Below are 113,735 nucleotides of genomic sequence, written 5' to 3' on the forward strand. Positions count from 1 at the left end.
CCGGCATGGCCGCGGCCAGGGAGCCGGTGTTCCTCAGCACGCTGCGGATCGGCGAGGCGCAGTTCGGTCTGCGTCACACCGGGGTCGACGCGGATGCGGACGGCGCGAGGATCCTGCGTAGCGTGCTGATGAAGCCCGAAAGCGAGGACCACGTCGACCGGCTGCACGAACGGCTGGAAGAGTTGTCCCGCGGTTGAGCTCGCCAGTACCGCAGACGAATGGATCCACCATGCCCGCACCAGGTCCCGCCGAACCCGTGACCGCGATCGAGCCGAAATCGCTCGGCACCGGGTTCCGGCGGCGGCACGTCACCATGCTGGCCATCAGCGGGGCGATCGGCGCCGGGCTGTTCGTCGGCACCGGCGCGGGGATCAAGACCGCGGGCCCCGGCATCCTGTTGTCCTATGTGGTCGCGGGCCTGCTCATGGTGCTCGTGATGCGCATGCTGGGCGAGATGGCGGCCGCCGAGCCGAGCAGCGGCTCGTTCTCGGTGTACGCGGAGAAGGCGCTCGGCCGCTGGGCCGGGTTCACCGTCGGCTGGCTGTACTGGTCGCTGCTGGTGGTCGTGGTCGCCGCCGAGGCGACCGCGGCGGCGGGGATCGCGAACGGGTTGCTGCCCGGCGTTCCCCAGTGGACCTGGGTGCTGCTGTTCATGGCGGTGCTGACCGTGGTGAACCTGTTCGCCGTGCGCTCGTTCGGGGAATTCGAGTTCTGGTTCGGCGCGATCAAGGTGACCGCCGTGGTCGCCTTCCTCGTGCTCGGCACGCTGGCGGTGTTCGGGATCCTGCCGGGGACGACGCCGGTCGGGCTGAGCAATCTCACCGGGCACGGCGGTTTCCTGCCCAACGGCCTCCAAGGCGTGCTGACCGGTCTGCTCGCGGTCGCGTTCTCCTTCGGCGGTATGGAACTGGTGACCATCGCGGCCGCGGAGTCCGACGATCCGGCCGGTTCGATCCGCCGCACCACGCGCACGGTCATCGTGCGGCTGCTGCTGTTCTACATCGGTTCCGTGGCGCTGATGGTGTTGTTGCTGCCGTGGGAATCCGCTTCGGCCAACACCAGCCCCTTCGTCACCATTCTGGACAAGGTCGGGGTGCCGTCGGCGGCGTTGCTGATGAGTTTCGTCGTGCTGACGTCGCTGCTCTCGGCGCTCAACGCGAACCTCTACGGCGCCTCGCGGATGGTGTTCTCCTTGGCCGAACGCGGTGAAGCGCCGCGCGCGATGCTGAAACTGTCCGGCGCGGGCGTCCCGCGGACGGCGGTGCTCGCGTCGGTGGCCTTCGGTTTCGTGGCCGTGTTGCTGAACTTCCTCGCCCCCGAACACGTGCTTCCGTTCCTGCTCAACGCCATCGGGGCGAACATCCTGCTGGTCTGGATCTTCGTCGCCGTCTCCCAGCTGCGGCTGCGGAAGGCGGCGGAACGCGACGGCACGGCCGCCGACCTGCCGGTGCGGATGTGGGGTTTCCCGTGGCTCAGCTGGGTCGCGCTGCTCGCCATGGCGGGCGTCCTCGTTCTCATGTGGACGGACGCCGACGCGCGGACGCAGCTGTTCACCAGTGGCGCGGTGGCCGTGCTGATCGTGGCGATCAGCCTGCTCAGGCGACGTCCGCGACGCTGAACAATTCGCGCTCCACCCGGCTCAGCGCCAGCCGGACCGCGCCGAGCGCGACCGCGTCTTCGCCGAGCGTCGACGTCTCGACGCGCACCGGGAACAGCGCCAGGCGGGCCAGTTCGGCGCGCAGCCTCGCCGTCAACAGGTCGTCCGGGCCGCCGATCACCACCAGCTCGGGGTCGACGGCGAGGACCGTGGCGGCGACGAGCTGGACGAAGCCGTCCGCCTGCCGCAGGGCGCCGATCTCGCCCGCCGCGCCGTGGTGGCCCGCGTGCGGTTTCCCGCCGAGCAGCAGGCCCAGCGAGACGGCGGCTCCGGCCCGCACGTAGACGACGTCGTCGAGGCCGTGCGCGGCGCCGCGCCAGTGTTCGGCCAAGGTCGCGAGGTCGGTGTCGTTCCCGGCCAGCACCGGGCAGCCGCCGCCGAACTCCGCGAGCAGGTCGACGCCGGTCCAGCCGGGAAGCCGGTAGTTGTGGACGACCTTGCCGCCGGACACCACGCCGGTGGTGCCGACGCCGAGCATCCGCACGTTGGCGTGGCCCTCGACGGCCGTGCCGAGCACCCGGTGCGCGGCGCCGAGCCGGTCCGCTGCGGCCGTTTCCGGGGTGAGCCCGGCCCTCGCCCGTCCGACGACGTCGCCCCGCAGGTCGGCGACCAGGCACAACGCCTGATGCGGGCCGATCTCGAGGCCGGCGACGTGCCCGGACTCCTGGCGGAACCGGTACCGCTTGGCGGGTCTGCCCCGCGGCCGCGGCGCGCCGGGGGAGAGCGGGACCTCCTCGACCAGGCCCTGTTCGCCGAGGTCCGCGGCGATCTCCTCGACGGTCGGCCGGGAGACCTCGCTCGCCTTGACCAGCTCCGCGAGAGTGAGCTCCTCGGCCGCGTACAGCGCGCGCAGGACGGCGATGGCGTTGAGCCGCCGCAGCAGTGACGGATCCCCTCCGGACAGCCTGGCCATGCGACTCCCTAGGTGGTGACGCGTTTGTCGTACTGGGCGCGCGCGAGGGCGATTTCGCTCTGGTGGTCCTCGGTCCAGGTGACCAGCGACTGGATGGTCTGGTGCAGCGTCATGCCCAGCGGCGTCAGCGCGTACTCGACCCGGGGCGGCACCACCGGATAGACGGTCCGGTTCACCAGCCCGTCGCGTTCCAGGTGGCGCAGCGTGGTGGTGAGCATGCGCTGGCTGATGCCGTCGATCTTGTACTTGAGCTCGGTGAACCGCAGGGTGTTGCGGTCGAGCAGCGCGATCACCAGGAGCGACCACTTGTCCGCCACCCGGTCCAGGATCTGGCGGACCTCGCAGTCCTCACGCGTGTCCCACTGGAAGGCCTCGTAGTCCCCTTCGGTGAGTTCACAACGACTAGGTGAGTTCAAAGTGCCTTCTTCCATGGTCATCGATAGTGACGGAAGATCCCCTTGGTTACAAGAGGGAACCGACCGGCTGATGAGTAACCGTCGGTCCCCGTTCACTGAGGGAGATCCGATCTTGAGCAACTCGCAAACGCTTCCGCGCGCCGACCGGATGGGCGGGCGGGCCTGGGGCGTGCTCCTGGTGCTGTGCGGCGCCATCTTCCTGGAGGGCATCGACGTCGCGATGCTGAACGTGGCGCTGCCGTCCATCCGGGCCGAACTCGGCCTGTCGACCGCGACGCTGAGCGGCGTGGTGAGCGCCTACGTGCTCGGTTACGGCGGATTCATGCTGCTGGGCGGGCGCGCCGCCGACCTGTACGGCCGCCGCCGCATGTTCGTCGGCTGGCTGGTGGTGTTCCTCGTCTTCTCCGGGCTGGGCGGTTTCGCCACCGAAGGCTGGATGCTGCTGCTCGCCCGGTTCGTCACCGGCGTCGCCGCGGCCTTCATGACCCCGGCTGGCCTGTCCATCATCACCACGAGCTTCGAAGAGGGCCCGAAACGCAACAAGGCCCTGTTGTTCTACGCCGGCACCGGGGCGGGCGGTTTCTCGCTCGGCCTCGTCATCGGCGGCCTGCTGGCCAGGATCGACTGGCGCTGGGTGTTCTTCACGCCGGTGATCCTGTCCGCGATCATCCTGCTCGCCGCGCTCTGGCTGATCAAGGAACCCGCTGGCGACGAACGCGGCCCGCGTCGCCTGGACTTCGCCGGAGCGGTCACCGTCACGACGGCGATGCTGCTGATCGCCTACGCCGTGGTCCGGTTGGAACACCCAGGGCAGGGCTGGGGCTGGACCGTGGCCTCGTTCGCCGGGGGAGTGGCCGCGCTGATGGCCTTCGTGTCCGTCGAACGCCGCTCGCCCGCGCCGCTGGTGCGCCTCGGCATCCTGAAATCGGGGCCGCTGGTGCGGGCGAACGTCAGCGCCCTGCTGTTCGCGGGTTCGTTCTTCGGGTTCCAGTTCCTGGTCACGCTGTACCTGCAGGAACTCCGGGGCTGGTCGACGCTGGAGACGAGCCTGGCGCTGCTCGCGGTCGGGATCGACGCGATCCTCGCGCCGACGCTCACCCCGCGGCTGGTGGCGAGGTTCGGCAACACGCGGCTGATCTTCGGCGGTTTCGTGCTCGCGGCCGTGTCCTACGCGCTCTTCCTGCCGCTGGGCATGGACTGGACGTACGCGGCGATGTTCCCGTCGATGATCATCCTGGGGCTGGGCTTCGCGCTCGCCTACGGTCCGCTGACGATCGTCGCCACCGACGGGATCGCCGAGGACGAACAGGGGCTCGCGGGCGGCCTGCTGTACACGGCGTTCCAGTTCGGCGCGGCGCTCGGGCTGTCCGCGGTGACCGCCGTCAACGTCGCCGCGCTCGGCGCGGGTGGTTCACCCGAGGTGGCGCTCGGCGGATACCGGGCGGCGCTGGTCGTGCCGCTGGTGATGGCCGTGCTCGCCGCGATCATCATCGCGTCCGGTCGTCAGCGCGTCTCGGCGAAGGAAGCCAAGTTGGCGAGCGAGGAGGCGATCCCGGCCTCGTGATCGGCCTGGCCGATCCCGGACGGCACGTCCGTCGCGGTGACGGTCACCTCGGTGCCGTCACCCGCGGCGGCCAGCTCCCAGGTCATCGTCATGGTGCCCGCGAACGCCGGGTCTTCGGAGTCGAAGACGGCCTTGTGCACCACGCGTTCCGCGGGCACCAGGTCGGCGAACCCGACCTCGACGACGTCCGTCGCGTCCGACGATTTGCCGGGCGCGGCGGACGCGTCGAGGTAGGTGAGGGTCATCCGGAAACCGCCGCCGGGCCGCGGATCCCAGTGCTCGATCCGGCCGCGCATCCCTTCGGGCGGCAGCCAGGCTTCGAGCGACTCCCGGTCGAGGAGTGCCTGGTAGACGGTCTCGGGCGGGGCGGCGATCGTCCGGCTGCCGCTGTCGATCCTGTCCATGGGCCGAGTCTAGGGCCCCATCACGCCTCGTCAGGGATGCCGAGGAGTGATGGTGTCGCGGGTGATGGACTCCACCTTCTCCTGCGCCTTCTTGGCGTCGGTGACCCAGAGCTTGTAGAAGTCGAACGGGCAGTCCGCCACGCCCTTGTCGCCTTCGTCCGCGTCCTGCACGCCCGTGTACCCGCGGTGCAGCAGTTTGAAGATGTGGTTCTGCGACTGGTCGTAGGTCCGCGCGTCACGGATCGCCGAAACCGAAAGCTGCGCGTACTGGATCCCGTATTCCTCTTCGCCGGTCTCGCCGAGCGTGCGCCCGTCGAAGCCGATGATCGCGGAATGGCCGAAGTACGAGTACACGCCGTCGAAACCGGCGGCGTTCGCCACGGCCACGTAACAGTTGTTGGCCCACGCCATCGCCTTGGCGATCAGGATCTGCTGCTCCTTGGCCGGGTACATGTAACCCTGGCAGCGCACGATCAGTTCGGCGCCCTTCATCGCGCAGTCGCGCCAGATCTCCGGGTAGTTCCCGTCGTCGCAGATGATCAGCGAGATCTTCATGCCCTTGGGGCCGTCGCTGACGTAGGTGTCCTCGCCGGGGTACCAGCCTTCGATCGGGCACCACGGCAGGATCTTGCGGTATTTCTGGACGATCTCGCCGCGGTCGTTGATGAGCACGAGCGTGTTGTACGGCGGCTTGTTGGGGTGGTCTTCGTGCCGCTCGCCGGTGATGGAGAAGACGCCCCACGTCTGGGCCTCACGGCACGCGGCGGCGAAGATCTCGGTCTCCTCGCCGGGAATCGTCGCGGCGGTCTCGTACATTTCCTTCGGGTCGTACATGATGCCCTGCGTGGAGTACTCCGGGAACACCACGAGGTCCATGCCGGGAAGGCCGGATTTCATGCCCACCACCATTTCGGCGATCTTGCGGGCGTTGGCGAGGACTTCGGCCTTGGTGTGCAGCCTCGGCATCTTGTAGTTGACCACCGCGACGCCGACCGTGTCCGGGCTGGCGGCAATGTCACCGTGTCGCATGAAGACTCCTTTTCTCCGAACGGTTTTTCAGGACGGGTAAACGCCGGTGAGGCCGAGGAAGGCGGGCACCGTGCACGTCGGCTGACTGAGCAGCAGGGCGGTCCAGCCGGTGAACCGCGCCAGATGTTCTTTTCCGAGGCCGAGAACCAGGAAGAACAAGGTCCACAACAGCGCCCAGGAAAGCCAGATGACACCGAACACCGGATCGCCGTCGTGCCAGAAGGCGATGCCCGCGTACACCACGGCGGCACCCGCCACGAAGAGCGAGAACCAGCCGATGCCTTCGAGTGCGAGGTCCGCGAGGTTCGCGATGCCGACGTACAGGTAGGTGAAACCGAACAGGTACAGGCCGGACGCGGCCAGGATCGCGTCCCGGTCGCCGCCCGCCTGCACGATCAGCACGGTCGGGGTGACGCATTGGAGCGCGCCGACGAACAGGTTCAGCACCGCCGCCGACCGCGGCGGTATCCGGCCGAGCAGCATCAGGCCGTTGATCATCAGAGCGGCGCCGACGTAGAGCAGGCCCACGTTGCCCACGCTCACCTCCGCGTAATCGACGTCACATGGAATAATTTCAAATGAAAGTATGTGGTGTGCCGGGGCGAGTCAAGAGTGCTTGCTCAGAGCCGGGTGAGGACTTCGAAGTCGTAGCCGTCGGCGACCGCGAGATGGACGTGCTGATCGGCCTGCCGCCCGCGGAATTCGACCGTGCCGCGAGGGCCGTGATAGGCGACGCCGTCGATCGCCGCGTTGAGCGCGGGAAGTTCCGACGTCCCCGCCCGGCGGACGAGTTCCGCCAGCGTGTGCAGCCCCTCGTAACAGGATTCGGCGGCGTTGTTCAGGGCCGGGGCGCCGGGACCGTTGCGGTCGACGTAGCGGCCGAGCAGGTCCATCGCGTCGGCGGTGACCATGGACCGGAAGTAGGCGGCGGAGACGTAGAGGTTGCCGGTGGCGCTCGCGCCGCTCGCCAGGAGCATGTTCTCCTCCATGAGCGGACTGAACCGGACCAGCCGATCGCTGAGCCCGTGCGCGGCGAAGGCGCGGTTGAAGCGCACCGCGTCCTGCCCGACCAGCAACATGAGCACACCGTCGCTTGTGGACTGTTCGATCCTGCGGACCACTGTGGACATATCGCCCGCCCCGAGCCCGACGAACGCCTCGCCGGTGATGCGCAGGTCGAGTTCCTTGGCGTACTGCCGGATCGCGCGGGTCGACCGGTGCGGCCAGACGTAGTCGTCGCCGACGACGAACCAGCGCCGGGCGCCGAGATGATCGCGCAGCCAGCGCAACGCCGGCTCGATCTGGCAACGTGGGGTCTCGCCCGTGCAGAAGATCCCCGAGCGGCGCTCGCCGCCTTCGTAGAGCGACGTGTACACGTACGGGATCCTGTCGGCGACGACCGGCGCGAGCGCGTGCCGGATCGACGAGATGTGCCAGCCGCTCACCGCGTCGACCCGCCCCGTGTCGACCAACCGCCGCAAGTCGCCGGCTACTTCAGCAGGGGTGCCACCGCCGTCGACCACCTCGGCCTCGACCTGGCGGCCGAGGATGCCGCCGGATTCGTTGAGCTCGTGGACGGCCAGGTCCGTGATCGCCTCGCAGGACGGGCCGAACAGCCCGGCCGGCCCCTGCAGCGGGACCACCATGGCCACGCGCCAGGTGTCGTCGCGGGGCCGGGTGGCGAGGCGTGGGGGCATGGCGCTCCGTGCGGTGGCCCGGTAAGGTCAAAGTGCTTTCACCTGGAAGTATTGCGAGGGTGTCCGGTTTTGGCAAGGGGACGGGATATGGGGACACGCGGCGTCACGACCGCCGGAACGTCGCTCACCGGCTCGCTCACCCGCGCCGCCCGGGCCGTCGCCGCCCGGGTCGAGCAGGTGCTCGCCAAGGAAGGTCTCACCCTGGACCAGTGGCTGGTGCTGGACGCGCTGAGCGGCAAGGGCGGCCTCGCCATGGCCGACCTGGCCGACCGGACGCTCGCCACCGCCCCGACGCTGACCAGGGTGGTCGACAAGCTGGTCACCACCGCGCAGGCCTACCGCGAGGTCGACGCCGCCGACAGACGTCGCGTGCTCGTCCACCTCAGCGCCCGTGGCCGCGCGACGTACCGCCGCGTGGCCGCCAAGGTGTCGGACGTGGAAGCCGGCCTCGCCGTGCCGGACGAAGTGCTAGTGGTGTTGCGGGGTCTCGGAGACTGAAGGTCCGGCGTACGGCAGCGGTTTCGGCTTGGCCAGCGCGACGATGCCGAGGATCCCGGCGACCACGAGCGCCACGAACACGAACAGTGCGGCCACGATGAAGACCACTCGGAAGCCGGTGGCGTCCGACAGCAGGCCACCGAGCACCGGCGCGATCACCAAGGCGAGCACCCCGAGCCCGGCCGTCACCCCGGCCGCGATGCCGCGACCGGCCTGAAGCCGGCGGATCAGCGCGACGGTCACGCCGAGGACGGCGCCCGCGCCGAGCCCGTTCAGCACCCGGCCGACCAGGAGCAGGCCGCTGCTGGGCACGAAGGCGACCAGCACCACGCCCAGCAGCATGAAGACGAGCGCGGGCACGGTCACCGACGTCGGAAAGCGCCCGCCGAGCAGCAGGCCGGCCGGAAAGGCGAGCGCGGCCGCTACGACGTACGCGACGACACCGCTCAGCAGCAAGGACTGGCTGGACAGGCCCAGATCGATCTGCAGCGGCGACTCACCGTCGAACCGGTAGATCACGGTGAGCAGGAACAAACCGATGAGCGCGGCGAACCCGGGGCCGATGACCAGCCACCAGGGCCCGGCGGTCGGCTGGGAGGCGCGCCGCGTCGGCGGGGGCACGTACATGCGCACAACCTATAGCGCCCGACGCCGGTGTTGGGTCACTTCGCGGAGACCTGTTCACGAGAAGCTCTCGAACGAAGGCCGGACGCCATGGTCATCCCCCCGGAGCGAGCCGCTACCCCCTCGTCAGGACTGCCGCGCTCTGGAAGCCGCCGAATCCGCTGCCGACGCTCAACACCACGTCCATCCGATGGTCCCTCGCCGTGTTCGGCACGTAGTCGAGGTCGCATTCAGGGTCGGCGTTGGACAGGTTCGCCGTCGGAGGGACGACCTGTCGGTCCAAGGCCAGGGCGCAGGCCGCCAGTTCGAGAGAGCCGATGGCACCGAGGGAATGGCCGATCATCGACTTGATCGAGCTCACCGGGACTCGGTAGGCGTGCGTGCCGAGGCTGCGCTTGAACGCGGCGGTCTCGTGTCGGTCGTTCTGCTTCGTGCCGGATCCATGAGCGTTGACGTAGCCGACATCGGTTGGGTCGATTTCCGCCTGCTTCAGCGCGTGCTTGATCGCCTCGGCCATCTCGGCACCGTCGGGCTTCAGCCCGGTCATGTGAAAGGCGTTACTGCGACTGGCGAAACCCGAGACCTCCGCGTAGATCCGCGCCCCGCGGCGGCGCGCCGCGGCTTTGTCCTCCAGCACCAGCACGGCGGCACCTTCGCCGAGGACGAAACCGTCCCGATGCGCGTCGAAGGGGCGTGAGGCGTGTTCCGGGTCCTCGTTGTTCGCCGACGTGGCACGGATCGCGTCGAAGCAAGCGGACGTGATCGGCGACAGCGGGGCGTCGGTGGCTCCTGCGAGCACCACGTCCGCCGACCCTTCCCTGATCAGCGCCGCCCCGTGCCCGACCGCGTCGAGGCCCGAGGTACAGCCGGTCGAGATCAGCGCCACCGCCCCTTCGGCGGCCACATCCCGCGCGACCTCGACGGCGAGCGTGCTCGGGACCATGTACCCGTACAGATGGGGGACGCCGTAGGTGTGATCGACCAGCCACTTCTTGCCGTCGTCGGCCAGTACGGCGTACTCCTCCTCCAAGCCCATCGTGCAGCCGACCGCGCTGCCGATGCTGACCGCCACTCGCTCCGGCTCGATCCCGTCGAACGCCAAGCCGCTGTCCGCCACCGCCTCTCTCGCCGAAACGACGGCGAACTGGGCGGCGCGGTCCATCCGCCGTATCTCCTGAGCGGACAGTCCGGCCGAGGCAGGGTCGAAGTCCGCTTCGGCGGCGATCCGGGAACGGAAGCGGCCGGCGTCGAACAGCGAGATCGGTCGCGTGGCGGTACGTCCTTCCGAAAGCAGGTCCCAGAACGCCACCCGGCCCAACGCGCCGGGCGACACCACGCCGATACCGGTGATGACGGCCGTCCTCGTCATCGGCCCGCTCCGACGTCGGGGCCGGACTGGTCCGGATGCGCCGGCGTCTCCGTGTCCACGTGCCCGAGATCGGGCCTGGGAGCCAGCGGTGACAGGTGGAACACCACCTGCGCCGGTAGGTCGCCCACGTTGACCAGCCGATGCCGCACGCCGATGGGCACGAGGAGCGAGTCTCCCGCCGTCAGCCGCGCCATCTGGCCGTTCAACGTCATCTCCAGATCCCCGGCGACGACGTGCAGGAACTCCTCGGAATAAGGGTGGTAATGCTCGGTGACGAGCTCGCCGGGATCCAGCCGCAGCAGGCCGCCGAAACCGGAGGTGGACCCCACGGTCTTCGGACTCAGCGTGACCCGGATGTCGCCACCGCGCTTGCGATTGGACTCGACGTCTTCCGCTCGTATCTTTCCCGGCCGGGTGGTCGTCATACCGTTCGCCCTTCCTCGGCGGTCCACACGTAGAGAGGTTCGGCCATCGCGTCCTTCGGCTCCTGCCAGCCGGGGTCGTAGGGCGAGACCAGTTCGGCGAGGGTGGTGTTGAGTTTCCGGTAAAGCGGATGTTCGCGGGCCTGGTACAGGGCCGGTGAGATGTCTTCGTCCGCCTCCACGAGGTGGAAGTACAGGTCGTGGAAGGTGAACAGCGTCCGCCGGGAGACGCCGATCATCCGCGGCAGCTCGGTCGCGTCGGATTCGGCGAAGGCGTCGGCGATCCGTTGTGGCCTGTCGGTCCGCAGCTTCGCCACTATCAAAGTGCGGTGCACGGTCGTCCCTTCTGCAGAGATTCGCTGGGCCAGCAGATGATTTCCCGCGGTGGTGGGGAACATCTGAAATCACGCTCGACACGCGCGGCTACCACGGAGTGGGCAGCCGGTTCCGGAGGAAGACCCCGGACGGTCCGTCGTCGGGAAGCGTCGCCGCGTGGACGATGTCCCCCGCGGCTTCCTGGACCGGTCGCCCCGCTTGCGGCATCATCCTGGTCCGGGTCCTTCCGGGGTTCACCGCGTTCACCAGTACCCCGGTGCCCTTGGTGTGCGACGCGAGCATCATGGTCAGTCCGTTGAGCGCCGCCTTCGACACCGAATAGCCAGGCGCTCCGGTGAAGAGTCCCTGGTCGACGGACCCGGTCCCGCTGGAGACGAACACCACGCGGCCCCAGCCTCTGTCGATCATGCCCGGAAGAAACAGCTGAGCCACCCGCCAACCGCCCAGCAGGTTCACTGCCAGGGTGCGTTCGACGAGGTCCAGGGGGACCGACAGCGGGTCGCTGCCGGAGTCGAGCAGGACGCCCGCGTTGCAGATCAGGACATCGACGGGGCCGATCTCGTCTGCTGCTTCGCGGACACTGTCGGGGTCAGTGACGTCGAGTATCCGTGACCCCGCTTCGTCCGGTTGCCGTGTGGTGGGCACGACCCGCAGCCCCCGTCGGGAGAGTTCGGCGGCGACGGCTTGACCGATTCCCCGGTTGGCTCCGGTGACCAAGGCGGTGCGCTTTCCGGTCATGATGCTCCTCGTTGCTCGACAGAGTGTCCGGACGGCACCATCGCCTCGTCGCGTGAGGCGCGGCTGGGGCTGGGATGAAGCGGGGCGCGCACGGGCTGCTCAGAAACCCAGGTATTCCCCAGATCGCGCCGATATCTCTTTCTCCGCAGGACTTCCGGCGGAGGGACAAGGTGTGGATGACGCGGCGGTACCCACTACTCGTGCCGAGGACGGAACCCGGGACGACGGACCGGTTCGCCTGGCGAAGATGCCGCGCTGGTACGTGACGCTGTTCACCAGCGACGCGATGGAGCGCTTCGGTTTCTATGGCCTGCAGGCGATTCTCGTGTTGTACGCGGCGGCGCCGGCGGCGCGCGGGGGTCTCGGCCTCGCGATGACGGACGCGGCCGCCCTGTTCGGGGCGTGGATCGGCTTGATGTTCATGCTGTCGCTGGCGGGTGGCTGGGTAGGGGATCGCTGGCTCGGCAACCGGACCGCGCTGCTCGCGGGATGCGCGGTGAACGTCGCCGGCTACCTCATCCTGGCCGTTCCGGCCGGCTGGACGGCCGCCGTGGCGTTGCCGCTGCTGGCGATCGGCGGTGCCGTCTACAAGCCGAACCACCAGGCGATGATCAACAGGATGTTCGGCGGCAACCGGAGCAGGGAGTCGGGCATCTCGTTGATGTATGTCGCTTCCCAGGTTTCGGCACTGCTCGCACCGTTGATCGCGGGCTACCTTGGCGAGCGGGTCAGCTGGCATCTCGCCTTCCTGACGATCGCCATGGTGCTGCTGGCCACCACGGTCCAGTTGTGGGTGACCGCGGGTCAGTTCCGCGGCGTCGGCACCACGCCGATCCGGCCGCTCGACCCGGCGGAGCTGCGGACGATCGCGCGGCGGCTGGCCGTCTGGTGTCCGGCGATCGTCGTGGTACTGGCGGCACTCGCGATCGCGGGTCTGCTCAGCGCCACCGTCGCGATCGGAATGATCGGGCTGCTCAGCGTGGTGACACCGATCGTCTGCTACGTCCGGCTGCGGGGTGATCCGGCGCTGGCGCCGGTCGATCGCAGGCGGCTGGCCTTCTTCCTGTTCGTGTACCTGGGTTCCGCGTTGTTCTGGATGATCGTCGCCCATGCGGCGTCGTTGCTGAACCTGTTCGCGCGGGATCACGTGGATCTCGACGTGTTCGAATTCGTCGTGCCCGCGAGCTGGCTGCAGGCCGCGACTCCGCTGTTCATTCTCTTGCTGGCCCCGGTGATCGCTTCGGCGCTGCCGCGCTTGGGAGGAAGGAACAACGTCGGCACCAAGTTCAGCGCCGGCCTGCTCCTGGTGGGGATCGGCTTCCTGGTGATGTCGGTGGCCACCTCGCTGGTGGGCGAGGACGGCACCAAGATCTCGCCCTGGTGGATGGTGTTCGTCTACCTGACGCACGCTTGCGGGGAAGTGATCATCGCCGCGGTCACGATCTCCGCGGCGGCGGACGTGCTGCCCGCCGGCTTCCTGGGGCGGACGCTGGGAATGTTGTGGCTCTTCGCCGGACTGGGCGGTGGTATCGGCAGTGGCGTGGTCCGGCTCGGCACGGTCATGCCGGAACCGCTCTATTACTCGCTTCTCGGTTCGGTGGCGATCCTGTGCGGGCTCGCCTTCTGGACGGGACGCCGCGCGCTTACCCGTGGCCTGTCCTGACGCGACACATTCGTGAACAGGTTCCATGACGCCAAGGAGATGACGGTGGATCAGGGATTGTCCGGGAAGAGGGTGCTGCTGACCGGAGGCAGCAAGGGAATCGGCCGGGTCACCGCGCTGGCGTTCGCCGATGCCGGTGCGACGGTCGTCGCGGGCCATCGCACGGACGACGAGGACGCGCAGAGCCTGAGCCGGGAGTTCAAGGAGCGCGGCGCCGGGCATCGGGTGGTCCGAGCCGATGTCACCACGCGGACGGGAGCGGAGGCCCTGGCGTCCGCCGCGAGGGACGCGCTCGGCGGACTCGACGTTCTTGTGAACAACGTCGGAGTGGACGGGGCGGTGCCTTTCGGAGAACTCCCGGAGGTGGAATGGCACCGGGTCTTCGACCACAATGTCACCTCCGCGTATCTGGTCACCCAGGCCGTACTCGGCCTGCTGGGCTCCGGAGCGTCGGTAGTGAACGTCGGTTCTTCGGTGGCTCTCCGCGGCCGGGCCGGCGGAGTGCACTATTCCGCCTCCAAGACCGCGCTGACGGGATTCACGCGGGCTCTCGCGAAGGACCTCGGCTCGGAAGGCATCCGTGTGAACCTGGTCGCGCCGGGGCTCACCGAGACCGAGCCGGGGGCGGGCCTGCCCGCGCCCGTGCTGGATCGCATCAAGGCGATGACCGCGCTCGGCAGGCTCTGCGGTCCGGAGGACGTCGCCGGAGCGGTGCTCTTCCTCAGTGGAGACACGTCCCGCTGCATCAGCGGGACGACCTTGAACGTGGATGGAGGAATCTGATGTACGCAGCCATCACCTACCGGGTCAAACCCGGCCATGAGGCGGAGATCGCCGAGATCTTCGCGGCCTTTCAACGAGTGGACGATCCCCGGTTCCGGGACGACGAAGGCAAGCAGGCCGGGCGGCTGCTCGGCACCGCCGTGTTCATCAAGGACGACGTCATGGTCCGGGTGATCCACTACGAAGGCGACTTCGCCGCGATCGCCAAGCATATGGCGGGGCAACGCGGTGTCCATCTGATCGAAGAGAAGCTGGCGCCTTACCTCGAGTCGCCGCGGGACACGAGCACCGAGGCCGCATTCGGCGCCTACTTCCGCGACGCCACCATGCAGGTCATCTCCCAGTTCTCCGTGGAAACACACCCCGCCGCGGGCTGAATTCACGCGATCCCGTCCGTCCAGCGGGTTTGGAGGGACTTTCCAGGTGGTCCGCCCAATCTGAGGTTACTCCGAAGAACACGCGATGACTGATATTCGGAAGGGTCTTTCGATGAACGAATCTGGTGCGGCCACCAGCCCGGTCGTGACGGGTATCGGTGTGGTGGCGCCGACGGGTATCGGCGTCGCGGAACATTGGCAGTCGGTTCTGGACGGCAAATCCGGGGTAGCCCGGATCACCCGGTTCGATCCGTCGGCCTACCCGGTCCGCCATGCCGGGCAGTTGCCGAATTTCCTTGCCGAGGAGCAGGTTCCCGGAAGGCTGATCCCACAGACGGATCGCTGGACGCATCTGGGGCTGGCCGCGACCGAAGCGGCTTTGGCGGACGCCGACGCGCGTCCGGCGGCACTGCCCGACTACGAGATGGCCGTCGTCACCGCGAGCTCGTCAGGTGGGACCGAGTTCGGCCAGCACGAAATGGAGCGGCTGTATCTGGACGGGCCGTCGGGAGTCGGGGCCTACCAGTCGATCGCCTGGTTCTACGCGGCGACCACGGGACAGATTTCGATCCGCTTCGGCATGCGCGGGCCCAGCGGCGTGCTGTGCTGTGAACAGGCCGGTGGCTTGGACGCGCTGAACCAGGCCCGCAGGCTCGTCCGGGGTGGTTCTCGTCTGGTGGTCAGCGGGGGCACCGACGCGTCCTTGTGTCCCTACGGTCTGGTCGCTCAGCTGTCGAACGGAAATCTCTCCACTGTGGACGATCAGGAACGTGCCTACCTTCCGTTCGATGTCGAGGCGAGTGGCTACCTGCCGGGCGAGGGCGGCGCGATCCTGATCGTGGAAAGCGCGCGCGGTGCCCGGGAACGCGATAGGGGTTCCGGCTACGGAGCGATAGCCGGCTACGCCGCCGGTTTCGATCCGCCGCCGGGTTCGGTGCGACCACCGGCGCTGCGGAGGACGATCGAGCGAGCACTCGCCGACGCGCGCACGAATCCGGACGAGGTCGACGTCGTTTTCGCCGACGCCGCGGGCGTTCGGGCGGACGACCTTTCCGAAGCCAGGGCCATCAGTGCAGTCTTCGGACCGCGTGGTGTACCGGTGACAGCGCCTAAGACCCTGACCGGACGCCTGTACGGCGGAGGCGCTCCGTTGGACGTGGCCACGGCGCTGCTCGCGATCAGGGACGGCGTGATCCCGCATACGGTCGGGCCGTCCCGGCTCGCGCCCGGCTGTGATCTCGATCTGGTGACCGGACAACCCCGGGACGGGAGAGTGCGCACCGCGCTGGTGCTCGCACGCGGTCACGGCGGCTTCAACGCGGCGCTCGTGCTCAAGGATCGGCCCGAGGAAGAAGAACAGTGAAGGGGACGGGGAGATGACGGACAGTTTCACCTTCGAGGAATTGAAGGAAATCCTGAGGGCGAGTGCGGGAGTCGACGAGGAAGTGGATCTGAACGGCGACATCGCCGACGTCGAGTTCGGGGACCTCGGCTACGACTCGCTCGCCGTGCTGGAGTTCGCCAGGCAGGTGGAGCGTCGCTACGGAGTGTCCATTCCGGACGCCGCGATAGCCGAGATGCCCACGCCTGCGAAGGCCGTCGAATTCGTCAACGCCCAGTTCGCGGAGGCGAGGATCTGAAATGGCGGGGCATACCGAAAACGAGATCGTCGTCGAAGCACCCATGGAGCTGGTCTGGGAGATGACCAACGACATCGAGTCCTGGACGTGGCTTTTCAGCGAGTACTCGGAGGCGACCGTCTTGGAACGACGGGACGAGACGGTCGTCTTCCGGCTTTCGCTGCACCCGGACGAGAACGGGAAGGTGTGGAGCTGGGTTTCGGCCAGGACGCCGGACGCGGTGACCAGGACCGTGCGCTCCCAGCGAGTGGAAACCGGACCGTTCAAGTACATGTGGATCTTCTGGGAGTACGTGCAGACCGAGCGGGGCGTACGCATGCGCTGGGTGCAGGACTTCGAGATGAAGCCCGAGGCGCCCATCGGTGACGAAGCCATGCGCGAACGGCTGGACCGTAACACTCCGGTCCAGATGCGCTTGATCAAGGACAAGATCGAAGCGGCCGCACGCGACCACACGGCCGTCGGCTGATCCATCACGCGGCTGGAGGTGTGTGTGGTGCTCGGGATCGCGATCCCGCTGGTCCTGCTCGCGAACGGGCTGGCGGCAGGAGTGCTGATGGGAACCCAGCTGGGTGGCTGGCCCTTGCTGGAGACCCTGCCCGCGCCGCGCTACGTGCAGGCACACGGGTTCTTCTCGACCCGCTACGACCCGTTCATGCCCCTCTGCTTCCTCGGCACGGTGCTCGGCGACGGTGTGCTCATCCTGGTGGCCCATCCGGTGGGCGCTCGGGTGCTGTTCGCCGCGGCCGGCCTGCTGGCGGCGGTCACGATCGCCATCTCGCTGGTGAAGAACGTCCCCGTCAACAAATGGATTCGCACACTCGACCCGGAGAACCTGCCGATCGACTTCGCCGAGCGTGACCCCCGCCGTCATTGGGGCGGCTGGAACCGGGCTCGGACCGCGGCGGCGACGTCAGCACTGCTGGCCAACTGTGTCGCGGTGGGCTTGCTGTTGTGAAAGATCATCGATCCGACCAGGACACGGAGGGGAAGATGGACCTCGGTCTGAAAGGCAAGAAGGCACTCGTCACCGGAGGGACCCGGGGAGTGGGCCGCGGCATCGTGCTGGCGCTCGCCAGGGACGGCGTGGAGGTCGTCACCTGTTTCAGGCAGGACAAGGAAGCGGCCGCGTCGCTCGAACGCGAACTCGATGAGATCGGCGGCCGCCACCATGTGCTGTCGGCTGATCTCGCGGATCCCGCCCAGGTCGTGGAGCTCCTCGGTGAATGCAGGACCAGGCTCGGCCGGCTGGACATCGTGGTCAACAACGCCGCCGCGATCAGCCATGTCCCGTACCTGGAGCTGGAAGTCGCCGAATGGCAGCGCATCGTGGACACCAACCTGACGGCGGTGCATCTGGTCGTCCAGCAGGCGTTGCCGCTGCTCGCCGACGGTGGCTCGGTGATCGGGATCAGCTCGAAATCCATCGAGGTCGGCATCCCGTTACGTGCCCACTACACCGCCACCAAGGCCGCGTTGCACGGCCTGAACCGCACGCTGGCGCGGGAGTTCGGTCCACAAGGGATCCGGTTCAACGTGCTCTCGCTGGGCATGATCCACACCGAAGCCATGGAAGCCCTGCCACCGGAGCAGCGCGACGCGATGGTCACCCGTTATTCGGAGAAGACCTCACTCGGCAGGCTCGGTTCCCCCGATGAGGTCAGCGACGTGGTGAGGTTCCTGGCCAGTGACCTGGCCAGGTACGTCACCGGTGGAGTGATCCCGGTCGACGGAGGGATCTCGTGATGGGCGAGGCCGTTTTCCGCGTGATGCTGCGGATGCAGATCAAACCCGGTGCGGAACAGGACTTCGAGCGGGTTTGGCTGGAGATAGGTGATTCCGTGACGTCCCATCCGGCCAATCTCGGCCAGTGGCTCTCCCGTGCGGAAGGAGAAGGCGCGTACTACATCGTCAGTGATTGGGTCAGCGAGCCGTTGTTCCGCGAATTCGAGACCAGCGATCGTCATCTGGAGCACCGGCAGAAGCTGCATCCGTTCCGCTCCGGCGGCTCGATGACCACCATGAGCGTGGTGGCGTATCTGCCGGGCACGGCGAGCACGGAATCCCACGGTGACTGGGAACGAGCTCGGTGAGCGGCGAGGTACGGGTGCTGCTGTACCACGAGGCCGAGGAACCGCGCCCGATCGAGGCCGCCTACCACGAGTCCAGCGCCAGGCTGACCGGTGTTCCCGGTCTGCTCGGCAACGAGTTGCTGCGGTCCATATCGGACCCGAGCGGGTTCGTGGTCGTCAGTTCGTGGAGCGACATCACCGCCTTCCAGGAGTGGGAACGCGGAACGGAGCACCGGGGCCAGACAGCGCCGCTACGCCCATTCCGGGACAAGCGGCTGTCGAGGCCGTTCGATATCTATCAGGTCCGCGCAGCCTATTGAGCAGGAGAGCCGGGCATGCGTTCGCCCGTACCCGAACACCACGAACAGGAACGGCGCTCCCGCGGCCGGTGGCGCAGGGCCGGGGGAACGCTGGTGTGGTCGCTGAGGATCCTCGGCGGTTGCATGGGCGGATTCGCGCCATCGTCCGACGACGGCGAGCCACCACCATCGGCTCGGAACCCGAGGGAGGGAGGACCCGATGACGGCGACCATGGACACCGCCGGCAGTGTTCAGCGTGAGCCGGACCCCGACTGGGTGTCCTGCGGACAGTGCCGGATGCTGGTGTACGGCAAACGTTTCGCGCGGATGGCCAAGGTTTGCCCCGGCTGTGGCTGGCACAGCAGGCTGACCGTGCACGATCGGCTCGACGCGTTGCTGGATCCGGGATCGATCAGACCGGTGGAACCCGGGCCGGCGGTGCACGATCCGCTGGGGTTCGCCGATCTGGTGCCCTACCCCGAACGACTGGATCGCGCCCGGCGGGAAACCGGGCTCGACGACGCGGTGCGGGTGGTGTCGGCGACAGTGGGCGGCCACCCGATCGTCGTGGCGGCGATGGACTTCCGGTTCCTGGGCGGCAGTCTCGGCTCGGCGGCGGGGGAGGCGATCGTGACCGCGGCGGAAACGGCGTTGGCCACCCGGAGGCCGCTGCTGGTGATCACCGCCTCCGGCGGGGCGCGGATGCAGGAGGGCGCGCTCTCCCTCATGCAGATGGCGAGGACGAGCAACGCCATGGCCGCCCTCGGCGAGGCGGGACTGCTGACCGTCACACTGGTCACTGATCCGACCTTCGGCGGAGTGGCGGCGTCGTTCGCGACTCTGTCGGACGTGATCATCGCCGAACCCGGGGCGAGGATGGGATTCGCCGGGCGCCGGGTGATCGAGCAGACCATCCGGGAAGAGCTGCCGGAGTCGTTCCAGACCGCGGAATTCTTGTTCGGGCACGGCTTGATCGACGGCGTCGCGCCCCGGAAGGAACTCCCGCGGCTCCTGGCCGTTCTGGTGGGTGCGGCGGCGAAACCGGCGGACGGGTGGGCGGACGGGGTGACCGATCCCGTGCTACGGGATCCGGCAACCCTTTCGCCCCCGCCCGTCGACGAAGTGGTCCGGCGTGCCCGGGTCCTCGGCAGGCCGACCACACTCGACCACCTCGCGAACTGGACCGACGGTTTCGTCGAACTCCACGGTGATCGTGCCGGTGCCGACAGCCCGGCGATCGTGGGCGGCCTGGCCGAGTTGAACGGTCTGCCGGTGATGGTGATCGGTCACCAGAAGGGCCGCACCACCGAAGAGCTGGTGCGCCACGACTTCGGTATGCCGTCCCCGGCCGGCTATCGCAAAGCGGTCAGGTTGATGCGGTTGGCCGGCAGGCTCGGGGTACCGGTGGTGACCTTGATCGACACCCCCGGCGCGCATCCGGGCCCGGAAGCCGAGCGGACCGGGCAGTCGAACGCGATCGCCGAGTGTCTGCGAGTGCTGGGCGGACTTCCGGTGCCGGTGGTCGCCGTGATCACCGGTGAGGGCGGTAGCGGTGGCGCGCTGGCACTGGCCGTCGCGGACCGCGTGCTGGTGTGCGAGAACGCCACCTACTCGGTCATCAGCTCGGAGGGGTGCGCGGCGATCCTTTGGCGCGATTCGGACACGCACGCCGTGACCGCCGCCGCCCAGGCGCTGCGGGTGGAAGCGAAATCGCTGCTGTCCCTCGGGGTGGTCGACGGCGTGGTGCCCGAACCGCCGGGTGGCGCGCACCGCGACCCGGCCGCCGCCAGTGTGTTCGTGCGCGACGCGGTGATCCGCGCGCTGCGCGAACTGCACGGCCGGGACGGGGCCGATCTGGTGATGGCGAGACGGGCGAAATTCCGGCGATTCGGCTCGGCCGAAGTCAGCTCGAAGATCAGGGAGACGGTGAAATGATCGAAAGGCATCCCGAGTTCACCGCGAACCGGGACCTGTCGGACGTGCTGGGGCTCGAGACCGAAATACTCAAGCTCGGCGCCGAAGACGCGATGGAGATCCTCTGCCGCGGCTTGGCCGAGGTCGTCACCACGATCGAGCGGGTGCCCACGCGTGCGACGGTGCGGTTGGGCAGCGCGTCCATCGACGTGGAGTGGCTCGCCGCCGAAGGCTCACGAGCGCCTGCCGCGCCGGAGCCGGTGACGTCCGTGCCCTCGGTAGCTCCGGCCGAAACGCCAGTGATCCGTACACCGGTGGTCGGCACCTGCTACCTCGCTCCGGAGCCCGGTGCCAAGCCGTTCGTGAGTGTGGGTGACGTGGTCGAGCCCGGCAGGCAGGTGGCGATCGTGGAGGCGATGAAGCTGATGAATCCGATCGTCGCGGACCGGGCGGGCCGGGTGGCGCGGATCCTCGTCGCCGATGCCGAGCCTGTCGAATACGACCAGGCACTGATCGCCATCGAACCGGAGAAGCCGGAATGAAACCGGTCTTCGACACCCTGTTGGTGGCCAACCGGGGTGAGATCGCGCTGCGGGTCGTCCGGACCTGCCGCGAGATGGGTATCCGGACGGTGGTCGCGCATTCCACGGTGGACAAGGAATCGGCGGCCGTGCTCGCCGCCGACGAGGCCGTCCAGATCGGCCCCGGTCCGGCCAAGCGGAGCTACCTGTATCCGCCCGCGCTGATCGAGGCCGCCTTGCGGACCGGGGCGCAAGCGGTCCATCCCGGATACGGCTTTCTGTCCGAGGACTCGGATTTCGCGGAGATCTGTGTGAGCAACGGGCTCGTCTTCGTCGGCCCACGACCGGAGGTGATGGCGCGGCTGGGGGACAAATCCCTGGCCAGGCGCCTGATGAGCGAGGCGGGGCTGCCACTGCTCCCCGGCACGACGGAACCGGTGAACGGCACCGCCGAAGTGCTCACGGCGGCCCGGCGGATCGGCTTGCCGTTGATCATCAAGGCGTCGGCGGGTGGAGGTGGCCGCGGAATGGCGATCGTCCGCGACTGGGCGGAGCTGCTGCCGACCTACCGGTCGACCAGCGCGACCGCGCGGGCGGTGTTCGGCGACGAGCGCGTGTACCTGGAGCGTTTTTGGGAGCACGCCAGGCATGTCGAGATCCAGTTGGTCGCCGACGAGTACGGCGACGTCGTCTGTCTCGGCGAGCGGGACTGCTCGGTGCAGCGGCGCCATCAGAAGCTCATCGAAGAGAGCCCCGCACCCGAGTTGCCCGCAGGGGTGGCCGAGAGGCTCGCCGCGGCGACGGCGACGGGAGCGCGAGCCGTCGGCTACACCGGCGCGGGCACCTTCGAATTCTTGGTGTCCGGTGAGGAGGCGGCCTTCATGGAGGTCAATTCGCGTATCCAGGTCGAGCATCCGGTGACGGAAATGGTGACCGGTATCGACCTCGTCCGTGAACAGCTCCTGATCGCGGCGGGCCTGCCGCTATCCTTCCGCCAGGAGGACATCAGGCCGCGCGGTGTCGCGGTCGAGTGCCGGATCAACGCTGAGGATCCCGACCGGGATTTCGCTCCCTGTCCAGGCAGGCTCGTCGAATTCTCCCCGCCCGCCGGCCCGTTCGTCCGGGTCGACACGCACGCCTATCCCGGCTGGCGCGTGCCACCGGACTACGACTCGTTGCTGGCCAAGGTGATCGTCTGGGCACCCGACCGTGCTCAAGCGCTCGCCAGGATGGACCGTGCGCTGGCCGAGTTCCGGATCGAAGGTCCCGGCATCCGGACAACCCGGGACGCGCTCCGCGAGATCATCCGGAATCCGTCCTTCCGCGAAGGAACTCACGACACTTCACTGCTCGAACGAAGGGCCGGCGTCTCCGTCGCGCCGGCGAACTGACCCTCGAACAAAGGAGCCCGCAATGCCCATCACAGCGATCAGATACGGGATCAAAGCAGGCTGCGAAGACCAGATCGCCGAGATCTTCGCCGGCTTCAAACGCACCGGGACGCCGGTGGTGCTCGACGCCGACGGCAACGAAGCCGGGCGCATCCTGTCGACCGCGGTGTTCATCGAGAACGACATCATGGTGCGGTTCGTGGAGTACGAGGGCGACCTGGCCGACATCGCGCGATTCATGGCCATCCAGCCCGGTGTGCGGGAGGTCGAGCGCAGGCTCAAGCCCTATCTCGCCAAGCCGAGGGACACGGGCACCGTCGAGGGGTTCACCAAGACCTTCGAGAGGAGCACCATGCGCTGTATTTCCCAGCTTTCGGCCGACGAACCAGACGGCCCCTGATGCGCGGCGTGGTGACCGACCTGTTCGGCGTGCTGGCCGTGATGGGCAGCGGAACGGTGGCCGGTGTGTTGTTCGCGGTCGCGCTGAGCACCTTGCCCGCCTTGATCGCCATGCCGCCCGGCCGTTACGTCTACGCGCAGAAACTGCTCGGGCGCAATTGGGATCCCACCATGCCGGTGCTGGTACTGAGTTCGACCCTCGTCGAGATCGTGCTCGCGGTGACAGTGCCGGGGATCGCGGCCGTGCTGCTCTTCGGCGGCGCCGCGGTGTCGCTGATCGGCGTGTCGGTGGTGTCCCACTGGTGCAACGTGCCGATCAACCGGCAGACCAGGGAACTGGACCCGGATCGGATGCCCGAGGACTGGCACGACCCGAGACCCCTTTGGCGCCGATGGCACTTCCTGCGCACGGCGTTGGCGTTGATCGCGCTCGCCTGCACCGCCGTCGCCGTCACCATCACCTGATCACGACCGTCGCGTTCGGAGGAGATCCGATGAAACTCGGGGTGAACATCGCGCCCCACGGCGCCCCGGCCGTGGCATCGGCCGCGGAACGGCTCGGCTATGACGTCGCCTTCGTGCCCGAGGGGTACCGCACGGATGCGATAAGCGTGCTCGGGATGCTGGCGGGGCGAACCGAACACATCGGCCTCGCCACCGGTGTGCTCCAGATTCCCGCGCGCTCGGCGGTGATGACCGCGATGACGGCGGCCACCCTGGAGACCTTGGCCCCTGGGCGCGTCCGGCTGGGACTCGGGGTGTCCAACGCGCATATCGCCGAGGGCTGGCACGGCGTCCGATTCGACCGACCGTTGCGCCGGGCCAGGGAGTACGTCGAGATCGTGCGGCTCGCGTTGAATGACGAGCCCGTGAAATACCGAGGCGACTTCAACGAACTGCCGCTTCCCGGCGCGCGAGGTGAACCCTTCCATCAGTTCGGCGGGCCGCTGGGGGCGGAGATACCGATCTACCTGGCGGCCATCGGGCCGCGCAGCCTCGAACTCGCGGGCGAGGTCGCCGACGGCTGGTTCGGTGTCTTCTGTTCACCGGAGCGCATCGCCGAATCGGTTCCCCACATCCACGCCGGCCGTGACAAGGCGGGCGCGCCCGACAAGGGATTCGAGGTGATCCCTTCGGTTCCGGTCGTCGTCGGCCGGTCACCGGGAGAGGCGGCGGACGCCGTCCGGCATTACATCGCCCGGTTCGTCAGCCTCGGCACCAAGGAACACAGCTTCTATCACGCCCTCATGAAACGCATGGGCTATCCGGACGAAGCAGACACGGTGTACGACCGGTATGCGTCGGGTGATCGCGCCGGTGCCGCCGCGGCCGTGCCGTTCGGCTTCGTCGACGCCACGGCACTGCTCGGCCCCCTCGAACGCATCGCGGAAAAGATGACCGCGTACGCCGAGGCGGGAGTGACCACATTGGCCTTGTCGCCGTTCGCACGCACGACCGAGGAACAACAGTCCATCTTGCGTGTGGCCACGGAAGCGTTGGACCGCGCAGGACTCGCCTAACCGCCTTTCGCGAAGGAGTGCGCCATGTCCACGGGACTCACCGAACTCGACTTCCCCTTCCCTCAGCCGTCCGGGTTCACCCTGCCGGCCGAGTTCGCCAGGCTGCGCGCACGGCAGCCGGTGGCCAAGGTGACGCTGCCGTCCGGGGACCGCGCTTGGCTGGTCACCCGGTACGCGGATGTCCGTGCGATCCTCGGCGACGCCCGGTTCAGCCGCGCGGCCGCCGAACGACCGGGTGGCCCGCGGATGGGGAACACCAGCCCCGGCCCGGAAACGATTCTCGGCATGGATCCGCCCGATCACACGCGGTTGCGACGGCTGGTCGCCCCGGCCTTCACCTACCGCCGGATCGAAGCGTTGCGGCCGCGGGTCGAAGCGCTCGCGAACGAGCTGATGCTTGACTTGGCGAGCGGACCGAGGACCGCCGATCTGCTGGGGCAGTTCACGGCCGTGCTCCCGAGCAAGGTGATCTTCGAACTGCTCGGTGTGCCCTATGAGGATTTCGAGACCTTGCACGCTTGGACTGACGTGATCTTCAGCCTTTCCGCGCACACGCGTGACGAGGTGCGGACGGCGCGAGCCGCCATCGAGCGGTTCCTCGTCGAGCTGGTCGGGGAAAAGCGCGTCCACCCGGCCGACGACCTGCTCAGTGTGCTGATCGCGGCTCGGGACGAGCAGGACAGGCTGACGGAGACCGAACTGGTCAGCTTCGCGCTCATTCTGATCACCGTCGGCCACATGAGTACCGCGAGCACGCTGAGTACCGCGCTGTTCACTCTGCTCCGCTTACCCGAGCTGCTTGCACGGTTGTACGCCGCACCGGAGCTCGTTCCGAGCGCCATCGAAGAACTGCTGCGGCACAACACTTTCGCGTTGACAGGCACGCAACTGAGGGTGGCACTCGAAGACGTTCGGCTCGGTGGCGTGACCATCCGGGCCGGCGACGCCGTGCTCGCCGCGCTCGGCTCGGCCAATCACGATTCCGAGGTCTTCGACCGGCCCGAGGGGGTCGAATTGGCTCGCGCGAGCAATCCGCATATGGCCTTCGGCTACGGAATCCATCATTGTCTCGGCGCGCAACTGGCGAGACTGGAGATGCAAGAGGCGCTTTACGCACTTTTACGGAATATGCCGAACACCCTCCGCCTGGCGGTGGCCCCCGGAGAAATCGAACTCAAGACGGGACTCACCGCTCGCGCGCTGGCGAGCCTGCCGGTGCGGTGGTGAACGAACCCGCCGACGAGAACCTGAGTTCACCTCTGGGCTGGCTGATCCTGCCTTCCTGAAGAAACCCTGAAAAGCACGGTCGAATCGTCGACGTCTTGCTAAATTGGGCCACACAGGGGGCACAGATCATTCTCACCAGCGATCCCGGAGGGGGACATGGCTACTCAAGAAGAGGACCTGGCGACGAGGGATGAGGAAAACGGCACCGATCTGAGAACCCGCCCGCGCAGTCCGGAAGGGACTTGGGCGGTACACGTGACCTTCGCGGACGGGACCAGGAACGAACGCGGCTTGTTCGCCTTCACCGCCGAGGGCCTGCTCATCCAGACCAACACCGGAAGTCAGACCACCGGTATCGGAAAATGGCGGCGGACCAGGGAAGGATTCCGGTTCGCCTTCCGCGAGCAGGCCTTCGACGACGACAACAAGTTCGCTTTCGACGTGCACGTGGACCACGAAGGAAGCCTGACGTCGGAAGACACCTTCACCTCCCAGGGCACCGGTACGGCGGTGAACGCCGACGGACAGATCGTGCATGTGTCGGAGACGACGGTGACCGCCGAGCGTTATTGATCCGGCGGCGTTCCGGACGGGCGAAACGTCCGTCCGGAACGCCGTGTCACTACGGGTTCCCTTGACCGAAGAACGACTCCGCGCGCACCATTGATTCCCGTTCGCCGTCCGGCACGTCGCTTTCGAAGAAAATCGCCTCGACGGGGCACTCCGGTACGCAGGCACCGCAGTCGATGCACTCCACCGGGTCGATCACCATCTGAGCCCCCGAGTCGTGAATACAGTCGACAGGGCAGACGTCCACGCACGACCGATCCTTGACGTCGGTACACGGACTGGTAATCACATAGGTCACAGGATCGCTCCTCAGCTGAATTCGGCTCGCGACGCGAACCGTCCGGACGTACCGTCAGTCGACGGTGATCGCACGTACCACGTTCACCCGCGCCGCCCGGCGGGCGGGCCAGGAGGCCGCCAGCAACCCGCCCAGCGAAATTCCGAGCAGGGCCAGCAGAATCGTCGGCGGCACCACGAGGTCGAACACCCCGCGCGACAGGATGAAGTTCTGCATCATCGCGCCGAGCACGACGCCGACCACGACGCCGATCACCCCGCCCAGCGCGGCGATCAGCACGGATTCGACGCGGACGAGCCCTCGGATCTGCCGCCGGGTCATCCCGGTCGCGCGGAGCAGGCCCAGTTCCCGGCCGCGCTCGAGCACCGAGAGCGACAAGGTGTTGATGATGCCCAGGAAGGCGATCAAAACGGACAGCCCGAGGAGCCCGGTGACCGCACCGAGGTACACGTCCACCTCGCTGATCCGGCTCCGCACGTACTCCGGTGCGCTCATGACGGCGAGATCTGAACGGGCGGCGAGAGCTTTTCGCAAGGCCCCTTCCATGGCCGCCCGGTCGGCACCCGGCTCGGTCGCCACCACCATGGGGTTCCCGTCGCCCGGCCGGAAATGAGTGTCGGCGAGCGCGGGCGGCACCATCAGCTGCCCCAAAAACGTCGCTTCGGTGAAGATCCCGGTGATCTCCACCGGTGTGCCCGCCCCACCGGGCGAACTCAGTTCCACCCGCCGCCCCAGCGACCAGCCCCGCTCCTCGGCGACGGCCTTCGCGACGAACACGCCTCGCGGCAGATCCGTGAGGCTGCCTTGTTCGAGTTTCACGGCGACGGTGCGGCCGAACGCGGCGAGATCTGTGCTGCCGGCGCGAATCTCCTTGCCGTCGACGAGAACCTGATCGGTGCGCAGGGTGCTGACCGCGGTCACGGAGGGCACCTCCTCCACGAGCCGTTTCGTGTCTTCGCCGATCTGGCCGCCTGCCACGTTGGTGACCACGATCCCGCCGAGGAGGGCGCCGCCGAGATCGCGTTCGCTGATCGTGGAGATGGTCGTCGAGAAGATGGTGATGCCGATGGCGATGGCCACGCCGATCGTCAGCGCGGTCGCGGTCGCCGCCGTCCGCCGGGGATTGCGCTGGGTGTTGCGGAGCGCCATCCCGCCGAGAGTCCCCCGCCGCAGCGGCCTGCCGAGCAGGCCGATCACCGGACCACTGAGCCAGCGAGCGCAGATCACCGCGCCCAGCAGCAGCCCCAGGGCCCCGAGCATGCCGGACGCCCGGCAGGCGGTGCCCTCGCCCAGCGTGGCGACGATCAGCAGGAGGGCCGACAGGATCACGACCGCGAGCCCGGTCCGCAACAGCCACCGCGAGCCCTTTTCCTCCTCGAGCCGTTCGCCGCCCAGCGCCGCCACCGGAGGCACCGAAGCCGCCCTGCGCGCGGGCAACCAGGCGGCCACCACCGTGGTGCCGGTGCCGACCAAGAGCGTGCCGAGCACGGCGGGCAGGCCGATCACCACGCCGCCATCGAGGGCGGGGTTCAGGTCCGCCGCATACGTCATCACCGGAAGGGCGAGCAGGCTGCCGATGGCCAGTCCGGTCACGGAACCGAGCAACCCCACGACGGCGGCTTCCAGCAGCACCGAACGGCGGACCTGACGCCGCGTCGCGCCGACGGCGCGCAACAGCGCCAATTCACGCCCACGACGGGCCACCAGCATCGAAAAGGTGTTCACGATCAACGTGATCCCGACGACCAGTGCGATTCCGGTGAAGGCCAGCACGGTGGCGGACAGTGCGGAGGAGATCTCCGAGGTCGTCGCGCGTAGCGTGGCGCTGAGCCCGGCACGATCCACGGTGGTGAAGCCGGCGGGCACGGCACTCGCGACGGCATCCGCCACCGCGCTCTCCGGCGTTCCCCGCGCCGCGGTGATCTCGACGCTGGTGAAGCTCCCCGGACGTAGCAGCAATCGCTGCGCGGTCGCGGTGTCGAACGCCACGGTGGGGGTGGAGCCCGCCTCCCGGCCGTGGGGCCGGTAGTCGTAGACGCCCACCACCGCGGCTTGGAGCTTCCCGCCGCGGTAGAGCACGGTCGTCGTGTCGCCGACGGCGATTCCGCCTGCGGTGGCGACGGAGTCCGCCAGGACCACCTCGGCCGGCCCGGCCGGGACACGGCCGGTGACCATCGACATCCGGTCCGTCCCGGTCCAGTTGCTGCCGGTCATCCTGACTTCGAAGCCTTCGGACACCAGGACCTTGCCGTCCGCGCCCGCGACCGCGGCGTAACCCTCCACGACGCCGGTCGCCGCGGCCACCCCGGGAATCCCGGCCAGCCCGGCGCGTTGTCCCTCGGTCAGCGGTATCCGGTTCTGCCCGCCTTGGCTGAGCTGTGCCTCGTCTTCACCGACGCCGCGCCCCAGGGGCGTGACCAAGACGTCCAGGCCGTCCCGCAAGGGTTCCTGCCCCTCGGACAGGCTCGTGCTGACGACCAGCGCGCCGGACACGAAGGTCGCGCCCAGGAGCACCGTGATGAACGTGAGTACCAGGCGGGACCAGTTCCCCCGCAAAGACGCCATGACGGTTCGCCACATGTCAGAACGCCTTGAGGGCGCGGGCGGTGGACGACGCGACGCCTGGCCCGACCGCGCGGTCGAACTGGAGCATCCGCGCATGGACGCGCTCGGCCGTCGGTGCCTCGAGGCTGTCCAACAGTGCGCCGTCGGCGAGGAAGACGACCTGGTCGGCATAGGCGGCGGCGAGCGGATCATGCGTGACCATCACGACCGTCTGGCCGAATTCATCGACCGCGCTCCGCAGGAATCTCAGGATCTGCCCGCCGCTGCGGGAATCCAGGCTCCCGGTGGGCTCGTCGGCGAAGATCACTTTCGGCCGGGTGATCAGCGCCCGCGCACACGCCACCCGCTGCTGCTGGCCACCGGAGAGCTGTCCCGGCCGGTGATCGAGCCGTTCGGAGAGCCCGAAGGCCGCGACCAGATTGTCGAAGTGCACGGGATCCGCCTTACGGCCCGCGATCGTCAGCGGCAGCACGATGTTTTCTCGAGCCGACAGCGTGGGCACCAGGTTGAAGGCCTGGAAGATGAACCCGAGTTCCGTGCGGCGCAGCACCGTGAGCCGGTCATCGTCGAGCCCGGTCAGCTCGGTGTCGCCTACGAAGACCTGGCCGCCGGTGGGGACGTCCAGACCGGCGAGGCAGTGCATCAGCGTGGACTTGCCGGAGCCCGACGGCCCCATGATCGCGGTGAACCTCCCGGCCGGGATGTCCAGGCTCACGTTGTCCAGCGCGGTCACGCCGGCGCTCCCCTCGCCGTAGATCTTCAGCAGCGCGCGGGCCCGTGCTGCGGGCGGTTGCGTTTCCCCCATCAGTTCTTTCCTCCTCGGTAGTGCTCGGCGGCGGCACGATCCGGGGCGGGGACACGCTGTCCCGGCACGCCCGCGCTGTCGCCTGCCGTCTTCTTCTCCCGTGCGGCGCGTTCGCGCGCGACGTTCTTCTTTCCCCAGCGGGTTTTTCCGCCCGGCTTGAAAACAGACAGGTAGGTCGCCGTCCACAACGCGGCCGAGAACGCGATCATGCAGATCAGCAGCGTCAGCCCCGTACCACCGGGTTCGGCGGCCGGATCGACGGTCCGCTCGGCGAGTTCCTGCACCCATTGGCTTTCCACGATCGCGACCGCCGGGATGCACAGGGCGATCACGAGTTTGAGCAGCACCCACCAGTGCTTGACCAGGCCCCATTTACTGCCCAGCGAGACCACCAGGCCGGTGAGAATGGACAGCATCATCGTGGGAATGACGATGAAAAGATCGAAGACGTGCATCAATTCGTAGGCGCCGTGCCGCAGTCCGGCGTTTTCCGTCGTGTAGCCGACGGCGCTGAGCACCACCATGGACACCGCGATACCGAGCCAGCTCACCGAGAGCCCGACGTGCAGCATGACCCAGAGCTTCCGCTTGCCGGGGGACAGTCTCGGAAAAGCCGGACGCAGGAAGCCCAGGATCAGCGCCGAGAACAGCATCCCGACGAGCGGGAGCGGGCCGGGAAAGCTGAACAGGAACTGCACCGGAATGAACAGCAGATGGAAAACGATGGCGACCCGGCGCGCTCGCGAGGTTCCGGAGCGCAGCGCGCAATAGGCCGCGACGGCGGCGGCGAAGAGATAGCCCGCGAAGCCGACGCTCTGGACGAGCGGGAGGATGGCGTTCTCACCGGGGAATATCACCACGGCGTTGAGAGCCGAGAACGCGGCGAACGCCCATTGTGTCCGCGTCTGCGGGACGGTCAGTCCCGGGGCGATCGCCGGCCGTGTTCGGACATCGGCGCCCGTCCTGTCCGCGGGATCCATGCTGGTCACCTCTCCTGTTCTCGTCTCAGGCGGCCGTCATTCCAAGGTCCGTTTCGCCTGTGATTCGAATCTAGGAGCACCAGGGCGACGCCCGCGTCGCACGAAGTGATCTCATTGATGGGCCGGAAGTCGTTGGGATGGCGCCGTCGGCTACATCGATCGATTGACATCCGGCTCGAGCGGAACGCGAACGCGGGGCAGCCACACGGGCAGCAAGGCCACCGCCACCGCGGTGAGCGTGAGGTAGCTCGTCAGCGCCACCGCCACTTGGTCCCCGGCGGTCAGGTCGGAAGTGTCTTTGCCCAGCACCGACAGCCAGTAGACCGGCACCAGCCACCACAGCGTCACCACCGTCAGCACCACCTTCGGCAGCACGGACCCCGCCCGCCAGGTGGCGACCGAGAGCCAGGCCAGCAGGGGTACGATCCAGATCGCGTGATGGGGCCACGAGATCGGTGCCACCGCCAGCCCCGTGAACGCCGCCACCAGCAACCCGGCAAGGTCGTGGCCCAGTCCGTGCGCCCAGCGCGCGGTGAGCAGGCCGAGCAGGGCGACCACCAGGCAGGCCGGCAGCCACCAGCCGGGCGCGGTGGCGGAACCGGCGAGCCGCGCGAAAAGGCCGGGCAACGACTGGTTGACCGCCGCGCTGATATCGGTCACCCTGCCGGTGTCCAGCAGCAGGCCCCGTAGCCAGTACGCGCTGGAATCCCCGGGCAGGACGAGGAATCCGACGGCGACCGTGCCACCGAACGCGGCCGTGGCGCGCAAGGCGCTCTTGCGCCGTCCGGTGCACAGCAGATAACCGATGAAGATCAACGGGGTGAGTTTCATTCCGGCCGCGACGCCGATCAGCACACCTCGCCCTCTCTCGGGCATCCGCCGCGAGAAATCGAGCAGGACGAGCAGGACGATGAAGATGTTGACCTGTCCCAGCATCAGATTCATCAGCACCGGCGTGAGTACCGGCGCGGCGACCATTCCCAGCACCACCAGGCGCAGACGGCGGTTTCGGGCGGTGACCCCCGCGAGACCGAATGAAATCCACAGGATCACGCCGAGTCCCAGCAGCGAAGCGTACGTCCAGAGCACTTCCGCGAAGCCGGCGGGAAGCCAGGACAAAGGGGTGAACACCACCGCGGAGAAGGGGGGATAGGTGAACGCGACTCCGGTCAGAGTCGCTGTATCGACTTTCAGCTCGTACAGTGGAACATCGTCGAAAACCGCTTTCGCGACCTCGTGATAGACCTGGAAGTCGGCCATCCAGAGCGGTACTCCGCCCAGCGTCGGCACCACCACGGCGGTCATCACCAGAGCGACGAGCGCGATGACCAGGCCCGCCCGCCGAAGCGTGGGAATTCTCCCTGTTCCGGCGGGAACTCCGGCCACCCTCTCGGACATGTTCTCCTCCAGCTGGATTCTCGCCGACCGCGGGTCAGTCCAGGGTCTTCCGCCGGAATCACGGAACGCTGGTAATTCGCTCCAAAGGGGGCGACCGACCCGATACGCCAGGACGCTTGTGCCCGTTCCACTTGATCATTCCTCTAGACTCGGAGAATGACCTCGCCGAGCTCCACCCCACGGTGGTGGGCGTGGAAACCATCGGGACGCCGTCACGCGATCATCGATTCCGCGGTGGCACTGGCGTGTGTGATCGGCACCTTCGTCTGGTCAGGACCACAGCAGTTCGCCCCCGACTTCGGTTTCCCCCTGATCGGCGGCGACAACCGGCTCGTCGCCGCGATCCCGATCGCCCTGCTGACGGGTGCCGCGGCGATGGTACGCAGGCGCAGGCCGTTGTTCCTGGTGGTGGTCAGCCTGGTGAGCTGGACGATGCTCTCGGCCATCATCGGTGTGGTCTTCGGCCTGTACGCGCTGGCTGCTTTCGAGACGTCGCGACGGCTGATGGCGGTCACCGCCGCGATCGCGCTGGTGACAGTGGGCTTCCCCTTCTGGCGCCTCGGCGGCTTCGACGCGAGCGTTCCGATCAGCACGGCGCTCTGCCTGGCACCGACGTTGCTCGGCCTGTGGAGCTTCACCCATCGCAAGCTGGTGGGCAATTTGCTCGAACGCGCCTCCCGGCTGGAGCGCGAACGCGATCTGCTCGCAGAGCAGGCCCGTGCCGAGGAACGCACCCGCATCGCCCGCGACATGCACGACGTGGTCGCGCACCGGGTCAGCCTGATCGTTTTGCACGCCGCGACCGCCGAAGTCTCGGGGGACAGCGAGAGGCTGCAATTGACCAAGAAGATCCGGTCCATCGGCAGGGACGCGCTCAGCGAACTCCGCCAGGTTCTCGAGGTGTTGCGGGTCGGTGACGCCCCGCTGTCACCCCAGCCCCGTATCGAGGACATCGCCGGGCTGGCCGCTCAGTCGAGGGCCGCGGGCGTCCGGGTCGAGGTGGAAACCCTCGGAGAGGTCTGCCCCTTGCCCTCCATCGTGGAACAGGCAAGCTACCGAGTCGCCCAGGAGGCGCTGACCAACGTGCACAAGCATGCGAAGAACGCCGACACCCGAATCCGCATGATGTACGGCCCGGAGGAGTTCCGGCTGACCATCACCAACCAACGGCCGGCGTCACTCCGCGTGCCGGACACCTTGCCCAGCGGGGGTTTCGGGATCATCGGCCTTCAGGAACGGATCAGGTTGATCGGTGGCACGCTCAGTTGCGGGGCGACCTTCAACGGCGGGTTCGAGGTCGAAGCGGTCGTTCCGCTGCCGTCGGCGGGATCCGGCTCGTGATCCGGGTGATGGTGGTCGACGACGAATGGATGGTGCGTTCCATGCTGCGCACCATCCTGGAGGCGGCAGGCGACATGTCGGTGGTGGCCGAGGCACCCGACGGGATCTCCGCCGTCGTGGAGGCCGAACGACACCAGCCGGACGTCGCCCTGGTCGACATCCGGATGCCGGAGTCGGACGGGCTGGCCGCGACAGCGCGACTGCAATCCTTACCGCGGCCGCCGAGGGTCATCGTCCTGACCACGTTCGATCTGGACGAGTACGTGCAGACGGCGCTTCGTAACGGCGCCGTCGGCTTTCTGCTCAAGGACTCCGCGGGCGATGACATGATCACCGCGATCCGAGCGGTGGCCGCGGGCGACGCCATGCTCGCACCGAGTATCACCCGGCGTCTCCTGCACACCTTCACCGAACGGGAGCCGTCCCGTCAGGTCACCGCCCTGGAACAGCTGGACGTGCTGACCGACAAGGAACGCGAGGTCCTGGTCGCGTTGGCGGAAGGGCTCGCCAACGCCGACGTCGCGAGCCGGTTGTACCTGAGCGAAGCGACCGTCAAGACGCATGTGAGCCGCATCCTGAGCAAACTGAAGCTGACCAACCGCGTGCAGGCCGCGATCCTCGCCCACCGCGCGGGCCTGGTCAGCTGAGCGGGAGCGCGGTCCACCGAGGTTCAAGCGCGATCCCAGGCCGCCCCCTGAGCATCGGTCAGCACGCTGACGCCTCAGGAAAGTCGGCCGATGACCCCCTTGGACCTCCGTATCACCCCTGGCACCCACCACCCCCGGCGCTGGGCGGCACTGGTTCCCGCGTTGCTCGCCTGCTACATGGATCTGCTCGACGCGACCATCGTCACGGTCGCGCTTCCCGCGTTCGAGGAAGACCTCGGTGCGAGCCCGGCGATGCTGCAATGGGCCTCCGCCGGCTACACCCTGGCGTTCGCCGTTCTGCTGATCACCGGTGGCCGGGTCGGGGACATCTTCGGCCGGAAGCGGGCCTTCCTCACCGGAATGGGCGCCTTTCTGCTCACTTCGGCGTTGTGCGGGCTGGCGTCGAACCCGGAAACGCTGGTGGCCTTCAGAATCCTGCAGGGGGCGGCAGCGGCGATGATGATCCCCCAGGTACTGAGCTTCATCCAGGTCGGGTTCCCGTCACCGGAACGCCCGCGGGCCTTGGCGATGTACGGGATATCGCTGGCGTTGGGCGGGATGACCGGTCCGGTGCTCGGGGGGCTGCTGATCCAGGCCGACCTTGCCGGCCTCGGCTGGCGCGCCGTGTTCTTGATCAACCTTCCGGTCGGCGCGGCCGCCTTGCTCGGCGCGATCCGGCTGATGCCGGAATCTCGGTCCGAATCGTCGCCGAAGCTGGACTTGGTCGGTGTACTGCTGGCCACCGCGGCCTTGATGGCGGTGATGTATCCACTGGTGCAAGGGCACGAGATCGGGTGGCCACTGTGGACATTTCTTTGCTTCGCGGCCGCACCGCCGATCTTCGCGCTCTTTTTGCGGCATCAGCGGTTCCGTGAACGCGACCGAGGCGCTCCGCTCATCCCGCCGCGGATCTTGCGTCATCGCGGTATCCGCGCGGGTCTCCCGCTCGCACTGGTCTTCTTCGCGGGTACCGGCCACACCTTCGTGTTTTCGCTTTACCTGCAGGGAGGTCTCGGCTATTCGCCCTGGATGACCGGGCTCACGCTGTTCCCGTCGTCCCTCGGCATCGTCGCGGGATCGATGCTGTCCATCCGGCTGGCTCCGCGACTGGGCAGACGAGTGGTGTCGATCGCGGCGCTGGTCAAGATCGCCGGCGTGCTCGGCGTGATCTATCCGATTCACGTCCTGGGGCCGGCCTTGACCCCGTGGGCGCTCGTACCGGGCGCGATCGTCATCGGGGCCGGTATGGCCATGGTCAGCGCGACCCTGGTGAACATCGTGCTCAGCAGAGTCCCCCTGCCGGACGCCGGCGCGGCGTCCGGCCTGATGACCACCGCACTGCAGGTGGGTTCGGCGATCAGCATCGCGGTGCTCGGCACGGTCTTCTTCGGATCGCTCACCGGCACGGGTGACCACCGGCGGGCGATCGAGGCGGGCCTCTGGGTCTGCGTGGCGTTGTTCTTCGCCAGTTTTCTGATGAGTTTCCTGCTTCCGCCGTCCATGAACGACCGATCCCGAGGTGATGATCATGTGTGATGCCGACTGGAAGACCGTTCGGGCGACCGCTTTCGACGGTGCCCCGGTACTCGGCCCACCGGCCGTCCAGAAGGTGATGGAGCTGGCCTGGGGTATGTGGGCGAGCGGCGTGATCCAGGCCGCGGCGAAACTGCGGATCGCGGATTCCGTCGGCGACGAGCCGGTGCGCGTCGATCGGCTGGCGGAAGCGATCGGAGCCGACCCGAGTGCCTTGTCGAGGCTGATGCGCGCGCTTTCCGCCTACGGCGTCTATCGCCAGCTCGAACCCGGGCTCTACGAGCACACGGAGGCGTCCCGGGCGATGCGCTCCGACGCGCCGGTGCGCGTCGGGGACGTGATGCTGACCGGCTCGTACTGGGGCTGGCAGATGTGGGCGAAGCTCGATGAGAGCGTCCGCACCGGTGAATGCGCTTTCCGGGCCACCTATGGCAAGGACCTCTTCAGCTACTTCGCCGAGGACGACAACGAGGCGGGCGCGGCCACTTTGCGCGGATACGCTGCCCAGTCCGTCGCCCTGCATCCGGCGCTGGTCGGCGCACTCGATCTCTCCCGCGTCGGCACGGTCGTCGACGTCGGTGGTGGACACGGTTCCCTGCTGCGTGCGCTGTTGGAGGCGAACCCCGCACTTCGGGGAATCCTCTTCGACCGGGCACACACCATCGAGCACGCGGATCCGGTGCTGAGTACCGGTGCGCTCGCGGACCGGTGCGAACTCGAAGCGGGAGACTGCCTGGTGACGGTGCCGAAGGCCGACGTCTACCTGTTCCGCCAGGTGCTGCACATGTGGGAGGACGACATGTGCGTGCAGGCGCTGAGCAATGTGGCGAAGGTGGCCGAACCGGGCGGCCGGGTGATCCTGCTGGAGCAATTGATCTCCGATCCGCCCGCCAACCCCTGGGACGCGCTGATGGATCTGCACATGCTGCTGGTCATGGACGGCAGGGAACGGACCACGTACGAATACGCCGAACTGTTCGAGCGGGCCGGTCTGCGGTATCGGGGGACCACCGAGACGGGAACTCCGCTTCGGCTGATCGAAGCGACCGTGGGGGAGTGATCGCATGCGGGTCTTGTTCTGCACCTGGGCCTGGCGGTCCCACCTCTTTCCCATGGTCCCGCTCGCCTGGGCGTGCCGCGCGGCCGGGCATCAGGTGCGCGTCGCGAGCCAGCCGGGCTTGACACCGGTGATCCGGCAGGCGGGACTGGACGCGGTTCCGGTCGGACACGACGTCGACGTACCGGGTTTCGTCCGGGAGTACCTGCTACGGCCCGACGGACGGCCCGCCGCGCGGCGGCAGGGAAGGCCGCGGGCGTTGGACATGCTGGTCGAACTGGCCGATTCGATGGCGGACGACCTGGTCGGGCAGGCTGAACGATGGCGGCCGGACGTGATCGTCTACGAGCTGACCACTTGGGCGGGCCCGCTCGCGGCCGCCGCGATCGGGGTGCCCGCGGTGCGCGTGCTCTACGGCGTCGACCTCCTGGAACGGGCGGTGGATTTCCTGCCGGACGCGATCGAGCCGCTCGCCGGACGACTCGGGCTGTCCGGGGTTGACGTACGCGGCAGGGTGACGGTGGATCCTTGCCCGCCCCGGCTGCAGGTCCCCACCGGGTATCGTCCGCAAGAGATCCGCTATGTCCCCTACAACGGGCCCGGTACCGTTCCAGATCCCTTGCCCGCCAAGGGAAACAAGACCAGGATCTGCGTCACGTGGGGGACGACGATGGCCAAACTCGGATCGCGGCGAATGCTGGCGGAGAGGGTGGCGAAGGCCGTGGCCGGCTTGGACGCGGAGATCGTCGTCGCGGTCGCGGAGGAACACACGGAGCTGATCACCGGCCTGCCGGAGGACGTGTGCCTCCTGACCGGTGTACCACTGGATCTGGTGCTGCCGTCCTGCGATCTGGTGCTGCACCACGGCGGGGCGGGTACGACCCTCACCGCGATGACCCATGGCGTGCCCCAGCTGGTGATCCCGCAGCTGCCCGATCACCAGCTACACGGCAGGCAGCTGGCGGCCACCGGCTCCGGGCGGGTCATCGCCGAGGAGGACGCCGACGCGGCGTCCATCCGTGAAGCCGCCGCTGAAGTGCTGGCGGATGGGAGTGCCGGCCGGGCGGCCGCGACACTGGCGGCCGAGTCGCTGTTGCGGCCTCCGCCCGCCGACGTGGTGGGCGTACTGGAGAAGCTGGCCGTCGACCGTGATTGACGCCGATGCCGTGCGGCGGCCGCACCGCCGCACGGCATCGGCGTCAGTGCCCACCCGCGACGTTGACCACGCTGCCGGTCACGTGGCGGTTCGCGTCGGACCCTAAGAACACCACCACTTTCGCCACGTCTTCGGGAAGACCGAACCGCAGCTGCGGGATGCGCTCGTTGAGCACGGCCTGGATTTCGGCCGGACTCAAGCCGGCCAAGGTGGACCGGATCTCCGGCGGCACCTTCGGCAGCAGATTGGCCGTCACGGTGGGCCCTGGCGCCACGGCGTTACTGAGGATGCCGTGCGCCGCCAGTTCGGTGGCCAGGGTCCGGTTCAGCCCGTGCAGCGCCGCCTTGCTCGCCACATACGCTTCCTCACCACGCATCCCGCGATTGACGATACTGGCGGACATCAGCACGATCCGGCCCCAGCCGCGTGCCTTCATCCCCGGCAACACCGCCTGGACGGTGTGGAACGCGCCCTCGACCTCTTCGCGCAGCTGCGTCCGCCAAGCCTCGACGGGCACCGTCTCGAAAGGGCCCCGACGTTCGTCAGGTCCCCGCGCCGGGGAAGCGTTGACCACCAGAACGTCGATGCCGCCCCATTCCGCGGTCACGGTATCGGCCGCCGACCGGATGGACTGTTCGTCGGAGAGGTCGTACGGCAGTGCCAAGGCCCGCCCGCCACTCCTCTCCACAGCTTCGACCACTTCCACCGCGGCGCTCTTGTTGCGGTGATAGGTGAGCGCCACGTGCGCGCCTTCGGCGGCGAAGACCTGCGCCATCGGCCCGCCGAGACCGCCACTGCCGCCGGTGATGAACACCGATCTGCCTGCGAGCCCGAGATCCATTCGTGCCCTCCTTGTCCTCTGACGTGGATTTCACCAGGCGAGCGGGAGCTCGTCCGGCCTGCTGAACGCCAACCCGACACTCCAGTCGAGTTCGTCTTCCGCCACGGCGAGGCGGAGATCCGGGAACCGTGCCAGCAGCGAACGGAGGGCGACCTCCAGTTCGATCCGGCCGAGCTGTGCGCCGAGGCAATGGTGGATGCCGTGTCCGAAGGCGACATGAGGGTTACGGGGGCGGGAAAACCGCATCTCGTCGGGCTCGGGGAACACCGACTCGTCGCGGTTCGCGGCGTTGATCGAAGGCAGGACGGCGTCTCCCGCACGGATCACCACGTCGCCGAACCACACGTCTTCCGTCGCGATCCGCAACGCACCGATACCGCCGCCTGCTTGGGAAAGCCGCAGCAGCTCTTCCACCGCGCCGGGGAGCAGACCGGGTTCACGGCGCAGGTCGTCGAGCCGTGCCGGGTTTCGCAGCAAGGTCAGCACAGCGTGCACGATGCTCGCGGTCGTCGCGTGGTATCCGGCGCCGAGCAGTGTGTAGCCGAACGCCACGAGTTCTTCCTCACTGAGCCGGTCTCCCTCGTCCTGAGCGGAGATCAACACCATCAACAGATCCTCGGTCGGGTGCCGCCGTTTGTCCTTGATCAGCTCCAGCAAGTACGCGGAGAGACTGTCCTTGGCGGCCAGCACCTCGTCCTTCCGATCGGGCGCGAAGCCCAGCATGATGTCGGTCCACGCCCGGAATTGCCCGACGTCGGCCATCGGCACCCCCAGCATTTCGCAGATCACCGTGATCGGCAGCGGCTGGGCGAGACCGGCGACCAGGTCGGCGGGCGGCCCCGACGCGGCCATCGTGTCCAGGAATTCGTTCGTGAGACCTTCGATCCGCGACCGCAGCGCTTCGATCCGCCGGGGGCTGAACGCCCTGGAAACCAGCTTGCGCAACCTGCTGTGCTCCGGCGGGTCCATCACGAAGATCGAACGTGAGCCTCGGGCGATCGGCAGAAGCCGGGGTGCGCCGGGCGCGGTGATCGCCTCACGGCTGAACCTGACGTCCGCGAGGACGTTCCGCACGTCTTCGTGGCGGAGTAGCAACCAGGCCAGATCACCCGTCGGCAGCGTCACCTGACAGACCGGACGCTCGGCCCTCAGTTTCCGATACTCGGCGGGCGGAAGGATCGGATCGGCCACACGGAACGGAAAAGACGGTGCGGGATCGGCAGACATGACGTTCTCCTCGAAGTTCCGCGACGGACGGCGAAGGCACCACGGTGCGCGCGGACGTTGTAGTGCGGATGGAAACTCGCTGGGCACGTTCGATCTCCCGCGGTTCAACGGAGCACCAGCGCGTTTGGAGGCCATGTCGCGAACCTTCGATCCGACGCACGCCGGATCGACGGACGGAGGCATCCGATGTCAAAGGTCATCAGCAGGCCGGGGATCCGGGTATGAAGCCGACGGAAATCACCGTCGTCGGATTGGGCAACATGGGCGCCGCGATGGCGCACCGGCTGCTCGAAAGCGGATTCGCGGTGACGGTCCACAACCGCACGGCGGGGAAGGCGGCGCCCTTGGTCGCGGCTGGAGCGACTCTGGCCGAATCGATCGGTACCGTCGCGCGGGCCGAACTGATCCTGCTCAGCCTGAGCGACGAGGCCGCGGTCGACGAAGTGCTTTTCGAAGACCTGCTTCCCCGGCTGCGCCGAGGAACGTTCGTGATCGACACCTCCGCGGTATCGCCGGGGTACGCCCGCGTGGCGGCGCGTCGGCTGGCGGACGCGGGGGTGCGGCGGGTGGAGGCCAGCGTGGTCGGCAATCCCCGGATGGCCCGGTCCGGCGGGCTTCGGGTGTTCACCGCGGGAGAACGCGACGACGCCGAGTCCGTCCGCGACGTCCTGAACACGTTGAGCCAAGACGGCTTCGTCCATCTTGGACAGCCAGGTCAGGCGAGTGCGCTCAAACTGGCCTTCAATCTCCTGCTCGGCGCGCAGACGGTCGCCTTGGCCGAAGCGGTCGCTTTCGCCGCCGTCGCCGGGCTGGACCGCGGGACACTGCTGGACACCGTGCTGAGCAGCGGCGTCCGATCGCCGGTCTTGGCGTTCCGGGCCGAGTTCATGCGCACCGGAAGCTACGAGCCGGCCGCGTTCCGGGCCCGCCTGATGGAGAAGGACGTCCGGCTCCTGCTGAGCGAGGCACAGGGCGCGGGGGTCACCCTCCCGCTGGCCGACACCCTCGCCCATCGCTACGCCGGCGTCGTCGCGGCGGGCGACGGAGATCAGGACGCCGCCGTCGTCCTGGCGACACACGAAGCCGATGTGCAAGGCACGCTCCCCCGAAACAAGGAGGAATACCGGTAATGACAACCCACGCACCGAGCATCCAAGGCCAGGGCCCGAGTGCCGTTTTCGAGATCGGCACCGCCTTCTGCACCGCGAAGTGCCTTCTGACGGCGCTTGAACTGAGTTTGTTCACCGTTCTCGGCGACGGAGAGCTGACCGCGGAAGAGCTGAGGGTGAAGCTGGACCTGCATCCACGGGGAGCGCGCGACTTCTTCAATGTGCTCGCGGGGCTCGGTCTTCTCGAGAACACCGGTGGGCACTACCGCAACAGCCCGCTTGCCGATCGCCACCTCGTGCGAAGCAACGACGGATACGTCGGTGGCTTCCTCGAACGGGCGAACCACATGCTCTATCCGGCGTGGGGCCGGTTCGGGGAGATGCTGCGGACCGGCAAGCCCACCGCCGAGGCCGACTACATGGAGATGATCAAAGAACCGAACCGGCTCCGAAGTTTTCTCGGCATGATGGACGCGCTCACCAGCCTGATCGTGCCGGAATTGGCCAAAGCCCTCGACTGGTCCGCCTACCGTACCGTGGTGGACGTCGGTGGCGCACGCGGCAATCTCGCAGGCGGCCTGGTGAAGGCGCATCCGCACCTCGCGGGCACCGTGTTCGATCTGTCGGAGATGCGGTCGCCGTTCGACGAGCACATGCGTGCGCTCGGTCTCGAAGGGCAGATCGCCTTCCAGGCGGGTGACTTCTTCACGGATTCCATTCCGCCCGCCGACGTGGTGGTCATCGGCCACGTTCTGCACGACTGGTCGCCGGACGAATGCAGGATGCTGGTGCGCAAGGCTTTCGACGCGGTGCGCCCCGGCGGGAAGATCGTCGTCTACGACCGCATGGTGGACGAGCAGGGCACCGATCTGACCAACTTGATCATCAGCCTCGACATGATGCTGACCACGCCGGGGGGCGCGGAGTACACACCGTCGGAATACCAGAGCTGGCTCATCGAAGCCGGCTTCGACACGACAGAGGTCGCTCCGCTCGGCGAGAACGACACCGTCGTGATCGGCCACAAGGCGGGTTGACCTGGTGGAGATCGGAGTCGGCCTCCCCGCGGCGGTGTGCGGTGTGGCAGGTGAACAGCTGTTGGGCTGGGCCCGGTACGCCGACCAAGCCGGGTTCAGCTCGCTGGCGACACTGGATCGGCTCGTGTACGGCAACTGCGAATCCTTGACCGCGCTGGCCGCCACGATCGGTGTCACCCGGCGGATCCGGCTCGCCGCGACCGTGCTGCTCGCACCATATCGAGGAAATCCCGCTCTTCTCGCGAAGCAGCTCGCCACCCTTGACAGGATCAGCGGCGGACGTCTGGTGGCCGGTCTCGCGGCGGGGGGAAGGGAAGACGACTTCGTCGCCGCGGGCCTGCCTTACGCGCGGCGAGGCCGTACGCTCGACAAGGCAGTGGAGCGAATGACGTCGATCTGGTCGGGTGCGGAGCCCGACGGACTGATCGGCCCGGCGCCTTACCGAGGAAGCCCGCCACTGATCTTCGGCGGGCACACCGAGACCGCGATCCGGCGGGCGGCCCGGTACGGACAGGGATGGATCTCCGGCGGCAGCTCGGCCAGCGGGTACCGGGAACTGGCTGAGCGCGCTCGGCGCGGCTGGGCCGCCGAAGGAAGGGCGGAACGGCCGCGGCTGCTGGCACTGGCCTACTTCGCGCTCGGATCTCGTAGCACCGACGTGGCGCGGCGCTACGTCGGCGAGTACTACGCGTTTCTCGGGGAAAGGGCGACCGAACGGATCACGAAGGGCGTACTGACCGATCCGGCACGGTTACGCGAGGCCGTGGCCGCCTATGCCGACGCGGGCTGTACCGAGCTGATCCTCATGCCGTGCTCGGCGGAGCGAACCCAGTTGGAACTGCTCGATCGGGTCGTGCACTGAAGGCGTGCGCCGGACCTCTCACTGACCTCGTTTGCCGATGGCCAGCATCGCGTCGAGATCCGACACCTTACTCCGATCCCGGCCCTGCGCCCGGCCCCGGTTGATCTCGTAGGAGTCGAGGCGCAGCCAGTCCGACCAGTTCACGAACTCCGTGCCACGGCGATTCAGCAGACGTGGCACGGAGTTCGGATCCGATGCCCGGGAACGGTGTCCGTCCGCGAGATCCTCGATGACACAACGCGCCGTCTCGACCGCGTCCGCCTTGTTGGTCCCGATCACCCCTGTCGGACCGCGCTTGAGCCACCCCGTCACATAGCAGCCGGGGACCGGCCGTGCGCCGCCGTCGACGACCCGCCCCTTGCGGTGGGGCACCGTCCCGGTGCGCCCTTCGAAAGGAAGTCCTGGCAACGGATCCGCGCGATATCCCACGGCTCGGAGGACACTCTGGACCGGAAGCACCTCGTCGGCGCCGCCGCCCGGGCGAGTGTCGGCCAACCGCACTTCGCGCACCGCGCCATCGCCGTCGATCGCGGCCGCACTTCGCCAGAACCTCAGATGGATCCGCCGGGTGGCATCCGTCGTGGGGCGTCGCGCGAACTCTCGCAGAAGGTCGACGTTGGCTCGCGCCTGCCGGTTCGATTCGAGTGCTCGTTCGTCGGCCTCGTCCAACCGCAGCTCCTCTGGCCGCACCAGGACGTCGACACCGCGCAACAGGCCGAGTTCCCGGAGTTCGACGGTGGTGAACTTGGCTTGTACGGGGCCCCGCCTGGCCACCAGGTGGACGTCGGTGACACTGCTGCACCGAAAGCCATCGAGGACATGATCCGGAACGTCCGTGCCTACCAGTTCCCGAGGGTCCTTGGCCAGCAGCCTGGTGACGTCCAGCGCGACGTTTCCCGCGCCGAGCACGGCGACCTGCCTTGCGTGCAACGGAAAATCCACGGGCGCGTCCGGATGGCCGTTGTACCACGCGACGAATTCGCCGGCGGCCCTGCTGCCGGGCAGGTCCTCGCCGGGCACTCCGAGTTCGCGATGCCCGGGTGCTCCGGTCGCGAAGATCACCGCCTCGTAGTGGGTGAGGAGATCGTCGAGGCCGATGTCCAGGCCGAACGTCACGTTGCCGAAGAATCGAACGGCGGGATTCTCCAGCACCCTCCGCAAAACGGTGCTCACCGACTTGATCCTCGGATGGTCCGGCGCCACGCCATAGCGAACCAGTCCGTACGGAGCGGGTAAACGGTCGAACACGTCGAAGGCCCGACGGCAGTTTGATTTCAGCAGGGCCTCCACGGTGAACACCCCCGCGGGCCCCGAACCGACGACCGCTATCCGCGGCGTACCGGCTGACGACACGGTTCTTCCCCCTTCTCCGATCTCCCTTGCCGTCAACGCTAGGTGCGTCGTCGCGCACCGGCATCGGCCGTCGGTCGACCGCGTCCGTGCGGAAAGTCTTGGGGAGCGGGAACCCGGCTACATCGATCGGATGACGCCAATGGGGCGACAACGGATCGCGGGGCCCGCAGGAAGCGGCCGTCTTCCACGTCGCCTGCGGATAAGTGCTGGTCATCGGCTTGCGAAACGTTCGGCCATGGGCCCGAGCGCGGGTTCGGTCAGCCGGTAACAGTCTAGGATCCGCTGTAGTAAGCCACCACCGAACTTCAAGGGCGGGAGTCGTCATACCGGATAGATTGGTGGCACTCACAAGGGCGCCCGAAGGAAATCGATATCCGCACATTACGTACGGGCCGTCGAGTTACCGACAACTGGGGGAGCGTGCTGACGATGGAGGTCAATCTGCTGGGCCCGCTCGAAGTGTCTCGCGAAGGAGTGGTGATCACTCCGTCCGCGCCGAAACTTCGTCGAATGTTCAGCCTTCTCGCGCTGCAGGCCAACAATCTCGTCCGAACCGATCAGATCATCGACGAACTCTGGGAGGACAGGCCGACGACGAGTGCCGCCACGACCTTACAGACCTACATCTACCAACTGCGGAAGTTGCTGGGGCTTTCGCCGGCGCAAGGGGTGCGTTCCGCTCGTGCGGCCGACGTGGGTGGTGCCGCGTTGCACACTCTGACGAACGGCTATGTCCTGACGCTGCCGTCGAATTCGCTCGACTCGAGCCGCTTCGAGCGGCTGGCCCGGCGCAGCCGGGCAGAGCTGGAATCGGGAGCGGTCGAGACCGCGGCTGAGACCCTCGCGGAGGCCTTACGGCTGTGGCGAGGCCCGGCGTTGGCAGACGTCAGCACGGGGCCGATCCTGGACGCCGAGACGCGACGTTTGGAAGAACTCCGCAAAGGCGTCCTCGAGCAGCGCATCGACGTGGATCTCCAGCTGGGCAAGCACAATGAACTGCTCGGCGAGCTCACCATGCTGGGGGCACAGTATCCGACCCACGAGGGTTTCCAGGCGAAATTGATGCTGGCGCTCTACCGGGCGGGCAGACAGGCCGAGGCGTTGCACGTCTACCACCGCACCAGGGACGCGTTGGCGACCGAACTCGGCCTGGACCCCACCGAGTCGCTACAGCGGTTGCAACTCGCGGTCCTGAGCGCGGACCAGAGCCTGTCTCTGTCGACGTCCGGAGGGAGTACGGTCCTCACTCGGCGGGCGAGGCCCCCACGTCAGCTGCCTCCGGAGGGCGCAGTTCTCATCGGTAGACGAGCCGAGAGCACCGCGGCACTGGAGGCGTTGTGCACCGGACGGGGCCGGGCCGCGACGGTCGTCGTCATCGCCGGTGCTCCCGGTGTCGGCAAGACGGCACTCTGCAACCACGTCGCGCATCAGGCCGTGGACAAGTATCCGGACGGACAGTTCTACGCCAAGCTGCTCGACGGCGACGGCAGCCCGGTCGAGCCGGGTGAGGTGCTGGCGGGCTTCCTGCGGGCGGTGGGGGTGGCGGATGAGCGGATCCCCTCGTCGACGGATGAACGCAGCAGGATGTTCCGCACCTGGACCACGGAACATCGGGTGCTTCTCGTGCTGGACGACGCGGTCAGCGCCGAACAGCTGCGCCCCTTGCTGCCGTCGAGCGCGGATTGCGGTGTCCTGGTGACCAGTCGTCGGCGCCTTTTCGTCGCGGCGACGAGTATGACCGTAGAACTGCGGCCGCTCACCGAGCCTGAAGGAATCCAGCTGCTCACCGGAGTTCTGGGCAGTGACCGGGTTTCGAGGGATGAACAGTCGGCCCGGGAACTGGTGAAGCTGTGCGACGGCCTGCCGCTGGCGCTGCATTCGGCCGCCGCGCTCTTGCAGATTCGTCAGCACTGGGCGATCGCGAGAGCGGTCGGCCGGCTGAGCATGGAGATCTGCGAATCGTCGTTCGGCACTGACATTCTCGGCCTGTGGGGCAGTGTCGAACGGAGCTGTTCGGTGGCTCGCCCGGATGCTCAAGAAGCCTTCCGAAGACTGGCCAAAATGGACACTGACTGCTTTTCGGCGGCTCTGGTGGCCGGTGCGTTGGAGGTCGACGAGCAACACGCCGAGTCGCTGCTGGAGGATTTGGCCGAACTGCGGCTGATCGAGGTGGCCACGTTCGACGAACGGATCGGCCATACCCAGTACTGGTTCCTACCCAGTGTGCGGGCGGTCGGCCGCGCGCTGGCCACGCAAAAGGACCTCTGCCTGCTGGCTTGAACGAGCGACGTCGGCCCGGTGCTCAGCCGGGCCGACGTCGGCGCCTATGCGTACAGAACCGCGCTCGGTGCCGCCGGATCGGTGGGCGGCGGCGTGCGGCGTCTTCGACGAGTTCTTCGGCGTAGCAGCGAATCAGCGGATGGAACTCGTAGCTCACTGCCGAATTCGTTTCTCCGGATATTCGAAGGAGCCCGTGATCGACGAGCGTGAGAAGAATCCTGCCGATCTCGAACCGGTCGTAACCGAGAGAGGAGGCTGCCTCGGCTTCGGTCAACGTGGCAGTCCCGGCGGTGGCGAACTTCCGGAACGCGAGCTGGGCTCGTCTCGGCATGTCGCGGTAACTGCCGGCGATCCGTCCTCGTACGTCCAGGTCGTGAAAGGACAAGGTGTCGAGCCTGCGTACACCCTGTTCGAGCTGGTGGAGCACGGTCCGGATCGGCCAGCCGGGCACGGCACTGAGCTGGGCGCCGACCGCTCGCAAGGCCAAGGGAAGACCGCCGCACAACTGGGCTATCCGGTCCACCTGGGCACGTTCGCGTGCGATCCGTTCCCTGCCGACCATCGCAGAGAGGAGCTCCGCACTCTCGGCCGGTTCGAGCGGGTCGAGGCCGACCAAACGTGATCCCACCGCCGGGTGGATCCCCCGTCGGGAGGTGACCACGACAGCGCACCGCGGCCCCGCGGGAATCAGCGGTTGTATCTGTTCGGCGGAGCGGACGTCGTCGAGCACGACGAGGACCCGCTTCATCGACGTCCAAGTGCGGAAGAGCGCTGCCCTGTCCTCCAGGTCGCCGGGCAACCGTCCTTCGGAAAAGCCCGCCGCCCGCAAGAAGGCGCCGAGGATGTCCGCCGGTTCTCTGGCTTCGTCGCCACTCGCACCGAGACAGGCGTACAACTGTCCGCCCTCGAATCGGGCTCGCACCCGTTGCGCGACGCGTACCGAGAAGGCGGTCTTGCCCACTCCCGGCATACCGTGCACCGACAACACTCTCGGTGCGAGGTCTGCGAGTCCGGCTGACGTCAGCCACAGGATCGAGTCCTCGACGAGGCCACCGCGGCCGACGAAGTCAGCACTGTCACTCGGCAGTTGCGCGGGACGTTCGGCCGCGATGACGGCCTGTGCTTTCCTCGGGGCGGTGTTCGGCACCGGCTCGCCCGCCAAGATGGCCTGATGCGCCTGCTGCAGGAAGTGCGAGGGCTCGAGGCCCATTTCCTCGACCATTTCGCGGCGGAATCGCTGGTAGACGCGCAAAGCTTCGTCACGGCGGTGGCAGCGATGCAGCGCGAGCATCAGGTGACCGTGAAACACCTCGCTACGTGGGTTCGTGATCACGAGTTCTTTCAGCTCGCTCAAGAGCTCACGGTGTCGCCCAAGCTGCAGATCCGCTCCGATGCGGAGCTCGAGGGCCCGGAGCCTGCTCTCTTCGAGACCGGTGACATGCGCGGCCAGCACTGCACCGGTCTCCATGGCGCTCATCTCCGGCTCTCTCCACAGGCGCAACGCTTCGCGGAGCGATTCCGCGGCCAGCCGCGGCTCGTCACGCTCCAGCGCGCTCTCTCCTCGTCGTACCAGGTACTGGAACCGGTGCAGATCGAGGCAGGGCGGCGGCATCTCGAGGAAATAGCTCTGCTGTCTGGTGTGCAAGGCGAAACCATGTCTCGAAAGGTGGGCGGGGAAGAGCAGCGAACGCAGTTTATGGATATAGGTGTGCACCGTCGTGCGTGCGCTGGGCGGGGGCCGGTTTCCCCACAGCTCCAGCACAAGGTCGTCAATGTTTACCGGCGTGTTGCTCCGCAGTAGTAAAAGTGTCAGAATTCTACGCATTTTCGGTGCGCTCGGCGTGACATCTTGCCCATTTACCCTGACTGCCAAAGACCCCAGAATTTTGCATTGCAAATCCACCAGTGGATCCTCCCCCCAGGCACGATAAAGGCGAGTCTTTTGACTTTCATGCATATCATGCCAAGAAAGGATGGTATAGGTTTCGGTGTCCCTGTGTCAAGAAACTCAATCAATGGTGAAAGGGCTTCGGTTTTGTGGTCGAGCAGCGAAGCTGAAACCGCGGTTCGCGCGCTGGTCGCAATGAATTCCACGGCGGCAAAGCTCTCTGGAGGCCGAATTCGCAGCAGGTGAGCAGGCTTGTCAGTGTGGTTCCCTTGTTGGGTCTATGTGTTGGACGGCAGCGTGTTCGGCAATCGTCCGGGTGATCCTTGTGCGGCCTGCGTAGCCGGCTCCTGCTGCCGAGTTCTCGCGAAGTCATCGACGGGTGAATCACCGTCACGTACTTGTCACCCTGCTTTAACGTCGCATCGGCTGGGTGTGATGCCCGAGCATGTCGGGCTGTGGGATATGTGCGCAGTTCGGGTTTGGCGCGAATCGCGGCAGTGGTCAATCGACGTCTCATTGTGGTGACTCCATGGGCGCTGAAGTTCCTGCAGAGTCACCGTTCGGAGCGATAGTGCGCCGTGGTGGTCTTTCCGCACTCTGTTTCGGTCTTCGTCGAATAGTGCCGAACCGTTGCTCTTCCGGTCGAGACTGTCGGCAGTGCCTCTGGAGTCATGCTCTCACTGGACGATGTCACTAATCTCCCCCATTCAAGTCGATCACCCGAATGGGGCAGTTGTTCGCATGTATAGTCGAGATGGTGACCGCTTCGAAGCCTCGCCGGTCGCCAAAGCCGCAGAAACGACAGCGGGATGCGGACCGTACGCGCCGGTTGATCTTGGATGCGGCCATGGCGGAATTCGCCGCGCACGGGTACGCGGGTGCCCGGATCGCGGCGATCGCGGCTCGTGCCGGCGTCAACCAGCAGCTGATCTCTTACTACTTCGACGGTAAAGAGGGTCTGTATCAGGCGATGTCGGAAGGGTGGGGTCGGCGGCAGAGTGAGCTGGTGGCACCGGGGACTCCTCTTCCGGAGCAGTTGCGCCGCTACGTTCTGGAAGTCCTCTCCGGTCGAGAAGGTATGCGTCTGCTGGCATGGTCCGGTCTGGAATACGACGGCCCGGACAGCGATCCGGACCACGCGTCCAGGGCGAGGCGCTTGGGCGGGGCCGTGGAGCAGATCGAGCGGCTGCGGACTTCAGGAGAGCTGCCGGCCTGGGTCGACCCGGAGTGCTTGACCGTGATGGTGATGGCCGCCGCGATGGCCCCTGTGACCCTGCCTCACGTCATCGAAGGCCTGGCGGGGGCCGATCCGGAGTCTCCCGAGTTCGTCAAGCGCTACGCCGACCAGCTCGCTCAGCTGATCGACCATCTGAACCCGGCGAGTCGCGGTCGATAGCGCTACGAGATCGACCGGTAGCGCAGGGTTCTCCGAGACGATGCGAAGGAACGGTCCCGAGGTGAGGTTGACGAGCAACCGAGCCTGGTCCCGGTTGAGTACTTTTTCACGAGCGGTGGCCGGTTTCGGCCCGAGGGCATCTTCGGCAAGGTTGGTGGGTATGCGGGATCACAGTGCCCAGTCCAGGTCGGAGGGGCCTGTCCGGCCCCTCCGATCCCGTTCTCCTCTGCGACGTGCCCCCGGCAGGACTTGAACCTGCGACCTAGAGATTAGAAGGCTCTTGCTCTATCCAGCTGAGCTACGAGGGCCGACGTCGGCGACGTTGGGTGTCGCCCAGCATCGGCAGCTTAGCCGTCGCCAACCTGTCGATCGTTCGACACCGCCAGATCGTTTCAGGTCGAGCCCACCGTTTTTTGGAACACCCGTGAGCGCGTCACGACGCGGGGTGACGCGCTCACGGGCCGGGGCCGCTTCGGGGGAGCGGCCCCTGGGTTCGTGCAGGTCGCGAGTCGACTCTTCCGCGAGCGATCGGCACGAACCGCCGGGGTGGTCAGTCCCAGATCTTGAGGGCGCGGATCACGAACGGCCCCTGGGGTACGTAGGTGCCGCCACCCGGATAGGTGATGAAATCTCCCTCCGTCGTGCATTCCTCGCTCTGGTAAATCGTCACGTCACGGCTCAGCCGGTTGACGAACGAATGCCCGTCGAAGCCTTCGGGCAGGGGAATGCATTCCTCGGGATTGGAGGTGCGCAGGTCGAATTTGTGCACCGCGCCGCCGTATGATTCCGCGCCCCATACGCAGAACTCGCCCTTCTGGCAGCCGGGCTGGGGCGGCGCGGTGGCGGCACCGGCGACTCCGGCGCTGGTCAGCAAGCCCGCCAGGGCGAGCAGGAGCACGTGCGGGAGGCGGGCGCGCAGGTTCGTCAAACGTCGTTGCATGGCTGGGTTCTCCCCCGTGAATCGGCGGCTGGATCGCCGTCGGTGAATGTGTGATTCCACGATGGCGCGCGGGGAAGGCTTTGTCTGCCCGCATTTCTACTTCTGTGGATAAGTAGTTGTGCGCCGCTCGATCGGGGCGAGTTGTCCACATATCGCCGGGAGCGCCTTGTGTTCGCCGAAAGCGGCTGCTACGCGGGCGCGGTGGAGTCCCTGACGACCAGTTCGGCGGGTATCTCGGCGGGGGCGGGGACCTTCTCCCCGCGCAGCAGGCCCAGCACCAGCTCGCCGGCCGCCCGGCCCTTGGCGGCGAGATCCTGCCGGACGGTCGTCAGCGGTGGTTCGGACCACCGGGCGGGCGGGACGTCGTCGAAGCCCACGACCGAAAGATCGCCCGGCACCGACAGGCCGAGATGTCTGGCCGCCGAGATCGCCGCCAGCGCCAGCAGATCCGACATGCACAGCAGCGCCGTCGGCCGCGGATGCCGGTCGAGCAGGCCGAACGCACTTGGCAGCGCACCCTCGACCGAGAGTCCGGACGCCTCCCAGATCGGCACGTCCGCCGCCGGGATCCCCGCTTCGGCCAGTGTCTCCAGGTAGCCGGCCATCCGCTCGCGGTTGTCGTGGAACCGGCTGTTCCCGGCCTCGGCCACGCTCAATTCCCCGCCGCGCGGCGCGGAGAGGCACTGCGCCGAGAAGATCCCGATCCGCCGGTGCCCGAGTTCCACCAGATGCCGGGCGGCGGCCGCCGCGCCCGCCCGGTCCGCGACGCCGATCCTGGCCGAACTGCGGATATGCGGCTGGTCGATCACCACCAGCGGCATCCCCCGGTCGCGGACCGCGGTCAGCGCCGGCGCGCCGTCTGCCAGCGAATACGCCACCGCGATGTCGGCTTGCGCGGTCAGGATCCGCTCCGCGCGCGGGCCGCCGCTCTCGCCGTCGCCGGGAAGCAGCAGGAGGGCGTGGCCTTCGGGATCGACGACGGTCGAGAGCGCGTCGAGGGTGAGCGACAACGCGGGATCCGAGAACGCCGTCGAAAGGTTCGCGTCGAGCAGGACGGCGATCGCGCCGGTGCGGCTGGTCGCGAGACTGCGCGCGGTCGGGTTCGGCCCCGCGTACCCGATCTTCTTGGCCGCGCGAAGCACCTCGTCCCGCAGCTGGGCGGACAGCTGATCGGGCCGGTTGTAGGCGTTGGACACGGTCGCCCGCGACACCCCGACGGCGTCGGCGACATCGTCCAACGTCGGCCTTCGCCGTCGCGTGCTGGTCACCGGCGCAGTGTAGTCCGGGGGAACGCCGGTGGACTTTCTGAAGCGCTTAAGTCATTCTGGGGGAAGAGGAATCGGAAGGAGACTGGGGTCTATGCGTGACCGTACGGCCGTTTTCGTCGTGTTCGCGCTCAACGGGGCCGCGCTCGGCTCCTGGGCGCCGCGGACTCCGGCGTTGTCGGAAAGGGTGAACGCCTCACCGGGCGTTTTCGGGCTGGCCCTGCTGGGCGCCAGCGTCGGCATGCTGATCGCGGCGTCGGTTTCGGGGCGGCTGATCGAACGCCACGGCGCCCGCGCGGTGGTCGCGGGCAGCACGATCATCGCCTGCGCCGCGTTGCCGATGATCGGCTTCTCGACGTCGGTCGCCCTGCTCGCCGGGGCGCTGTTCGTCCTCGGTGCGAGCGTCGGCGCGCTGGACGTGGCGATGAACGTCGCGGGAGTCGAGGTGGAACGCCGATCCGGGCGGGCCATCATGCCGACCCTGCACGCCGGATTCAGCTTCGGCGCGCTGGCGGGCTCCGTCGCCGCCGGATTCGCCGCGTCACATCAGTGGTCGCCGGGACGGCATCTCACGGTCGCCGCGCTGTCCGCCCTGGTCGTGCTGGCCTTCGTGATCACGGCCGTGCCCGGCGCGCGGCCCGTGCACACCGAGCCCGTCGGGAAACCGCGTGTGCCACCGATCAAACGTCCCGTCCTCTGGCTGCTGGCCGCCATCGCGTTGTTCTCGGCCATCGCCGAGGGTGCGAGTTCGGACTGGTCCGCCCTGCTGATGACGTCTGTGCACGGCGTCGGCGACGGCGCCGCGGCCTTCGCCTATTCCGGGTTCGCCCTGGCCATGGCGCTCGCCCGGCTCGCGGGTGCCTGGCTGCAGAACCGTTTCGGCGCGACGCGGGCGCTCGCGGTCGGCGCCGGGATCGCGGCGGCGGGTCTGGTGCTCGCCGCGGTGGCGAGCCTGCCGGTGTTCGGGTTCATCGGCTTCGCGCTGGCGGGTGCCGGGCTGGCCGCGGCCTTCCCGATCGCCTTGAGCCTCGCGGGCGCGTCGGGGAAACGCGCCGACGGCACCGGAGGCGAGCGGGAGCTGGCGTTCGTCACGGCGATCGCCTACACCGGCTTCCTCGCCGGGCCGCCGCTGATCGGCGGGATCGCGCAGGTGACGTCGCTTTCGGTGTCGTTCCTCTTCGTCGGCTTGACCGCGGCGCTGATCGTGCCGTCCGCGGTGGCCGCGGCGCGGGCGCGGAACCGGGAGGAGGCCGCCGAACCCGTCGCCCGTTGACATCCTCGCCGGAGCCCGGGCAAGCTGATTGCTCGGTAAACTGAAATGAATGCGACTTTGTCGTCATTTCAGGAAGGCTGATCCGGGGGAGGGGCGGCGTGAGGGTGCTGATGCTCGGAGGGGGCGCCGGGATTCCGGCGCGGCTGGTGCAGACCACGTTGCCCTGGCTCATCCTGGTCCCGGTGGCGTTCCGGCTGGTGATGCTGGCGCAGGCGCTGTGGACGGCGGGCACCGGCGGTTCGGTGCTGTGGATGTTCGTGCTGCTGCACCTGGTGCCGAACGTCGCCGAAGCCGTCTGGATCTTCCGCCGTCCCCCGGCCGGGACGTGGCTGGTTCCGGTGGCGGACGCGGTGTTCGCCGCGCTGTTCGTCCTGACGGCCGCGCCGTTCACGCAGGACGGCGCGATCACGTCGATCACCTGGACCCATCTGATGGGCACGGTGATGATCTGCGCCCTGCTGCGTGGCACGCGCGCGGGCGTGTTCGCCATCGGGGGCGCGGTGCTGCTGAACATCGTGCTGCACCTCGGCTCGCCGCTCGGTCTCCTGCTCACCCTCGCGACCGCGCTCGTGGCGTCGCTCGCGATCGTCGGCGTGGTCGGCGCTTCGATGCGGTTCGCGCTCGGTTTCGGGGAGCAGCAGGGCCGGGCGGCGGAACGCGAGCGGCATCGCCGCGACGTCCACGACACCGTCCTGCAGGTGATGGAGTCGTTCGCGATCCCCGCGCCCGCCGACGAACTCGACCCGGCGGCCAGCCTCGACCGCGTCCGCCGGACCGCTCGGGCTCAGGCGATGCGCCTCCGGATCAGCCTCGAACACGAACCCGCCGAGGGAATGGGACTGCATCAACGGCTGCGGCTGCTCGCCGCCGAAATGGCCGCGGAGGGGTTGCGCGCCGAGGTGGTCATCCAGGACGACTGCGCTCCCGAACTCGCGGAGGAAGCGGCCGTGGCACTGCACGATTCGGTCAGGGAGGCCTTGCGGAACACGTTGAAGCACTCCGGGACCAGGCGGGCCGTGGTCAGCGTCGAGGAGATCGGCGGCGGGGTCTCCCTGACGGTGCGCGATCACGGCGCCGGATTCGACGTCGGCGACCGGCGGCGCGGCTTCGGCCTCGAGAATTCGATCATCGCGCGGATGGCGGAGATCGGCGGTTTCGCGCGGATCGAATCCAGCCCGGGACTGGGAACGAGAGTGGTGCTCCTGGCTCCCTCAGTCCTGCGTCTCCCCGTCGGGTGAGTCCCGCCACTGACGGAACGGGCGGTCGAGCGTCCATTTGTCGCCCACCCGCTCGACGACCCGGTATTCGCAGGTCGTCGGGTTGGACAGGGACTCGAACAGCTCGATGCTCCAGCCGAACAGCCGGCGGCACAGCAGCCGGATGGTCAGCCCGTGTGAGACGACCAGCACGGTTTCGGGGTGATCTTCGCCGCAGGCCGCCAGTTCGCTGAGGAACGCGGCGACCCGGTCGTCCACGTCCGCGCCGGACTCGCCGAACGGCAGCCGGTAGAAGAAGTGCCCGAACTCGTGGCGCCGTTGTTTCTGGACCTCTTGCTCCCGCGGATCTTGGAGGTTGCCCCAGTCCTGTTCCCGCAGTCTCGGCTCCGGCACGATCCGCTCGCAGGAGTCACGAATGTCCATGAGCCGCAACGTTTCCCGCGTCCGCAGGTACGGGCTCACATAGACCGCCGGGCGCTGCCCTTCGAGCAGGTCCTCGATCTCCGGGCCCGCCAGCCTGGCCTGCTCGCGGCCGGCTTCGGTGAGCGGCAGCGCGTGGTCGGGGATCCGGGTGTAGGCGAGCTCGTCGACGTTGCCGAGCGACTCGGCGTGCCTCAGCAGGATGATCCGCACGCCGCCATCTTGCCGGTTGCGCGTCCGGCATACCCTCGTGACGTGCCTTCAGACCCCGAGACGAAACCGGCCCCATCCGCGCGGAAGGCCGGTGTCCTGCCGCTGGTGTCGATCGGGGCGCTCCTGGCCGCGGTGGTGGCCGTCGGCCTGGTCGCGCTGACCGGTGGCGCCGGTTACGTCATCGCCGGACTCCCGGACCCGGGCCTGGTGACGCGCTACGGCATCACCGTCGTCCGCGTGCTGGCCGAGGCGGCTTCGGTGCTGTGCGTGGGTTCGCTGCTGCTCGCCGCGTTCCTCGTCCCGCCGCAGAAGTCCGGCACGCTCGCGGCCGACGGTTACGCGGCCATCCGCGTCGCGGGTGTCGCCGCGTGGGTCTGGTTCTTCGCCGCCGCCGCGTCGATCTTCTTCTCGGCCGCGGACGGCGCGGGGCGTCCCTTCACCGAGGTGCTGTCGCCGCAGGTGCTGATCGACCTCGTGGACGCCATCGAGCAGCCCAAGGCATGGCTGTTCACCGCGTTGATCGCACTGCTGGTCGCGCTCGGCTGCCGTCTCGCGCTGACCTGGGGCTGGACGACGGTCGTGTTCTTCCTGTCCGTCGGCGGTCTCGTGCCGGTCGCGGTCACGGGGCATTCCGCGAGCGGCGGCTCGCACGACATGGCGACCAACAGCCTGCTGTACCACCTGGTCGCCGCCGCGCTGTGGGTCGGCGGGCTCGTGGCGCTGCTCGCACTCGGCTGGCGCCGCGGCGAGAACCTCAAGCTCGCCGCGACCCGGTTCTCCAAGCTGGCACTGGTCTGCTGGATCGTGATGGCGGTCTCCGGCATCGTCAACGCGCTCGTGCGGATCAGGATCGCCGACCTGTTCACCACGGACTACGGCCTGCTGGTGGTCGCGAAGATCGTCGCGTTGCTGCTGCTCGGTGTCTTCGGGCATCAGCAACGGCAGAAGGGCGTCGCCGGGCTGGTGAACGGCGCCGGCGGCGGTCAGCTGCTGCGGCTCGCCGCGGTCGAGGTGCTGATCATGTTCATCACGATCGGCATCGCCACCGGGCTCGCGAAGACCCCTCCGCCGCAGGAATCGCTCACCCAGCCGTCGACCACCGAACTGCTGATCGGCTACGACCTCCACGGTCCGCCGACCGTGCTCCGGCTGCTGACGGATTGGCGGTTCGACCTCGTCTACGGGACCCTCGCGATCGTTCTCGCCGGGCTGTACATCGCCGGGGTGCGACGGTTGCGCCGTCGCGGCGACACCTGGGCCACCGGCCGGACCATCGCGTGGCTCGCGGGTTGTTTCGTGCTGCTGATCGCGACGTCGTCCGGCATCGGGCGGTACGCGCCCGCGATGTTCAGCGTGCACATGGGCAACCACATGTTGCTGTCCATGGTGGCGCCGGTGCTGTTCGTGCTCGGCGGCCCCGTGACGCTCGCCCTGCGCGCGTTGCCCACGGCGGGCAAGGACGCCCCGCCCGGACCGCGCGAATGGCTGCTCGCGTTCGTGCACTCGCCGCTTTCACGGTTCCTGACGCATCCGATCGTCGCGCTGCTGCTGTTCGTCGGTTCCTTCTACGGTCTGTACTTCTCGGGCCTGTTCGACGCCGCGCTGAACTACCACTGGGCGCATCTGGCGATGAACGCGCATTTCCTGCTCGCCGGTTACGTCTTCTACTGGCCGGTGATCGGGGTCGACCCGGCGCCGCGACGGCTCCCGCCGCTGGGACGGCTGGGGATGATGTTCGCCGCCATGCCGTTCCACGCGTTCTTCGGGATCGCGCTGATGAGCATGCAGACCGTGCTCGGACAGGACTTCTACCGCGGGCTGAAACTGCCGTGGGTCACCGACCTGCTGACCGACCAGCGGCTCGGCGGCGGGATCGCGTGGGCGTCCGGCGAGTTGCCGGTGCTGCTGGTGCTCGTCGCGCTGCTGGTGCAGTGGGCGCGTCAGGACGAGCGGGAGGCGCGGCGCCGGGATCGCCGCGAGGAGGCCTCGGGCGACGCGGATCTGAACGCCTACAACGCGATGCTGAAGAAACTCGCCGATCAGGGGCGAGGTCCGGGGTCCGGCTCCTAGCACACCCCGCCCACTGTCCTCGGCGCTCCGCCCCGAGTTGTCCACAACGCCCGGAGTTGTCCACAGATCCGGTTCACGTCCCTTTTCCGCCCTCGATCCGCGGCAGTCTGTGATCACGGACGGGAAAGTCCCGGAACGAGGAGAAGGGCGAGTGTGATGGCGATGGGCGAAACGTGGGTGACCATGATCGGCAACCTGACCAGCGAACCGGTCCACCATCCGGAGCGGGTGCACGGGCACGACGTCGTGTCGTTCGGCTTGCGGAGTGTCGAACGCCGGTACGACAAGGAAAGAGGCGAGTGGGGCGAGGGGCGGCAACTCGCGGTCAAGGTCACCTGCTGGCGCAAGCTGGCGATGGCGGCGTTCTCCTGCCTGAGCAAAGGCGACCCGGTGATCGTGGCCGGGCGGCTGCGCGGCGCGGAGACGGCGGAGGAGATCCCGGCACCTCTGGGTCTACCTGAGCTTGAGGCCTTCTCCATCGGCCCCAACCTCGCCCGGTGCTCGGCCGAGATCCACCGGATGGGACGGGATCGGCCCAGGGCGATCCCGTCGGCCCTGCCGCCCGCGGGGAATCCCATGGTCATCGCGCTGGAGGACGCACCCGTGGCGTGAGGTGCCGGTGCTCACTCAGTGATATCGGGCTGACTGTCGGTAGCTCGGTGGTGACCGCCGTCAAGGCCGCGATCGGCTCGCTCTACGATCGCTTGTATGGCCGAGTTCATCTACACCATGAAGAAGGTGCGCAAGACCGTCGGGGACAAGGTCATCCTCGACGACGTCAGCACCGCGTTCTACCCCGGCGCCAAGATCGGCGTGGTGGGGCCGAACGGCGCGGGTAAGTCCACCGTTCTGAAGATCATGGCGGGGATCGAGCAGGCCAGTAACGGCGAAGCCTTCCTCCAGCCTGGCGCCAGTGTCGGCATCCTCATGCAGGAGCCGGAGCTCAACGAGGAAAAGACCGTCCGCGAGAACGTCGAAGAGGGCCTTGGCGACATCAAGGTCAAGCTCAACCGCTTCAACGAGGTCGCCGAGCTCATGGCGACCGACTACAGCGACGAGCTGATGGAGGAGATGGGCAAGCTCCAGGAGGAGCTCGACCACGCCGACGCGTGGGAGATCGACTCCACGGTCGAGCAGGCGATGGACGCCCTGCGCTGCCCGCCGCCGGACGAGCCGGTCACCCACCTCTCCGGTGGTGAGCGCCGCCGGGTCGCGCTGTGCAAGCTGCTCCTGTCCGCGCCCGACCTGCTGCTCCTCGACGAGCCCACCAACCATCTGGACGCCGAAAGCGTGCTGTGGCTGGAACAGTTCCTGGCGAACTACGCCGGCGCCGTCCTCGCCGTCACGCACGACCGGTACTTCCTGGACAACGTCGCGCAGTGGATCATGGAGCTCGACCGCGGCCGCGTCGTCGGCTACGAGGGCAACTACTCGACGTACCTGGAGAAGAAGCGCGAGCGTCTCGAGGTCCAGGGCAAGAAGGACGCCAAGCTCGCGAAGCGCCTGAAGTCCGAGCTCGAATGGGTCCGGTCCAACGCCAAGGCGCGTCAGACCAAGTCGCGGTCCCGGCTCGACCGCTACGAGGAGATGGCCGCGGAGGCGGACAAGCACCGCAAGCTCGACTTCGAAGAGATCCAGATCCCGCCGGGGCCCCGGCTGGGCAGCGTGGTCGTCGAGGTCGAGAAGCTGCGCAAGGGTTTCGACGACCGCGTGCTCATCGACGGGCTGTCGTTCGACCTGCCGCGCAACGGCATCGTCGGCGTGATCGGGCCGAACGGTGTCGGCAAGACGACCCTGTTCAAGACGATCGTCGGGCTCGAGGAGCCGGACGACGGCCGGGTCAAGATCGGCGAGACGGTCAAACTGTCCTATGTGGACCAGAATCGCGGCGGGATCGACCCGAAGAAGACGGTATGGGAGGTGGTTTCGGACAAGCTGGACTACATCCACGTCGGGCAGACCGAAATGCCCTCGCGTGCCTACGTCAGCGCGTTCGGTTTCAAGGGCCCGGACCAGCAGAAGCCGGCGGGCGTGCTCTCCGGTGGTGAGCGCAACCGGCTGAACCTGGCGCTGACCCTCAAACAGGGCGGGAACCTGATCCTGCTCGACGAGCCGACGAACGACCTGGACGTCGAGACCCTGGGCTCGCTGGAGAACGCTCTCGAGCAGTTCCCCGGCTGCGCCGTGGTCATCTCGCACGACCGGTGGTTCCTCGACCGGGTCGCGACGCACATCCTCGCCTGGGAAGGCACGGACGAGAACCCCTCGCAATGGTTCTGGTTCGAAGGTAACTTCGAGGGCTACGAGAAGAACAAGGTCGAGCGTCTCGGTGCCGAGGCGGCTCGTCCGCACCGCGTCACCCATCGCAAGCTGACCCGCGACTGAGGGCCGGGGGTTCCCCGTGGAAGCCAGCAAGCGCCAACGGCCGGGCTCGCCCACCACCATGGTGGGTGGGCGGACGGCTGCCACCGGGGGAACCCTGTCCGCTGTCGGCAGGTTGATCGAACGCGCGGACGCCCTGCACCTGAGGGCGCCCGAGCTCGCCCTGGTGCTCGGGGAGCGCGCGGCAGCGCTCGCCGAGGCCGCCGGAGCCGACGAGCAGTGGATCCGTGCGGAAAGCCTGGTGGTGAGCGCCCGGGTGCGGCTCGGTGGCCGTCCTCGGACGGTCGGCCGCGCCGTGGCCGCCCTGCGCGCCGCGGAACACGCGGGCTACGGAGACATCGCCGCCCGGCTGAGGATCGACCTGGCGGTCTGCGCGCGCAGCGTCGGCATCCCGCTGACGGGGCTGGCCGCGTTGCGTCCGTTGCTGGCGGATCCGGCGGTTTCGCCGTCGCACCGGGCCGAGGCGTTGTGTCACCTCGTCGGCTGCCTGGCGCAGTTCGGCCGGAAGGCGGAACTGGACCGGGTGCTCGCCGAGGCGGACAAGCTCGTGCTCGGCGACGCCTCGATGACGGCGGACTCGCAGCTGCTGATCCGCGCGATGTTGCGGGTCGGGGTGTCGGCGCACCGCCGTCGGCACGGAGACCTGACGGCGGCCGCCGATGCCGCGCGGACCGGGCTGGGCATGCTCGAGAAGCTCGGAAACCCGGACGACGACGGCGGTCTCGTCCGGATCAGGCTGATCCTGCAACTCGTCTGCACGTTGCTGGACCGGGGCGACACGGAGATGGCGCTGGAGGTCGCGCAGCCGATCCTCGACGCCCCCGTCCGGGCCGCGGGGATCGCGCCCGCCGCCTGGCTGCGGCTGGCGGTGGCCACCCGGGTCCTGCTGCCCGCGGGATCCGGCGAGGCCGCCGGAATGCTCGTCCGTGAGGCGGTCGCCGGGACCGGTGACCACAACCTGCACGCCGTCACGGCACGGCTGTGGCTGGAGCTCGCGCAGATCGAGGAACGGCTGGGCCGGGCCGAAGAGGCCATCGGCTGCCTGCACCGTTCGCGGGCCGCCGAGCATCTGCACGCCCGCGCGCGCAGGCAGGCGTGCAACGTCCTGGTCGGCGAGTTCGGCTCGGCCGAGAACGCCGCTGTCGACCTCGACGACGTCTTGCGGGCCGTGGCCGCGCGGTCGGCAGTTCCGGCGCCGGAACCGGCCGAGGTGACCGCGGTGATCCCGCCGATCGACGTGGCGGCACCGCCGAAACGGGCCGCGGCCGAGCCGCCGGTTCGGCGTGAGTCGCAGCCTGTGCGGCAGACCAGGCAGCCGGAGCCCGCGCCGGTGCGGCAAACGCCGGTCGAGCCTGCGCGCGCGTCGGTACCCGCACGCCCCGCGGAGCCCGCGCGTCCCGCCGAGCCGCCGCGTCCGGTGGAGCGTCCCGCGACGCCGGTCGCCGAAAAGAGCGAAGCGCCGGTGTTGAAGCCGCCATCCCGTCCGGAGCCCGCACGGGAAGTGGCGGAGTCCGACAGCGACTGGCGTCGTCGGGTGCCGAAGAAGGCCAAACCGTCGATCAGGTTCGAGCCCAAGGCCGAACCCGCCGCGCCGAAACTGATGCCGCCGCCGAAACCGGAACCCGCGCCGGTGTCGCGTCCCGAGCCGGAGCCTGGGCGCCGTCGTCGTCCGGAGACGCCCGCGGCGCGTGAGACCGCCGCCGAACCCGTGGTCGCTCATCCCGAAACCCCGGCTCCGGCCGTACGGTGGCGGGCCGAAGCCGAAGCGCCCGCCCGGACCGAGGAGCCGGTGCCCGTCGCGGCCTCGGAACCCGTCGTCCCCGAACTGCTTCTCGCACCCGAGCCCGCCGCCGAGCCCCGGCCGCGGATGACGGCGGAGGCCACGCCGCCGCGTCCGCCCGGCACCGCCGCCCCGTTGTGGGAGAGCGACGAATGGGCGGCCGAAGAGCGGGCCCGCCGGTCGTCGGCGCCCGTCTCGCGCAAGACCAGGCACGACGCCGAACACGGTTCCGTGGCGGCGAAATCTGTGCTGGACCGGCTCGGGATCTCGAGCTCCGGTGGACAGGGCGGCGGCCGTCGCCGTGCGGACGCCGCCGCGGATCCCGTGCACCCCGAACCCGTCGCCGAAGAACGCGCCGAGACACGCCGGGAACAGCCTCCGGTCGAGTACCGCGAGCCCGCCGTCCCGCTCGCCCCGCCTCCTCGGGAAGATCCCACGCCACCGCGGACTCAGGAGAACGCCCGTCCGGCCGCCAAGGAAGAGGTCGCGGATCCCTGGCTGCCGCGGTTGCGGATGCCGCCCGCGCTGGACCCGCTGACCGACACCGGTTCCTGGCGGCCGATCACGCCGTTCCCGGAGAGCTACGCCCGCGCGATCGCGGAGGAGGAACCGCCGCCGGACGCCGGTCTCGCCGATTTGCTCGCCCGCGCGCTCGCCGAGCATCAGGCGGGCACCGCCAGCGCCGCCGCGCTCGTGAAGCAGCTCGGTTCCCAGGACTCGGGAAAGCGTCCGGTCAACGGGCACGACCGGCACCGCGCCAACGGGAGCGACTGAACCCGCGGTAGCAAAGGTCCCTTGCTCACCTCGGTGGGAGCCGCGCTCGGCTTGAACGATTCAGCTGGCCAGCTCAGGTCGCCCGTCGGGGCATCACGCGGCAATGGGTGCTGGTCACCCCGGTGCGGCGAGGCGTGGAAGGGTCCGGACAGACCGCCGATGTGACCGGCGAGTAGCTGAACCGATCACGGCGATTCCGGTATCTGAGCAGGGAAATCTTCGACGGGCGGGAATGACCCGGCCTTGTGGAGCCGACTGTCCGGAGCTGTAGGTTGGGTCTGGGCCGGTACAGAGTCGTGCCGGTCGCGGTGTCAATCTCGCTACAGTGGAGAGTTGCCTCAAATGAGCTCGACGGGAGTCTCGTCCCTGCCCGGAAAAGATGTCGGCACCGAGGATGGCGCCCGGCGCCGGTCGGCGAACCCGGAGCAGATCCGGGACGACCTGATCGACGCCGCCGCGGCGTACGCCCCGGAGATCGGCGACCTGATCCGCCTGTACTACCGGCACATCCCGGCCGAAGAGATTCTCGGTGACGACCCGGTCGACCTCGTCGGCGCCGTCCGCTCGCATCTGCAGCTCGCGAAGGACCGGATGCCCGGCCGTCCCGCGGTGCGGTTGCTGAACCCGACGGGCCCCGAAGACGGCTGGACGCGTGAGGCGACCGTGGTGCAGGTCGTCACGGACGACATGCCGTACCTGGTGGATTCCGTCGCGGCCGAGTTCGCGCGGGACGGGGTGCAGGTGCAGCGCATCGTGCACCCCATCGTCGTGGTGAGCCGGGATCTGACCGGTGAGCTGCTGGAGGTCCACCCGGACGCCGACCCGGCAGAGCCGCCGGCGAATTCGGCGGCCGAGTCGTGGATGTACATCGAGATCGACCTGGTCACGGACCCGAACCGCGCCCGCGAGCTGGACAACCGGCTGTCGTCGGTGCTGGGTGACGTCCGCGAGGTCGTCGAGGACACCGACAAGATGACGGAGACGGCGCGCCGTCTCGCCGACGAGCTGGACGGGAACCCGCCGCGGCTGCCCGCCAACGAGGTCGCGGAAGGTGCCCGGCTGCTGCGCTGGCTGGCCGAGGGCCACTTCACTTTCCTGGGCTACCGCCGTTACGAGCTGATCGACAACCCGCACCCGGACAGCGAAGAGCCCGCCCTGCGCGCGGTCCTCGCCACCGGGCTGGGCGTGCTGCGCCAGGACAGCCTGGCCGCGCGCAGCCTCACCGCCGGCCCGGACACCGCGGCCTCCGCGCTCGCGCCGACGCTGCTGGTGCTGACCCAGGCGAGCGCGCCGTCCACCGTGCACCGCCCGGTGTATCCGTACTACGTCGGCGTGAAAACGTTCGACGACAACGGGAACGTCACCGGCGAGCACCGGTTCCTCGGCATGTTCACCACCACCGCGCTGCACGAGAACGTGCTCGACATCCCGGTGGTCTGCAACCGGGTCCGCGAGGTCATCCACCGCGCGGGCTTCCCGATGGAGTCCTTCTCCGGCCAGCGGATGCTCGAAGTCCTGCAGAACTGGCCGCGCGCGGACCTGTTCTCGGCCGACACCGACTCGCTGTACTCGACGACGACGGGCGCGATCACGCTTTCGGATCGCAGACGGCTGCGCCTGTTCCTGCGCCGCGACCCGTACGGCCGTTTCTACTCGTGCCTCGTGTACCTCCCGCGTGACCGCTACACGACCCGTTCGCGGCTCGCGATGCAGGAGGTCCTGCTCGAAGAACTCGAAGGCACGCAACTGGAGTACAGCGCGCGCATCGGCGAGACCGTGCTCGCGCAGGTGCACTTCATCGTGCACACCGATCCGTCGCAGCGCTCCGAACCGGACACCCTGCGCATCCAGGAACGGCTCAACGAAGCCGTGCGCAGCTGGGACGACCGGATGGTCGAAGCGATCCTCGCCGAGCGCCGCGAGCGCGCCGGGGACAGCGGCGTCGCGATCGGCCTGCTGGTCGAGGAGTCCGCGGGCGAGCAGGGGCAGCGGTTCGCCGCGGTGTTCCCCGAGGGCTACAAGGAGGACTTCACCGCGCTCGAAGCGCTGGCGGACCTCCGCGCCCTGGAGTCGCTGACCGACGAGGGCGACCTGTCGATGTCGTTCTACCTGCCGGCCGACGCCGAGGCGGGGGAGCGGCGCTTCAAGCTGTACCTGCGCGGAGAGGGCGTCACCCTGTCCCAGGTGCTCCCGGTCCTGCAGCGGATGGGTGTCGAGGTCGTCGACGAGCGGCCGTACGAACTGCGCCGCGAGGACGGCGGCCGGTCCTGGATCTACGACTTCGGCCTGCGGATCGACCCGCAGGTCCTCGATCACGCGGACAGCGACCTGCGCACCCGCTTCCAGGACGCCTTCCACGCCGCCTGGCGCGGCGACTGCGAGGTCGACGGCTTCAACGGTCTCGTCCTGCGCGCCGGGCTCACCTGGCGCCAGGCGGCCATCCTGCGGGCCTATTCGCGGTACCTGCGCCAGACGAAGATCCCGTTCTCGCAGGAGTACATCGAGAACACCGTCCTCGCGCACACCGACATCGCCACCGCGCTGGTGCGGCTGTTCGAGACCCGCTTCGACCTCGCGCTCGGCGACGAGGCGCGCGCGTCGCAGGCCGATCAGCTCACCACCGAGATCGGCAAGCTGGTCGACGAGGTGACGAGCCTCGACGAGGACCGGATCCTGCGGCGGCTGATGTCGGTCATCCTCGCCACGTTGCGGACGAACTACCACGTCACCGACGAGGACGGGAACTCCCGCCCGTACCTGGCGCTCAAACTCGACCCGAGCGCGGTGCCCGAGCTGCCCGAGCCTCGGCCGAAGTACGAGATCTTCGTGTACTCGCCCCGCATCGAGGGTGTGCACCTGCGCTTCGGCGATGTCGCGCGCGGTGGCCTGCGGTGGTCCGACCGCCGGGAGGACTTCCGCACGGAGATCCTCGGCCTGGTCAAGGCGCAGGCGGTCAAGAACGCGGTCATCGTGCCTGTCGGCGCGAAGGGCGGCTTCGTCGTGAAGCGCCCGCCGACGGCCACGGGCGACCCCGGCCTGGACCGCGACGCCCAGCTGAACGAGGGCATCGCCTGCTACCGGATGTTCATCTCCGGCCTGCTCGACGTGACCGACAACCGCGTCGAGGGCAAGACCGTCCCGGCGCCGCGCGTGGTCCGCCACGACGGCGACGACAGCTACCTCGTGGTCGCCGCGGACAAGGGCACCGCGAAGTTCTCCGACATCGCGAACGAGGTCTCGGCGAACTACGGGTTCTGGCTCGGCGACGCCTTCGCGTCCGGTGGCTCGGTCGGCTACGACCACAAGGCCATGGGCATCACCGCGAAGGGCGCTTGGGAGAGCGTCAAACGCAACTTCCGCGAGCTGGGCAAGGACACCCAGACCGAGGACTTCACCGTCGTCGGCATCGGCGACATGATGGGTGACGTCTTCGGCAACGGGATGCTGCTCTCGAAGCACATCCGCCTCGTGGCCGCTTTCAACCACATGCACATCTTCCTCGACCCGAACCCGGATTCGGCGACGTCGTTCGCCGAGCGGCGCAGGCTGTTCGATCTGCCTCGTTCGTCGTGGGAGGACTACGACCGCTCGCTGATCAGCGAGGGCGGCGGGATCTACTCGCGGTCGGCGAAGACGATCCCGGTCAGCCCGCAGGTCCGCGAGGCGCTCGGCCTCGGTGAGGACGTCACGAAGCTGGCGCCCAACGACCTGATGCAGGCGATCCTGCTGGCGCCGGTCGAGCTGCTGTGGAACGGCGGCATCGGCACCTACGTCAAGGCCGAGAACGAGACCCACGCGGACGCGGGCGACAAGGCCAACGACGCCCTGCGCGTCAACGGCAACCAGCTCCGCGTCAAGGTCGTCGGCGAGGGCGGGAACCTGGGCCTGACCCAGCTCGGCCGGATCGAGTTCGCCCGCGCGGGCGGCAAGATCAACACCGACGCGCTCGACAACTCCGCCGGCGTGGACTGCTCCGACCACGAGGTCAACATCAAGATCCTGCTGGACCACCTGGTCTCGACCGGATCGCTGGACGCCGAGCAGCGCAACGAACTGCTCGAGCAGATGACCGACGAGGTCGGCGAGCTGGTGCTGGCCGACAACTACCGGCAGAACGCGGTGCTCGGGGTCAGCCGGGCGCACGCCGGCCCGATGGTCTCGGTGCACCAGCGGCTCGTCGCGGCGCTGGTCGCGAAGGGTGCCTTCGACCGTAAGCTCGAAGCGCTGCCGAGTTCGGCGGAGTTCCGCGCGCTGGAGAAGGCGGGCGAGGGTCTCACCTCGCCGGAACTGGCGACGCTGCTCGCGCACGTCAAGCTCGACCTCAAGGACGAGCTGCTGGCCAGCGAACTGCCGGACTCCGAGGTGTTCTCGCGCCGCCTGCCCGAGTACTTCCCGAAGCCGCTTCGGGAGCGCTTCGGCGACGCGATCTTCCAGCACCCGCTGAAGCGCGAGATCATCACGACGATGGTGGCCAACGAGGTCGTCGACGGCGCCGGGATCTCGTACGTCTTCCGCCTGATGGAGGAGATGAACGCGACCGCGACCGACGCCGTCCGCGCGTACGCCGTGGTCACCCACGTGTACGACCTGCCCTCGCTGTGGGCCCAGATCGACGCGCTGGACAACGTCGTGCCGACCGAGGTCGCCGACGAGATGATGCTGGAGACCCGCAGGCTGCTCGACCGCGCCGCCCGCTGGTTCCTCACCAACCGGCCGCAGCCGCTGGCCCCGCTCGCCGAGATCAACCGGTTCGGCCGGGTCGTCGGCGAGCTGGCCCCGAGGGCGCACGAACTGCTTCGCGGTGTCGAGTGCGCTTCGGTGGACGCGAACACCGAGCGGCTGATCGGGAAGGGCGTCCCGGCGGAACTCGCCGGACGGGTGGCGCTGCTGCTGCACACCTACGGCCTGCTCGACGTCACCGATGTCGCGGAGCTGGCCGAGCAGCAGGCGGGGATCGACGCGGTGCACACGCCGACGGAGACGGCGGGCCTGTACTACGCGCTTTCCGACCACCTCGGCATCGACAAGATGCTGACGTCGATCAGTGGTCTCGAACGCGGCAACCGCTGGCACGCGCTCGCGCGGCTGGCGCTGCGGGACGACGTCTACGGTTCCCTGCGGACGATCACGCTGGACGCCTTGCGGCACAGCGATTCGGGCACCGACCCGGACGAGAAGATCGCCCACTGGGAGAAGACGAACGCCTCGAGGCTGCAGCGGGCCCGGGTCGCGCTGGACGAGATCAGCCAGTTCGGCAAGCTCGACCTGGCGACGCTGTCGGTGGCGGCGAGGCAGATCCGGAGCACGGTGAGGTAGTGAGCTACATTTCCCTGATCCGGCCGCGCTGGTCGGATATGGACGTCTACGGGCACGTCAACCACGCGAACATGGTGACCCTGCTCGAAGAGGCACGGATCCCGCTGTTGTTCGGGGACGCCGTCCGCGCCGGGCTCACCGAACTGCCGAAGGGCATCGTGGTGGTGAAGCTGGCCGTCCATTACCGTTCGCCGATCGTGGTGTCCGATCAGGACATCCGGGTGGAGATCTCGTTGAAGGACTTGAAGCACGCCAGCTTCACCCTCGGCTACCGGGTGCATTCCGGGCCTGCCGAGGCCGACAAGGTCGCGGTCACCGCCGAGACGGTGCTCGCGCCGTTCGACACCGCGTCCGAGCGGCCCCGCCGGCTGACCGAGGACGAACGTGCCTTCCTGGAGAAGGGGTTCGCGGATGCCTGAGCTCGTCATCCCGGACGCGGGCGACCGCGAAACGCTCGGCGCGTTCGTGGCAAGGGCGGTCCGGCTCGACCAGAACACGCTGGTGCGGTTGCGGCAGCGGGGTGACGGTGTCGTCGAGGCGTGGTGCGCGACGCCGTTCGAGGTCCTGGCCACCAGGGCCGTCGCCGGTGACATCACGCCGTCGGACATCACCGTGTCCGGGAACGAGCTGCTCGCCGCGCTGACCGTCGCCGGTGGCGAGCGGATGGATCCGGGCCCCGCCCGCGATCTGATGTGGCATTCCGAGCTGCCCGCGCCGGGCCGCTGGCAGCTGGTGGACGAATTGCCGGCGACGGTGATCTCCGAGCTGGCCGATCGCGGGGTCACCCTCGCGCGCGACAACGTGGGCCCGCACGGCACGCCGCCCGCGTCGCTGATGGACCAGGCGGTGCTCACCGTTTCGGGCAACGAGCTGGAGATCAAGGTCCAGATGCGGTGCCTGTTCGCGTTGTCGGGGATGGGTTTCGTGGACTCGTCGATCGACGGCGACGTCGTCCGGGTGACCGCGACGGATTCGTGGATGCGCATCGACGCCCGGTACGGCGCCGTCCTCAAACGCCGCCACGCGCTCCTGCCGCTGCTGTTCTGACGGGTTTCTTACCGCATGACGCCGCGGGTGGCTTCCGGCCGCCCGCGGCGTCATGCTGTCTCCATGAACGACAAGGACGGGGACGACCCGACCGCGGACTTCCTCGCCGAGGTCCGGCCGGAGGAGACGCCGTGGCGGACCGAGCGCCCGCCGGGTGAGGAGGCGCCCGAACGCGCCGAACGCCCGGAGAAGTGGGGCCGCGCCAAGAGCGCCGGACGGGCCGCGGCGAAGGCGGCGCCCTACGTCCAGGCCGCCGCGCTGGCGACCTGGATCGTCTCGGGCACCCTCGATGACGACTCCGGCGACTCCGGTTTCGGCGACATGGGCTCCGGCGACGCCTGACTCCCGCGTTTCGTCCTCTGAATGCGGTAGTTGGCGTTACGAACTACCGCATTCAGAGGACGAAACGCGAGGGATCAGAGCTTTCCGCGCATCGCTTTCATGCGCTCGATCTCGGCGGTCTGTCCGGTGATGACCTCCTGCGCCATCTCCTGCGCCTTGATCTCCACGCCCTTGCCGAGCTGGGCTTCGGCCATGGTCAGCGCGCCCTGGTGATGCGCGATCATCAGGTCGAGGAACAGCTTTTCGAACGCCGCCCCGTTCGCCGCGCGCAGATCCGCCAGCTGGGCCTCGGTCGCCATCCCCGGCATGAGCGCGTGATCGTGCCCGCCCCCGTGGCCCGCGTGCCCTTCGCCCGGCACCGGCTTGCCGCGATCGGCCAGCCAGGTCTTCATCATCGCGATCTCGCCGTCCTGCGCGACGGAGATCCGCCCGGCGATCGCCCGGATCTGCTCGTTGGCCGTCTTGCCCGGCACCAGGTCGGTCATCACCTTCGCCTGCTGATGGTGGGGGATCATCATCGTCATGTACTCGACGTCGGCCTCGTTGGGCTGATCGCGGTTCACCGGACCGCGGGAGCCGGTGCTCGCCTGTTCGCCGGGTTTGCCGGGGGCGATCACCGGCGCGCTCTGGGCCGGGGCGGCGGGCTCCGCGTCACCGGTGCAGCCCGAGACGAGGAAAGCGGCGGCGACCAGCGCCGATGTCAAACTTTTTCGCATCCCGGGAGTTCCTCCGTTGGTCGGTATCTGCTGAGCCTAAATAAGGAATAAGGTGCGCGTAAAGCTGGGTGGAAGGAGAGCCATATCGTGCTGCAGCCTGGGCTGAAACGTCGCTTGACCAGGGTCTTCGTGTCGGCGGCCGCGGTCGCCGCACTCGGGGCCTCCAGTGCGCTCGCCGCGCCGGCCGTCGTCGCCGAACCGTCGGCGGCCGCGATCCCGGGTGTGGACGAGATCGTCCACAGCCCGAATCTCCGGTCGATCGCGAACGTCCCGCAGCAGGGACCGTTCACCAAGGACTCGACCGGCACCGACATCGCGTTCACCAAGGGTCACGCGATCATCGGTACCTACGACGGGTTCAACGTCTTCGACGTCCGCAACCCGTACCGCCCGAAGATCGTCAGCCAGGTCCTGTGCCCCGGCGGGCAGAACGACGTGTCGATCTCCGGGGACCTGCTCTTCCTGTCGACCGACTCGTCGCGCAGCGACAACTCGTGCAACAGCGTCGCGAAGCCCGCGTCGGAGAAGTCGGCGTGGGAGGGCATCAAGATCTTCGACATCTCGAACCTCGCGGCGCCGAAGTACGTCGCGGCGATCGAGACCGACTGCGGTTCGCACACCAACACCCTGGTGCCGGACAAGCGCGGCAAGGACGTCTACATCTACGTCTCGTCGTACGCGCCGGCGGCGAATCTGCCCGACTGCCAGCCGCCGCACGACAAGCTGTCCATCATCAAGGTCCCGGTGAAGGACCCGGCGAAGGCCGCGCTGGTCGCGACGCCGGTGCTGTTCCCGGACGGCGGCAACGAAGGCGGCACCAACCCCGACGGCACCCGCCGCTCGGCGACCACCGGTTGCCACGACCTCACGGCGCTGCCGGAGAAGGACCTGATGGCCGGTGCCTGCATGGGTGACGGCGTCCTGCTCGACATCTCCGACCGGCTCAAGCCGCGGGTCATCAACCGGGTCCAGGACAACGTGAACTTCGCGTTCTGGCACAGCGCCACCTTCAACAACGACGCCACCAAGATCGTCTTCACCGACGAACTCGGCGGCGGCGGGATGGCGACCTGCCTGGAGAAGTTCGGCTCCACCCGCGGTGCCAACGGCATCTACCAGATCACCGGCCGCGGCGACGAGCGCAAGCTGGAGTTCGTCAGCTACTACAAGATCCCGCGGCTGCAGTCCGAGACCGAGAACTGCGTGGCGCACAACGGTTCGCTGATCCCGGTGCCGGGCAAGGACATCATGGTCCAGTCCTGGTACCAGGGCGGTGTCTCGGTGTGGGACTTCACCGACGCGAAGAACCCGAAGGAGATCGCGTTCTGGGAGCGGGGCCCGCTCTCGAACGAGAAGCTCGTCGGCGGCGGGACGTGGTCGACGTACTGGTACAACGGCTACATCTTCTCGTCCGACATCGTGAAGGGCCTGGACGTCCTGGACCTCAACGACTGGCGGACCTTCCCGGCGAAGCTCGTCCGGCAGAACCAGTTCAACGCCCAGACGCAGTACAAGCTGCACCCGGGCTTCAACAACAACTGACCCGGTAACGCGCCATGAAAGGTCCTTTCCTTGCAAAATTTGCAAGGAAAGGACCTTTCATGGCACGCGGGGGAGGGCTCAGACGAGCCAGGCGGCCGCGTCCGGCGGCAGTTTCCCGTTCACCAACGGCACGCTCGACAGCAGCACCTCGCCCGGCGGCAACGCGATCGGGCTCGCCGACGTGTTCAGCGCGCAGACCAGCCCGCCGCCACGCCGCCGGAACGCGAAACAGCCGGCCGGGGCGCCGTACCACTCCAGCTCGTCCCCGCGGAAAGCCTGGTGCGACTTGCGGATCTCGATCGCCCGCCGGTACAGCGAGAGCGTCGACGCCGGATCCTCGAGCTGCGCTTCGACGGTCACCGGCGCCCACGAGGCGGGCATCGGCAGCCACGTCCTCGGATTGCGCGAGAAACCGAACGGCGGCAGGTCGCCTTCCCACGGCAGCGGCACGCGTGACGCGTCCCGGCCGAACTCGGCACCGGAGATCTTGGCGCGCGGGTCCGCGACCGCGTCGGGCGGGATGTCGACGTTGCCGAGCCCCAGTTCCTCGCCGTTGTACAGATAGACCGCACCGGGCAGCGCCAGCTCGACGAGCGCCATCGCCCTGGCGCGCCGGACACCGCGTTCACCGCCGCCGTACCGGCTGACCTGCCGCCAGACGTCGTGGTTGCTCAACGTCCAGGTGGCGGGCGCCCCGGCGGCTTTCGGCACCGCCAGGGACCGCTCGATGGCCGTCCGCAGCGCGTCCGCGTCGAAATGCGTGAGCACGAGCCGGAAGTTGAACGCCAGGTGCAGCTCGTCCGGCCGCAGATAGCGGGCGAGGCGTTCCTCGTCGGTCACCCAGATCTCGCCGACGGCCATGGTGCCCGGGTATTCGTCGAGCACCTTGCGGATCATCTGGTGGATCTCGTGGACGCGGTCGTTGTCGAAGCGCGGATCGTAGAACTCGCTCGGCCCCAGCGGGTTCACCCGCGGGTCCATGTCCGGCAGGCCCGGCGGTTTCGCCATACCGTGCGCGACGTCGATGCGGAACCCGTCCACGCCGTGATCAAGCCAGAACCGCAGCGTCCGCTCCAGATCGGCGGCGACCTCGTGGTTGGCCCAGTTCAGATCCGGTTGCTGCGGCGAGAACAGGTGCAGGTACCACTGGCCGTCCGGCACCCGGGTCCACGCCGGGCCGCCGAACGAGCTGACCCAGTTGTTCGGCGGCTGGTCGCCGCGCGGGCCGAGCCCGTCACGGAAGATGTAGCGATCCCGCTCCGGGCTGCCCGGCGGCGCCGCCATCGCCGATTTGAACCAGGCGTGGGTGTTGCTGGTGTGGTTGGGGACGACGTCGACGGTGACCTTGATGCCGCGTTTGTGCGCCTCGGTCAGCAGGACGTCGAAATCGCCGAGCGTGCCGAACATCGGGTCGACGTCGCGCGGGTCGGCGATGTCGTAGCCGTGATCGGCCATGGGGGAGCGGTAGAACGGCGTCAGCCACAGCGCGTCGACCCCGAGCAGCTCCAGATACCCGAGCTTGCCGCGGATGCCTTCGAGGTCACCGACGCCGTCCCCGTCCGAATCGGCGAACGAGCGCACGTAGACCTGGTAGAAGACCGCCTGGGCCCACCAAGCCACGTCGCGTTCCATCACACGAAACTGTTCATCATGCTGTTGGCGGCCATCTCCAGGTACGCCCACAGCTGCCCGCGGTAGGGCTCCTCGATGTGCTCCTCGTCGACCGCGATCTTGATGCAGCGCAGCCAGGCGTCGCGTTCGATCGGGCCGATCTTGAACGGGGCGTGCCGCATCCGCAGCCGCGGGTGACCGCGCTGGTCGGAGTAGGTGTGCGGGCCGCCCCAGTACTGCATGAGGAACAGCCGGAAACGCTCCTCGGCCGGGCCGAGGTCCTCCTCCGGATACAGCGGGCGAAGCACCTCGTCGACCGCCACTTCGGCGTAGAACCGCGCGACGATCCGGGTGAACACCGGTTCGCCGCCGATGGCTTCGTACAAGGTGGTGGGATCAGGTTCGGTCACGGACACAGCTCCATTCTGCCCTTGTCCTACTGCGAGGCCGGGCCGGACGACATAAAGCGCCCCAGAGGTGGCTCGAAGCCGGCTTCGTCGAGCGCGGCGAGCAGGTGTGCCCGCAGCGCGCGCTGCACGGCCCACTGCTTGCCCGGCCGGACCTTCACCGTCAGCCGGAGCTTGATGCCTTCGGGCGTGACGGTTTCCACACCGAGCATCTCCGGCGGTTCCAGCACGTTCGGGGAGAGGCTTTCGCTCTCCAGGAGCGTCTTCGCCTTCTCGGCCATCAGTTCGGTGGCCTTCTCGACGTCGGCGGAGTAGCTGAGCGGGACGTCGACGACGGCCACCGCGAAGCCCTGGCTCGAGTTGCCGACCCGCAGCACCTCGCCGTTGCGGACGTACCAGACGGTGCCATTGATGTCACGCAGGGTGGTGATCCGGAGGCCGACGGCCTCGACGGTGCCGGACGCCTCGCCGACGTCGACGACGTCACCGACGCCGTACTGGTCCTCGATCATCATGAACATCCCGGACAGGAAGTCCTTGACCAGGTTCTGCGCGCCGAATCCGAGCGCCACGCCGACGATGCCCGCCGAAGCGATGATCGGTGCGAGGTCGATACCCAGTTCGCCCAGCACCAGGATGAACGCGAGGCCGTAGATCAGGAACGTGGCCATCGACTTGAGCACCGAGCCGATGGTGGCGGCGCGCTGACGGCGCCGTTCCATCACCGCCGACCCGAGCACTTCGGGAGCCTTCTCCCGCAGCGGTCTCAACAGGGCGGGCAGTTTCGACGATCCGCTCGGCATCCGCGTCACGCGGTTGATCAGGCGCCGCACCAGGTACCGCAGCAGGAACGCCACGGCGACGATCATCAGGATCCGAAGCGGCTTCGTCAGCAGCCAGCCCGCGGACGCGGAGAGCCATTCGTTCTTTGTGACCTGGAACACCTGGTAGCACAGGCTCCCGGCTTCGCGCGTGCAGGCCGGGGGTTCGGTGGGCAGCAGGTTCACGGAGAGGAAATGTCCTTTCGTACTCGGCGGGGATCGGTCACGCCACACGCCCCGGCGGATGCGAAACACCCAACTTCATGTGGCCGCCGGGTCGCGCGCATGTGACACGTCCAGTAACACACGTGCACTTTGGGGCTGATCTGTGGTCGACTATGCCTGCACCGGTGGAGGTGGTCGAGTGCCAGACCGACAACCCATCCCCCTCGGCGTCCCGAGCCAAGCCGTGGCCGGACAGGCGCCGGAGGTCGTGTTGCGCGCCCATCCGGGAGGTGCCCCCTCGCACGGGGCCCCACCGGGCGGGCCGGGAACGCGGCCAGGGGGTGTTGCCCGCCCGCCCGGACAGCGTAGAGGGCGGGATCCGTCGACTACGGCGGCACCCACTACGACTTCGTGGGGCCGCAGACGGGTATTGCTGTTGAACGCCACGTTCGAACCGCTCACGGCGCTGCCGTTGCGGCGCGCGGTGGTCCTCGTGATGTGCGGCAAGGCCGAGGTGGTGCACGGAGACCCGGCGGGGCTCGAACTGCACGCCGCCACGGTCTCGCTGCCCGTGCCTTCGGTGATCCGGCTGAGTACCTACGTGCGCGTGCCCTACCGCGCGCAGGTGCCGCTGACCCGGGCCGGGCTGATGCACCGCGACCGGTACCGCTGCGCCTACTGCGGAGGGCGGGCCGAGACCATCGACCACGTCGTCCCGCGCAGTCGCGGAGGGCCTCACAGCTGGACGAACTGCGTGGCGTGTTGCGCCAAGTGCAACCACCGGAAGGCGGACAAGCTGCTTTCCGAGATCGGCTGGCGCCTGCGCGTCGTGCCGAGGGCCCCGCACGGGCCGCACTGGCGGCTGCTCGCGCATTCGAAGGAGGCCGACCCGTTGTGGCGGCCGTACCTGGGAACCGCGGCCTGATCCGACCATGAACACGTCGGCGCCCCGGCTGCCTTTCGGCGGCCGGGGCGGGCCGATGACGCCGTGGTGAAGCTCGTTACGAGTACGCCGTTCCCCTACAAACCGGTCGCGCTCGGACTCAGGCGGCGAGAGAGAAGTCGCTCTGGCAGGTGACGCGGGTGCCACGGGTGACCCGGGTGCCGCGAGTGACACGCGTGCCGCAGGTGACGCGGGTGCCCGCCGTCACGCGGGTGCCACGGGTGACTCGCGTGCCACGGGTGACGCGGGTTCCGGCGGTGACGCGGGTGCCACGCGTGACGCGGGTTCCGCGGGTGACCCGGGTGCCGGCGGTGACCCGCGTACCGCGAGTGACGCGAGTACCGCGCGTAACCCGTGTGCCCGCCGTCACACGCGTACCGGGGACGAATCCAATTTCGAAGAGTGACGAAATGTCGTCGATGATCGCCTGGCCGGGTGTCTGGGTGCTCTGCATGACATATCCTCCTGCGACCGGTGCGTTACCTGCTGGGGTGGGGGAGCTGGGCGCAAGGCCCGTACAGGTGAAAAAGCTACGAGGATTTCAAGGCCGCGACAAGACGACAGCGCCGGGTGCGGCCGCCCGTACGTTGAGTTGCAACCTTTCGGCCTTGCGGGCTTCGCCCCAACGTGGGAGCGCTTTCGCGGCAAGCGGCGGACGGCCACCTGAGGACGATGAGCGGTAGGGGCCGTGCGAGCGGGTGCGGCCACACGCCATCGGATACGCTCACGCGCGTGAACCTTGTCGAGACGATCCTGGTCTTCGCGGTGATCCCCTTGGCCATCTACGCGCTGTGCGGGGTGGCCACGCTGCGGTCGAAGGGCGCGGGCGTCGCCCGGTACCGGCCGGGGCAGCCGTGGGAGTACCCGGCCATGTGGTGGAGCGCCAACCCCGAAGGTGTCGGCGCGAGGCATTCGCACGCGAACGAGGGCGGCGCGACCGCCGTCGTCGCCGCGGACGGAGCGACGGTGACGGGAGGCGCTCGTGGCAACTGGTGAACTGACCCATTCGTCCACCGCTGTTGACGAAGAGCCCGGTTACGGCGCCGCCGTTACCTCGAGCGGCCGGATTTCCGCCGCCAAGATGTACGAACCGGCTGGTCCGATCAGCCCATTCACGACCCAGCAGCTCGCCCGGCTGGACGAGGCGCTGACGCTCGCCAGCCGTGAGACCGGCCTGGACTTCAGTGTGTACCTGGGCGACCTCGGCGAGGACACCCGTGCCACCGCCGAAGGGCTGCTGGCCTCGACGGACAACGCGGCCGACGGTGTCGTCATCGCCGTGTCGCCCGGCCAGCGGGCGATCGAGATCGTGACGGGCTCGCAGGCCCGGCACCGTCTGCCCGACCGCGGCGCGAAGCTCGCCGTGGCCAGCATGGTGGCCTCGTTCAAGGAAGGCGACCTCGTCGGTGGCCTCGTGAACGCCCTCCGCATGCTGAGCGACCAGGCGGGCGCTCCGCAGCACTGACGCTCTTCACAGGTCCCTGAATGCTATGAACGGGCCGTTCCTTGCAAGATTTGCAAGGAACGGCCCGTTCATAGCGTTACGGGACTAGTTGCCGGCCTGCGAGTCGAACTCACGGGCGGCCAGCGCCCGCACGATCCCGGCCCGGCCTTCCGACACGAGACGGCGCAGCGCCGCCGGGTGTTCCCCGGCCAGCCACTCGTCCGACGCCGTGACGGTCGCCGGCTCGACGGCCCACGACGGGTACAGCCCGACCACGGTCGGCTGCGCCCGCTCGCTGGAGCGCCGCTGCCACACCTCGTCGATGATCTCGAAGTAGCGCGTCACGTAGTCGCCCAGCAGGTGCTTCTGGCCCGGGTGGGAGAAGCCGGTGATGAGCGAGTCGCTGACCGCGTTGGGCAGCTCGTCGTCGTACACCGCCCGCTGCCACGCGTCGGCCTTCGCCTCGGCGGTCGGCCGCAGCGCCCGCGAGCGCTCCGCCTGGCGCCGTCCGGCGGCGGTGTCGTCCTTGCCGAGTTCCGCGTCGATCTCGGGGTTCTCCGCCTTGCCGTGCGCGACCAGCGCGTGCAGCAGCCGCCAGCGCAGGTCGGTGTCGACGGTCAGGCCCTCCAGCGGCGCCGTGCCGTCCAGCCAGCCCGCGATGATCGCCAGCGTCTTGTCGTCGAGCACGCATCCGGCGAGCGAGTTCACGAACGCGAGCTGGTGGTCCGAACCGGCCTCGGCGCCCTGCGCCAGCTCCAGCAGCCGCGCGGAGAACTCCGGCCAGCCCTTGTCCGCCGCCCACTCCGGCTTCGCGTACGAGTTCAGCGCCGTCTGCGCCTGCAGCAGCAGCCGCTGCACCACGCCGACCTCGGTCTCGGTGTGCACGCCGCGCTGCACCAGCGTGACGAAGTCGCGGGCCTTGAGCTCGGCTTCACGCGTCATCTCCCACGCCGCCGACCAGCACAGCGTGCGGGGCAGCGGTTCGGTGATGTCGGCGATGCGGTCGATCAGCGTGGTCAGCGACGCCGGGTCGAGCCGCATCGTGCAATAGGTCAGGTCGTCGTCGTTGACCAGCACGAGCTTGCCCGCCGGGAGCCCGACCAGCCCCGGCACCTCGGTGCGCTCGCCGTCCACGTCGAGCTCGACGCGGTGCTTGCGGACGATCTTGCCGTTCTCGTCCTCGTCGTAGACGCCGACCGCGACGCGGTGGGTGCGCAGCTCACCGGCACCCGGCTTGGCGCCGGTCTGCGTGACGGCGAACGCGGTGTACGTGCCGTCGGCGCCGACCTCGTAGCGCGGGCTCAGCGAATTGAGACCGGTGGTCTCCAGCCACTGCGCGCTCCACCACGACAGGTCGCGGCCCGAGGCCTCTTCCAGCGCGCCCAGCAGGTCCGCCAGGGTCGCGTTGCCCCAGGCGTGCTTGCCGAAGTAGACCTTGAGGCCTTCGAGGAAGTGCTCCAGCCCGACATAGGCGACGAGCTGCTTGAGGACGCTCGCGCCCTTGGCGTAGGTGATGCCGTCGAAGTTCACCTCGACCGCGTGCAGGTCGACGATGTCCGCGGCGATCGGGTGCGTCGAGGGCAGCTGGTCCTGCCGGTACGCCCACGACTTCTCGATGTTCGCGAAACTGGTCCACGCGTTCTTGTACTCGGTGGCCTCGGCCTGGGCCAGCACGCTCGCGAAGGTCGCGAACGACTCGTTCAGCCACAGGTCGTCCCACCAGCGCATGGTGACCAGGTCGCCGAACCACATGTGCGCCATCTCGTGCAGCAGCGTCTCGGCGCGGCGCTCGTAGGCGTAGCGGGTGACCCGGCTGCGGAAGACGTAGTCCTCCAGGAAGGTGACCGCGCCGGCGTTCTCCATCGCGCCCGCGTTGAACTCCGGCACGAACAGCTGGTCGTACTTGGAGAACGGGTACGGGGTCGCGAACTTCTCGTGGTAGAAGGCGAAACCCTGCTTGGTCTCGGTGAACAGCTTGTCCGCGTCCATGTGCTCGGCGAGCGAGGCGCGGCAGTAGATGCCCAGCGGGATCGTGCGGTGTTCGTCGGAGAATTCGTCGCGCCACTCGCTGTACGGGCCGGCGATCAGCGCGACCAGGTACGTCGAGATCCGCTCGGACACCTTGAAGACGGTGCGGACGGCCCCTTCCGGGGTCTCCTCCGTCGATTCGACCAGCGCGTTCGAGACGACCTTCCAGTCCTTCGGCGCGATCACGGTGAGCCGGTAGACCGACTTGAGGTCGGGCTGGTCGAAGCAGGCGAACATGCGCTTCGCGTCCGCGGTCTCGAACTGCGTGTAGAGGTAGACGCCGTCGTCGACCGGGTCGACGAACCGGTGCAGGCCCTCGCCGGTGTTCATGTACCGGCAGACCGCGTCCACGACGAGCTCGTTCGACTCGGCGAGCCCGGGCAGCTCGACGCCCTTGTCCTCGACGTACCCGCTGACGTCGAGGTCCGTCCCGTTGAGGACGGCCGACTCGATCCCCTCGGCGACGATGTCGACCCACGACGCTTCGCCGCTTCTGGCGCTCGCGAACTTGATCGTCGTCTTCGACGTGAAGGTCTTCTCACCGGGACCGCCACGGCCGTCGGTCAGATCCAGCTCGATGTCGTAGGACTCGACGTCGAGCAGATCCGCGCGCAGCTTGGCTTGGTCTCGGGTCAGGTTGGGGGCGGGCACTGGCACCTCTGGTCATCGGTATCGGTTTTGGTTTCCAACTACAGGCATCCAATCATGTCGGAGCCCGTGCTGACGACGGGAACAACGCCGACGGCGGCGATGTTGGCCGCTGTGTAGCACTGTGTGTGTACCGGACCACCCCAAGACGATGGCACTGGGAGAACCTGATGACCGCCCCGTCCGAGAAGACCAAGGTCGACTTCTACTTCGACCCGATCTGCCCCTTCGCCTGGATCAGCTCGCGTTGGATCCTCGAAGTGGAGAAGCACCGCGACCTCGACCTGAGGTTCCGGATCATGAGCCTGTCCGAGCTCAACAGCGGCCGTGAGGACCTGCCTGAGCAGTACAAGGAGCTGCTGGAGCGCGGCTGGGGCCCCGTCCGCGTCGCCACCGCGCTGGCGCAGAAGAACGGCGAAGAGGCCCTGCGCGACTTCTACACGGAGTTCGGCACGCGCCACCACAACCAGGGCGACAAGGACATCCCGAAGGTCATCAAGGAGACCCTCGAGGCCATCGGTGCCCCGGCCGAGCTGGCCGAGGCCGCCGAGTCGACCGAGTACGACGAAGCGCTCAAAAAGAGTCACTACGAAGGTATGAATCCGGTCGGAATGGACGTCGGCACCCCGACCATCCACATCGACGGTGTCGCCTTCTTCGGCCCGGTGCTCAGCTCGATCCCGCGGGGCGAGGACGCCGTCAAGGTGTTCGACGGCGCCCGCGCGCTGGCGAGCTACCCGGACTTCTTCGAGCTGAAGCGCACCCGGTCCGGTGAGCTGAACTTCGACTAAGGAGTTTCCAGGGCAGCCCTGGTGACATCTTCGGGGTAGGAGGACCTCACGACGGCTTCGTCCGTCGTGAGGTCTCCCGCCGCGATCCCGGTCTTGAGCGCGATGAGTTCGCGCAGCCCGTCGCGGTGCTTCTCGATGAAGGCGGTGTCGACGGGGTCTCCGTGCCCGGCGACGATGATCTTCGGCTCCAGCGCGAGGATCGCGTCCATCACGTCCGGCCATTCGGCCAGGAAGCTGCCGTCGTTGAAGGAGAACGCGCTGAAGCCGGCTTCGGCGTTCTCGACGGCGTCGCCCGCGTAGACCACGCCCGCGTCGGGCACGTGCACGAACAGGTCGTGATCCGTGTGGGCTCGCCCGAGGAAGCGCAGCACGACGGTGCGGCCACCGAGGGCGATCTCGGCGGTGTCGACGACGGGTTTGTCCGGCAGGGTGATTTCGGTGCGCTCCAGCGCCTCCGCCATCTCCGGGCGGTTTTCGCCGAGGTAGTGCTGGATCCATTTGAGCCGTGCGCCGTCGCCGTAGGTGGTCAGCTCGGTCAGGCACCCTTCGTGCGCCCAGACGTCGCACGGCAGGAACGCCGTCGTGCCGAAGGCGTGATCGAAATGCGCGTGGGTGTAGACGACCGACCACGGTAGCGGCGTGATCTCCCGCACCGCCGCGGCCAGTTCAGCACCCTGGTCGACGTCACCGCGCACGTCGACGACCAGGCAGCGCTCGCTGCCCACGACGAGGCCGACGGTCAGGTCCAGCTCCTCGTAACGGCGGGCGTACACGCCGTCCGCGAGTTCGAGCCAAGTCACGAATCCTCCAGAATTCCGTTGCGCAGCACGGGAACCGTGCCGCTCGTGTCGAGCTCGGCTGCCAGCTTCACGTCGTTCGCATGCCCCGCCTCGGCGAGCTCGCGCCCTGAAGAACACTCTGTCAGTGCTTCGGCGATGTCGATCGCTTTTGCCGCGACGGCGGCGAGACGGGCTTCGGCGGACAGGCGACCGTAGCCGTCCAGGGCCGCGACGATCGCGCCCGCGCCGAGCTGGTCCTCGACGCACGGCCTCAGCGGCCCGAAAGTCTTGACCTCGGTGCGCATGTCGATGCCCCAGCGTTCCCCGGCCGGGATGACACCGATCGGTCGTCCGTCCGCGAGTTCCGCCGCGCGGGCGGCGACGGCGGACGCGTTGCGCAGACAGCCCGCCAGAACCCGGGCACCGGTCGTGGCGGCGGCGTCGCAGAGCGTGGCGCCGTTGGGAGACGGCAGCGCCAGAAGCGTGCCGGAAGGGATTTCCGTCACAGACGAAGGTCGCAAAGTCCATTCGCTTTCACCCGCGAGGATGGCGCCCCGCGCTTTCGCGGCCTCCTCGCCGCGGTGATCGCGCCAGCGGACCGGCAGCACGCGGCCACCGTTCCCCAGGACGAGATCCGTTGTGGTGCAGAAGGAAAGCACGTCGACCACGACGAGCACGGCGCAGTCCGCGCCCAAGGCGGTGGCCCCCTCGGGTCCCCATTCGAGCCTGATGTCCACCCCCACAGCATGCCCGCGCCGGAACGTGATGGCAGACTCCGCGCTGTGCGTGTTTACCTTGGCTCCGACCATGCCGGTTTCGAACTGAAGAACCACCTCGTGGCCCACCTCAAGGAGCAGGGCCACGACGTCGAGGACGTCGGCCCCTTCGTCTACGACGCGGCCGACGACTACCCCGCGTTCTGCATCGAGGCGGCCCGCCGCGTCGTCGCGGACGAGGGCAGCCTCGGCATCGTCGTCGGCGGCTCCGGCAACGGCGAGCAGATCGCGGCCAACAAGGTGAAGGGCGCTCGCGCCGGCCTCGCGTGGAGCGTCGAGACCGCGAAGCTCACCCGCGAGCACAACCACGCCCAGCTGATCGGCGTCGGCGCGCGGATGCACACCACCGAAGAGGCCACGGAGATCGTCGAGGCGTTCCTCGCGACCCCGCCGAGCCCGGACGAGCGCCACGGCCGCCGCGTCCAGCAGATCCTGGACTACGAGAACACCGGCTGGCCGCCGCCGCTTCCCGAGCACTGACATGCCCGAGGGGCACACGCTCCATCGCTTGGCACGTCTGCACAAACGCCGTTTCGCCGGTCACCCGGTCGAGGTGAGCAGTCCGCAGGGACGGTTCGCCGCCGAAGCGTCCCGTTTGGACGGCCGGGTGCTGGTGAAGGCCGAGGCGTACGGGAAACACCTGTTCCACGACTACGGTCCACACGGGACGGTGCACGTCCACCTCGGCCTCTACGGCACGTTCTCCGACGAGCCGCTGCCCGCTCCCGAGCCCGTCGGGCAGGTGCGGATGCGGCTGGCGGGTCCGACGCATTACGCCGACCTGCGCGGCCCGACGCGGTGCGAACTCCTCGACGCGCCGCAGGTCGACGCGATCAAGGCGCGGTTGGGCCCGGATCCGCTGCGGCGTGACGCCAAGCCGGACAAGGCGTGGGAACGGATCTCGCGGTCGAAGACGTCGATCGCGGCGCTGCTGATGGACCAGTCGGTGCTGGCGGGCGTCGGCAACGTGTATCGCGCCGAAGTGCTGTTCCGGCACGGTGTCGCCCCGCTCGTCCCGGGCCGCGCGCTCGATCGCGGGCTGTGGGACGACATGTGGGCGGATCTGGTGACGCTCATGCGGCACGGTGTCCGAGTGGGACGGATCGACACGGTCGCGCCGGAGCATCTGCCCGAGGTCACCGGCCGCGCGCCGCGGCAGGACCGGCACGGTGGCGAGGTCTACGTCTACCGGCGCGAGGGGATGCCGTGTCTCGTGTGCGGGACAGCGGTGCTGCGGAGCGATCTGGCGGCGCGGAACCTCTTCTGGTGCCCGACCTGCCAGCCCGCCTGAGGAACTTCCCGACGCTATGAAAGGTCCTTTCCTTGCGAAATTTGCAAGGAAAGGACCTTTCATAGCGCTTGAAGGGCGGGGCGCGGGCTAGAAGTCGAAGCCTCCGCCATCGAACCCGCCGCCGTCGAAGCCGCCACCATCGAAGCCGCCGCCGTCGAACCCACCGGCGTCCCCGCCCATGTCGCCTCCGGCGTCGCCCGCGTCACCGCCGGCACCCGCGTCCTCCTGGCCCGCGTCGTAACCCGACTCCCAGGCCGACGCGCTCGCGATCCCCGCCATCCCGGAGAACATCGCGCTGAACAGCAGCATCGAGCCGAGACCCCAGGCACCGGCGACGAGCGCGGGCTTCCACCACGGCTCGCTGTACCAGCCCTGCGGCACCGGACGGCCCGCCACCCGGCCACCGGGGTAGTAGTGCGGCGTGCGCTGGCTCGGATCCGGCGAAGCCTCGTAGTGCTCGCCCTCGACGTCCACCGAGCGGTACTCGGTGACCTTGCCCGCCCGATCGCGCTCTTCGCTGCCGGGCAGTTCCGGACCGGGGTCCATACCCATCGCCAGCCGCGCCGCGCGGACGTAATAGAGCCCCTCGATGGCGGTCTCGCGCACCAGCCGGGCCTGCTCGACGGTCTGCGCCTGCTCCATCTGGGAGCCGGCGGCGGTGAAACGTTCGGACGCGTCCGCCATCGCCTGCTGGGAGGCGGTGTCCGTGCCGGTGAGGTTCATGACCTGACCGCCCAGTCGTTCGACGAGGCGCCGTGCGTCCGCCTTCGCGTCGTCCAGCTGGCGTTTCTTGGCCGCCGCCTGGGATTTCGCGAAGTAGATGCCGCCGCCCACCACGACGACGAGGAGCACGATCAGGAAGATCGCGGTGCCCATGGGTTCAACTCCAGGAATCGTTCGGCCTTTGACCGGATCAACGCGGGGAACCCGCCGGGGGTTCCCGCGCGCACTGGCGGGCGAAACTAGAACACGTTATAGTTCGGCTCCATGAAGTTCACCCTGTCGATCGCGATGAATCCGCTCGATCAGCTGGGCGAGCTCGCCCGGGCCGCCGAAGAGGCGGGTTTCTCCTCGATCGCGCTCCCGGATTCCCTGTTCTATTCCGAAACGGTCTCGGCCGACTATCCGTACACGCCCGACGGCAGCCGCTTCTGGACCGAGGAGACGCCCTGGGCCGATCCGCTGGTCGCGGCCGCCTCGATGGGCGCCGTCACCGAGCGGCTCACCTTCTACACCTCCGTGCTCAAACTCGGCTCCCGCAACCCGGTCCTGCTCGCCCGCCAGGTCAACTCGGTCGCGGCACTGACCGGTGGCCGTTTCGGGCTCGGGCTCGGCGTCGGCTGGTCACCGGAGGAGTTCCGCTGGTGCGGCGCGCCGTACGAGAAGCGCGGCAAACGCGTCGACGAGGCCATCGAGGTGCTGCGCCTGATCCTCGACGGCGGGATGGTCGAGTTCCACGGCGAGTTCTTCGACTTCGACAAGCTCCGCATGAGCCCGACACCGCCGTCGCGGGTGCCGTTCTACATCGGCGGCCACACCGACGTCGCGCTGCGCCGGGCGGCCCGCGTCGCCGACGGCTGGTCTTCGGCGATGATGAAGTTCGACGACCTGGCCGACACGATCGCCAAACTGCGCGGGCTGCTGGCCGAACAGGGCCGCGCCGAAGATCCCTTCGAGTATCAGGCCGTCTGCATCGACAAGTTCGGTCTCGACGGCTATCGCGAGCAGGGCGACATCGGCGTCACCGACATCATCACCATGCCGTGGGTGTTCGACGGCCTCGGTTTCGACGCCGAGGTCGGCCCGAAGCTCGATTCCATCAAGAAGTTCGGCGACGAGATCATCGCGAAGATCGGAGACTGAACCATGGGTGTCGACGTCTGCTGGGATCCGGCCGCCGAGCAGCCGCCCGCGCGGCAGGCCGCGTTCGCTTCGATGACCGCGGTCACCGCGGGGGACAAGTCCGCCTGGCTCGGACTCTTCGCCGGCGACGCCGTTGTCGAGGACCCGATCGGCAAGTCGATGTTCGACGAAGAAGGCAAGGGACACCACGGGCACGACGGGATCAGTGCCTTCTGGGACAAGACGATCGCCAACGTCGAACGCTTCCGGTTCACCATCCGCGATTCCCACGCGGCCGGCGACGAGGTCGCGAACGTCGGCACGATCACCACGTACCTGCCCGGTGGCTACCGCGTCGACACCGACGGCGTGTTCGTCTACCGGGTGCGCGAGGACGGGCTGATCGTGTCGATGCGCGCGTTCTGGGAGACCGAGCGCGCCCTGGCCACGGCCCGCAAGGCCGAAGACTAGGCGAGCCGCTCCGCGCGCCGGGTCAGGTACTGCCGCTCGGGTTCGCTGGCCGTCTTCCCGGCCGCCCGGAGGTAGGCCTCGCGCGCGGCGCCGGTGTCCCCGGCCAGTTCCAGCAGGTGCCCGCGGACGGAATCGAGCCGGTGCGTCTGGCTCATCCGGCTGTCGTCGTCGAGCGTGGCCAGCAGTTCCAGACCCGCTTCCGGCCCGTTGACCTCGGCGACCGCGACGGCGCGGTTGAGTGTGACGACGGGTCCGGGCGAGACCTTTTCGAGGACGTCGTAGAGCGCGAGGATCTGGGGCCAGTCCGTGTCGGCCGCGGTGGCCGCCTCGGAGTGGACGGCGGCGATCGCGGCCTGCACCTGGTACGGCCCGACCGGACCCGACTCCAGCGCCTCGCTCACCAGCGAAACCCCTTCGGCGATCGTTTCCGCGTTCCAGCGCGTGCGGTCCTGCTCGGCGAGCGGGACAAGCGAGCCGTCGTCGCCGGCGCGGGCGGCCCGGCGTGCGTCGGTCAGCAGCATCAGCGCGAGCAGGCCGGTGACCTCGTCCTCGTCGGGCATGAGCCGCCGCAGCAGCCGGGTGAGCCGGATCGCCTCCGCGGTCAGGTCGGCGCGGTGCAGGTCGGGGCCGCCGCTGGTCGTGTAGCCCTCGTTGAAGATCAGGTACAGCACCTGGAGGACGACGCGGAGCCGTTCGCCGAGTTCCGCGGACGGCGGCAGGACGAACTCGGCGCCCGCCTTCTTGATGGTCTGTTTCGCGCGGCTGATCCGCTGGGCGAGGGTCGATTCCGGGACCAGGAACGCGTTCGCGATCTCGCCCGTGGTCAGCCCGCCGACGGCGCGCAGCGTGAGCGCGAGTTGCGACGGCGCGGACAGGGAAGGGTGGCAGCACAGGAAAAGGACGGTGAGGGTGTCGTCCGAATCGGACACCGTGGCCGGAGTGGGGTCCATCAGCGCGTCGTTCTCTTCGCGCCGCCGCCGTGCGCTTTCGCTGCGCCACTCGTCGACCAGCCGCCGTGACGCGACCGTCGCGAGCCAGGACTTCGGGCTGTCCGGGACGCCCTGCTCCGGCCATTGCTGCGCGGCCGAGAGCAGGGCCTCCTGGACGGCGTCCTCGCAGGCGTCGAACTGCCCGTGCTTGCGCACCAGCAACCCGATGACCTGCGGGGCCAGCTCCCTCAGGAGCGCTTCCACCTGACGATCGGTCTTCACGACGCCAGTCTTACCGCATTTAGTCCTCTGGATGCGGTTGGTACGCATCCAGAGGACTAAATGCGGGGATGTCAGGCGACGGGGGAGTAGTGCGAAGCGTCGCCTTCGAGGGATTCGCTGGGCACCCCGTCGATGCCCACCGGGACGTCGCCCGCCACGGTCACGCGGTTCAGGCGGCGGGGCAGGTCGTCGTAGTTGTCGACGGCGTAGTGCTGGGTGATGCGGTTGTCGAACAGCACCAGCTGATTCGGCTCCCAGCTCACCCGGACGACGTTCTCCGGCCGGGTCACGTACGACTGCAGCAGCCGCAGGATGTCCCGCGACTCGCCCTTCGACAGCCCGATGATCCGCTGCGCGAATCCGCCGATGTACAGCCCGCGTTCCCCGGTCACCGGATGCACCCGCACCACGGGGTGGACCGTGCGGAACTTCTGCGAGACGAACACCGCGCGGCGTTCCCGCTCCGCGTCGTCGAGGGTCTCGGGCGCCTTCGCGTAGTCGTAGTCGTTGGTGTGCTCGGCGCGCAGCGTGTCGGCGAACGCCCGGAGCGGCTCCGGCAGATCCCGGTACGCGGCGGCCGAGTTGGCGATCAGCGTCTCCCCGCCGTACGGAGGGACGACCAGGCTGCGCAGCGTGCTGGCCTTCGGCGGGTTGTGCACGAAGGTGACGTCGGTGTGCCACTGGTTCGCGCGGCCCTGTTCGCTGTCGACCGGCAGGATCGCGGGTTCGCCGTCCACCGACGGGACGGTCGGGTGCGCCTTGGTCAGTTCGCCGAAGTGCTCGGCGAACCGCTGCTGGCCCGCGTCGTCGAGGTCGACATCGCGGAAGACGAGCGCCTTGTGCTCGTGCAGGGCGTCGGTCACGAACGCGACGGTCGCGGCGTCGAGTTCCTTGGCCGGGTCGACGCCGAGCACCTGCGCGCCGATCCTGCCGGTGATCTTGCGGACTTCGACCTGGGTGTTGAGGGCGGTCATGCGGCGTGCTCCTTCACTGGGGTGCGGTGGACTGGGCGGGCGAGGCCGTAGTGGCCGCGCAAGGTCGTGGCGGTGTACTCGGTGCGGAAAAGGCCGCGTCTCTGCAGTTCGGGCACCACGAGGTCGACGAAGTCCTCGAGACCTCCCGGCAGCGTGGGCGGCATGACGTTGAAGCCGTCCGCGGCGCCTTCGGTGAACCAGTGCTCCAGTTGGTCGGCCACCTGCGTGGCGGTTCCGGCGAAGACGCGGTGTCCCCGGCCACCCGCCAGCCGCTCGATCAGCTGACGGATGGTGAGGTTCTCGCGTCGCGCCAGACCCGTGACCAGCTCGAACCGGCTCTGAGCGCCCTCGGTGAACGTGCCGACGTCGGGCAGCGGACCGTCGAGCGGGTACGGCGTCAGGTCGTGGTCGAGCATGTTCGACAGCTGCCGCACGCCGTACGCGGGCGTGATGAGGGCGTTGAGCTCGGCCTCGCGTTCCTTCGCTTCGGCCTCGGTACGCCCCAGGATCGGGCTGATCCCCGGCAGGATCTTGATCTCCTCCGGTGAGCGGCCGTACTTCGCGAGCCTTCCCTTGACGTCGTCGTAGAAGGCCTTGCCCTCGGCGAAGGTCTGCTGCGCGGTGAACACCGCCTCGGCGAACCGGGCCGCGTACTCCTTGCCCGTCTCCGACGAACCGGCCTGGACGAGCAACGGATGTCCCTGCACCGGACGCGGGATGTTGAGCGGGCCGCGGACCTGGAAATGCGGGCCGTTGTGGTCGATCGGGTGGATGCGGTCGGTGTCGGCGTAGACGCCGCTCGCCTTGTCGATCACCGCCGCGTCGTCGTCCCAGCTGTCCCAGAGTTTCTTGGCCACTTCGACGAATTCGGTGGCACGCTCGTAGCGCAGCGCGTGCGCCGGCCGGGCGTCGCGGTTGAAGTTGCGCGCCTCGTCCTCGCCCGCCGACGTCACGATGTTCCAGCCCGCGCGCCCGCCGCTGAGGTGGTCGAGCGAGGCGAACTTCCGCGCCAGGTGGTACGGCTCGTTGTAGGTCGTCGACGCGGTGGCGATCAGCCCGATGTGTTCGGTCGCCCCGGCCAGCGCGGAAAGCAACGTCAGCGGCTCGAACAGGGTGTGGGAGTTGTAGCGGACGTTGCCCCACAAGGCGACACCGTCGGCGAGGAACAGCGAATCCAGCTTGCCGCGCTCCGCCGTGCGGGCGATGTCGACGTAGTGCTTCAGCGTCGCGGCGCGGTGCGGATCCGTGCTCGGATGCCGCCACGCCGCCTCGTGATGACCGTTCGGCATCACGAACGCGTTGAGGTGTAAGTGCTTCACGCCTTCTCCTTGACACGCCAGGTGGAGAACCGCCGCTCCAGTGCGACGAAGCCCGCGTTGATGGCCAGGCCCAGCACCGACACCGTGATGATCGCGGCGTACATCTGCTGGATCTGGAAGTTGACCTGCGAGTTGTTGATCAGATAGCCGAGCCCGGCCTTGGCGCCGACCATCTCGGCGGCGATGAGGATGAGGATCGAATACGCCGCCGCCATCCGGATCCCGGTGAAGATGGTCGGCACCGCCGACGGCAGGATCACCTTCCGGAACAGGCTGGGGCTCGACAGCCCGAGTGAGCGCGCGGCCTTGACCAGCAACGGATCCACGGTGTTCACCCCGGCGATCGTGTTGAGCAGCACCGGCCAGACGCAGGCGTAGACGATCAGCGCGATCTTGGACACCTCGCCGATGCCGAGCAGGAGCGTGAACACCGGCAGCAGGGCCAGCGCGGCGGTGTTGCGGGCCAGTTCCAGCAACGGGTTCAGGAACTCGGCGAGCGGCCGGTACCAGGCGATCAGCAGGCCGAGCGGCACCGAGACGCCCACCGCGATGACGAATCCGGCGGCGGACCGGCCGAGGCTCGCCAGCAGATGGTCGGCGAGCTGCCCGTTGAGGATCAGCTCCCAGAGCGCGACGAGGTCTTCCGACAGCGGCGGGAGGAAGGTCCTCGTGCCTTCGTCGAGCAGGTATTGGGGAGCCAGCTCCCAGAGGGCGAGGAAGAGCAGGATCGCCGCCGAACTGCGGAAAGCCTTGCGTAACGGGTTCTTCTTCTTGCGGGGTCGCTCGGCGGCCTTCAGTCCAGTGTGGACTTTCGGCGCTTCGAGGGTGGCGGTCATCAGGCGGCCCTCCGGATCTCGTCGTGCAGCAGTTCCCACAGCCGATGGCGATGGGCCACGAAGGCGGGCGCCGAGCGCAGGTCGTCGTTCGAGCGGTCGCCGAGGTCGATGTCGACGACGTCCTTGAGCCTGCCCGGCCGGGACGTGAGCACCGCGACCTTCTGTCCTAAGTAGACGGCTTCCTCGATGCTGTGGGTGATGAAGACGATGGTCTTGCCGGTGCGTTTCCAGATCCGGCGCAACTCCTCTTGCAGGAGTTCGCGGGTCTGGGAGTCCAGCGCGGCGTACGGCTCGTCCATCAGCAGCACGTCCGGGTCGTACGCGAGGCTTCTCGCGATCGCGACCCGTTGTTTCATACCACCGGAAAGCTGATGGGGGAGATGGTCTTCGAAGCCGGAAAGCCCGACCAGGTCGAGGAATTCCCGCGCTCGCTCGGCGCGCTGTCGTTTGTTCAGGGTGCCGCCTTCGAGGCCGAACTCGACGTTGGCCCGCGCGGTGCGCCAGGGGAACAACGCGTACTGCTGGAACACGACCCCGCGATCCAGTCCCGGCCCGGTGACGGGTTTCCCGTCGATCAGGACCTCGCCGGAGGTGGGTTTCGCGAGCCCGCCGAGCAGATCGAGCAGTGTGGACTTGCCGGAACCGCTCGGCCCGACGAGGGAGAGGAACGTGCCGTCCTCGATGTCGAGGGAGACGTCGTCGAGCGCGGTCAACGCGCCGAAGGTCTTGGTGACCGAGCGCAGGCTGATCTTGGCGGTCATGCGCCACCGCCTTCGCGGTACGGGTTGAACTCGTTGGTGTAGATCTTCTTGAGGTCGAGCTGGTCGTTCTTGATGAACCCGGACTGCTTGAGCCAGTCCGTCCAGAGCGTGTAGTCGTTGTCGGAGATCAGCCCGCCCTTGGTGACACCGGGGCTCTTCCAGTACTTGAGCGTTTCGGTGTTCTCGTTGCGGCCGCGGTTCTGGATGATCTTGGTGAACCGGGCGATCACCTCCTCGCGCGGAGTGGTGCGCGCCCACTCGATCGCCTTGGCCACGCCGGTGACGAAGGTTTTCGTGGTCTCCGGGTACTTCTTGATGAAGTCGGTCCGCAGCACGTACGGCCCGCCGTTGTACGGTCCGAACGCCTCGACGTCCTTCACGATCGGCCGCACCCCGCCTCCCGCGAGGGCTCGGTCCTGGAGGACGCCGTTGAGCGCGGCGACGTCGATCTGGCCGTTGCGCAGGGCCTGTTCGGTGTTGATCGGGGGCAGGACGACGAGCTGTACCTGGTCGATCTCGGCGTCGGTGAGGCCGTTGCGCTTGAGCCAGGTGTCGAGGGCTGCCTCCAGGTTCGCGCCGACGGTGTTGACGCCGACCTTCTTGCCGATGAGGTCACGCGCGGTGCGGATCGGGCTGTCCTCCTTGACGTAGAAGCCCAAAAAGGTCTTCTCGTCGGAGCCGTAGTAGTTGACGACGGCCTTGATCGGGGCGCCGGCGTCGACGAGTTTGGCGACCGCGCCGGTGAAGGCGCCGCCGAAGTCGGTCTGGTCGGTCGCGGCGGACTGGATGTCCTGCGGTCCGCTGATCGTGTTGCCGACCCATTTGAGTTTGACCGGGCCGAAGTAGCCGAGGTCTTCGGCGAGTTCGGGGAAGGTGACGTTGTTCGCCGACCCCTGGTAGCGGAGTTCGAGTTTCTCCGGCTGCCCGGCCGCGCCCGCCGGGGTCGCGGAGGCGCCGCAGCCCGACAGCGCCAATCCGGCGAGGAGCGCGGCGATCAAGGGCACTGGTTTCTTCACGGTGGGCTCTTTCGTTCGGGTTCGCGTCGTTGAAGAAGATTCTTCGCAGGCCCGGCGGAGAGCGTCAATTTTGCGATTTAGTGAAGTAATTCAGGATGCGTTGGCGAGGTTCGTGAAAAGCGGATCTTCGTAGAGGGCGTTCAGCATGACCGCCGCGCCGGCCGTCGCCAGCTCGGTACCCGGAAAGCTCGACGCCACAACGTTTTTCTCCGCGTCCTGGCAGATCCAGGAGCGCTGGGCGACCTCGTCCCGGATCGTGGAAAGGCAGCCGTCGACGTCGCGTACACTCTGGTCGAGCACGATGAGGATTTCCGGATTGAGGACGTCGAACAGCAAGGCGGCGGCCTGTCCGATGATTCTCGCGCGTTCCCGGAAAAGGGCGACGGCGCCTTTGTTTCCCGATGCCGCCAAATGGAGCACATCGGTGAAATCCGGTTCTTCGATGATTCGCGCTTCGACGGCTTTGCGGGCGATCGTGCGCTCGGACACCGTCGCTTCGAGACAGCCGGATCGCCCGCAACGGCAAGGTTCCTCGCTGTCGTCCACCCGCAAATGCGCGACGGCGCCCGCCGCCGACCTCGGTCCATGATGGACGGTGTCCCCGGTCGCGAAGGCGGCGTCGACCACGTTGCCGGTGAACAACTGCACGACACTGCTCCGCGCTCGCGGTTGCCCCAGCAGACGTTCGGCGTGGATGAGCGCCCGCGAATGCCCGTCGACGCGGACGTCGAGACCGGTGACCTCCGTGAGCAGTTCGCGCAACGGGACCCCGCGCCAGCCGAGCAACCCGTGCTCCACCACCGTTCCCGAGGCCTCGTCGACCCATCCGCCGGTCGCCACCCCCAGCCCGAGTGGCGTCCGCTCCGGCGCGTGTCCCACGAGGAGGTCGTCGAGCAGCTCCGCGATCTGCGCCGCCTGCACGGCCGGCTCGGCGCCGTGATGCGGGGCTTCCAGCTGTGCCAACACTTTCCCGCGCAGATCGAGCAACCCGACGGTGAGATGGTCGACCGCGACATGTGCTCCGCACACCACGAACCGCTCGGTGTCGAGCTCCAGCGGCACATACGGCCTGCCGACCGCGCCCGCGACCTCGGGCAGCTCGATGAGGAACCCGCGGCGCATCAGCTCCGCGACATGCCCCGTGACGGCCGCGGCACTCAGCCCGGTGCGGCGCGCGATGGTGCTGCGCGCTATCGCTCCTTCGTCCAGCACCACGCGGAGCACCGCGCTGGCACTGGCGCTCCGCCTGCCGGTCACGGTGCCGATGTTCGCAAGCGGGTGGCGGTGGGCCTAGGGCTCTCACCATCCGGGAGCTGGTCAGGTGGTCAGTTCGCGGAAGAACTTGGCGCTGCGTTCGCACCGGTCCTCGTACCCCCGCGCCCGGTAGAAGGCGTGCGCGCCGGTCCGGCGGCGGGAACTGCTGACCTCCATCGCGCCGCAGCCCCACCGCAGCGCCTGCTCTTCGGCGGCGGTGATCAGTGCGCGGCCGACGCCGGTGCCGCGTCGCGTCTCGTCCACCACCAGGGCCACGATCCGTCCCACGGCGCCTTCCCGCTCGAGAAGCGGGATCGCGACCACCGCGATGACCCCGGCCACGGTGCCGTCGGACTCGGCGACGAACGCGGCACCTTCGGGATGACGGGCCCAGCGTTCGAGCCGGCCGCGTACGTCGGTCTCGGTGTTGTCGGGATAGCCGAGCTCGGCGAGGAGGGTGGTCACGGCGGGGGCGTCGGTGGCGCGGGCGTGGCGGATCTCCATGATCGCCATCATGCCGCTGACCCGGAGTGAGGGGTGTGTGGATCTCGGGTCATCGACAACCGGACCCGGCGGCAGCGAAACCGTGAAGGCGGAGGGTCGCTGAGCGCGGCGCCCACCCTCGAACCGGCGAGGTCAAGCCGAAACGCCGGTGAAACCGCAGGTCGATGACCTTGAGTCGGGCTGACAGGATTTGAACCTGCGACCCTCCGCTCCCAAAGCGGATGCGCTACCAAGCTGCGCCACAGCCCGTGGCTTCCCCGATCTCCCGGGGGGTGTGCGCACAGCCTAGCGGGTCACGCTAAGCTGTTTTCGCACCCGGTACTTCGGGGGCACGCGGGTGTAGCTCAATGGTAGAGCCCTAGTCTTCCAAACTAGCTACGCGGGTTCGATTCCCGTCACCCGCTCCACAGCTCCACATCAGAACCCGCAGGCGTCTGGCCTGCGGGTTCTTTCGCGTCCGGGGGCGGAAGTCCGCGTGTCCTGAAGGCCCCCTTTGAGACATCCAACGTCTCAAAGGGGGCCTTCAGGACAAGCGCCAGCAGGGGTCCAGGTGGTCGTGAGTGGCGTTTCGGGTTCTAACCCGAAACGCCACTCACGACCAACCCGGCCCAACGCCTCAGTCCGACTCGGCGGGTGCCACGGCCTGCGAGAGGCCGCTGGAGGCGGCATCCGCCTCCAGGTGGGCCGCGATCAGGTCCAGCAGCTTGTCGGTGTCGACCGGCTTGGTGACGTAGTCGTCAGCGCCCGAAGCGAGCGTCCGCGCCTTGTCCTCCGCGGTCGCCTTCGCAGTGACGGCGATCACAGGCAGGTCTTCGTGCGCGGCCTCGGCGCGGATCGCGGTGATCGTGGCGTTGCCGTCCAGTTCGGGCATCATCACGTCCATCAGGACGAGCGCGGTGTCCTCATGCCGTTCCAGCGCCCGGATGCCCGCGACGCCGGTCTCGGCGTAGATGACCTCCAGGCCGTTGCGTTCCAGCACGGCGGCCAGCGCGAAGACGTTGCGCAGGTCGTCGTCGACGATCAGGATCTTCTCGCCGTGGAACCGCTGCGACGGCGTCACCGGGATCACCTGCGGTACGGCCATGATCAGCGGGACACCACTCGCCGCGGCGGACGTCGGGACCACCAGGTTCGCCGCGCTCACCGGCAGGTACAGGGTGAACGTGCTGCCCTTGCCGGGCTCGCTGCGGACCCGCAGTTCGCCGCCGAGCAGTTCCGTCAGCTGCTGGCTGATCGACAGGCCCAGCCCGGTGCCGCCGTATTTGCGGCTCGTCGTGCCGTCGGCCTGGCGGAACGCGTCGAAGATGATCGCGAGTTTGTCCGGCGCGATGCCGATCCCGGTGTCCTCCACGGCGAACGCGAGGACGCCGGGGGCGTTGCGGAGCGAGTCGGCCTCGACCTCGCCCGGGTCGGCCATCCGGATGTGCAGGCGCACGCCGCCCTCGTCGGTGAACTTCGCCGCGTTGGACAGCAGGTTCCGCAGCACCTGCTGTACGCGGTGTTCGTCGGTGTGGATCGACGACGGCACCGGCGGGTCGATGAGGACGGCGAACTCCAGGCCCTTGTCCGAGGTGAGCGGACGGCAGATCGATTCGACGTACTCGACCAGCTCGGGCAGCGTGACGTCGGACATCTGCAGGTCCAGGTGGCCGGCCTCGACCTTGGCCATGTCGAGGATGTCGTTGATCAGCTGCTGCAGGTCGCTGCCCGCCGAGTAGATCGTCCGCGCGAACTGGACCTGCTTCTCCGACAGGTTCCCGTCCGGGTTCTCCGAGAGCAGTTTCGCGAGGATCAGCGCGCTGTTGAGCGGGGTCCGCAGTTCGTGCGACATGTTCGCCATGAACTCGGATTTGTACTGCGACGCCATGGTCAGCTGCCCGGCACGCTCTTCGAGCTCCTGCCGCGCCTGCTCGATCTCGCTGTTCTTGACCTCGATGTCGCGGTTCTGCTGCGCCAGCAGTGCCGCCTTCTCCGCGAGATCCGTGTTGGACCGGCGCAGTTCCCGTTGCTGCGCCTGCAACTGCTCGGACCGCGCGCGCAGTTCCTGTGCCAGGCGCTGGGATTCGGTCAGCAGCGCTTCGGTGCGCGAGTTGGACTGGATGGTGCTGACGTTGACCGCGATGGTCTCCTTCAGCTGTTCCAGCAGGTCGATGTGCACGGTGCTGAAGGCGTTGATGGTCGCCAGTTCCAGCACCCCGAGCACCTCGCCCTGGAACAGCACCGGCAGCACGATCACGTTGACCGGCGCGGCCGAACCCAGTCCCGACGAGATGAGCGCGTACTCCGGCGGCGCTTCGTGGACCAGTATCGTGCGCCGGTCGACGGCGGCCTGCCCGATGAGCGATTCGCCGGGGGAGAACCGCAGCCCGTTCTGGGATTTCGCCAGCCCGTAGGTGGCGATGCTCTCCAGGACCACCTCTTCCTGCTCGTCTTCGCGGGCCAGGAAGAACGCGCCCTGCTGCGCGGACACCAGCGGCGTCAGCTCGGACAGGATCAGCGTCGCCACCGACGCGAGGTCGCGGTGCCCCTGCATGAGAGCGGACAGCCGCGCGAGGTTGGTCTTGAGCCAGTCCTGCTCGCGGTTCGCCCGGGTGGTCTCCTTCAGGTTCGCGATCATCTGGTTGATGTTGTCCTTGAGTTCGGCCACCTCCCCGGACGCGTCGACGGTGATGTGCCGGGTCAGATCGCCGGCGGTCACCGCGGTGGCCACCTGCGCGATCGCGCGCACCTGGGTGGTCAGGTTCCCGGCCAGCTGGTTCACGCTTTCGGTCAGCCGCGACCACGTGCCCGCGACGCCGGGCACCTCCGCCTGGCCGCCGAGCGTGCCGTCCGTGCCCACTTCGCGGGCGACTCGGGTGACTTCGGAGGCGAAGGCCGAGAGCTGGTCGACCATCGTGTTGATGGTCGTCTTGAGTTCGAGGATCTCGCCGCGCGCGTCGATGTCGATCTTCTTCGACAGATCGCCCTGCGCCACCGCGGTGGTCACCGTCGCGATGCTGCGGACCTGGCCGGTCAGGTTGTCGGCCATGACGTTCACGTTGTCCGTCAACGCCTTCCACGTGCCCGCCACGTTCGGCACGCGGGCCTGGCCGCCGAGGATGCCTTCCGTGCCGACCTCGCGGGCGACGCGGGTGACCTCGTCGGCGAACGCGCGCAGCGTCTCGACCATGCTGTTGATCGTCTCGGCGAGGACGGCGACCTCGCCCTGCGCGTCGATCGAGATCTTCTTCGACAGGTCGCCGTTCGCCACCGCGGTGGTCACCGTCGCGATGCTCCGCACCTGGTCGGTGAGGTTGGTGGCCATGACGTTGACGTTGTCGGTGAGGTCCTTCCACGTCCCGGCGACGCCGCGCACCTGCGCCTGGCCGCCGAGCTTGCCTTCGGTGCCGACCTCGCGCGACACCCGGGTGACCTCGTCGGCGAACGCCGAAAGCTGGTCGACCATGATGTTGACGGTGTTCTTGAGCTCCAGGATCTCGCCGCGCGCGTCGACGATGATCTTCTGCGTCAGGTCGCCCTTCGCGACGGCGGTGGTGACCTGGGCGATGTTGCGGACCTGGTCGGTCAGGTTCTTCGCCATGAAGTTGACGTTGTCGGTCAGGTCCTTCCACGTCCCGGCCACGCCCGGCACCTGCGCCTGACCGCCGAGCCGCCCGTCGCTGCCGACCTCGCGGGCCACTCGCGTGACCTCGTCGGCGAACGACGAGAGCTGGTCGACCATCGTGTTCAGGGTGTTCTTGAGTTCGAGGATCTCGCCCTTGGCGTCGACGGCGATCTTCTGCGAGAGGTCGCCCTTCGCCACCGCCGTGGCCACCTGGGCGATGTTGCGGACCTGCGCGGTGAGGTTGTTCGCCATGAAGTTGACCGACCCGGTGAGGTCGCGCCACGTCCCGGCGACGCCCGGCACCTGCGCCTGGCCGCCCAGCTGACCTTCCGTGCCGACCTCACGCGCGACTCGCGTGACTTCGTCGGCGAACGACGACAGCTGATCCACCATCGTGTTGACGGTCGTCTTCAGTTCGAGGATCTCGCCGCGCGCGTCGACCGTGATCTTCTGCGTCAGGTCGCCCTTCGCGACGGCGGTGGTGACCTGGGCGATGTTGCGGACCTGGTCGGTCAGGTTGTCCGCCATCTGGTTCACCGAGTCGGTGAGCCCGCGCCACGTCCCGGCGACCCCGGGCACCTGCGCCTGGCCGCCGAGCCGGCCTTCGCTGCCGACCTCGCGCGCGACGCGCGTGACTTCGTCGGCGAACGACGAGAGCTGGTCGACCATCGTGTTCAGGGTGTTCTTGAGTTCGAGGATCTCGCCCTTGGCGTCGACGTTGATCTTCTGCGAGAGGTCGCCCTTCGCCACCGCCGTGGCCACCTGGGCGATGTTGCGGACCTGGTCGGTCAGGTTGTCCGCCATCAGGTTCACCGAGTCGGTGAGGTCGCGCCAGGTGCCGGCCGCGCCGGGGACCTGCGCCTGACCGCCGAGACGGCCTTCGCTTCCCACCTCGCGCGACACCCGGGTCACTTCGTCGGCGAACGCCGAGAGCTGGTCGACCATGATGTTGACGGTGTTCTTGAGCTCCAGGATCTCGCCGCGCGCGTCGACGTTGATCTTCTGGGTCAGGTCGCCCCGCGCCACCGCGGTGGTCACCTGGGCGATGTTGCGGACCTGGTCGGTCAGGTTGCTGGCCATCACGTTGACGTTGTCGGTGAGATCACGCCAGGTGCCCGCCACCCCCGGCACCTCGGCCTGACCGCCGAGCCGTCCTTCGGTGGCGATCTCGCGGGCCACTCTGGTGACCTCGGTCGCGAACCGCGAAAGCTGCTTGATCAGGCCGTTGACCGTCTTCGCGACTTCGGCGAACTGACCCTGCAGCGGCCGTCCGCCGACCTCCAGGGGCATCGGCTCGGACAGATCGCCCTCGGCGACCGCGCCGAGGACGCGGTTGAGCTCGGCCGTGGGCCTGCTCACGTCTTCGATCAGCCCGTTGACGACGTCGACCGCGGTCGCCCAGCCGCCGGGACCGATCTCGGCCGCGACGCGCTCGGTCAGCCTGCCTTCCTTGCCGACCGCCTCGCGGACGCGCAGGAGTTCGGTCACCAGTCGCTGGTTCCGTTCGGCGATGTCGTTGAAGGCGCCCGCGAGCTGGGCCGCGAGCCCGTCGCCGTGCGCCACCAGCCGCCGCCGGAAGTTGCCGTCCCCGAGGTCACGAGCCGCCGCGAGCAGGCGTTCCAGGGTCGCTTCGTCCACCTGGCCGCCACCACCTTCCACGGGGAGCCGGTCCCTTTGGGAGTGCTGTGTCATCTGTGTCGACCCTCTCCACCACGCATGCCAAGCCATGGTCGTCGCATCAGCGTGCCATGATTCGACCTACACTTCGAGCCAGTCCGCCCGCTCACACTGCGCTACCCGCCAGGCAGGAGGAGGTCCGGGAATGGTGTCACGGCCGGCCCCGGCCTCGACGTCGCTCCCCTCGGAGTCGTCGACGGCGACCAGCGAGGGCGCGCTGCCCGAATCCGGGCGGTTCTGGCGTGAGCTGCTGGAAGACGTCCGTGACGCGGTGCTCGTGCAGGACGTCGGCGGCGCGTTGCGCTGGTCGAACCCCGCCGCCCGCGAGCTGTTCGGCGGCGGCCGCCCGATACTGACCGCCGAAGGTCCCGACGTCGGGCATGTCGAGCACACCGGCCGCCGGTTCCCGGCCCGGATCCGGACGCTGCCCGGCGGCTGGCACGCGTGGACGGTGACCTCCGCGGTCGCGGCCGACGGCCCGCGCGTGGACGGATTCCTCGCCGCTTCGGGCCCCAGGCTCGCCTCCGCGCGAGGACGGCACGGAACGGCGAAGGTGATCGCCGAGGTCGCCGCCGCCGAGCTCGCCGACTGCGTGTTCGTGCTGCTGCCGACCACGCGGGGCCGGTGGGAATGGTGGAGCTGCGATCACCGCACCAACCACGGGCACGGCCGGATCCGCCGGGTCCCGGTCCAGCTCGCGCCGGTGCTCGCCGGCACCTTCGCCTCCACCGAGGAACTCGAAGCCAAAGCGGTGCCGGAGGAGGAGATCGCGACGCTACCCGCGATCGTCGCGGAACGGCTCGCCGTCCATCCGTCCGTGACCGTGGTCTCACTCGGCTTCGACGGCGGCGCCGGGGTCACCGGGGCGGTGGTGCTCGGCAGGCGCGGCGCGCCCGCGTTCGGCGAGGACCACCCGCGCGCGGTGACCGAATTCGCCCGTGCGGCCGGGACGGCGCTGGCGAACGCGCATCGCTACGCCCGCCAGGAAGAGGCCACCCGCGGCCTGGAGACCACCCTGCGCCCGACACCGCCGCCGGACGTCCACGGCGTCAAATTCGACGTCTGGTACGAGCCGTCGGGCGGTCTGCTCGACGTCGGCGGCGACTTCTACGACGTCCTGCCGCGCGAAAGCGGCGGCGCGATGTTCGTCCTCGGCGACGTCTGCGGGAAGGGCGCCGAGGCGGCCGCGCTCACCGGCCGGGTCCGGCAGACCCTCGCCGCGCTCGACCTCGTCGAGCACGACAACACCACGTTGCTGAGCCTGCTCAACTCCCTGCTCATCACCGGCGGCAGCGGCCGGTTCGCCACGCTGGTGCTCGGTTCGGTGCTGGCGAACGAAGACGGTCTCGGCGTCACCTTGGCGTCCGGTGGCCATCCCGCGCCGCTGGTGGTGCGCCGCCGTGGCGGCGTCGACGAGATCACCCTGCCCGGCACGCTGGTCGGGATCTCGCCGCAGGCCCGGTTCGCCGAGACGGCCATCCGGCTGGGCGAGGGCGATGTCTGCCTGCTCTACACCGACGGCATCACCGAAGCACGCCACCACGAGCGGCCGTCGGACCTGTTCGGCGACGAGCGGCTGCGTGAACTGCTGGCCGGCTGCCGGGGGATGTCCGGCCGCGAGGTGGTCGCCCGGATCCGCACCGCGGTGCGGGCATGGCTCGGCAGCGGGACGCACGACGACATCGCCGTCCTCGCCATCGAGGCCTCACGACCCGCTCAGTAGCCGCACCACCGCCCGCTCCACGATGTCGCGGGCCTCGTCGGGATCGGAGACCTTCCGCGCCCGTCGCGTCGCACGCGCGATCGTCCGGTCCCGGCGGTAGGCGGTGATCACGCGCGGGTCCACATAGGACCGTCGTGCCACGGCGGGCGTGTTGCCCAGTCCTTCGGCCACTTCGGTCATCACCGCCTTCTCGACCCGCTTCAAACCTCTTTCGCTGGACGGCTTTTCGGTCTCCGCGAAGGCCGAAGCGGCCAGGACGGTGGCGTTCCAGGTGCGCAGGTCCTTGGCCGTGAAGTCGTCGCCTGTGAGTTCCTTGAACCGCTCGTTGAGGTCTTCGGCCCGGATCTCCTGCCATCCGCGACCGTTCCGGTAGGCGAGCAGGCGCACCTCGTCACCGCGGGCCCGCCTGAGCGAGCGGATCAGCCGGACGAGGTCCTCGTCCCGCAGCCGGACCTTCCGCTGGATCCCGCCTTTCGCCGGATAGTCGCAAAGAAGGCAGCCCTCCCGGATCGAAACGTGCTCGCACAGCAGGGTCGCCACCCCGTGCGTGCCGTTCTCGTCGGCGTAGCTTTCGCCACCGGTCCTGAACACGCCGAGGTCGAGCATGCGGAGCGCGCCGGCGAGCACCCGTTCGCGGGTGAAGCCGCGGGAAGCGAGATCCTCCCGGATGGTCCGGCGCAGCCGGGGGAGCCGCCGCGCCAGCGCGAGGACGCGCTCGTGCTTCTCCTCGTCGCGGGCCCGTCGCCATTCGCCGTGGTAGAGATACTGCTTCCGGCCTGCGTCGTCGACGCCGACGGCCTGGATGTGGGCGTTCTCGTGCGGCGAGATCCACACGCGCCGCCACGCGGGCGGGATCGCCAGCGCCTCGATGCGCTCGATCGTCTCCTCGTCCTTCAACGGTTCGCCGTCCGGCGTCAGGTAGCCGAAACCCCGGCCTCTTCGCCGCCTCCCGATACCTGGGGAGCCCAGATCCGCTCGCCGCAATCGCATGCGCGGCGAATACCCCCGGTGATCGCGGTTCATGCCCATGGTTCGGCGAGGCCGCCACGGGGTAGCCGGGGGCGAAGACGACTTCAGGAGGGAACCGATGACGACATCGCTGAACGGACGCCGCGTGGCCATCCTCGCCGCGGACGGCGTGGAACAGGTCGAACTGGTCGAACCGCGCAAGGCGGTCACGGACGCCGGGGCGACGGCCGAGCTCGTCTCGCTGGAATCCGGCGAGATCCAGGCCATGAACGGCGACATCGACAAGGCGGACAAGTTCACCGTCGACCGGGTCGTCAAGGACGTCACCGTCGACGACTTCGACGCGCTCGTGCTGCCCGGCGGCACGATGAATCCGGACAACCTGCGCGTGGACGAGAACGCCGTCCGCTTCGTGCGCGACTTCGTGAACAGCGGGAAGCCGGTCGGGGTGATCTGTCACGGGCCGTGGACGCTGGTCGAGGCCGACGTGGTCCGCGGCCGCACGCTCACGTCGTATCCGAGTGTGCGCACCGACATCCGCAACGCCGGCGGCACCGTCGTCGACCAGGAGGTGGTCGACGACAACGGCCTGATCTCCAGCCGGAACCCCGACGACCTCCCCGCGTTCTGCGCCGCGATCGTGGCCCGATTCGCCGGATAAACGAGTGGCGCGCGTCACAATGATGGGGGATCGTGGTGGGCAGAGGAGGAGGTGCCGCGATGACCGTGCATGCCAGACGCTACGGCCGTTGGTGCCGTGAGCACTTCGAGACGGAGCACGCACCGGAGCAGCCGTCGGCCGAGACCGAGGCCGCCCCGGAGGTCACCGACGCCCAGGCCGAGCAGGCCCAGGCCGGTGACGCTCCGGAAGCGAGACCGGGCTCGCTCAACTGAGCGGTCGCCGGTACCAGACCCGCTTCGGGCCGGGCAGGCCGATCCGCGACACCAGATCGGTCACCACGCCGCCGATGATCAGCCACAGCAGTGCGGCGAGGCCGTCGTTGAACAGCGTCCGGGGTTTGATCCCTTCCGGGGTGAACAGGTTCCGCAGCCCGAGCGAGACCGCTCGCGACCACTGGTCGATCAGCTGCGCGAACCCGTTCCCCGGATTGGCTTCGCCGAACACCAGCAGGATGTGCACGATCAGCACCAGCGCGAAGATCCAGCAGATCGCGTGGACGAGGGCGTTGACGATCCGCACGACACGGATCCTGGCGGGCGTCTGTTCGACGATCTCTTCCGGTGGCTCACGCGGGTCGTTGATGTAGGTCATCGCCGTCTCCCATCATCGTCCACTGTGGACACCCGGCCGGGCGGTCGCTCAGTCGGGAGGGCCTGGCTTGCTCTTCGTCGGCGGGCTCGGCCGGGTCTTGCTCGGCTTGCCCGAGGTGCTCTGCCGCTCGCTGGCGGCGGTCGTTTCCCTGGGTGTCGAGGTGGCGTCGACGCTTTCGGTGGCACCGGGCGGATCCGCGGAGGCGGGCGCGTCTTCGGTCACGACGACAGTGGCGTTGCTGGCCTTCGGGCCGCGGGTGGCCACCTCGGCCACTTCCGAGGACCGGGGCCCCTGGCCCGCCACCGGGGCGGACGAGCCGGTCGCCGCGGGGGGTAGCAGGCCGCCCGGCAGGCCGGGCTGGTCCGCCGGGGTCTGGTTCACCGCGAGCAGCACCCCGACGGTGATCGCGGCGGCGGGCGCGCTGATGGCGGCGACCACGGCCGCCCGTTTGCGGGTGGCGGGCGCGAGATGGGCGACCTTCGTACCGGTGGAATCCTCCAGCAGGATCCGGGAGATCGCCGCGGCCGTCGGGCGCTGCGACGGTTTCCGCGCGGTCATCCCGCGCAACAGCGTGGTCATGGTGGCCGACAGGCCGGCGGGGATCCGCGGCGGCCGGTGCAGCCGTCCGACCGCGGCCTCGACCGGGGTCCCGGTGTACTCCCGTTCCCCGGACAGGCATTCGAGCAGGACCAGGCCGAGCGAATAGACGTCGGCGGGCGGGCCGACGTTCTCGCCACGGACCTGTTCGGGCGCCATGTACGCCGCCGTGCCGACGACACCGCCGGTCTCGGTCACCCTGGTCGCGTCGAAGGCGTGCGCCACGCCGAAGTCGCCGATCAGCGGGCCGTCGTCGGCGATCAGGATGTTCGCCGGTTTGAGGTCGCGGTGGGTGATGCCGTGCGCGTGGACGTGCGCGAGCGCGTCGGCCAGCCGGGCGGTCAGCTCGACGACCTCGTCCTGGGGGAGTGGTCCGGAGCGCAGCCGCTGGGCCAGGTTCGGCCCGTCGACCAGGCGCATCGTGAGGTAGGTGTAGCCGTCGTCGGTGCCCGCGTCGTACAGCGGGACGAGCCCGGGGTGGCGGACCGCGCTGAGCGTCTGGATCTCCTGCTGGCGGCGGCGCTCGTCCCGGGTCATCGTGTCGGCGTGGAACAGCTTCAGCGCCACTTCGCGCTGTTCGAGCAGGTCGCGTGCGCGGAAGACGCGTGCGGTGGCGCCGCGTCCGAGCAGCTCGCCGACCTCGTAGCGGCCGGCGAGTTTGCGCGGGAGATGGTCCGGGTCGTGGACGTTCAGGCTGAACCGGCGTTGAGTGGTCCCGGCATCGGGTTCCTCCTCGTCACCACCAGCACGCGAACCCGCGTCGTCCATCGGGGGTTACCTCCGTCTCACCGGCCGAACGCCGTATACCCGGTCCGGCCCCGGGCGAAACAAGGGTGGGGAGCCTACCGGAGACGATCCGCGGGTTCACCCCGAACAGCGGGCAACCCCGGCGGGGGCCGTACGTCTCGTGGTCATGAAGCCGAACCGGTGGGCCGCGCTCGCCGCCGCCGCACTGACCGCCCTGGCCGTCTTCACCCCGCCCGCCGTCGCCGATCCGCTGGTGCCCCGGGGTTTCGCTCCCGCGTCGACGAGCTGGACCGGGCCGTCGCGCGGATTCGTCCTCGGGTTCTCGCCGTGCGGGAAACCGGGATGGTGCGCGACCCTGCTGTCGACGACCGACGGCGGGAAGCGGTGGCGGCGCGCGGGCGAACCGCCGATCTCGTTGCCGGACAACCACAATCAGGTCAAGCTCACGGTGATCGACGAGCGCGACGTCTTCCTTTCCGACGGCACCCGGCTGCTCGCCAGCCACGACGGTGGCGGCAACTGGTCCGCGGTCAGGCTCGCCGGGGTCCGGGAACCCTTCTATATTTCGAAGATCACCGAAGCGGGCCCTCGGGTGTTCGCGATGGTCACCGGTTTCGGCAGCCCGTCGACGACGACGCTGTACGCCGGGATCTCCGGCACGCGGCTTCTCCTGCCGGTCCCGGGATTCACCGTCACCGGCTCCACGACCTACGGCGACATCGCCACGAGCGGCGGGGTCCAGGTGTCGATGGGGGCGGACTACCGCGTCCAGAAGTACTGGACGTCTTCCGACGGATTGACCTTCGCGACCGCGCCGCCGCCCTGCCCGGCGGACAGTTCGGCTTCGCTGAGCGGAGTACGGCGGGGACAGGTGCTCGCGCTGTGCAGCGGGGGACCGGGGACACCGCAGCCGGGCGCGACCGTCCGGCGGCTGTGGCGCGCGCCGAAACTCGGCGGGCACTTCACCGGGACGGCGCAGGCGCCGACCCTCGGCATCAACCAGAGTTTCAGCGCCGCTTCGCCCACGGCGGCGACCGTCGCGGCGGAAGGCGGCGGCACCGGCTTCCTGCACAGCACCGCCGACGGCGGGACGACCTGGACGACGACCGTGCTCAGCGGCCGCGGGGTCTGCCTCAACGATCTGGACTTCCCGGACGAACGGGTCGGCGTGGTCGTGGACGGCCTGCCGGACGCCGATGGCGGGTCCGCCGTGTACCGCACCACCGACGGCGGACGCACCTGGCGCGAACTCGGCTTCGGGTGATCGTCGCAGGTGGCCAAGGCCCTTGGGGAGGTTCACGGGGGTGCACGCCATGTCGTAATCTGTGTACGGTCCGTCGATGTCGAGGGAGCCGCGGGCACGTTCGCGTGGCCTGTGCGCGGCTGAAGGGTGGAACGTGTCCATGACTTCGGACGAGGTCCGGTCTGTGCCGAGGCGCCCGCTCCCCCTCGACTACAGCAAGCCCAATCTCGCCCGGATGAAGGACGTCCTGCTCGGCGGGCACGACCACTACGAGGTCGACAGGCGCGCCGTCGAAGACCTGCTCGCCCTCGCCCCCGACGCCGCCGCGATGGCCAAGGAGTTCCGCGCCTGGGCGAACCGGGTGGTCCGCTTCCTCGCCGACGCCCGCGGTATCGACCAGTTCCTCGATCTGGGCTCCGGGCTGCCCACCGCGGAGAACACCCACCAGGCGGCGCAGCGGTACAACCCGGACGCGCTGGTCGTCTACGTCGATCACGACCCAGTCGTCCAGGCGCACGGCCTGGCGCTGCTGGAGGACCACCTCGTCCACGTGAGCGGCGCGGATCTGACCGATCCCGCGCAGACCCTCGCCGATCCGGTGGTCACCGAGCACATCGAACTCGACCGCCCGGTCGCGGTGATCCTGAACTCGGTGCTGCACCACATCGAAGACCTCGACAAGGCGCGGGCCGTCGTGCGCGCCTACGTCGACGCGATCGCGCCGGGGTCCTACGTGCTGATCACGCACGACTTCACGCCCGGCGAAGGCTCGCGTGGCGCGCTCGCCCGGAAGCTCGACGACTTGATGGCCGGCACCGGACACCGCACGGTGCATCGCGGGCGCGACGAGATCGAGTCGCTGTTCGACGGGCTGGAGATCCTCGAGCCCGGTGTGGTGCACCTGCACGAGTGGTGGCCGGAGGGGCCGCGTCTCGCTCCGCTGACGGAGCTGAACCACCTGAGTCTCGGTGGAGTGGGGATCAAGCCTTAACGGCGTCAGGCTTTCAGCGAGCCGAAGAACGCCGTCAGTTCGTCGTGGGCGGCACCGAAATCCTCGGTGTTGCCGGTGATCGCCAGTTCCAGCGTCTCGCCGTCGGACAGCTCCAGCGTCAGGTACGTGGTCAGCTTCCGGCGCGGGAAACCGCCCGCGACGATGTCCGACAACGGGATCCGCCGGGCGCCCGGTTCCGCGCGCAGATCGTCGAGGCCGCGCTCGCGCAGCTTCCGGATCCGCTTGCGGTCCGACACCCCGCGCGCCCCGATCAGGCCGGCGAGGCCCCGGCGGATCAGCACCGAACGCGCCATCGGCAGCAGCACCACTTCGGTGTCGCAGACGATCAGGTCGTAGAGCTTCCGTTTGGCCTTCAACGCGGTGAACAGCCCGAGCATGCGGGCTTCGGCGGGATCCGGTTCCGGCTGGGGTTCCTGTTTGCAGAAGTAGGCGGCGGGCACGTTCAGCAGTTGCAGGTTGTGGACCAGTTCGTCGACCGCGCGCGGGCTGCGCACCGCCGCGCCGACGAGTTCGGCGACGTCGAACGGCTCGCCGTCGCCGAGGCACAGTTCCCAGCCGCCGCCCCAGTTCAGGCGGTGCGCGGCGACGCCGTTGTCGATCATCGCGGCGGTGACGGTGTCGGCGAACAGCTCGGTCAGCAGTTCCAGGCCCTCTTCGCGCGACGGGGCCCGCAGGGGTTTCGCGAGCGCGTCGGCGTCGCCGTCACGCAGGACCCGCACGACCTCGCCGATCGTGCCGCGCGGTGCCAGCCTGCTCTCGATCCCGGCCGCGGTCAGCAGCCGCGCGCCTTCCGCCACCGACGCCCGGCCCGCGCGTTTGACGACCTCGTCCCAGTCCGCGCGCGGCCCGACGTCGCGGATCAGCACGTCGAGTTCCGCCTCCGGCACGTCGATCTTCGGCGCGCCCAGCAGCGACCAGCCCGGTCGCGCGTCCGGCTTCACCGGGTTGTCCGGGACTCCCGCCAGTGCGGCGATACGCCGCTTCGTGGGCGGGTGGCTGTCGTACTTCGAGAGCTCTTCGCCGTCGATGACGTCTTCGGCGTACTCGGCCACCCAGTCCCGCTGGACGGGGTGGTTGAGGTACGACCGGAACCCCAGCAGCACCGGGGGAGTGCGCCGCGCCGCCGCGCCGAGCGAGAGATAGCGCTCGGAGTAGTCCTTCCACAGCGGGCTCAGCGTCGCGGCCTTCCGCAGTGCCGCGGCCGCCGTCCGGCTGCCCGCGGCGAGTACGGACGCCTCGTCGGCCTGCAGTTCCTGCCGCCGGTTCGCCGACCGCGCGACCAGGAGGTACAGCTTCGAGTAGGCGGAGAGCAAGGCCCTGGCGGGGCCGCCGTCCAGCCTGTCGACGGTGAAGGCGAGGGTCTGGGTGCCGCGATAGGTCAGCGCGAGCAGGCGGGTGTGGCCGCCGCTGTAGTGGCCGAGTTCGTGCGCGAGGACGGACCGAAGCTCACTGACGCTCATCGCCGCCAGCAGCGGCAACCCGATCAGCATCGTGCGGCGGCCCGGCCGCAGACCGAGGAACCGGGCGTCCTCGCTGACCGCCGCGTTGATCTCGCCGATCAGCACGATCTCGTCCGGCGGCCGCGTCTTCACCTGCGCGGCGAGGTCGTCGATCATCTCCCACAACGCGGGATGGGCGTCGCGGTCCAGCCGCGGCCCCTCGATCGGGGGACGCCGCGCCCGCAAGGCGCTCAGCAGCCCGAAGGCGAGCGCGACCATGATCGCCAGCCCGCCGAACATGACGTAGGTGCCGATCTTGCCCTGGATCCGCAGGCCCGCCAGCACACTGGCGACACCCACCGCGACGACCACCACCGGGAACGCCACGAGCAGAAGTGTCGCGAGGACGGCGCGTCCTCGGGCCTGCATCGTCGGTTACCTCTTTTCGCACAAGTGCCGTCTGTGCGGCCGAATAGTAACCGGCTACGCAGCGGGCTCGTGCGAAAACAAAGCGCTACGCCCGCTACCTGGGAAAGTCCGTGAAGGCCTCCTTGAGAGACCCAGAGTCCCTCAAGGAGGCCTTCACGGACTTGTGACTAGGCGACGTTGAAGGTGTCGGGATCCGGCCCGGTCCGCTCGCCCCGGTCCAGCACCGACAGCGAAGCGATGTCCTCCTCCGACAGCGTGAAGCCGAAGACGTCGAGGTTCTCCTTGATCCGCGACGGGGTCACGGACTTCGGGATCACGACGTTGCCCAGCTGCAGATGCCACCGCAGCACGATCTGCGCCGGCGTGCGGCCGTGCTTCGACGCCAGCGCCTTGACCGCGTCCTCACCGAGCAGGTCGCCGCCCTTGGCCAGCGGGCTCCACGCCTCGGTCGCGATGCCGTGCTTCGCGTCGTATTCGCGCACCTCGGCCTGCTGCAGGTACGGGTGCACCTCGACCTGGTTGACCGCCGGGGTCACGGAACCGGCGTCGGCCAGCCGTTCGAGATGCGCGGGCTGGAAGTTGGACACGCCGATCGCGCGCACCCGGCCGTCGGCATAGAGCTTCTCGAAGGCCTTCCACGTGTCGCGGTAGAGATCGCGCTCGGGCGTCGGCCAGTGGATGAGGTACAGGTCCAGCTGCTCCAGGCCCAGCTTGGCCAGGCTGGCGTCGAACGCCTTCAGCGTGGCGTCGTAGCCCTGTTCGCTGTTCCACAGCTTGGTGGTGATGAACAGCTCGTCGCGGGCGATCCCGGACTCCGCGAGTGCCTTGCCGACGCCCGCTTCGTTGCCGTAGATGGCGGCGGTGTCGATGCTGCGATAGCCCGCGTCCAGCGCGGCCTTGACCGCGGCGGTGGTCTCCTCGTCCGGCACCTGGAAGACGCCGAACCCGAGCTGCGGCATCTCCACCCCGTTGTTGAGCTTGACGGTGGGAATGTCGGTCACTTGTGTTCCTTTCATGGGTGTTTCCGGTTCAGGCGGCGGGGGCCAGTTCGGCGCGATGAGCCTTTCGCCGCCCGTGGTCGAGCATGCCTGAGATGACCGCGACCAGCAGTCCGGCGAGCGCGAGCCCGGCGCCGATCCAGTTGGGCGCGGTGTAGCCGAGACCGGCGTCGATGGCTTTGCCGCCGAGCCACGCGCCCCCGGCGTTGCCGAGGTTGAACGCGGCGATGTTGGCCGCCGAAGCCAGCGCGGGCGCGCCTTCGGCCTTGTTCATGACACGGGCCTGCAGCGGCGCGACGGTCGCGAAACCGGCGGCGCCGAAGACCGCGATGGTGATCGCGGCGGGGAGCTGGGCGTGCGCGGTGAAGACGAACACGACCAGGACGGCCGCGAGCACGGCGAGGATGACGTACAGGCTGGGCATCAGCGACCGGTCGGCCGCCTTGCCGCCGAGCAGGTTGCCGACGAACAGGCCGCCGCCGAACAGCACCAGCAGCCAGGTCACCGCGCCGGGGGAGAAGCCGGCGACCTCGGTCATCATCGGGGCGATGTAGGTGAAGGACGCGAACACCCCGGCGAAGCCGAGCGCGGTCATCGCCAGCGCGAGCCACACCTGCGGGCGCCGGAACACGGCCAGTTCGCTGCGCAGCCCGGCGCTCTGCGTCGTCGCCTGGACGGGGACCAGCGCGAGGATCCCGATCAGGCCGATCACGCCGAGCGCGCTGACCGCCCAGAACGTCGAGCGCCAGCCCAGTGCCTGGCCGAGCGCGGTCCCGGCGGGGACGCCGAGGACGTTGGCGACGGTCAGGCCGGTGAACATCATCGCGATGGCGCCCGCCTGCTTGGTCGGCGCGACCAGGGAGGCGGCGACGACCGCGCCGACGCCGAAGAACGCGCCGTGCGACAGCGCGGCGACCACCCGGCCGGTCATCAGCAGGCCGTAGGTGGGGGCCAGCGCGGACACGACGTTGCCGGCGATGAACAGGACCATCAGGCCGACCAGGACCGTCTTGCGCGGCACCCGCGACGCGAGCGCGGTCAGCAGCGGGGCGCCGACCACGACGCCGAGCGCGTAGCCGGAGATCAGCAGCCCGGCGGAGGGGATCGAGACGCCGAAGTCGCCCGCGACCTCGGGCAGCAGCCCCATGATCACGAACTCGGTGGTGCCGATACCGAAGGCACTGATCGCCAGTGCGAGCAGAGCGGCAGGCATTGGAGGCTCACTTCTTCCCGTAGAGTGGTGATGGCTGGCGTTGGCAACTACGGGCGTCTGAAATAGTTGCACGCGCCGTATATTGCACACGCTTGATGATGCATGACGCAACGAAGCTCGGGCAACCGGGGAAGAGGTGAACCGTGTCACTGGCCGACGACGCCGTGGAGGCACGCGCGCAGGGCTGGCGGACCCTCGCCGCGCTGCACGCGCGGATCGAGGACGCGCTCGAGCGCGCGCTGGCGCAGCAGCACTCGCTGTCCGTGAGCGAGTACACCGTGCTGGACGTGCTCGCCCGTCAGGACGGTTTCCACCTGCGGATGAATCAGCTGTCGAACGCCGTCGTGCTCAGCCAGTCGGCGACGACGCGGCTGGTGTCGCGGCTGGAGGACCGGGGGCTGCTGCAGCGGTACCTGTGCCCGGACGACCGGCGGGGGATCTACACGGAGGTCACGCCGTCGGGACAGGAACTGCTCGCGGCCGCGCGGCCGACGCACGACACCGTCCTCACCGAGGCACTCGCCGCCGCCGAGGAACTCCCCGAACTCGCGCCTTTGGTCGCCGCGCTCGGAAAGCTCACCTTCGCCCGCTCCTGACCCCCTCCCGCATTTCGTCCTCTGAATGCGATCGTTGCGCGCGCAAGGACCGCATTCAGAGGACTAAACGCGGCCGGGCTGGCAAGGTGAGGGCGTGGACGATCTTCTGTTGCGCCGGGTCCGGGTCGGCCTGGCGGGTTCCCTGTCGGACGTGCGGATCGAGGGCGGCCGGATCGCCGCCATCGCGGGCCCGGGGCAGGCGGGTGAGGCGTCGGAGATCCTGGACGGGCACGGCGGCACCCTGCTGCCCGGGCTGGTCGACACGCATGTGCACACCGCGCAGTGGTCCGCCGCGCGCCGCCGGATCCCATTGGGGGAAGCAACCTCCGCCGCGCACACGGTCGAGCTCGTGCTCGCCCATCTGCTGGCGAATCCCGCGCCGCCCGGCGAACTCGTGCTCGGCGCCGGGTTCCGCGACGGCCTCTGGCCCGACGCCCCGCACAAGGATCTGCTGCAGAAGGCGCTGCCCGGGCATCCGGTCGCGCTCTTCAGCGCAGACCTCCACACGCTGTGGCTCAGCCCCGCCGCGCTGAAGCTCATCGGCCGCGAGCATCCCACCGGGGTGCTGCTGGAGAACGACTGCATGAGCGCGACCGCCGAACTCCCGGTCGCCCCCGACGACGTCGTCGACGGCTGGGTCGCCGACGCCCTCGACGCGGCCGCCGCCCGCGGCGTCACCAAGATCGTCGACTACGAATACGCCGACACCGTCACCGACTGGCGGCGACGGCTGGCGCGGAAACCGCTGCCGGTCCGGGTTTCCTGCGTGATCGCGAAGTACCTGCTCGACACGGCCATCGAACGCGGCCACCGCTCCGGCGACGTCCTGGAGGGCAGCGGCGGGCTGCTCACGGTGGGCCCGTTCAAGCTGTTCGTCGACGGTTCGCTGAACACGCGCACCGCGTACTGCGTGGGCCACTACGCCGGGACCGAGTCCCACGGCCTGCTCGAATTGCCGCCCGAAGAGCTGGAGCCGTTGATGCGCAAGGCTTCCGAGCACGGTCTCTCACCCGCGGTGCACGCGATCGGCGATCACGCCAACAAGATCGCGCTCGACGCGTTCGCGAACGTCGGCTGCGCCGGCCGGATCGAGCACGCGCAACTGCTGCGTTCCGAGGACGTCGCCCGCTTCGCCGAGCTGGGGGTCGTGGCGAGCGTGCAGCCAGCCCATCAGCCGGACGACCGCGACGTCGCCGAACGGCACTGGCACGGCTGGACCGATCGGGCGTTCCCGTACGGCGCCCTGTACCGCGCCGGGGTGCGCCTGGAGTTCGGCTCGGACGCGCCGGTCGCGCCGCTGGACCCGTGGGACGCGATCGCGTCGGCGGTCAGCCGCACCGACGACGACCGTCCGGCGTGGCACCCCGAGCAGGCCATGCCGCTGGAGGCCGCGCTCGCGGCGTCGTCCGGCGGCCGGACCGGGGTGGCCGTGGGCGACGTCGCGGATCTGGTCGTCACCGCGGTGGATCCGGTGCGCCTGTCCCCGGCCGGGCTGCGGGACATCCCCGTCACCGCCACCGTCATGAACGGCCGGGTCACCTACGCCTCGTGACCCTTTCCTTGCCCGGGCGCAACGCCTTAATGGGAGGGCATGGATCACCGTCTCATCGACCGGCTCCGGGATCTCCACGGCTCCCTGGGCACCGACATCACCTTCGTCACCCGGATGGTCGAGGACGACGCGCCGCGCGCCGACGTCCTTCGTGATCTCGGGGAGCGGCTGACCGACCTCGGCACGGCGCTGCTCGCCCGATCGGACGACGTCGACGCGGACGTGCTCGCGAAGCTGCCCGACGACGGCTGGCTGCCCGAAGCGGGCGAGCGCCATCGTGCGCTGATGGTGGCCCATCACGTCGGCGAGCGGCCGCTGCGGTGCGGGCGGATCTATCTCGCCGTCTGCGGGGCGCCGTGCTTTCCGTTCTACGGCAGGGACGCCTCCGGCCGGACCGCCCGGCACGAACGATGCCCGACCTGCCGGGACCGCCTGTTCCGGTGACGGTGGCTGCGGACGGCGGCCCGGTGCGGCAGGGTGAGGTGACATGAGCACCGAGAAGCTGTTCCGGATCGCCATCACCCTGAAGGGACTCGACGGCGCGTTGCAGCTGGTGGGCGGGCTGGTGCTGATGATCGTGCCGGCGACGGTCATCTCCGGTTTCGCGCACGCCGTGGTCACCCGTGACCTGCTCGGCGACCCCGAGGGGACGCTGGCCCGGCACCTCGAACTCGCCGCCGGCCATTTCGCCGAGGGCCGGACGTTCGCCGTCGTGTACCTCGTCGCGCACGGCCTCATCAAGCTCGGCCTGGTGTGGGCGCTCGCGAAGAAGGTGATGCGGGCCTACCCCGTGGCCGCCGTGGTGCTCTCGGCGTTCGTGGTCTACGAGATCTTCCGCGCGATCCACACGCACTCGCTCGCGCTGCCGTTCTTCGCCGCCCTCGACGTCCTGATCGTCGTGCTGGTGCTGCGTGAATACCGTCAGCTGAAGAGGGATCGCGTCGCGGCCTGACCGCCCGGTTCAGGCCGCGACGCGAAACTTTTCCGTGGTGACGTCCGCGCCGGGCGGATCCACCACGATCGCGGTGGCGTTGTCGGAGCCACCGAGCGAGATCGCCGTCCGCACCAGCTCCGCGGCCGCCCCGTCCGGCATCCCGAGGATGTCGAGCATGGCCGGACCACTGAGCGTCTTGTGCACACCGTCGCTGGTGAGCAGAAGCCCGCCGGTCGTGACGGTGGCGGTGCCGATCTCGTGCGCACCGGCCGTGCGGACGCTGGTGGTGACGACGTGTTCCATCCGCGGTGTCACGGGTTGGTCGTGGTCGCGGAAGTACTGCGCGAGCGTATGGTCCTTCGTCACCTGCCGCACGGTGTAACCGTCCCAAGCGTACGCCCGCGCGTCCCCGACCCACGCGATGCCATACCCTTCGCCGGTCCGGACGGCCACGACGAGGACGCAGTCACCGGCCCCGCCGAGGGCGAGCACGGCCCGCTGAGCAGCGAGAACGGCCCCGACCGCCCCCTGATCGACCGGTGTCCGCGCCGCCGCCGATGCCGCTGTCCGGGCCGCTTGTGCGGCGTTCGGGTGATCTCCGACTCCATCGGCCAGCGCGAACACGATCCCGCGGCCGCCCGCCGCCGCGTACGCCGCGACGGCGTCCGCGTTGTACTCGCGCGGTCCGCGCGCGCTCGCCGTGTGCCAGTGCGGAAGCTCCCT

Annotated in this window: 107 protein-coding genes and 3 tRNA genes (2 of these 110 cut by a window edge); 61 read left to right on the plus strand and 49 right to left on the minus strand. The window is 68.6% G+C overall.

All coding sequences use genetic code 11. The features are described 5' to 3' along the window. Together AB8M46_RS38000 and AB8M46_RS38005 are read left to right on the plus strand one after the other, a co-directional pair. Positions 1-197, plus strand: partial view of a pyridoxal phosphate-dependent decarboxylase family protein gene (locus tag AB8M46_RS38000; RefSeq protein ID WP_394363314.1) — the 3' portion only. Its footprint begins 1,168 nt before the window's first position; the window shows 197 of its 1,365 coding nt (coding positions 1,169-1,365); its start codon lies off the left edge, out of view; the stop codon is at positions 195-197. Between the two features lie 32 nt (positions 198-229). Then, positions 230-1,618 (plus strand): amino acid permease, encoded by a 1,389-nt coding sequence (locus AB8M46_RS38005; protein WP_350591548.1) that lies wholly within the window; start codon positions 230-232, stop codon positions 1,616-1,618. On the opposite strand, the gene AB8M46_RS38010 is transcribed toward AB8M46_RS38005, so the two are convergent. Together AB8M46_RS38010 and AB8M46_RS38015 are read right to left on the minus strand one after the other, a co-directional pair. Then, positions 1,596-2,570, minus strand: a complete 975-nt coding sequence (locus AB8M46_RS38010; protein ID WP_394363315.1) for an ROK family protein — start codon at positions 2,568-2,570, stop codon at positions 1,596-1,598. The genes AB8M46_RS38005 and AB8M46_RS38010 overlap by 23 nt on opposite strands. Before the next feature lie 8 nt (positions 2,571-2,578). Continuing rightward, positions 2,579-3,007 carry a helix-turn-helix domain-containing protein gene (locus AB8M46_RS38015; protein ID WP_350591545.1) on the minus strand — a complete coding sequence of 143 codons (429 nt, stop codon included), beginning with the start codon at positions 3,005-3,007 and terminating at the stop codon, positions 2,579-2,581. 127 nt (positions 3,008-3,134) lie between these two features. Here AB8M46_RS38015 and AB8M46_RS38020 point away from each other — a divergent pair, with 127 nt between their 5' ends. After that, positions 3,135-4,550, plus strand: a complete 1,416-nt coding sequence (locus AB8M46_RS38020; RefSeq protein ID WP_394363396.1) for an MFS transporter — start codon at positions 3,135-3,137, stop codon at positions 4,548-4,550. Here the strand turns inward: AB8M46_RS38020 and AB8M46_RS38025 are convergent. The 4 genes from AB8M46_RS38025 to AB8M46_RS38040 form a co-directional block, all read right to left on the minus strand. Then, on the minus strand, positions 4,490-4,954 hold the full coding sequence (locus tag AB8M46_RS38025; protein WP_394363316.1) for an SRPBCC family protein: 465 nt from the start codon (positions 4,952-4,954) through the stop codon (positions 4,490-4,492). The genes AB8M46_RS38020 and AB8M46_RS38025 overlap by 61 nt on opposite strands. A 30-nt stretch (positions 4,955-4,984) precedes the next feature. Then, positions 4,985-5,983: an aliphatic amidase gene (locus AB8M46_RS38030; protein WP_073846401.1), complete on the minus strand. Its 999-nt coding sequence runs from the start codon at positions 5,981-5,983 to the stop codon at positions 4,985-4,987. Positions 5,984-6,010: 27 nt separating this feature from the next. Further along, positions 6,011-6,520 (minus strand): AmiS/UreI family transporter, encoded by a 510-nt coding sequence (locus tag AB8M46_RS38035; protein ID WP_394363317.1) that lies wholly within the window; start codon positions 6,518-6,520, stop codon positions 6,011-6,013. Positions 6,521-6,603: 83 nt separating this feature from the next. Further along, on the minus strand, positions 6,604-7,680 hold the full coding sequence (locus tag AB8M46_RS38040; protein ID WP_394363318.1) for a substrate-binding domain-containing protein: 1,077 nt from the start codon (positions 7,678-7,680) through the stop codon (positions 6,604-6,606). 87 nt (positions 7,681-7,767) lie between these two features. Between AB8M46_RS38040 and AB8M46_RS38045 the strand changes: the two genes are divergently transcribed. Then, positions 7,768-8,178 (plus strand): MarR family transcriptional regulator, encoded by a 411-nt coding sequence (locus tag AB8M46_RS38045; RefSeq protein WP_394363319.1) that lies wholly within the window; start codon positions 7,768-7,770, stop codon positions 8,176-8,178. On the opposite strand, the gene AB8M46_RS38050 is transcribed toward AB8M46_RS38045, so the two are convergent. From AB8M46_RS38050 to AB8M46_RS38070, 5 genes are all read right to left on the minus strand, one after another. Beyond that, a complete protein-coding gene (locus AB8M46_RS38050; RefSeq protein ID WP_394363320.1) occupies positions 8,149-8,805 on the minus strand; it encodes an MFS transporter in 657 nt (218 codons plus the stop codon). The two genes, AB8M46_RS38045 and AB8M46_RS38050, sit on opposite strands and share 30 nt — an antisense overlap. A 112-nt stretch (positions 8,806-8,917) precedes the next feature. Beyond that, positions 8,918-10,171, minus strand: a complete 1,254-nt coding sequence (locus tag AB8M46_RS38055; protein WP_394363321.1) for a beta-ketoacyl-[acyl-carrier-protein] synthase family protein — start codon at positions 10,169-10,171, stop codon at positions 8,918-8,920. Beyond that, complete coding sequence (locus tag AB8M46_RS38060) at positions 10,168-10,596, minus strand: cupin domain-containing protein (RefSeq protein WP_394363322.1); 429 nt, start codon at positions 10,594-10,596, stop codon at positions 10,168-10,170. The genes AB8M46_RS38055 and AB8M46_RS38060 overlap by 4 nt, the downstream gene beginning before the upstream one ends. Then, positions 10,593-10,928: a TcmI family type II polyketide cyclase gene (locus AB8M46_RS38065; protein WP_394363323.1), complete on the minus strand. Its 336-nt coding sequence runs from the start codon at positions 10,926-10,928 to the stop codon at positions 10,593-10,595. The genes AB8M46_RS38060 and AB8M46_RS38065 overlap by 4 nt, the downstream gene beginning before the upstream one ends. 88 nt (positions 10,929-11,016) lie before the next feature. Continuing rightward, positions 11,017-11,667 (minus strand): SDR family NAD(P)-dependent oxidoreductase, encoded by a 651-nt coding sequence (locus tag AB8M46_RS38070; protein ID WP_394363324.1) that lies wholly within the window; start codon positions 11,665-11,667, stop codon positions 11,017-11,019. A 247-nt stretch (positions 11,668-11,914) separates the two neighbouring features. Between AB8M46_RS38070 and AB8M46_RS38075 the strand changes: the two genes are divergently transcribed. From AB8M46_RS38075 to AB8M46_RS38160, 18 genes are all read left to right on the plus strand, one after another. Further along, positions 11,915-13,330 carry a peptide MFS transporter gene (locus AB8M46_RS38075; RefSeq protein WP_394363325.1) on the plus strand — a complete coding sequence of 472 codons (1,416 nt, stop codon included), beginning with the start codon at positions 11,915-11,917 and terminating at the stop codon, positions 13,328-13,330. Positions 13,331-13,369: 39 nt separating this feature from the next. After that, positions 13,370-14,113 (plus strand): SDR family NAD(P)-dependent oxidoreductase, encoded by a 744-nt coding sequence (locus AB8M46_RS38080; protein ID WP_394363326.1) that lies wholly within the window; start codon positions 13,370-13,372, stop codon positions 14,111-14,113. After that, on the plus strand, positions 14,113-14,490 hold the full coding sequence (locus AB8M46_RS38085; protein WP_394363327.1) for a SchA/CurD-like domain-containing protein: 378 nt from the start codon (positions 14,113-14,115) through the stop codon (positions 14,488-14,490). The genes AB8M46_RS38080 and AB8M46_RS38085 overlap by 1 nt, the downstream gene beginning before the upstream one ends. Positions 14,491-14,602: 112 nt before the next feature. Continuing rightward, complete coding sequence (locus tag AB8M46_RS38090) at positions 14,603-15,853, plus strand: ketosynthase chain-length factor (RefSeq protein ID WP_394363328.1); 1,251 nt, start codon at positions 14,603-14,605, stop codon at positions 15,851-15,853. A gap of 13 nt (positions 15,854-15,866) precedes the next feature. Beyond that, positions 15,867-16,130: an acyl carrier protein gene (locus AB8M46_RS38095; protein ID WP_394363329.1), complete on the plus strand. Its 264-nt coding sequence runs from the start codon at positions 15,867-15,869 to the stop codon at positions 16,128-16,130. A 1-nt stretch (position 16,131) separates the two neighbouring features. Beyond that, the gene (locus AB8M46_RS38100; RefSeq protein WP_394363330.1) at positions 16,132-16,599 is read left to right on the plus strand and encodes an SRPBCC family protein; all 468 of its coding nucleotides are present in this window, start codon (positions 16,132-16,134) and stop codon (positions 16,597-16,599) included. Between the two features lie 27 nt (positions 16,600-16,626). Next, positions 16,627-17,088 carry an anthrone oxygenase family protein gene (locus tag AB8M46_RS38105; protein WP_394363331.1) on the plus strand — a complete coding sequence of 154 codons (462 nt, stop codon included), beginning with the start codon at positions 16,627-16,629 and terminating at the stop codon, positions 17,086-17,088. Positions 17,089-17,123: 35 nt separating this feature from the next. Beyond that, entirely contained in the window at positions 17,124-17,876 is a 753-nt protein-coding gene (locus tag AB8M46_RS38110) for an SDR family NAD(P)-dependent oxidoreductase (RefSeq protein WP_394363332.1), read from the plus strand. Then, positions 17,876-18,223 (plus strand): antibiotic biosynthesis monooxygenase family protein, encoded by a 348-nt coding sequence (locus tag AB8M46_RS38115; RefSeq protein ID WP_394363333.1) that lies wholly within the window; start codon positions 17,876-17,878, stop codon positions 18,221-18,223. The genes AB8M46_RS38110 and AB8M46_RS38115 overlap by 1 nt, the downstream gene beginning before the upstream one ends. Then, positions 18,220-18,522: an antibiotic biosynthesis monooxygenase family protein gene (locus AB8M46_RS38120; protein ID WP_394363334.1), complete on the plus strand. Its 303-nt coding sequence runs from the start codon at positions 18,220-18,222 to the stop codon at positions 18,520-18,522. The genes AB8M46_RS38115 and AB8M46_RS38120 overlap by 4 nt, the downstream gene beginning before the upstream one ends. Positions 18,523-18,721: 199 nt before the next feature. Then, a complete protein-coding gene (gene accA, locus AB8M46_RS38125) occupies positions 18,722-20,437 on the plus strand; it encodes a carboxyltransferase subunit alpha (protein WP_394363335.1) in 1,716 nt (571 codons plus the stop codon). Continuing rightward, entirely contained in the window at positions 20,434-20,958 is a 525-nt protein-coding gene (locus tag AB8M46_RS38130; protein WP_394363336.1) for an acetyl-CoA carboxylase biotin carboxyl carrier protein, read from the plus strand. The genes accA and AB8M46_RS38130 overlap by 4 nt, the downstream gene beginning before the upstream one ends. Next, complete coding sequence (locus AB8M46_RS38135; protein WP_394363337.1) at positions 20,955-22,328, plus strand: acetyl/propionyl/methylcrotonyl-CoA carboxylase subunit alpha; 1,374 nt, start codon at positions 20,955-20,957, stop codon at positions 22,326-22,328. Before AB8M46_RS38130 ends, AB8M46_RS38135 begins: the two co-directional genes overlap by 4 nt. 22 nt (positions 22,329-22,350) lie before the next feature. Then, the gene (locus AB8M46_RS38140; RefSeq protein WP_394363338.1) at positions 22,351-22,728 is read left to right on the plus strand and encodes a SchA/CurD-like domain-containing protein; all 378 of its coding nucleotides are present in this window, start codon (positions 22,351-22,353) and stop codon (positions 22,726-22,728) included. Then, positions 22,728-23,192 (plus strand): DUF1772 domain-containing protein, encoded by a 465-nt coding sequence (locus AB8M46_RS38145; RefSeq protein ID WP_394363339.1) that lies wholly within the window; start codon positions 22,728-22,730, stop codon positions 23,190-23,192. Before AB8M46_RS38140 ends, AB8M46_RS38145 begins: the two co-directional genes overlap by 1 nt. Before the next feature lie 29 nt (positions 23,193-23,221). Beyond that, positions 23,222-24,247 carry an LLM class flavin-dependent oxidoreductase gene (locus AB8M46_RS38150; protein ID WP_394363340.1) on the plus strand — a complete coding sequence of 342 codons (1,026 nt, stop codon included), beginning with the start codon at positions 23,222-23,224 and terminating at the stop codon, positions 24,245-24,247. 24 nt (positions 24,248-24,271) lie between these two features. Next, positions 24,272-25,474, plus strand: a complete 1,203-nt coding sequence (locus tag AB8M46_RS38155) for a cytochrome P450 (protein ID WP_394363341.1) — start codon at positions 24,272-24,274, stop codon at positions 25,472-25,474. Positions 25,475-25,729: 255 nt separating this feature from the next. Further along, a complete protein-coding gene (locus tag AB8M46_RS38160; protein WP_394363342.1) occupies positions 25,730-26,047 on the plus strand; it encodes a hypothetical protein in 318 nt (105 codons plus the stop codon). 49 nt (positions 26,048-26,096) lie between these two features. On the opposite strand, the gene AB8M46_RS38165 is transcribed toward AB8M46_RS38160, so the two are convergent. The 5 genes from AB8M46_RS38165 to AB8M46_RS38185 all read right to left on the minus strand — a co-directional run bounded on the left by AB8M46_RS38165 (position 26,097) and on the right by AB8M46_RS38185 (position 32,090). Next, positions 26,097-26,246, minus strand: a complete 150-nt coding sequence (locus AB8M46_RS38165; RefSeq protein ID WP_394363343.1) for a ferredoxin family protein — start codon at positions 26,244-26,246, stop codon at positions 26,097-26,099. A gap of 150 nt (positions 26,247-26,396) precedes the next feature. Continuing rightward, positions 26,397-28,907 (minus strand): FtsX-like permease family protein, encoded by a 2,511-nt coding sequence (locus AB8M46_RS38170; protein WP_394363344.1) that lies wholly within the window; start codon positions 28,905-28,907, stop codon positions 26,397-26,399. A 16-nt stretch (positions 28,908-28,923) separates the two neighbouring features. Further along, positions 28,924-29,712 (minus strand): ABC transporter ATP-binding protein, encoded by a 789-nt coding sequence (locus AB8M46_RS38175; RefSeq protein ID WP_394363345.1) that lies wholly within the window; start codon positions 29,710-29,712, stop codon positions 28,924-28,926. Next, positions 29,712-30,692 (minus strand): hypothetical protein, encoded by a 981-nt coding sequence (locus tag AB8M46_RS38180; RefSeq protein WP_394363346.1) that lies wholly within the window; start codon positions 30,690-30,692, stop codon positions 29,712-29,714. Before AB8M46_RS38180 ends, AB8M46_RS38175 begins: the two co-directional genes overlap by 1 nt. A 150-nt stretch (positions 30,693-30,842) precedes the next feature. Continuing rightward, the gene (locus AB8M46_RS38185) at positions 30,843-32,090 is read right to left on the minus strand and encodes a glycosyltransferase 87 family protein (RefSeq protein ID WP_394363347.1); all 1,248 of its coding nucleotides are present in this window, start codon (positions 32,088-32,090) and stop codon (positions 30,843-30,845) included. Between the two features lie 156 nt (positions 32,091-32,246). Here AB8M46_RS38185 and AB8M46_RS38190 point away from each other — a divergent pair, with 156 nt between their 5' ends. The 5 genes from AB8M46_RS38190 to AB8M46_RS38210 all read left to right on the plus strand — a co-directional run bounded on the left by AB8M46_RS38190 (position 32,247) and on the right by AB8M46_RS38210 (position 37,824). Continuing rightward, positions 32,247-33,431, plus strand: a complete 1,185-nt coding sequence (locus tag AB8M46_RS38190) for a histidine kinase (protein ID WP_394363348.1) — start codon at positions 32,247-32,249, stop codon at positions 33,429-33,431. Continuing rightward, positions 33,428-34,078, plus strand: a complete 651-nt coding sequence (locus AB8M46_RS38195; protein WP_394363349.1) for a response regulator — start codon at positions 33,428-33,430, stop codon at positions 34,076-34,078. The genes AB8M46_RS38190 and AB8M46_RS38195 overlap by 4 nt, the downstream gene beginning before the upstream one ends. 90 nt (positions 34,079-34,168) lie before the next feature. Continuing rightward, positions 34,169-35,614, plus strand: coding sequence for an MFS transporter (locus tag AB8M46_RS38200; RefSeq protein ID WP_394363350.1), 1,446 nt, complete (start codon positions 34,169-34,171; stop codon positions 35,612-35,614). Continuing rightward, entirely contained in the window at positions 35,607-36,671 is a 1,065-nt protein-coding gene (locus AB8M46_RS38205) for a methyltransferase (protein ID WP_394363351.1), read from the plus strand. Before AB8M46_RS38200 ends, AB8M46_RS38205 begins: the two co-directional genes overlap by 8 nt. 4 nt (positions 36,672-36,675) lie before the next feature. Next, entirely contained in the window at positions 36,676-37,824 is a 1,149-nt protein-coding gene (locus AB8M46_RS38210) for a nucleotide disphospho-sugar-binding domain-containing protein (protein ID WP_394363352.1), read from the plus strand. A 43-nt stretch (positions 37,825-37,867) separates the two neighbouring features. On the opposite strand, the gene AB8M46_RS38215 is transcribed toward AB8M46_RS38210, so the two are convergent. After that, positions 37,868-38,665, minus strand: coding sequence for an SDR family NAD(P)-dependent oxidoreductase (locus AB8M46_RS38215; protein WP_394363353.1), 798 nt, complete (start codon positions 38,663-38,665; stop codon positions 37,868-37,870). Between the two features lie 30 nt (positions 38,666-38,695). Further along, positions 38,696-39,892: a cytochrome P450 gene (locus AB8M46_RS38220; RefSeq protein ID WP_394363354.1), complete on the minus strand. Its 1,197-nt coding sequence runs from the start codon at positions 39,890-39,892 to the stop codon at positions 38,696-38,698. A 68-nt stretch (positions 39,893-39,960) separates the two neighbouring features. Between AB8M46_RS38220 and AB8M46_RS38225 the strand changes: the two genes are divergently transcribed. Genes AB8M46_RS38225 through AB8M46_RS38235 form a run of 3 tightly spaced genes read left to right on the plus strand, consistent with a single transcriptional unit; the run spans position 39,961 to position 42,900 of the window. Further along, positions 39,961-41,022, plus strand: coding sequence for an NAD(P)-dependent oxidoreductase (locus tag AB8M46_RS38225; RefSeq protein ID WP_394363397.1), 1,062 nt, complete (start codon positions 39,961-39,963; stop codon positions 41,020-41,022). Further along, positions 41,022-42,038: a methyltransferase gene (locus AB8M46_RS38230; protein WP_394363355.1), complete on the plus strand. Its 1,017-nt coding sequence runs from the start codon at positions 41,022-41,024 to the stop codon at positions 42,036-42,038. Before AB8M46_RS38225 ends, AB8M46_RS38230 begins: the two co-directional genes overlap by 1 nt. Positions 42,039-42,042: 4 nt before the next feature. Continuing rightward, on the plus strand, positions 42,043-42,900 hold the full coding sequence (locus AB8M46_RS38235) for an LLM class flavin-dependent oxidoreductase (RefSeq protein WP_394363356.1): 858 nt from the start codon (positions 42,043-42,045) through the stop codon (positions 42,898-42,900). A gap of 18 nt (positions 42,901-42,918) precedes the next feature. On the opposite strand, the gene AB8M46_RS38240 is transcribed toward AB8M46_RS38235, so the two are convergent. After that, positions 42,919-44,253: an FAD-dependent oxidoreductase gene (locus tag AB8M46_RS38240; protein WP_394363357.1), complete on the minus strand. Its 1,335-nt coding sequence runs from the start codon at positions 44,251-44,253 to the stop codon at positions 42,919-42,921. Between the two features lie 429 nt (positions 44,254-44,682). Here AB8M46_RS38240 and AB8M46_RS38245 point away from each other — a divergent pair, with 429 nt between their 5' ends. After that, positions 44,683-46,533 (plus strand): BTAD domain-containing putative transcriptional regulator, encoded by a 1,851-nt coding sequence (locus AB8M46_RS38245; protein ID WP_394363358.1) that lies wholly within the window; start codon positions 44,683-44,685, stop codon positions 46,531-46,533. 22 nt (positions 46,534-46,555) lie between these two features. Here AB8M46_RS38245 and AB8M46_RS38250 read toward each other — a convergent pair whose 3' ends face one another. Continuing rightward, complete coding sequence (locus AB8M46_RS38250; RefSeq protein WP_394363359.1) at positions 46,556-48,436, minus strand: BTAD domain-containing putative transcriptional regulator; 1,881 nt, start codon at positions 48,434-48,436, stop codon at positions 46,556-46,558. 742 nt (positions 48,437-49,178) lie between these two features. On the opposite strand from AB8M46_RS38250, the gene AB8M46_RS38255 reads away from it, so the two are divergent. Beyond that, positions 49,179-49,817: a TetR/AcrR family transcriptional regulator gene (locus AB8M46_RS38255; protein WP_394363360.1), complete on the plus strand. Its 639-nt coding sequence runs from the start codon at positions 49,179-49,181 to the stop codon at positions 49,815-49,817. Positions 49,818-50,051: 234 nt separating this feature from the next. Here AB8M46_RS38255 and AB8M46_RS38260 read toward each other — a convergent pair. The 3 genes from AB8M46_RS38260 to AB8M46_RS38270 all read right to left on the minus strand — a co-directional run bounded on the left by AB8M46_RS38260 (position 50,052) and on the right by AB8M46_RS38270 (position 51,995). Continuing rightward, positions 50,052-50,125, minus strand: a tRNA-Arg gene (locus tag AB8M46_RS38260). A gap of 242 nt (positions 50,126-50,367) precedes the next feature. Further along, on the minus strand, positions 50,368-50,757 hold the full coding sequence (locus AB8M46_RS38265; RefSeq protein ID WP_394363361.1) for a peptidase inhibitor family I36 protein: 390 nt from the start codon (positions 50,755-50,757) through the stop codon (positions 50,368-50,370). Between the two features lie 188 nt (positions 50,758-50,945). Further along, positions 50,946-51,995 carry a LacI family DNA-binding transcriptional regulator gene (locus tag AB8M46_RS38270; RefSeq protein ID WP_394363398.1) on the minus strand — a complete coding sequence of 350 codons (1,050 nt, stop codon included), beginning with the start codon at positions 51,993-51,995 and terminating at the stop codon, positions 50,946-50,948. Positions 51,996-52,116: 121 nt separating this feature from the next. Here AB8M46_RS38270 and AB8M46_RS38275 point away from each other — a divergent pair, with 121 nt between their 5' ends. Next, entirely contained in the window at positions 52,117-53,295 is a 1,179-nt protein-coding gene (locus AB8M46_RS38275; protein ID WP_037347661.1) for an MFS transporter, read from the plus strand. A 104-nt stretch (positions 53,296-53,399) separates the two neighbouring features. Continuing rightward, on the plus strand, positions 53,400-54,533 hold the full coding sequence (locus tag AB8M46_RS38280) for a sensor histidine kinase (RefSeq protein WP_394363399.1): 1,134 nt from the start codon (positions 53,400-53,402) through the stop codon (positions 54,531-54,533). Here the strand turns inward: AB8M46_RS38280 and AB8M46_RS38285 are convergent. Continuing rightward, complete coding sequence (locus AB8M46_RS38285; RefSeq protein ID WP_350591521.1) at positions 54,507-55,145, minus strand: histidine phosphatase family protein; 639 nt, start codon at positions 55,143-55,145, stop codon at positions 54,507-54,509. The two genes, AB8M46_RS38280 and AB8M46_RS38285, sit on opposite strands and share 27 nt — an antisense overlap. Before the next feature lie 42 nt (positions 55,146-55,187). On the opposite strand from AB8M46_RS38285, the gene AB8M46_RS38290 reads away from it, so the two are divergent. The 8 genes from AB8M46_RS38290 to AB8M46_RS38325 all read left to right on the plus strand — a co-directional run bounded on the left by AB8M46_RS38290 (position 55,188) and on the right by AB8M46_RS38325 (position 68,856). Continuing rightward, positions 55,188-57,215 (plus strand): cytochrome c oxidase assembly protein, encoded by a 2,028-nt coding sequence (locus tag AB8M46_RS38290; protein WP_394363362.1) that lies wholly within the window; start codon positions 55,188-55,190, stop codon positions 57,213-57,215. Positions 57,216-57,377: 162 nt separating this feature from the next. After that, positions 57,378-57,827: a single-stranded DNA-binding protein gene (locus tag AB8M46_RS38295; RefSeq protein ID WP_394363363.1), complete on the plus strand. Its 450-nt coding sequence runs from the start codon at positions 57,378-57,380 to the stop codon at positions 57,825-57,827. 96 nt (positions 57,828-57,923) lie between these two features. Further along, positions 57,924-59,600: an energy-dependent translational throttle protein EttA gene (gene ettA, locus AB8M46_RS38300; RefSeq protein WP_007034699.1), complete on the plus strand. Its 1,677-nt coding sequence runs from the start codon at positions 57,924-57,926 to the stop codon at positions 59,598-59,600. Positions 59,601-59,616: 16 nt separating this feature from the next. Next, positions 59,617-62,151, plus strand: a complete 2,535-nt coding sequence (locus tag AB8M46_RS38305; protein WP_394363364.1) for a hypothetical protein — start codon at positions 59,617-59,619, stop codon at positions 62,149-62,151. Between the two features lie 342 nt (positions 62,152-62,493). Beyond that, on the plus strand, positions 62,494-67,467 hold the full coding sequence (locus tag AB8M46_RS38310; protein ID WP_125737492.1) for an NAD-glutamate dehydrogenase: 4,974 nt from the start codon (positions 62,494-62,496) through the stop codon (positions 67,465-67,467). Beyond that, a complete protein-coding gene (locus tag AB8M46_RS38315; RefSeq protein ID WP_038517375.1) occupies positions 67,467-67,886 on the plus strand; it encodes a thioesterase family protein in 420 nt (139 codons plus the stop codon). The genes AB8M46_RS38310 and AB8M46_RS38315 overlap by 1 nt, the downstream gene beginning before the upstream one ends. Further along, on the plus strand, positions 67,879-68,514 hold the full coding sequence (locus tag AB8M46_RS38320; RefSeq protein ID WP_037347649.1) for a hypothetical protein: 636 nt from the start codon (positions 67,879-67,881) through the stop codon (positions 68,512-68,514). Before AB8M46_RS38315 ends, AB8M46_RS38320 begins: the two co-directional genes overlap by 8 nt. Positions 68,515-68,577: 63 nt before the next feature. Continuing rightward, positions 68,578-68,856 (plus strand): hypothetical protein, encoded by a 279-nt coding sequence (locus tag AB8M46_RS38325; RefSeq protein ID WP_037347647.1) that lies wholly within the window; start codon positions 68,578-68,580, stop codon positions 68,854-68,856. Positions 68,857-68,930: 74 nt separating this feature from the next. Here the strand turns inward: AB8M46_RS38325 and AB8M46_RS38330 are convergent, their stop codons facing one another. Continuing rightward, a complete protein-coding gene (locus AB8M46_RS38330; RefSeq protein ID WP_037347646.1) occupies positions 68,931-69,572 on the minus strand; it encodes a DUF305 domain-containing protein in 642 nt (213 codons plus the stop codon). An 87-nt stretch (positions 69,573-69,659) separates the two neighbouring features. On the opposite strand from AB8M46_RS38330, the gene AB8M46_RS38335 reads away from it, so the two are divergent. Further along, positions 69,660-71,114 carry an LVIVD repeat-containing protein gene (locus AB8M46_RS38335; RefSeq protein ID WP_394363365.1) on the plus strand — a complete coding sequence of 485 codons (1,455 nt, stop codon included), beginning with the start codon at positions 69,660-69,662 and terminating at the stop codon, positions 71,112-71,114. 78 nt (positions 71,115-71,192) lie between these two features. Here AB8M46_RS38335 and AB8M46_RS38340 read toward each other — a convergent pair whose 3' ends face one another. From AB8M46_RS38340 to AB8M46_RS38350, 3 genes are read right to left on the minus strand one after another with little or no spacing between them, the layout of a single operon-like run. Next, complete coding sequence (locus AB8M46_RS38340; protein WP_125737487.1) at positions 71,193-72,746, minus strand: glycoside hydrolase family 13 protein; 1,554 nt, start codon at positions 72,744-72,746, stop codon at positions 71,193-71,195. Continuing rightward, positions 72,746-73,141, minus strand: coding sequence for a globin (locus AB8M46_RS38345; RefSeq protein ID WP_037347639.1), 396 nt, complete (start codon positions 73,139-73,141; stop codon positions 72,746-72,748). Before AB8M46_RS38345 ends, AB8M46_RS38340 begins: the two co-directional genes overlap by 1 nt. Positions 73,142-73,161: 20 nt before the next feature. Further along, a complete protein-coding gene (locus AB8M46_RS38350) occupies positions 73,162-74,139 on the minus strand; it encodes a mechanosensitive ion channel family protein (RefSeq protein ID WP_037347637.1) in 978 nt (325 codons plus the stop codon). Positions 74,140-74,548: 409 nt separating this feature from the next. Here AB8M46_RS38350 and AB8M46_RS38355 point away from each other — a divergent pair, with 409 nt between their 5' ends. The 3 genes from AB8M46_RS38355 (at position 74,549) to AB8M46_RS38365 (ending at position 76,526) form a co-directional block, all read left to right on the plus strand. Further along, positions 74,549-75,043 carry an HNH endonuclease gene (locus AB8M46_RS38355; RefSeq protein WP_007034711.1) on the plus strand — a complete coding sequence of 165 codons (495 nt, stop codon included), beginning with the start codon at positions 74,549-74,551 and terminating at the stop codon, positions 75,041-75,043. Between the two features lie 750 nt (positions 75,044-75,793). Beyond that, positions 75,794-76,057: a hypothetical protein gene (locus AB8M46_RS38360; RefSeq protein ID WP_125737486.1), complete on the plus strand. Its 264-nt coding sequence runs from the start codon at positions 75,794-75,796 to the stop codon at positions 76,055-76,057. Next, complete coding sequence (locus AB8M46_RS38365) at positions 76,044-76,526, plus strand: DUF5130 family protein (RefSeq protein WP_037347633.1); 483 nt, start codon at positions 76,044-76,046, stop codon at positions 76,524-76,526. The genes AB8M46_RS38360 and AB8M46_RS38365 overlap by 14 nt, the downstream gene beginning before the upstream one ends. Positions 76,527-76,610: 84 nt before the next feature. Here AB8M46_RS38365 and pepN read toward each other — a convergent pair whose 3' ends face one another. Beyond that, a complete protein-coding gene (gene pepN, locus AB8M46_RS38370) occupies positions 76,611-79,184 on the minus strand; it encodes an aminopeptidase N (RefSeq protein ID WP_394363366.1) in 2,574 nt (857 codons plus the stop codon). 167 nt (positions 79,185-79,351) lie between these two features. Between pepN and AB8M46_RS38375 the strand changes: the two genes are divergently transcribed. Continuing rightward, positions 79,352-79,972 carry a DSBA oxidoreductase gene (locus AB8M46_RS38375; RefSeq protein ID WP_037347628.1) on the plus strand — a complete coding sequence of 207 codons (621 nt, stop codon included), beginning with the start codon at positions 79,352-79,354 and terminating at the stop codon, positions 79,970-79,972. Here AB8M46_RS38375 and AB8M46_RS38380 read toward each other — a convergent pair. Beyond that, positions 79,969-80,772 carry an MBL fold metallo-hydrolase gene (locus AB8M46_RS38380; protein ID WP_394363367.1) on the minus strand — a complete coding sequence of 268 codons (804 nt, stop codon included), beginning with the start codon at positions 80,770-80,772 and terminating at the stop codon, positions 79,969-79,971. The genes AB8M46_RS38375 and AB8M46_RS38380 overlap by 4 nt on opposite strands. Further along, a complete protein-coding gene (locus AB8M46_RS38385) occupies positions 80,769-81,488 on the minus strand; it encodes a 2-phosphosulfolactate phosphatase (RefSeq protein ID WP_394363368.1) in 720 nt (239 codons plus the stop codon). Before AB8M46_RS38385 ends, AB8M46_RS38380 begins: the two co-directional genes overlap by 4 nt. A gap of 45 nt (positions 81,489-81,533) precedes the next feature. On the opposite strand from AB8M46_RS38385, the gene AB8M46_RS38390 reads away from it, so the two are divergent. After that, positions 81,534-82,007 carry a ribose-5-phosphate isomerase gene (locus AB8M46_RS38390; RefSeq protein ID WP_007034718.1) on the plus strand — a complete coding sequence of 158 codons (474 nt, stop codon included), beginning with the start codon at positions 81,534-81,536 and terminating at the stop codon, positions 82,005-82,007. A 1-nt stretch (position 82,008) separates the two neighbouring features. Beyond that, entirely contained in the window at positions 82,009-82,818 is an 810-nt protein-coding gene (locus AB8M46_RS38395; protein ID WP_125695381.1) for an Fpg/Nei family DNA glycosylase, read from the plus strand. An 87-nt stretch (positions 82,819-82,905) separates the two neighbouring features. Here AB8M46_RS38395 and AB8M46_RS38400 read toward each other — a convergent pair whose 3' ends face one another. Continuing rightward, positions 82,906-83,694 carry a hypothetical protein gene (locus tag AB8M46_RS38400; RefSeq protein ID WP_073846418.1) on the minus strand — a complete coding sequence of 263 codons (789 nt, stop codon included), beginning with the start codon at positions 83,692-83,694 and terminating at the stop codon, positions 82,906-82,908. A 111-nt stretch (positions 83,695-83,805) separates the two neighbouring features. Here AB8M46_RS38400 and AB8M46_RS38405 point away from each other — a divergent pair, with 111 nt between their 5' ends. Both AB8M46_RS38405 and AB8M46_RS38410 read left to right on the plus strand, forming a co-directional pair. Beyond that, entirely contained in the window at positions 83,806-84,681 is an 876-nt protein-coding gene (locus tag AB8M46_RS38405; protein WP_350584900.1) for a TIGR03619 family F420-dependent LLM class oxidoreductase, read from the plus strand. Between the two features lie 3 nt (positions 84,682-84,684). Next, entirely contained in the window at positions 84,685-85,131 is a 447-nt protein-coding gene (locus AB8M46_RS38410) for a nuclear transport factor 2 family protein (protein WP_037347622.1), read from the plus strand. On the opposite strand, the gene AB8M46_RS38415 is transcribed toward AB8M46_RS38410, so the two are convergent. From AB8M46_RS38415 to AB8M46_RS38455, 9 genes are all read right to left on the minus strand, one after another. After that, positions 85,128-86,342 (minus strand): sigma-70 family RNA polymerase sigma factor, encoded by a 1,215-nt coding sequence (locus tag AB8M46_RS38415; RefSeq protein ID WP_350591501.1) that lies wholly within the window; start codon positions 86,340-86,342, stop codon positions 85,128-85,130. The genes AB8M46_RS38410 and AB8M46_RS38415 overlap by 4 nt on opposite strands. Positions 86,343-86,413: 71 nt before the next feature. Then, positions 86,414-87,316 carry a TauD/TfdA family dioxygenase gene (locus AB8M46_RS38420; protein WP_037347617.1) on the minus strand — a complete coding sequence of 301 codons (903 nt, stop codon included), beginning with the start codon at positions 87,314-87,316 and terminating at the stop codon, positions 86,414-86,416. Next, entirely contained in the window at positions 87,313-88,635 is a 1,323-nt protein-coding gene (locus AB8M46_RS38425; protein ID WP_394363369.1) for an LLM class flavin-dependent oxidoreductase, read from the minus strand. The genes AB8M46_RS38420 and AB8M46_RS38425 overlap by 4 nt, the downstream gene beginning before the upstream one ends. Beyond that, entirely contained in the window at positions 88,632-89,471 is an 840-nt protein-coding gene (locus tag AB8M46_RS38430; RefSeq protein ID WP_037347614.1) for an ABC transporter permease, read from the minus strand. The genes AB8M46_RS38425 and AB8M46_RS38430 overlap by 4 nt, the downstream gene beginning before the upstream one ends. Beyond that, positions 89,471-90,232 (minus strand): ABC transporter ATP-binding protein, encoded by a 762-nt coding sequence (locus AB8M46_RS38435; protein WP_037347611.1) that lies wholly within the window; start codon positions 90,230-90,232, stop codon positions 89,471-89,473. The genes AB8M46_RS38430 and AB8M46_RS38435 overlap by 1 nt, the downstream gene beginning before the upstream one ends. Next, the gene (locus AB8M46_RS38440) at positions 90,229-91,248 is read right to left on the minus strand and encodes an ABC transporter substrate-binding protein (RefSeq protein ID WP_394363370.1); all 1,020 of its coding nucleotides are present in this window, start codon (positions 91,246-91,248) and stop codon (positions 90,229-90,231) included. The genes AB8M46_RS38435 and AB8M46_RS38440 overlap by 4 nt, the downstream gene beginning before the upstream one ends. A gap of 90 nt (positions 91,249-91,338) precedes the next feature. Next, positions 91,339-92,505: an ROK family transcriptional regulator gene (locus tag AB8M46_RS38445; RefSeq protein ID WP_350591492.1), complete on the minus strand. Its 1,167-nt coding sequence runs from the start codon at positions 92,503-92,505 to the stop codon at positions 91,339-91,341. A 60-nt stretch (positions 92,506-92,565) separates the two neighbouring features. Beyond that, positions 92,566-93,006 carry a GNAT family N-acetyltransferase gene (locus tag AB8M46_RS38450; RefSeq protein ID WP_037347831.1) on the minus strand — a complete coding sequence of 147 codons (441 nt, stop codon included), beginning with the start codon at positions 93,004-93,006 and terminating at the stop codon, positions 92,566-92,568. Between the two features lie 175 nt (positions 93,007-93,181). Next, positions 93,182-93,255, minus strand: a tRNA-Pro gene (locus AB8M46_RS38455). Between the two features lie 84 nt (positions 93,256-93,339). Between AB8M46_RS38455 and AB8M46_RS38460 the strand changes: the two genes are divergently transcribed. After that, positions 93,340-93,413, plus strand: a tRNA-Gly gene (locus AB8M46_RS38460). A gap of 209 nt (positions 93,414-93,622) precedes the next feature. On the opposite strand, the gene AB8M46_RS38465 is transcribed toward AB8M46_RS38460, so the two are convergent. Continuing rightward, complete coding sequence (locus AB8M46_RS38465) at positions 93,623-98,302, minus strand: HAMP domain-containing protein (RefSeq protein ID WP_394363371.1); 4,680 nt, start codon at positions 98,300-98,302, stop codon at positions 93,623-93,625. A 130-nt stretch (positions 98,303-98,432) separates the two neighbouring features. On the opposite strand from AB8M46_RS38465, the gene AB8M46_RS38470 reads away from it, so the two are divergent. Then, positions 98,433-100,010, plus strand: coding sequence for a SpoIIE family protein phosphatase (locus tag AB8M46_RS38470; protein ID WP_394363372.1), 1,578 nt, complete (start codon positions 98,433-98,435; stop codon positions 100,008-100,010). On the opposite strand, the gene AB8M46_RS38475 is transcribed toward AB8M46_RS38470, so the two are convergent. After that, the gene (locus AB8M46_RS38475; RefSeq protein ID WP_394363373.1) at positions 99,993-101,000 is read right to left on the minus strand and encodes a DNA topoisomerase IB; all 1,008 of its coding nucleotides are present in this window, start codon (positions 100,998-101,000) and stop codon (positions 99,993-99,995) included. The genes AB8M46_RS38470 and AB8M46_RS38475 overlap by 18 nt on opposite strands. A 97-nt stretch (positions 101,001-101,097) precedes the next feature. On the opposite strand from AB8M46_RS38475, the gene AB8M46_RS38480 reads away from it, so the two are divergent. Further along, positions 101,098-101,640, plus strand: a complete 543-nt coding sequence (locus AB8M46_RS38480; RefSeq protein ID WP_394363374.1) for a type 1 glutamine amidotransferase domain-containing protein — start codon at positions 101,098-101,100, stop codon at positions 101,638-101,640. Between the two features lie 59 nt (positions 101,641-101,699). Continuing rightward, positions 101,700-101,873 (plus strand): hypothetical protein, encoded by a 174-nt coding sequence (locus AB8M46_RS38485; protein WP_162836917.1) that lies wholly within the window; start codon positions 101,700-101,702, stop codon positions 101,871-101,873. Here AB8M46_RS38485 and AB8M46_RS38490 read toward each other — a convergent pair. Both AB8M46_RS38490 and AB8M46_RS38495 read right to left on the minus strand, forming a co-directional pair. Then, the gene (locus tag AB8M46_RS38490; RefSeq protein ID WP_037347603.1) at positions 101,866-102,252 is read right to left on the minus strand and encodes a hypothetical protein; all 387 of its coding nucleotides are present in this window, start codon (positions 102,250-102,252) and stop codon (positions 101,866-101,868) included. The two genes, AB8M46_RS38485 and AB8M46_RS38490, sit on opposite strands and share 8 nt — an antisense overlap. A 48-nt stretch (positions 102,253-102,300) precedes the next feature. Beyond that, positions 102,301-103,617, minus strand: a complete 1,317-nt coding sequence (locus AB8M46_RS38495; RefSeq protein WP_394363375.1) for a serine/threonine-protein kinase — start codon at positions 103,615-103,617, stop codon at positions 102,301-102,303. Positions 103,618-103,762: 145 nt separating this feature from the next. On the opposite strand from AB8M46_RS38495, the gene AB8M46_RS38500 reads away from it, so the two are divergent. Next, positions 103,763-104,860, plus strand: coding sequence for a hypothetical protein (locus AB8M46_RS38500; RefSeq protein WP_394363376.1), 1,098 nt, complete (start codon positions 103,763-103,765; stop codon positions 104,858-104,860). A gap of 139 nt (positions 104,861-104,999) precedes the next feature. Beyond that, positions 105,000-105,830: an SAM-dependent methyltransferase gene (locus AB8M46_RS38505; RefSeq protein ID WP_037347601.1), complete on the plus strand. Its 831-nt coding sequence runs from the start codon at positions 105,000-105,002 to the stop codon at positions 105,828-105,830. 5 nt (positions 105,831-105,835) lie between these two features. Here the strand turns inward: AB8M46_RS38505 and AB8M46_RS38510 are convergent, their stop codons facing one another. From AB8M46_RS38510 to AB8M46_RS38520, 3 genes are all read right to left on the minus strand, one after another. Beyond that, positions 105,836-107,719, minus strand: coding sequence for a M48 family metalloprotease (locus AB8M46_RS38510; RefSeq protein ID WP_037347600.1), 1,884 nt, complete (start codon positions 107,717-107,719; stop codon positions 105,836-105,838). 167 nt (positions 107,720-107,886) lie between these two features. Further along, entirely contained in the window at positions 107,887-108,720 is an 834-nt protein-coding gene (locus tag AB8M46_RS38515; protein WP_037347599.1) for an aldo/keto reductase, read from the minus strand. Between the two features lie 28 nt (positions 108,721-108,748). Beyond that, positions 108,749-109,930, minus strand: coding sequence for an MFS transporter (locus AB8M46_RS38520; RefSeq protein WP_394363377.1), 1,182 nt, complete (start codon positions 109,928-109,930; stop codon positions 108,749-108,751). A 143-nt stretch (positions 109,931-110,073) separates the two neighbouring features. Here AB8M46_RS38520 and AB8M46_RS38525 point away from each other — a divergent pair, with 143 nt between their 5' ends. From AB8M46_RS38525 to AB8M46_RS38540, 4 genes are all read left to right on the plus strand, one after another. Then, positions 110,074-110,526 (plus strand): MarR family winged helix-turn-helix transcriptional regulator, encoded by a 453-nt coding sequence (locus AB8M46_RS38525; protein ID WP_037347597.1) that lies wholly within the window; start codon positions 110,074-110,076, stop codon positions 110,524-110,526. A 94-nt stretch (positions 110,527-110,620) separates the two neighbouring features. Further along, entirely contained in the window at positions 110,621-112,078 is a 1,458-nt protein-coding gene (locus AB8M46_RS38530; RefSeq protein WP_378429434.1) for an amidohydrolase, read from the plus strand. Positions 112,079-112,117: 39 nt separating this feature from the next. Further along, the gene (locus AB8M46_RS38535) at positions 112,118-112,522 is read left to right on the plus strand and encodes a hypothetical protein (protein ID WP_037347593.1); all 405 of its coding nucleotides are present in this window, start codon (positions 112,118-112,120) and stop codon (positions 112,520-112,522) included. 43 nt (positions 112,523-112,565) lie between these two features. Continuing rightward, positions 112,566-113,030 (plus strand): DUF2127 domain-containing protein, encoded by a 465-nt coding sequence (locus AB8M46_RS38540; protein ID WP_037347589.1) that lies wholly within the window; start codon positions 112,566-112,568, stop codon positions 113,028-113,030. Positions 113,031-113,039: 9 nt separating this feature from the next. On the opposite strand, the gene AB8M46_RS38545 is transcribed toward AB8M46_RS38540, so the two are convergent. Beyond that, positions 113,040-113,735 carry the 3' portion of a PP2C family protein-serine/threonine phosphatase gene (locus AB8M46_RS38545; protein ID WP_394363378.1) on the minus strand. 3 nt of this gene lie beyond the right edge of the window, so the window shows 696 of its 699 coding nt (coding positions 4-699); its start codon lies beyond the right edge, outside the window; its stop codon occupies positions 113,040-113,042.

Source organism: Amycolatopsis sp. SB7-3, assembly GCF_041021335.1.
GTDB classification, from domain to species: domain Bacteria; phylum Actinomycetota; class Actinomycetes; order Mycobacteriales; family Pseudonocardiaceae; genus Amycolatopsis; species Amycolatopsis japonica.

Coding starts and splice junctions, on each gene's coding strand:
- AB8M46_RS38210 (WP_394363352.1), top strand. CDS start 36,676: ATGCGGGTCTTGTTCTGCACCTGGGCCTGGCGGTCCCACCTCTTTCCC.
- AB8M46_RS38020 (WP_394363396.1), top strand. CDS start 3,135: ATGGGCGGGCGGGCCTGGGGCGTGCTCCTGGTGCTGTGCGGCGCCATC.
- AB8M46_RS38230 (WP_394363355.1), top strand. CDS start 41,022: ATGACAACCCACGCACCGAGCATCCAAGGCCAGGGCCCGAGTGCCGTT.
- AB8M46_RS38135 (WP_394363337.1), top strand. CDS start 20,955: ATGAAACCGGTCTTCGACACCCTGTTGGTGGCCAACCGGGGTGAGATC.
- AB8M46_RS38375 (WP_037347628.1), top strand. CDS start 79,352: ATGACCGCCCCGTCCGAGAAGACCAAGGTCGACTTCTACTTCGACCCG.
- AB8M46_RS38010 (WP_394363315.1), bottom strand. CDS start 2,570: ATGGCCAGGCTGTCCGGAGGGGATCCGTCACTGCTGCGGCGGCTCAAC.
- AB8M46_RS38215 (WP_394363353.1), bottom strand. CDS start 38,665: ATGGATCTCGGGCTCGCAGGCAGATCGGTGTTCATCACCGGCGGCAGT.
- AB8M46_RS38165 (WP_394363343.1), bottom strand. CDS start 26,246: ATGGTGATCGACCCGGTGGAGTGCATCGACTGCGGTGCCTGCGTACCG.
- AB8M46_RS38050 (WP_394363320.1), bottom strand. CDS start 8,805: ATGTACGTGCCCCCGCCGACGCGGCGCGCCTCCCAGCCGACCGCCGGG.
- AB8M46_RS38225 (WP_394363397.1), top strand. CDS start 39,961: ATGGAAACTCGCTGGGCACGTTCGATCTCCCGCGGTTCAACGGAGCAC.
- AB8M46_RS38115 (WP_394363333.1), top strand. CDS start 17,876: ATGGGCGAGGCCGTTTTCCGCGTGATGCTGCGGATGCAGATCAAACCC.
- AB8M46_RS38490 (WP_037347603.1), bottom strand. CDS start 102,252: ATGACCTACATCAACGACCCGCGTGAGCCACCGGAAGAGATCGTCGAA.
- AB8M46_RS38205 (WP_394363351.1), top strand. CDS start 35,607: ATGTGTGATGCCGACTGGAAGACCGTTCGGGCGACCGCTTTCGACGGT.
- AB8M46_RS38200 (WP_394363350.1), top strand. CDS start 34,169: ATGACCCCCTTGGACCTCCGTATCACCCCTGGCACCCACCACCCCCGG.
- AB8M46_RS38150 (WP_394363340.1), top strand. CDS start 23,222: ATGAAACTCGGGGTGAACATCGCGCCCCACGGCGCCCCGGCCGTGGCA.
- AB8M46_RS38475 (WP_394363373.1), bottom strand. CDS start 101,000: ATGCGATTGCGGCGAGCGGATCTGGGCTCCCCAGGTATCGGGAGGCGG.
- AB8M46_RS38340 (WP_125737487.1), bottom strand. CDS start 72,746: ATGGAACGCGACGTGGCTTGGTGGGCCCAGGCGGTCTTCTACCAGGTC.
- AB8M46_RS38045 (WP_394363319.1), top strand. CDS start 7,768: ATGGGGACACGCGGCGTCACGACCGCCGGAACGTCGCTCACCGGCTCG.
- AB8M46_RS38420 (WP_037347617.1), bottom strand. CDS start 87,316: ATGACCGCCCTCAACACCCAGGTCGAAGTCCGCAAGATCACCGGCAGG.
- AB8M46_RS38055 (WP_394363321.1), bottom strand. CDS start 10,171: ATGACGAGGACGGCCGTCATCACCGGTATCGGCGTGGTGTCGCCCGGC.
- AB8M46_RS38520 (WP_394363377.1), bottom strand. CDS start 109,930: ATGCCTGCCGCTCTGCTCGCACTGGCGATCAGTGCCTTCGGTATCGGC.
- AB8M46_RS38085 (WP_394363327.1), top strand. CDS start 14,113: ATGTACGCAGCCATCACCTACCGGGTCAAACCCGGCCATGAGGCGGAG.
- AB8M46_RS38465 (WP_394363371.1), bottom strand. CDS start 98,302: ATGACACAGCACTCCCAAAGGGACCGGCTCCCCGTGGAAGGTGGTGGC.
- AB8M46_RS38430 (WP_037347614.1), bottom strand. CDS start 89,471: ATGACCGCCACCCTCGAAGCGCCGAAAGTCCACACTGGACTGAAGGCC.
- AB8M46_RS38030 (WP_073846401.1), bottom strand. CDS start 5,983: ATGCGACACGGTGACATTGCCGCCAGCCCGGACACGGTCGGCGTCGCG.
- AB8M46_RS38130 (WP_394363336.1), top strand. CDS start 20,434: ATGATCGAAAGGCATCCCGAGTTCACCGCGAACCGGGACCTGTCGGAC.
- AB8M46_RS38450 (WP_037347831.1), bottom strand. CDS start 93,006: ATGGAGATCCGCCACGCCCGCGCCACCGACGCCCCCGCCGTGACCACC.
- AB8M46_RS38090 (WP_394363328.1), top strand. CDS start 14,603: ATGAACGAATCTGGTGCGGCCACCAGCCCGGTCGTGACGGGTATCGGT.
- AB8M46_RS38075 (WP_394363325.1), top strand. CDS start 11,915: ATGCCGCGCTGGTACGTGACGCTGTTCACCAGCGACGCGATGGAGCGC.
- AB8M46_RS38310 (WP_125737492.1), top strand. CDS start 62,494: ATGAGCTCGACGGGAGTCTCGTCCCTGCCCGGAAAAGATGTCGGCACC.
- AB8M46_RS38185 (WP_394363347.1), bottom strand. CDS start 32,090: ATGTCCGAGAGGGTGGCCGGAGTTCCCGCCGGAACAGGGAGAATTCCC.
- AB8M46_RS38500 (WP_394363376.1), top strand. CDS start 103,763: ATGAAGCCGAACCGGTGGGCCGCGCTCGCCGCCGCCGCACTGACCGCC.
- AB8M46_RS38320 (WP_037347649.1), top strand. CDS start 67,879: ATGCCTGAGCTCGTCATCCCGGACGCGGGCGACCGCGAAACGCTCGGC.
- AB8M46_RS38505 (WP_037347601.1), top strand. CDS start 105,000: ATGACTTCGGACGAGGTCCGGTCTGTGCCGAGGCGCCCGCTCCCCCTC.
- AB8M46_RS38535 (WP_037347593.1), top strand. CDS start 112,118: ATGGATCACCGTCTCATCGACCGGCTCCGGGATCTCCACGGCTCCCTG.
- AB8M46_RS38040 (WP_394363318.1), bottom strand. CDS start 7,680: ATGCCCCCACGCCTCGCCACCCGGCCCCGCGACGACACCTGGCGCGTG.
- AB8M46_RS38470 (WP_394363372.1), top strand. CDS start 98,433: ATGGTGTCACGGCCGGCCCCGGCCTCGACGTCGCTCCCCTCGGAGTCG.
- ettA (WP_007034699.1), top strand. CDS start 57,924: ATGGCCGAGTTCATCTACACCATGAAGAAGGTGCGCAAGACCGTCGGG.
- AB8M46_RS38190 (WP_394363348.1), top strand. CDS start 32,247: ATGACCTCGCCGAGCTCCACCCCACGGTGGTGGGCGTGGAAACCATCG.
- AB8M46_RS38325 (WP_037347647.1), top strand. CDS start 68,578: ATGAACGACAAGGACGGGGACGACCCGACCGCGGACTTCCTCGCCGAG.
- AB8M46_RS38510 (WP_037347600.1), bottom strand. CDS start 107,719: ATGCAGGCCCGAGGACGCGCCGTCCTCGCGACACTTCTGCTCGTGGCG.
- AB8M46_RS38145 (WP_394363339.1), top strand. CDS start 22,728: ATGCGCGGCGTGGTGACCGACCTGTTCGGCGTGCTGGCCGTGATGGGC.
- AB8M46_RS38495 (WP_394363375.1), bottom strand. CDS start 103,617: ATGGACGACGCGGGTTCGCGTGCTGGTGGTGACGAGGAGGAACCCGAT.
- AB8M46_RS38275 (WP_037347661.1), top strand. CDS start 52,117: ATGCGTGACCGTACGGCCGTTTTCGTCGTGTTCGCGCTCAACGGGGCC.
- AB8M46_RS38405 (WP_350584900.1), top strand. CDS start 83,806: ATGAAGTTCACCCTGTCGATCGCGATGAATCCGCTCGATCAGCTGGGC.
- AB8M46_RS38245 (WP_394363358.1), top strand. CDS start 44,683: ATGGAGGTCAATCTGCTGGGCCCGCTCGAAGTGTCTCGCGAAGGAGTG.
- AB8M46_RS38480 (WP_394363374.1), top strand. CDS start 101,098: ATGACGACATCGCTGAACGGACGCCGCGTGGCCATCCTCGCCGCGGAC.
- AB8M46_RS38060 (WP_394363322.1), bottom strand. CDS start 10,596: ATGACGACCACCCGGCCGGGAAAGATACGAGCGGAAGACGTCGAGTCC.
- AB8M46_RS38080 (WP_394363326.1), top strand. CDS start 13,370: ATGACGGTGGATCAGGGATTGTCCGGGAAGAGGGTGCTGCTGACCGGA.
- AB8M46_RS38295 (WP_394363363.1), top strand. CDS start 57,378: ATGGGCGAAACGTGGGTGACCATGATCGGCAACCTGACCAGCGAACCG.
- AB8M46_RS38110 (WP_394363332.1), top strand. CDS start 17,124: ATGGACCTCGGTCTGAAAGGCAAGAAGGCACTCGTCACCGGAGGGACC.
- AB8M46_RS38220 (WP_394363354.1), bottom strand. CDS start 39,892: ATGTCTGCCGATCCCGCACCGTCTTTTCCGTTCCGTGTGGCCGATCCG.
- AB8M46_RS38015 (WP_350591545.1), bottom strand. CDS start 3,007: ATGACCATGGAAGAAGGCACTTTGAACTCACCTAGTCGTTGTGAACTC.
- AB8M46_RS38155 (WP_394363341.1), top strand. CDS start 24,272: ATGTCCACGGGACTCACCGAACTCGACTTCCCCTTCCCTCAGCCGTCC.
- AB8M46_RS38175 (WP_394363345.1), bottom strand. CDS start 29,712: ATGGGGGAAACGCAACCGCCCGCAGCACGGGCCCGCGCGCTGCTGAAG.
- accA (WP_394363335.1), top strand. CDS start 18,722: ATGACGGCGACCATGGACACCGCCGGCAGTGTTCAGCGTGAGCCGGAC.
- AB8M46_RS38180 (WP_394363346.1), bottom strand. CDS start 30,692: ATGGATCCCGCGGACAGGACGGGCGCCGATGTCCGAACACGGCCGGCG.
- AB8M46_RS38395 (WP_125695381.1), top strand. CDS start 82,009: ATGCCCGAGGGGCACACGCTCCATCGCTTGGCACGTCTGCACAAACGC.
- AB8M46_RS38410 (WP_037347622.1), top strand. CDS start 84,685: ATGGGTGTCGACGTCTGCTGGGATCCGGCCGCCGAGCAGCCGCCCGCG.
- AB8M46_RS38005 (WP_350591548.1), top strand. CDS start 230: ATGCCCGCACCAGGTCCCGCCGAACCCGTGACCGCGATCGAGCCGAAA.
- AB8M46_RS38095 (WP_394363329.1), top strand. CDS start 15,867: ATGACGGACAGTTTCACCTTCGAGGAATTGAAGGAAATCCTGAGGGCG.
- AB8M46_RS38070 (WP_394363324.1), bottom strand. CDS start 11,667: ATGACCGGAAAGCGCACCGCCTTGGTCACCGGAGCCAACCGGGGAATC.
- AB8M46_RS38140 (WP_394363338.1), top strand. CDS start 22,351: ATGCCCATCACAGCGATCAGATACGGGATCAAAGCAGGCTGCGAAGAC.
- AB8M46_RS38265 (WP_394363361.1), bottom strand. CDS start 50,757: ATGCAACGACGTTTGACGAACCTGCGCGCCCGCCTCCCGCACGTGCTC.
- AB8M46_RS38100 (WP_394363330.1), top strand. CDS start 16,132: ATGGCGGGGCATACCGAAAACGAGATCGTCGTCGAAGCACCCATGGAG.
- AB8M46_RS38435 (WP_037347611.1), bottom strand. CDS start 90,232: ATGACCGCCAAGATCAGCCTGCGCTCGGTCACCAAGACCTTCGGCGCG.
- AB8M46_RS38540 (WP_037347589.1), top strand. CDS start 112,566: ATGAGCACCGAGAAGCTGTTCCGGATCGCCATCACCCTGAAGGGACTC.
- AB8M46_RS38485 (WP_162836917.1), top strand. CDS start 101,700: ATGACCGTGCATGCCAGACGCTACGGCCGTTGGTGCCGTGAGCACTTC.
- AB8M46_RS38025 (WP_394363316.1), bottom strand. CDS start 4,954: ATGGACAGGATCGACAGCGGCAGCCGGACGATCGCCGCCCCGCCCGAG.
- AB8M46_RS38330 (WP_037347646.1), bottom strand. CDS start 69,572: ATGCGAAAAAGTTTGACATCGGCGCTGGTCGCCGCCGCTTTCCTCGTC.
- AB8M46_RS38170 (WP_394363344.1), bottom strand. CDS start 28,907: ATGGCGTCTTTGCGGGGGAACTGGTCCCGCCTGGTACTCACGTTCATC.
- AB8M46_RS38400 (WP_073846418.1), bottom strand. CDS start 83,694: ATGGGCACCGCGATCTTCCTGATCGTGCTCCTCGTCGTCGTGGTGGGC.